Below are 111863 nucleotides of genomic sequence, written 5' to 3'. Positions count from 1 at the left end.
GCGCACGCGCTTCAGCACGGCTTCGTAGATCTCGCGGGCAGCCGTCGCGCGGCGCTGGAGATCGTTGAGGCCGACCTGGCGCTGCTGCGTGTTGTTCTGCAGCGATTTCTGGATCGACAATTCCTTGGCGACCTGCTGCTCGGATTGCTGGGCCTGGGCAAGATCGGAGCGTGCGCGCGCGAGATTACGCTGCAGCTCGGCCTGGATCTCCGCCTGGAGCCCCTTCAGCGAGGCCTTGGCGGCCAGCAGCTGCGGATGGCGGGCGCCGAGCGCGCTTTCGAGGCTGCCGACCGTTGCGGCCTGCTGGGCGTATTGCCGGCGAAGGTCGGTCAGGGCGGACGACGCCTGATCTTGCTGGCCATTGGCCGAAATCGCGTCTTCGAGCTTGAAGTTCACGGCCGCATCCACCCGCGACTTGGCCTCGATCGACGCCTTCTGTGCCGTGGTCAAAAGCTCGTTGAGCTGCACCAGCCGCTTGTCGGCGATCAGGTTGCCGTCGGCGGTGACCATACCATTGCTGGCCTTGTAGGTCTCGACCGCCTCTTCGGCCTGCTGCACCTCTTCGCTGAGCTCGCGCAGACGGCTGTCGAGGGCGGAATTCGTGCGCTGATAGATCGAGGAAAAGGCCTGGTTCTCTTCTTCGAGGAAGGCATCGACGAGCGCGTTGGCGATATCGGCGGAAACCCCGCCGTCAGCCGTCGTCACGGAGAGCGTCACGACATAGGAACTGGATTCCAGTTCCACCGTCGCAGCCCGCTGCAACGCCGCGACGATCGCCGTCTTGCGCGATGCCGGATCGCCGGAAACGCCGGAGAACATCGGGCTGTCCAGAAGCTTCAGCTTGTCGACCACCTGCCCGATCGCCTTCGGCGAGGTCAGGATCTTCGACTGGCTGTTGATCATCGACACGATGACATCGGGCGACGCACTGCTCTGGGCATTCGTATCGCTAAGCTCGATCTGGCGCGGGTCGAAATAGAGGCTGGTCTGCGCGGTGTATTTCCGCGGCATCGTCGGGACCAGCACGCCACAAACCACCGCAAAGAGCGCCATGAGGGCCAGGATCAACAGGCGATGGCTCCAGGCGGCGCGCATGATTGTGCCGGCATCGAGCAGCGCGACGCGGGCGTCAGGGTCGGACGCCGCTGCGACACTCTCGTGCTCTTCGACCACCGTTTCCCGCACGATCTGCGGCGGCACATCCTTCTCAGCGGATGGAAGCGGCGTCTCGGAGACCCCTGCCCGCCGCGGCACGACGGCTTGGCCACCACGCGCAAGAGAACCGTCACTCACGGAACCACGCCGCGCGGTCGTATGAATTGACAGCACGGGACTGCCCCGGCGTCTGCCCGGAAGCCCTTTCAGGTCGTCGTTTTTTCCAGCTCGGCTCATCAAAAATCCAGTCGATTCGTCGGCGGGGCCGAGTCGCGATCCGGTCTGGAATCTATTGCCTTATAGTTAACGAGACGTAACCCGAGGGGATTTCCGCCCCTTCAGCCGTCAAGCCGGCGGCAGGGTCGAGCAGGCTTTTGCATCCGGTTGTTTGCCCGGTGTCAGCGGCAAAGCGGAAAGCTGCTTGCGCTCCCCCTTCGCCGTCGGCTGCACATTGTTGATCTCCTCCGGCGACCACCAATCTCCCGCCGCCCAATAGCTGAAGCCGAGCCAGGCATCAGCGTTGTCGTCGAGCGTTCTGGTCATCGCCTTGAGGCCATCAAGACAGGCTGCGTCCTGCGATCCGCCAAACTCGCCGAGAAACCCTTTTTTGCCGGTTTCGCGCAGCCAGGCCGTGACGTCGACCAGCGCGGCATTTGCCCCCTCCGCCGCCACACAGCCGGCAGCGGTGCCCGAGGAGTCGGCGTCCAGATACTGATGAAACTCGTAGGCGTAATTGTCGATCGGGTCCTTCACGCCGCGCATGATCTCCGCATTCGAACCGCCTGGATTGTCCGCCCGCCAGCTATGCGCGCCGGTCCAGCGGGTACCCGGCACAAGAACGAGGTTGCGTGCACCGACGCTGCGGATGCCGGCGATAGTGTCGTTTGCCATGCCGAGCCATTCGGAGGCGGGAATATCGTAGGGTTCGTTCATCAGGCCGAAAAGCACATCGGGCTCGTTGGCGAATTCCGCGGCAAGGCGGATCCAGAGGTCGGCAAAGGCGAAGGCCGGCACGTCGGGCGTGCCAAGCCGGGCCTTGTCGTAATAGCCGAAGGCGTGCGGATCGAGCAGCACGGTCATCCCATGATCGCGCAGCCGCTGCACGGCCGCCTTCAGCCGGTAGACCTCGGCCGCGCTCAGCGGGCTGTTCAGCGTCGGCTGTAGGCGATCCCAAGAAAAGGGAAGCCGCACGATGTTCATGCCCTTGCCGGCAAAATAGGCGACAGTCTTTTCTGAGGGGTAGATGAAGTTCTTGCCTTCGACCCCGTCGCGGTCGCCATATTCGGCGCCCGAGAGGTTGATGCCCTTGAAGCACACGCCGGCCGCCGCCGCGGGCTGCGCTGCGACGGCGAGAGCCGCAGTAAAGAGCAGGCCGGCAAACGCATGGCAGCGTATTGTCTTTGGCGGATCGATTTCCATGGAGCGCCCCAGGGACGGGTTCTGGCAAGACATCACGACAGGCTTTTCCGTGGCAGGGCAGCGGTGCTGGCGGGTACCACCGTGGGCATCATACGCGGCGCGGTCTGTTGACGGGCATAGCCCACCAGCAGCCACATCAATCCGGCGATCTTGGCGGTGAAGACCGGCGTCGCACCGATCATCAGATTGAAGAACAGGAAGATCGGCAAAGCCTGTGCCAGCCGGCGTTGCGCGGGCGTGTCGCCCGCCGGATACAGCGACACAAACAGCCAGAAAGCAATCATCGCGAAGATCGTGCCGCCATAGATGATATAGACATAGCCGCTGTCGGCATAATACGCGGCCTTTGTGGCATAGAAGCCAAGGAAGCCGAAAACATCCATCTCGGAGACGTGGCGCATGGTCACCACGATGCGACCGTTGAGATTGTCGCCCGTCGCGTTGGGATTGAGCAGGAAGATCGCGGTGCCGGCCAGCAGGATCAGTGGCATGGTCACAAGGCTCACCAGCTTCGGCACGCGCGGGAAGACAAAATATCCGCCTACGCAGACGGCGGCAAAGGTCAGCATGGTGCGCGAGGCCGTCGTCAGCAGGATCAGCACGATGCAGGCGACAAGCCACAGTTTCATCCCGCGCTTCATCTCGTCCCAGAAGAACAGCGTGTACATCATCATCACACCGCCGAAGTTCGACAGCGATACCTGCTCCAGAAACAGCGAGGAGGCGCGGTGACCGATAAGGCCGAAGCTGAGCCGTCCCTTGAAACCGAGCGCATTGCCGAACAGACCGGTCTTATCCCATTCCGGCGGCTCCAGCCCGCGCGTTGTCAGGAAGTAATAGCCGGGCTTGAAGAGATCGGCATAGAGCGTCAGCGAGAAAATCTCGCACAGCAGCACCGCCATGACAGCCGCCAGCGACAGCAGGAAGGCGGCCTTCACCGTCGCCCGGTTCGACCAGGTGCCGAGCGTAGCGAAACAAAAGATGATCAGGATATTGCGAAAATAGTCGACGAAAACCATGCGGTTGATGGCTGACATATAGATCGCCATCACTAGCGTGAAGACGGTGAAGAGAAGAACGCCGATATCCTCCTCGTAAAGCCCTTTGCGCAGGATATAGAGAAGGCCGGCAAAGAGGATGAGGATTTCCGTCAGCGCCACATGGGCAAAACCGAGCGGCATCACGTGCGCGTTGATCAACGCGAGCACGCCATTGTAGAGCACGGAAGAAACCGCGACGGCGATTATAATAAAATCGCGCGTCTCCAAGGGTCTGTTGTCTGTCACTGCACCCGATGCCGACGAATCGCTATGCAAGCACGATAACAGAGCCGCGCATCGCAAAAAAGCGATGCCGGCTGCGAAGTCAGACTGCAATCCAAAACAACCGATACGTTTATGTTCATCGCCATAAGATTGCACGCCCCTGTACAAGGTGGTAGGAGTGCTCTGTCGCCGCACGGGGAAGGCGCGGACTGCACCAGAACGGAATGACACGCACCCGGCGACTTTGTTGCCGGGGATTGGATGCTTGCGGCGTGGTCTTGCCTTTGGGGGACAGGATATGGCAGTCGCAGGCACTGACGAAATCCGCGTCAACAGCTATGTCGACGGTGAGCAGGTCGGCTTGCGCACCGCGGTGCTGGCGGATGGCGGCTGGGTGGTGACCTGGACTTCCGAAGGCCAGGACGGATCGGAGCTCGGCGTCTATCAGCAGGCCTTTTCGCCCGATGGACAGCCGGCCGGCGCCGAAACCCAGGTCAATTCGACGATAGATAACAGGCAATTCGAGCAGAAGATCGCGCCGCTGGATGGCGGCGGCTGGGTTGTGGTGTGGCAATCCTATGGGCAGGACGGCTCCGGCAACGGCATCTACCAGCAGGTTTTTGACGCAGCGGGCAATGCGGCAGGCCCGGAAACCCGGGTCAACGGGACGGTGGCCAACAGCCAGATTTCGCCTGAGATTGCCGCCCTTCCCGGCGGCGGCTGGGTCGTCACCTGGCAGTCCTACGGGCAGGATGGCGCCGGTTGGGGTATCTACCAGCAGGCCTATGACGCCGACCATCAGCCGATCGACGCCGAGACGCGGGTCAATGTCGAGCATCGCGGCGATCAATCCGGCGCCCGTATTGCCGCTCTCGAGGACGGCGGCTGGGTGGTGATCTGGCAATCGGAAAGCCAGAACCTGGCTGGTTGGGAGATCTACCAACGGCTTTTTGCCGCCGACGGCACCATCACATCCGAAACGCGTGTCCATCTCGCGAATGCCGGAGACCAGACGGATGCGCAGATCATGCCGCTTCCGGATGGCGGATGGGTTGTCGCATGGCAATCGCCCGGCGCTTCCGGCCTTGACGTTTTCCAGCGGGTCTTCAATTCCGATGGGACGGCCCGCACCCAGGATATCCGCGTCAACAGCCACGAGGCCGGCGACCAGACCCTGCCGCAGATCACCGCGCTTACCAGCGGCGGATGGGTTGTCACCTGGCAATCCGCGGGTCAGGACGAGGAGTTCGGCACCGGCATCTACCAGCAGGTCTTCGACATCAATGGCGATGCAGTCGGCGCGGAAAGACAGGTCAACACCTATACACCTTCCGATCAGGCAGCACCGCAGATCACCACGCTTTCGGGCGGCGGATGGGTCGTCACCTGGACATCCTTCCAGCAGGACGGCGATGGCGGAGGCGTCTATCAGCAGGCCTTCAACGCTGATGGCGAGGCCATCGGCGGCGAAATCCGCGTCAACATTTATATGGCCGGAAGCCAGCTCTTGCCCGAAGTAAGAGCGCTTGCAAACGACGCCTGGGTCGTCGTCTGGGAATCCGGGGACCAGGATGGCTCCAACAAGGGTGTCTACCAACGCATCTTCTGGATCAACGATGCGCCGACGGCAAAGGCAATTCCACAGCAGACTGCGACAGAGGAGCAAGCCTTCAGCTTCACGCTTGCGGCAGATACGTTCAAGGATCCGGATACGTTCGACACCTTCATCCGCAGCGCCAAACTGACGAGCGGAGCATCGCTTCCCGCCTGGCTGCATTTCGATCCGGCGACGGGAAAATTTTCCGGAACGCCTGGCAATGACGATGTCGGCACCCTGCTCATCCGCGTGACGGCGACCGATACGAGCGGCGCAACCGGGTCGACGGTTCTCAAGCTCCTCGTGCAGAACGTGAACGACGACCCGCAGGTCGCGGCTGCTATACCCGCGAAGACCGCGACCGAGGACAAGGCGTTTTCCTACACCATTCCCTCGGGCACCTTCATCGATCCCGACAAATCCGACGTGCTCACCTATAGCGCGAAGCTCGCAAACGGCAGTGCCCTGCCCGGTTGGCTCACCTTCAATGCCACGACACGCACCTTTTCCGGCACGCCCGACAACGACGCCGTCGGTACCCTCAACATCCGCATGGTCGCCACGGACTTGAGCGGGCGGACGGCGCAAACCACCTTTACGCTCACCGTCGCCAATGTGAACGACGCCCCTCAGGTCGCCACCACCATTCCGGCACGGGTTGCGACCGAGGACAAGGCCTTTTCCTACACCATTCCCTCGGGCACCTTCATCGATCCCGACAAATCCGACGTGCTCACCTATAGCGCCAAGCTCGCAAACGGCAGCGCCCTGCCCGGCTGGCTCAAATTCAACGCCGCCACCCGCACCTTCTCCGGCAGGCCCGACAACGGCGCCGTGGGCACTCTGATCATCCGCATGGTCGCCACGGACTCGAGCGGAAGCACGGCGCAAACCACCTTCACGCTCACCGTCGCCAATGTGAACGACCGGCCAACGCTGCCTGCAACCTTCGCTGCTGCCACCTTCGAGAATGCGCCCCTGGCCATCGATGTCTTGTCGCGCGCGCATGATGACGACGGCGACGTGCTCAAAGTCACCGCCGCATCCGTCCGCTCCGGTTTCGGCAGCGTATCCATCACCAAGGACGGCCGGTTGCTGTATGATCCGACGCTTGCCGCCAACCAGAATATCGGCACCGGCGAGGCCAAGGCCGTCGTCATCCGCTATACGGTTTCCGATGGTAAGGGCGGCACAGCGACGGGCGATATCACCCTGACGGTCAAAGGCATTTCGCCTGATATCTTCAAGGGCGGTGCGGGCAACGACATGCTGCGCGGCAGCAAGGACGGCGACATTCTCTATGGCTATGCCGGCCATGATACGCTCGATGGCGGCGCGGGCGCCGATCGACTCTATGGCGCGACCGGCAACGACACCTACATCATCGACAATCTGAAGGACGTAACGGTTGAAAACGCCAATGAAGGCATCGACCTCATCAAGGCCTCCGTCAGCTGGACTCTTGCCGCAAACACCGAGAACCTGACGCTGACGGGCACGGCCCGCATCAACGGAACGGGCAACACGCTGGCAAACAAGCTGATCGGCAATGCTGGCAACAACGTGCTCGACGGGCGCGCCGGCGACGACACGCTGACGGGCGGCCGAGGTGCCGATTCCCTCTATGGCGGAGCGGGCAAGGATATCTTCGTGTTCCTCACCACAGCGGATTCCACCCTCGCGGCGAGCGGGCGCGACACGATTTTCGACTTTACCAAGGGCGACAGGATCGACCTGCGCTCCCTCGATGCGAACCTGAAGATCGCCGCCGATCAGGCTTTTGTCTTCATCGGCACGGAGAAATTTCACAAGAAGGCAGGCGAGCTGCGTTACGACAAGGCGCTCTCCGGCACCTATATTTACGGCGATACGAATGGCGACGGCCTTGCCGACTTCGCCATCCATCTCGACGACCCCATCGTCCTGGCGAAGGGTGATTTTCTGCTCTAGCTTCCCGCCGTTTCCAGCGCCTCCCAGCTTTCGTCCATGGCATAGGTCGGCGACAGAAACGGGATTCCGATATGGCCATAGCGCACGGAAAGCTGCCCCTCGGCCGTCTCCTCGTCCACCTTGGCAATCTTGGCGAGATAGATGACGGAGGCAAGGCCCGTGCGGTCGGCACCCGACCGGCAATGAATGAGGATCGGCCGCGGCGCATCCTTCAGGATCGCCACGAGCCGCGCCGCGCCGTCCGCGTCCAGGTGCTGGTCGGCGACCATCGGGAAATCGACGAGCCCGATGCCCAGGCGTTTTGCCGTTGCCGCCTCCTCGTCGTACCAGGCCTCCTTTTCGTGCCGGCCGCGCAGGTTGATGATCGTGCGGATGCCGTAGCGTCCGGCATAGCCTGTGATGTCGGCGGCCGTTGGCTGGTTCGAGCGATAGACCTCGCCCGGCACGACGGCTGCGAAATTGCCCGTCAGTTGAATACTCACGAGATAGCTGCCAATCGCCACAGCGCCGATGCCGAGGAAGAGCATCGCCTTTTTGAGAAAACCGTTCATCTGCGATCCTGCCGTTGTTGGCGGCAAAATCGATGATGTGGCTGACAGGGCGCTGAACGTCAGTCAGGCCGGCGTAGCGCCGCCACATGCATGGACCGGCGCAGCGAAAAGCCGATCGTCTCGTAAAGACCGATGGCGGCCGTATTGCTGGCAAAGGCATGCAGGTAGGGCTGTGCGCCGGCCTCCACGATCTTAGCGGCGACATGAAGCGACAGGCGCCGCGCATAGCCCTTGCCGCGATGATCGGGATGGGTGCAGACGCCGCTGAGCTCGGTGTAGTCAGGCTGCTTCATGCGCTCGCCTGCCATGGCGACGATGCGCCCACCCTCGCGCACACCCCAGAAACGGCCGAGCGCCTGCGATTTCAGTGAAAACGGACCGGGCTTGGTGAGCGTGGCGAGCGCCATCATCTCCTCGGCATCATCAGCGCCGAGCGCCACGATGGCTTCGTCCGGCGCGACGGCCGGAACATGTTGCGCGATCATCTGCACCGCCTCCGTGGCGACCAGCGTTTCAAAGCCGGAGGGCGGCAGGACAGGATCGGCCTGGAGAAAATAGAGCGTTTCACCGGGCCGCACGAGGGGCGCGAAATCGACCGCGGCCTGCGGCGTGTCCTCCGCCGTTCCCGCAAGCGACAGGAACCCCGGTGCATAGCGGCGAGCAAGGCCGTCACCTTCGGCAAGCGGTGCATGGACGGTTGAAAGCGCGCTCCAGATCGGCCGGTCGAGCAAGGTGTTCATGGGCGGTTTCCCTCCTTATCGCGGGCGCGGCGGTGCAGCGGCTTTTCCTGCAAGGAATCCTCCATCTGATCGAGCCGGTCGAGAAGGCTGCCATCGAGGGCGTCGCAGACCTCGCGCACCGCTGCCTCGATCGCCGGCCAGATTTCCCGTTTCGAACGGGCGATCAGCGCCGCCCCTTCCAGTGTCAGCGAGAGACGGCGAATGCGCTGGTCGCCCTTTTCCTTACGTGCGGTGAGGTAGCCGGCCTCCGCCAGCAGGCCCGCCGCACGGGTGACACCCGGCTGGGTAACGCCGAGCGCCTCCGAGAGCTCGCCGATGGACAGCGGCCCCAGCCGATCGATGGCTGCCAGCAACGGGTACTGCCCGGCCTGCAGATCCACGTCCATATGTTCCATGATGCGCTGGGTATCCGCCTGCACCTGCTCGCCGATACGCTTCAGGCGACTGCCGAGGCAGAGATAGCCGAGCGCTCTTACAATATCGTCCGTCATAACTTCATTCCCATTTATATAACAAGTTATATTACTGCTTATGCGACTCGTCAAGACGTACCCGGCTTGACGATTGCCGCACGACGCGTATGCCTTCCCACACAGTGCTTGAGAAAAGGCCAGCGCCCATGGACGCAACGATCTATCACAATCCGAAATGCGGCACCTCGCGCAACACGCTGGCGCTCATCCGCAATGCCGGCCTGGAGCCGAAGGTCATCGACTATCTCGCGACCCCGCCATCCAAGACGGAGCTGTCGGCAATAATCGCAGCGGCAGGACTGACCGTCCGCGCGGCGCTGCGCGAGAAAGACACGCCCTATGCATCGCTCGGCCTTGCCGACCCTGCCCTCTCCGACGATGCCCTGCTTGACCACATGATCGCCCAACCGATCCTCATCAACCGGCCCTTCGTCGTGACGCCGCTGGGCACACGGCTCTGCCGGCCGTCCGAAAAGGTGCTGGACATCCTTCCGGACACACACAAAGGCCCCTTCGCGAAAGAAGACTGCGAGAAGGTCATTGGCGAAGACGGTAAGCGTCTGGTCTAAGACTGCTCACACCTCGGCGGGCAGCCTGTTGACGGCAAGCCCGAACGCCCTGCGCAGCCGGGCCTCGCTTTGCCGCGCGAAATCCTGTGCCATGCGCCGCCCCCGCTGCGCATCGCGCGGCGGCAACGGGCCGGCGAGGCGCAAGGCGACACCCTCCGCCGTCGCGGCGACATGCGGGATGTTTTCGATGACCGCGAGGCGGTGCGCCAACGATCCCTCCCGCACGACGACGGGAATGCCGAGCTGCGCTGCCCGCCCCAGGACCCCGGTGGCGTGATCGCCTGACGGCGGATAGAGGCACCAGACCGCATCGCTCGCCGCATAGGCGCCGAGCAGCTCGGCATCCGAGAGGGCCCTATCGACCACCACCCCGCCCGCCGCGCGGAACGCGTCGGCGCAATGGGCCAGTCCCCGTTCCACCCGGCCGCAAGCGATGAAGCGGAAACGGTCGCGCAGCGCCGCACAACATCCATAACTTTCACTGAAAAGTGCAAACCCCTTGCGCGCGCTTTGCCGGCCAAGGGACGTCAGGACCAGACGGTCACCCGGCTGCCGTTCGCGCCGCAGGTGGTCCACCGCCTCACGCTCTTCATCCCTCAGATCCCAGAGTTCGATATCGTAAATCCAGTCCTTTGCAACGAAAGCGGCAGCCGGAAGCACCGTGAAGGGAAGGATCGTCAGCGTCTGAACCGCATCCAGCCGCTTGAGCCCGTGCAGCAGTCTGCGCTTGATCCGGCAGCGCCAGCGCTTCGACGCCACAAGCGGCAGGGGACGCAAGAGCAATCCCGCCGTCCGCCTGCCAATGGCCGCGCGCAACAGGCAGAGGACGAGATAGGACAGGAAAGCCTCCTCGATCATCAGGAAAAGCACGGGGCCGCGCGACAGAAGGATCTCACCCAGACCAGCCCGCCGGGCACCGAACAACCGCTCCAATGTGCGAAGATAGGCCGGCCGGCGCCCGGCTGGCGTGGCGCCGTAAACACGGAGCGGTTCGGGGCGCTGCGCCGGCCGAGCCGTCCACGCCCAACGGAACCAGTTGTTTGCCGGCTTCCGTCCGTCTTCTGCCGCCAGATCCGTTCGCACAGACGGACCTGCTGCGACCGGCTCATCTGTGCCTGCCCGCATGGGTCTTCCCCCGAAGATGACTGCAAAGCGTTCCGTGCTCATCTGCCCGGAAAGACGTTTCTTGCCGCAGGCGCAATTGCGCCCGCGCGTTCTCAAATCCGCATGCGCGTCGGGTCGAAAACCACCCGGAAACACAACCTAATCGTTAATAATATTAACCTTAGCGTGCTTATTTGAGAATACAAGCGGGGGCATGCAACCTCGCGTCACGTTTTGAAAACGCGATGGACATCCGCAGAGAGATTTGTGAGCCACCCTACCCCATCGCTTGCCGCTCCAGCGCCGAGGGTTCATAAAGGCCGGGAACCGACCGCCAGGGACCAAGGATGAACCTCAAGGAATTTGCCGCTCGCATCGGCCTGTCCCAGACGACGGTAAGCCGTGCAATGAGCGGATATCCGGAGGTGAAACCCGAGACGCGCACCCGTGTGCTGGACGCCGCCGAACGGCTGGGCTATCGGCCGAACAACAGCGCGCAGCGATTGGCAACCGGCCGGGCCGGCGCGATCGGCATCGTCTTTCGGGGCGGTGGGCGGTTTGGGCCGCATTCCAGCGAATTCATGGGCGGCCTTTCGACACGGCTTCAGAAAGACGGCATCGATATTCTCGTCTCGACCGTCGAGACGGACGAGGACGAGGCCGCCGCCTATCGAAGGCTCGCGGCCAGCAAGCGCGTGGATGCGGTGATCGTGCATACGCCCGCCTGCACGGATGCCCGCATCGCGCTTCTGCAAACACTCGGCCTGCCCTTCGTGGTGCACGGGCGCAGCGAGGCCAAAAAACCCTTCGCCTTTCTCGACATCGACAATTTCGGCGCCATCGAAACGGCGACCCGCCACCTTGCCGATCTCGGCCACCGCCGCATCGCTCTGATCAACGGCGACACCGTCAGCACCTATGCGCGCGACCGGAGCGACGGTTTTCACGCGGCACTTGCCGCTCGCGGCCTGCCGTTCGATCCCGATCTGACAGGCCATGGCGAATTCACCGACGAGACCGGTTTCCGTCTGATGCAGGCCTTCCTCACCCTGCCCGCCCCGCCCACCGCGGTCATCGCGGGCTCGATGATGTCGGCGCTCGGCGCCATGCGGGCGATCCGTATTGCGGGACTGACCGTCGGGCACGACGTTTCGCTCATCGCCCATGACGATGTGTTCCCCTATCTGAGCCCAGACAATCTCGTGCCCGGTGTCACCACGACGCAATCGCCGATCCGCGCGGCGGGCGAGCGGATCGGCGACATGGTCTTGCAGCTGTTGCAGGGGAAAGCGGTCGAGACCTTGCAGGAGGTATGGCCCGTCGAGTTCATCATCCGCGGCTCGACAGGTCCGGCGCCGGGCTGATCTCAGACCTTCATTTCCCGGCGCTCCTTCTCGGTCTCGATGGCGAGATCGAGGATTTTTTGCAGTTCCGCGGCATGGCGGAAGCCGGGCTCGACCTGTTCGCCGGCCGCAACCGCCGCCGCGAAACGCTGGTAGTTCGTCGGCACCGTGCCGGCGTCGAGATCGCGCCATATGGCCTTTTCGACATCCTCGCCCAGGCAGCCGCGCAACTGCGAACCCTCGGTCGAATGGATGACCTCCAGCGCGCCCTTGTCGCCATGCATGCGCAGGCGAAGTTCGTTGAGATGGCCCGTCGCCCAGCGGCTGGAATGGATGACACCGAGCGCGCCATTGGCGAAATCGACGGTCATGGTGAAGCTGTCATTGGCATCGAGATCATATTCGCCGATGCGATTGTCCGGCGCCTTGTCGAAGGCTTTCATCCGGGCGAAGACATGTTCCACATCGCTGCCGGCACCGTAGCTCGCAAAGTCGAGAATATGGATGCCGACATCGCCGAGCACGCCGTTTGAGCCATGCCGGGTGGATAGCCGCCAGAGCCATTGGCTTTCCGTGGCCCAGTTGCCCCAGGCCTTGGAGACGAGCCAGCTTTGCAGATAAGACGCCTCGACATGGCGCACGCGACCGATCTCGCCCGCCAGCACCATTTCGCGTGCCTTCTGCAAGGGCGCGACGTTGCGGTAGGTGAGGTTCACCATCGTGACAAGGCTGGAAGTCTCGGCTGCGCGCGCCATCTCGTCGGCCTTGGCGTAGTTTTCCGCCAGCGGCTTTTCGCACATGACATGTTTTCCCGCCGCCAGCAGCGCCAGCGTCGTCGGGTGGTGCGCGCGGTCGGGCGTCACATTGGTCGCCGCGTCGAAATCGCCCCAGGCGATCGCCTCTTCCAGCGAGGTGAAGACGTTGGGAATGCCGTGTGTCTCGGCGAAGGCTTTCGCCCGCGACGGATCGACATCGACCGCGCCGACCAGTTCGACGCCGTCGATTGCGGCAAAATGCTGGGCATGGCTGTTGGCCATGCCGCCGGTTCCAAGAACGAGAAGACGCATGAAAACCTCAGCGATATCCGGCTTCGCCGGCCTGGTGGAGTCTCGGGCCGCGCTCGACGATCGGCTCCAGCGCCGCTTCGACGGGTACGTTCGGTGCGTCATGGATCGCCGTATAGGTACCCTGCGGGTTGAAGGCCCATTTCACGCCGTTGACCAGCACCTTCTGCACATTGGCATCGTGGTAGGTCGGATAGGTCTCGTGGCCGGGACGGAAATAGAAGATGTTGCCCGCACCGCGACGCCAGGTCAGGCCCGAGCGGAAAACTTCACCGCCGGCAAACCACGAGATGAACACCGTCTCCAGCGGTTCGGGAACGGAAAACTGCTCGCCGTACATTTCCTCGTTTTCGAGAACGAAATTGTCGCCGAGGCCTTCAGTAATCGGATGGCGCGGATTGATGTTCCACAGACGCTCGCGCTCGCCGGCCTCGCGCCATTTCAGCGCGCAGGGAGTGCCCATCAGTCTCTTGAAGATCTTCGAGAAATGGCCGGAATGCAGCACGAGCAGGCCCATGCCCTCCCAGACGCGCTTTGCGACACGCTCGACCACCGCATCATCGACGGCACCGTGATCCTTGTGGCCCCACCAGAGAAGCACGTCCGTCTCGGCAAGGCGCGCTTCCGTCAGGCCGTGTTCCGGTTCCTGCAAGGTCGCGGTCTTCGCCGAAATTGCGGGGTCCGTGTTCAGCGCGTCAGCGATCGTGTTGTGCATGCCGTTCGGATAGATCGAGCGGACGATCTCGTTCGTCTGCTCGTGGATGTTCTCACCCCATACGATGGTCCGGATTGCCATGGGTCTTTACCTCTCGAAGCCGTAAAATTGAAAGCGGTTTCAATTCTGCGGAATCGATAAGGCCGGTCCCCACTTTTTGCAAGCGGGGTCCGTTTCGATTCCAGCCTCTTTCAATGAAATGTCGACTTGGAGAAAAGGTTCAGCACGAGAACGCCAGCAATGATCAGCCCCAGACCGGCAATGGCGGCGAAATCGAGCTTCTGACCGAAGACGAAATAGCCGACGGCCGAGATCAGCACGATGCCGAGGCCGCTCCAGATCGCATAGGCGATACCAACAGGCACGTAGCGCAGGCTCCACGACAGGAAGAAGAAAGCGATGGCGTAGCAGACGACCATCATCGTGGTCGGTACGACGCGGGTAAAGTGCTGTGCGGCCTGCATGGCGGAGGTGCCGAGCACTTCGAAGACGATGGCGACGACGAGGACGGCATAGACGGTGGTGAGGTTCATGGGTCTGTCTCCGGCGCGGGGGCGCCCAAAAAATCCGGTCAGAGGCGTGAGATCGCCAGTAGCTTGTCCATCATCGCGGCGCGCGTTGCAGCATCCATGCTCGGCGAGCCCAGGAGATCGGCAAGCCAGAGACCATCCACCGCATAGCGCACCAGCATGGCATCGAGCGTGGAGTCCGTGCCGACATTCTCCGAGAGATGGCGATCCACCCATTGTCGCCAGCGTTCGCGCAGATGCGGCTCGGAAATCAGCGCGATCGTCAGCACCTGCCACTTCTCGCCATCCGCCAGGCCCTCGGGCTGGAAGAACACCGCGATATAGGCGCGGGTGAAGCGGCCCTTCGGCTCGGGGTCGTCGCGCATCTTCTCCGCCAGCGCCTGGTCAAGCTTGTCGGTGAGATCGGCGAAGAGGCCATCGAGCAACGACAGCTTGTTGGGAAAGTGATGCAGCAGCCCGCCCTTGCTGACCCCTGCGGCCTGCGAGACCGCGTCGAGCGTCACGCTTCCCGGCCCCTTCTCCAGCGACAGTTTCGCCGCGACCTCCAGCAGTTGCTGGCGGACGGCTTCGGGGTGTTTCTTGCGGTGATGTGCCTGGCTCATTCATAAAACATACCGTCTGGACGGTTTCTTGTCAATGAGCGGAAATACCGGCCTTTGACACGCTTCGTCGCACCGGGCTGGCGCGGCATTGCCTGCGGCAGACCACGGCGCTAAGACCTGAACCATGACGGAGACGAACGAGAACCAGAGCCAACAGGGCGAGACGGTCACGCTTTACGAGGCGATCGGCGGCGATGCGGCTGTGCGTGCCCTGACGCGCCGCTTCTACGAACTGATGGACACATTGCCGGAAGCCGCGCGCTGCCGCGCCATTCACCCACCGAATCTTTCCGGCAGCGAGGAAAAGCTCTACGAATATCTGACGGGCTGGCTCGGAGGTCCGCCGCTCTATAAGGACAAACGCGGCCACCCCATGCTGCGCCGCCGCCATTTCGCGGCTCCGATCGGCCCGGCCGAGCGTGACGAATGGCTGCTCTGCTTCGTGCGGGCGCTGGAAGAAACTGTGCCGAGCGAAGGGCTGCGCAAGATCATTCTCGAGCCCGTCACGCGGCTCGCGCATCATATGCAGAACCAGGAATAGGAAGCCCCATGTCGTTTTCGCTACGCTCCGCCAGCCTTCTCGTCGCCGGCCTGATGGGGCTGACGGGCGTCGTCACCGCGGCTGCCGCTTCCCATGGTAGCGACCCGCGCCTGATGGCCGGCGCCTCCGCCATGTGCATGGCCCATGCGCCAGCGCTGATCGCGCTCTATGCCGCGTGGCCGTCAATGCGTGCGGCACCCTTCGCCGCTATCCTGCTGGCGCTCGGCACGGCGCTTTTCGCCGGAGACCTCGTCTTCCGCCATTCGACGGGATACGGGCTCTTCCCGATGTCGGCCCCGACGGGCGGCGTGATCATGATGGCGGGCTGGCTGGTGGTCACGCTCGCACCGTTCCTGCCGAAAAAAGACGGCTGAGACGAACCTCAGGCACCTTCGACGACGCTGAAACCTTCGAATTTCGGCGGGCCGAGATAGATGGCCTTGTTGTCGGCGGCATTCTTGTGCGCCTGCCGAAAATTCTCCGATTTCGTCCAGGCGACGAAGTCCTCCTTGCTCGCCCAGACCGAATGGGAGGCGAAGAGGGTAAAGCCTTCCTCGGCATTGGTATCGCCCCGCAGCAGGTGGAAGGACTGGAAGCCCGGCATTTCGGCCAGGCTCGAATCCCGCCCCTTCCAGATGGCCTCGAAAGCCTCTTCGTGGCCGATGGCAATCCGGAAGCGGTTCATGGCGAAGAACATGGGAAGACCCTGCGGTTAGACGGAATCCCGCCGTATCAGGCGCGGTGCCGGGAAGGCTACGACATTGTCGTTGCGCGCTTCAAGTCCATTCAGCCCCTCGAAACTCGCCGCCCGCACCGGCGGGCGGGCGCTCGCCAGCGGAAATTCCGTGACATTCTCGCTTGCCAGCATGTCCGCGCGGCGGGTCAGGAGGGCATACAATTCCGGCACCAGGCCGTCGCCGTTCTGTGCGGCCAGCTTGTGCAGGCCGATCATCATGAAGGCTTCGGGTCTTTCGTCACTCACTGCGCAGTGTCTCCCTGGCTCATGCTCTGCAGGGCGCGCTCGAAGGAGGATTTGCTGCCGTTGCGCAGCGGCACGAAGGCCTTCTCCCACTTCTTGCAGCCCGTCTTCACGCGGATGCAGGCATCATGGCTGATACAGTCGATGGGGCAGAAGACGCAGTCGACCGAGGGCAGCACGTTGTCGATACGCGACACCGCCTCGCGCAGGCCGCCGTCGTGGTGGATAAGGTTGGCGCCGTAGGAACTGGCGATCTGGCGCAGATGCGCCACCTGGCAATCCCGGCCGCCGACATAGAGAAAGCTGCGCCCTTCGAGCCCCGCCTTGGCATCGGCCTTGTCGTCGGTTTCTGCCTCACGGCGGGCCTGCTGCTGCCTGTGCTTCTCGCGCATTGCCTTCCTCTCCGCTTCGCCGGTCCGGCGCTTGACTTTGCTGACTTCGACACTGCGCGGCGCTTGCACCGCCTTCACTTCGACAGGCACAGCCGCTTGAACGGCCGGTGCGACCACGGGGGCATTCTGCGCTGCCGCCGCCATCTGCTTCTTCAGCGCATTGAGCTGACGCTCCAGATCGGCGATCCGCCGGTCGCGCTCGGCAATCGCCGCTTTCAGGACCGCTTCGATGCGGCCAGCCGTCATTCCATTCATGCAGCATTCCCCTTTGGAACTCCGCATCGACGGAGCCTCAGTTCGGCTGCAACCTACAAAACATGAGTTTAAGAGTAAAGTATAAACATGACCATAAAAGTCATATTTTAGCGCAAAAAATTCCCACCTGAACGTGCCGGGCGGGAATGAAGGTCTCAGTTGAAGACGATCGGTACGTTGAACGCCCAGGACGAGCGTCCGGCAGCCTCCGGAATCTTCGCGAAGGGTGCGGCGCGCTGCACCGAATCGAGGGCCGCCCGGTCAAGTGCTGCGCTGCCGGAGCTGCGCGCGACGCGAATGCCGCTCGCCTGCCCGCCGGAGCTGACGGTGAAGCTCACCACCACGCTGCCGCGCTCGCCACCCGAAACGCGCTTCTTGGCGCGATTGATCTTGTTGCGCACCTTGCCCGGATAGTTGCCGACAGCAGCATTGCCGGCCGATGAGGAATTGCCCTTCTTCTGGCCGCCGACGGCCGCGCTCTTTACATCTGCCGAGCCATCGACCTCGCCGCGCGTGGCGTTCTGCTTGGCCTTGCCCTTCTCTCCGGCTTTCTTGACCGGCTTTTCCTTCGGCTTCTTGCGCTCGACCTTTTTGACCGGCTCTTCCTTCTTCACCTCGGGAACCGGCTTGATCTCCTCTTCAGGCTCGATCTCAGGCTTGATCTCGGGAACCGGAACAGCGGCGATCTCCACCTCGGCGGAGGGGACGATCAGTTCCTGCACCGGCTCGGATACGACGGGATCGATCGGCGAAACGATCTCAGTCGTCTCGGACTGGATCTCGGTCGGCTGGATTTCCGCGACTTCCTGCGGCTCGGGCTCGGTGACGTCAGGCTCGATCGTCTCGGGCTTGATGACATCCTCGGGATTGCCGGATTCCACGGCCTCGAAGGCGCCATTGCCCAGCATCGCCACTTCCGCGACGACGCCACCGGCAATCAGAGCCTGCTCCTCGTCAGGCGCCGGCGCCATGGTCAGGATGGCTGCCGCCGTTGCGTGGGCCACCAGGGAAAGCACACCGCCGCCGACCCAAAGCCACTTGCTACCAGACATCGTACTCACCCGTCATTCCGTTTACGCATTCGGCGCGTCCTGCGCCCGAGAGTGTCAGCCTTCCAGGCCGGCCGCCGCCTTGCTGCCCGTGACGATGCCATCCATGCAGCGCCCCTTCTCCACGCCCGCACCCTCGCAGACCGGGGCATCGTTGATCAGCAGGTTCTTCACGCCCTCGCACTTGATGCCCGGCACGTCGAACTGGCGCACCTTGGACTTGCCGGCCGGCAGGTCGCGGAAATCAAGCAGCGCCAGGCGCTCGACCGTGCCCTTGTCGTTGAAGATGACGAATTCGAAGGAGACCTTGGAAAGATCCTGCGCCAGCCCGTTGCCGGCGACGAAGGTGAAGAGGCAACCCTTCTGCGAGCTCGCCAGTGCATTCAGCTCCACATCCAGCCCCTTGGCGGCCGAAGCCTCCTCAGCACCAGCGCCGGAAACGGCGGCAACGGACAGGAGGGCGGAAAGCAGAAGCGTGCGCACGGTCATGGGGGTCGCCTGTTCGAATACGGTTCGGGTGCCGGCCGACGGTCACGGCCACGATCATCACCGGCGCGTCGGAAGAATTAACATGAGTTTTACGCACCGGTATTGCGTGCATAGATAAATATGAGTAATGAAGTCAAGATAGTAATTGCCAATTTCCCGGCAAACCACTGTTCCGCCTCGATAATTTTCCAGCGGAAAAGATTGGATATGGGAAGGCACCCTGTATTGCGACGAAGGCCGAGCCCATGACCGAAACGACACGACCGACCCCCGCCGAAATCCGCGCCTTCCGCGCCGAGAACCCCAAGATGCGCGAGCGCGACATCGCCGCCCAGCTCAACATCTCGGAAGCCGCGCTCGTCGCGGCCGAAGTCGGCCTGACCGCGATCCGCATCGATGCCGATGCCAACCGCTTCCTCGAGCGCTCCGAGGCGCTCGGCGAGATCATGGCGCTGACCCGCAACGAGAGCGTCGTGCACGAGAAGATCGGCGTTTTCGAGAAGATCACCACCGGCAAACATGCCTCGATCGTGCTCGGCGAAAACATCGACCTGCGCATCTTCCCCGGCACCTGGGCGCATGGCTTCGCCGTCACCAAGACGGATGGTGATCAGGTTCGCCGCAGCCTGCAGTTCTTCGACAAGGCCGGCATGGCCGTGCACAAGGTGCATCTGCGCCCCGCCTCCAATCTCGAAGCCTATGAGGCGATCGTCGCCGACTTCCGCCTGGAAGACCAGTCGCAGGATTTCGTCGAAATCCTCCCCAACAAGGTCGAGGAGACCGGCCCGGTCGACGTCGCGGCGTTGCGCGAAAACTGGGCGGCGATGACCGATACGCACCAGTTCTTCGGCCTGCTGCGCAAGCTGAAGATCGCCCGCCAGGATGCCGTGCGCAGCGTCGGCGAGGACTTTGCCCATGAAGTGCGCGCGGATGCCGTCGGCGATCTCCTGCGCGGTGCCGCCGAGCGCGATGCCGACATCATGTGCTTCGTCGGCAATCACGGCACGATCCAGATCCACACTGGCACCGTGAAGAACATCCAGCCGATGGGCCCGTGGCTCAACGTGATGGACCCGACCTTCCACATGCACCTGCGCATGGAACACATCGCCGAGTGCTGGGTGGTGCGCAAGCCGACCGTCGACGGTTTTGTCACCTCGCTGGAAGCCTATGACGCCAGCGGCGAGATGATCATCCAGTTCTTCGGCAAGCGGAAGGAAGGCATGACCGAGCGCGCCGACTGGCGCGAGATCCTCGACAGCCTGCCGCGTCCCGACAGCGTCGCTGCCTAAAAAGGATTAGACCATGAGCAAGAGCTTCGATTTCCGCCGCGCCCGCCCGTGGGAACTGGCGCTGACCGTCTTCGCCCTCTCCGCCCCCCTGCTCCTGCCGCTCGCCGCCCCCGGCGCCGGCGGCTTCATCCGCAAGGCGGGTGCCGAGGACATGCAGAAGGTCGACAGCTCGAAGCTCGTGGCGATCGGCGGCGCGGTGACGGAAATCGTCTACGCGCTCGGCGAAGGAGGCCGGCTGGTCGCGCGCGATTCCACCAGTACCTTCCCCAAGGAAGCGCTGAAGCTGCCCGATGTCGGCTACATGCGCCAGCTCTCGCCGGAGGGCGTCATCGCCGTCAACCCGACCGCGATTCTCGCCGTCGAAGGCAGCGGCCCGCCGGATGCGCTGACCGTGCTGAAGAGCGCCGGCATTCCCTTCGAGACCGTTCCGGAAGGCTATGACCGCGCGGCGATCCTGAAGAAGATCGACGTCGTCGGAAAATTCCTCGGCGTGGAAGACAAGGCTAGAGAATTGGAAGCGCAGGTCGGCACCGATCTGGATGCGGCCATTGCCGATGCCGCCAAGCGGCCGGAGAGCGAGCGCAAGCGCGTGCTGTTCATCCTCTCCTTCCAGAACGGCCGGGTGATGGCGGCGGGCAGCCACACGGCGGCCGACGGCATTGTCGGCCTTGCCGGCGCGATCAATGCGACGGAAGGCGCTTTCGACGGCTACAAGCCGCTGACCGACGAGGCGATCATCAAGGCCAAGCCCGATGTCGTCATGGTCATGACCCGTCCCGGTGCCGGCAGCAGTGATGCGGAAATCCTGGCGCACCCCGCCATCTCCGTCACGCCGGCCGCCGCCAACAAGGCGATCCTGCGCATGAACAGCCTGCACCTCCTGGGCTTCGGCCCGCGCACGGCCTCCGCCATCCGCGATCTCAACAAAGAACTCTACGGCAATGTCTCTCAATGATGCCGTGCGCGGCGATAGCGCGCGCGGTCTTTCCCTGATGCGCGCCGTCCAGTCATCGGCTGCCGGCGACCGAACGGCGATCGCCCGCCTGACGCTCGCCGTCCTGATGCTCGCCTCGATCCTGTCGCTGGCGCTGTCCATTGCGACCGGCGCCTCCGATGCTTCAGCGATCAACGTGATCGGCGCGCTGTTCAGCGGCGCGGAGGAGACGGCGCTCAGCCTGCGTGATCGCATCATCGTCGTCGATATCCGCATGCCCCGCGCACTGCTCGGTTTCCTGATCGGTGCGGCGCTGGCCATGTCCGGCGCCGTCATGCAGGGCCTGTTCCGCAATCCGCTCGCCGATCCCGGCCTCGTCGGCATCTCCTCCGGCTCGGCGCTCGGCGCGGTGCTGATGATCGTGCTCGGTGCAAGCCTGCCAGCCGGCCTGATGCTGACGCTCGGCGCCTTCGCCCTGCCGCTCGCCGCCTTCATCGGCGGCCTCCTGACGACGCTGCTGCTCTACCGCATCGCCACGCGCAGCGGGCAGACCTCCGTCGCGACCATGCTGCTTGCCGGTATCGCGATCGCCGCCCTTGCCGGCGCCGTCACGGGCATCCTCATCTACATGGCCGATGACAAGCAACTGCGCGACATCACCTTCTGGAGCCTCGGCTCGCTCTCAGGCATGACCTGGGCAAAACTCTTCGCCGCCGGGCCGATCATCCTGCTTGCCCTCCTCGTCGTGCCCTTCCTGTCGCGCGGGCTGAACGCCATCACGCTCGGCGAGGCGGCAGCCTTCCATATGGGCGTGAAAGTGCAGCGGCTGAAATATATCGCCGTCGTCGCGGTTGCCGGTGCAGTCGGCGCCTCGGTCGCCGTCAGTGGCGGCATCGGCTTCGTCGGTATCGTCGTGCCGCATCTCCTGCGCATCGTCATCGGCCCGGATCATCGCTACCTGCTGCCGGCCTCCGCCCTGTTCGGCGGCGTGCTGATGCTGGGCGCCGACATGCTGGCCCGCACCATCGTCGCCCCCGCGGAATTGCCGATCGGCATCATCACCGCGCTCGCCGGTGCGCCCTTCTTCCTCTGGGTCCTACTGCGCGACCGCACGCGCAACGGCTGGTAGGCTTTAATGATCACCGCAAAGAACCTCACGGTCGCCCTGTCCGGCAAAACCATCGTGCATGGCGTGTCGCTCACCGCCAAGGCCGGCGAACTCACCGCCATCGTCGGCCCCAACGGCTCCGGCAAGACGACGACGATGAAGGCGCTGGCCGGCGAACTGCCGAGCAAGGGCGAGATCACCATCAACGGCCACGTGCTCGGCGCGCTCGAACCCTGGCAGCTCGCCGTCAAGCGCGCCGTGCTGCCGCAGGCGGCGACCATCGCCTTTCCCTTCACCGTGCGCGAGATCGTGCGCATGGGCCTCACCGTCGGCCCGAACCGCCATGCCGAGCGCATCGAGGCCATCACGGCCGAGGCACTTGCCGCCGTCGACCTCTCGGGCTTTGCCGGCCGGTTCTACCAGGAGCTTTCCGGCGGCGAGCAGCAGCGGGTGCAGCTTGCCCGCGTGCTCTCGCAGATCTGGGAGCCCGTGCTCGACGGTGAGCCCTGCTTCCTGATGCTCGACGAGCCGGTCTCCGCCCTCGACATCCGCCACCAGCTCACCATCATGACGCTCGCCCGGCGCTATTGCGAAGGCGGCGGCGGGGTGATCGCCGTCATGCACGACCTCAACCTCACCGCCATGTTCGCCAACCATATGGTGATGATGAAGGGCGGCCGGATCGAACGGTCCGGCGCACCGGCAGACGTCATGACCGACGACGCCATGGAGGCCGTCTTCGGCTGCCGGATGCGCATCAACGGCGTGCCGGCTTCCGGTGTGCCCTTCGTGCTGCCCCACACCGCATCGGCCTGACTTTCCAGCGCCTTACGGAACCTTTTGCCCACTGGCCCGTTGTGCGTGCGGAAAACCGTTCCGCCAACGGGGTGGAGCGACGTTCGATCCGCGCGATGGCGCGGCCGACACGCAAAAGGAGAAACGGCATGGCCAACGGATTGTTTTCGACCCGCAACAAAAAGAGCCTCCGCGACGGACTGCAGGACAATGCGCAGGCCGTCGAGGATCAGATCGCCGACCTGCGCGACGAGATCGCAGCTCTTGCCCGCGTGCTCGCCAACGATGCCACGAGCGGTGCCAGCGGCATCCGCAAGAAGGCCCGCGCCGTGAAGGCGGATGTCAGCGACGCTGCCCATGACCTTAAGGGCCGGGCCGAAACCGATATCCGCGACATGATCGCGGCCGGTGAAGACCTGCTTGCCGATTTCCAGGACCGCTATCGCGACAGCGGCCGCAAGGCCCGCAAGGCCGTGCGGGACAATCCGCTGGCGACGCTCGGCATCGCCGCTGCCGCCGGCTTCGTGCTCGCCGCCTTGCTTCGGCGCTGATCGATCCCTCGATAGGAATTGATCTCTCGATAGAATGGGGCGCCATGGAGCGCCCCTCATGCGGAGCACGAACGGCATGCTTTCACTGGGAGCCATCCTCCTGCAAAACCTCGTCACCCGTGTCACCGACCGGGTGGACGAGACCGTTGACGCCGCCAAGCGCAGCGCCATCGCCGGGCTGATCATCGGCGTTCTCGTCGCGACCGCCTACGGGCTTGCGATCGTCGCGACGGCCCTGTGGCTTGCCGAGCGTTACGGCACCATCCCGGCGCTCTTTGGCCTCGCCGGCGGTTTCCTGCTGCTCGCCTTGATCGTGTTTGCCGTCGTTGCCATGCGCAACAAGCGGGAACGGGAACTGCGCCGCATCCGCCGCGACCAGCTTACCGCCCGGCGCGACATGATGGCGGCGGCTGCCGCAGTCGCCACGAAACGGCCGTTTGCCGCCACAGGCGTAGCACTCGCGCTGGGCTTCCTGCTCGCGCCGAAAAGATCCCGCCGCGACGACGACTGATCCAATCCTTCTTATGAAATGAACAGCGGTGTCGCTTTAAAGCGGCATCCGTATAACGGCGGTCACGCCTTTCGGCAGATATTCAACATGCACGCTGCTGCCGAGGATCTTGTCGAGGCTGCGCTCGATCAGCACAGAGCCGAAGCCGCGACGTCCGCCCCGCTCGACCGGCGGTCCGCCGACCTCATGCCAGGTCATGTTGAGCACGCGCTGCCCCTCTTCGTTCAGGACACGCGCCGTGATCACCACCTTCCCGCTGCGCACCGAAAGCGCGCCGTATTTACGGGCATTGGTGGCCAATTCATGCAGAACGAGGCCGAGACCGACGGCCTGGTCCGGCCCAAGCTCCACCTCGTCCTTGTGGATTTCGATCTGGCTTTCGTAATCCATCGCATAGGGCATGATCTGCTTTTGCAGCAGCATCTTCAGATGGATGACGCCCCATTCGTGATCGGACAGCAGGCCATGCGCCTCGGAGAGCGATTGCAGGCGTCCGGCGAAGGCGTCCATGAACTCGACGGGATCGCTCGTCTGGCGCAGCGTCTGGCGCGCCAGCGATTGCAGCATGGCAAGCGTGTTCTTGACCCGGTGGTTCAGCTCGCGCAGCAAAAGGCGCGTGCGCTCGGACGCAAGCTGCCCGTCGGTCACATCGACATTGATGCCGAGAAACACCGTTGGGCGGCCCTCTGCATCCCATTCATGCACACGTCCGCGCCCGAGCAGCCAGCGGCCGGAATTGGCAGCACGGAACAGGCCATCATATTCCTTGCCGCTGGCAAGCGCATTGCGCAGGCGGCCGATGGTGGCCTTGCGGTCGGCCGTGTGAACCGCGGCGAAGAATTTTCGCGCGCTCATCGGCTTTGCCGGCTTGATGCTCAGCATGCGGTAGAAGGTCTCGTTGCCGGACACGACACCCGCCGAGATATCCCAGAGCCAGCTCGCGACATTGGCTGCATCGAGCGCCAGCGCATGGCGCTTTTCATCGCGCGACAGCATTTCCGCCGCCAGCGTGCGGCGGCGGGCCTCTTCCTTGAGCTTGAGCAGTGAGGCGGCAAGCGAGGCAAGCCGTTGCAGCCGCGGCAGAAGGTCCGGCGCGGTTTTGCCGTGCGGCTTCACGTCGAAGACGCAGACGGTGCCGATCGGCTGACCGTCCACCATGATCGGTGCGCCGGCATAAAAGCGCAGATGCGGCTCGCCGACCACGCTGGGAAGATCGGCAAAACGCGGATCTCCGGTGGCATCGCCCACGACCATCGGCTCGAGGTCGCCCTCCGCAATCATGCGCGCGCAAAATGAATCTTCCGAGGGCGCGCGGATTTCCCGCGTGCCCTCGTGTGCGAGAAACCATTGGTCCGTGCGACCGAGGATGGTGACGAGGGAAATCGGTGCGGCAAAAAGCTGTGCGGCAAGACCGGCGATATCGTCGAAATCGGAATCGGGGCCGGTAAAAGTCGGCATGGCGGCGTCGAGCGCCGTCAGCCGGTCTGGTGCTCCCAGAACCGCGGCGATATCGGACGGAAGTGGCTGAACATTGTCCTTCATGCGCTTTCGGCCGGCGATTCCGCGTCCGTTTCGGTCCGGCTCCGCCGGCAGACGCATCCCTCGCCGCAATCCCCTCACCTTATGGCTCGCCCGCCATGATGGCGGGCGGCTCTTTGTTCTATTCCGTCAGGAGGCGAAGGCGCGCGAGGTGATCGGCGCCGAGACGGCGTCCGGACCGTAGTCGCTTTCACCGCTGACCTGCAAGAGCTCCTGAAGGCGCTGACGGGCACGATTCACACGGCTCTTGATGGTGCCGAGCGCGCAGCCGCAGATTTCCGCCGCTTCTTCATAGGAAAAACCCGACGCGCCGACGAGGATGATGGCCTCGCGCTGTTCGTCCGGCAGCTTTTCCAGCGCCTTCTTGAAGTCCTGCATGTCGAGGGAACCGTATTGCGAAGGATGCTGCGCGAGGTTCTCCGTGAAGAGACCGTCGCTGTCCTGCACCTCACGGCCGCGCTTGCGCATCTTGCTGTAGAGTTCGTTGCGCAGGATCGTGAAGAGCCAGGCCTTCATATTGGTGCCCATCTCGAACTGTTCCTGCTTCGCCCAGGCCTTCATGATCGTGTCCTGAACGAGATCGTCGGCCTGGTCGTGGCGGCCGATGAGGGAAATGGCGAAGGCGCGGAGGCTTGGCAGTACCGCCAGGAGTTCGCGCTTGAAAGTCGTCTGTCCCTGTTCCATCGTTTTCCTCACTCTGCCCGCTGAACGCTGTTTTCGACAGCATCCAATTTTTCGAGAAGATCGAGGAAACGCTGGGGAAGCGTCTCGTCCTGTACGGAATGATAAAAAGCGCGCAGCTTCGTCGCGATCTGCGCATTGGGGTCATCCGCCCTCTTGGGAGATTTTCTCCCGGTCTTTTGACTGTCTAAACTATTCACTCTTGGCCACTTTCATCGTTGCACCGCGCCATAAGTCGATTTCAGCTTGGAAATGCCCCGCAGCAAAAAAAGTTCCCGTCCCCGGAACCTAAATTTGGTTCCCGCGTTCAAATCGTCAACTGCCATTGCAGCAAATCGAAAACAGGGGACACATCATGCCGATTTCCGACCGCATCGGACCGCACCTTCCGGCTCTGCGCCGCTACGCACGCGCGCTCACGGGCACCCAATCCTCCGGCGACGCCTATGTCGCCGCCACGCTGGAAACCATCCTTATAGATCCCTCGGCCATGCCCGAAGGCGGGGACGATAAGGCGACGCTTTTCGGCCTGCTCAGCCGCATTATCTCCTCCCTCCCCGTCTCGATGAGCCGCGGCGCGGGTTCGCTCAGGCCCGGTGTCGAAGCGCCTTTCGACCTTTCCGGCGTTCCCCCGCTCGGCCGCCAGGCCCTGCTGCTCGCCACCGTGGAAGGTTTTGCCGTCGACAAGACAGCGGAAATCCTCGAAGCGGAAATCAGCGTCATCCGCGCCCTGCTCGATGCGGCCTTCGCCGAAATCGCAGCACAGACGGAAACCGGCATCATGATCATCGAGGACGAACCGCTGATCGCGCTCGACCTTGCCCATATGGTGAGCGGCATGGGCCATCGTGTCACCGGCATCGCCCGCACGCAGGCTGAAGCCGAACTTCTGTGGAGTGACAGCCGGCCGGGTCTCGTTTTGGCCGACGTACGGCTCGCCGACGGCTCTTCCGGCATCGACGCGGTCAACACGATCCTGTCGCGCACCGATATCCCGGTTATTTTCATCACCGCCTATCCGGAACGGCTTCTGACAGGCGAACGGCCGGAACCGGCCTTCCTCGTGTCCAAGCCCTTCAACCCGGAACAAGTGAAGGTCCTGATCAACCAGGCCCTTCTCTTCACGCCGCAGACCCGCGCAGCGGCCTGATCTCGCTCCCGGATAGCCGCGGCGGCGGCGCGGCAGGCAGCGGTGGGACGGCACGCCCACCGCTGCCTTTCCATTTCTGGATATGGCTGGAGTATTTCCAGCCGAAGCGATCCCGCTTCGGCGTCGGACAATGCGGCAAAACAAAAACACAGGGCACAAAAGAAAACAGCCAGCGCCTTCGAAAGGCACTGGCTGCTTGAGTACCCACGGACCGGAGGGGGACACGGTATCGTGGTCGATCACCGATCGAGGGCCTCGCATCTTGGGGGATATGCGCAGACCGGTGACGCCTGAAAAACACGCGAACCCAAAATTGGTTCCAGCGGTTGCAAATTTTTTCAAAATATTTTTCAGAGGATCGCTTCGAGTTCCGCCCGGTGCCGATAGAGGGCGAGGAATCGGCGATAGTCGCGGTCGTAGCCCGCCTTTCGCGCGGGGTCCGGCGCATATTCGCTGCCGCCCGGATACATGCCGGCGCCCGCAGCCGGCAGGTCCGGATACAGCCCGCCGGCAACCGCCGCTACCATGGCCGTGCCGAGCAGCACCGCATCATTGGTCTCCGGCACCACGACACGGCAACCGGTGACATCGCGGTAAAGCTCCATCAGCAGCGGGTTGCGCACATGGCCGCCGGTTACATGCAGCGTATCGAGCGGATAGCCCCCCTCGCCGAGCTTGTCGAGGATATGACGGATGCCGAGCGCAATGGCGACGGAAGCGCGCCAGTAGAGCCGGCAGAGCCCGTCGAAGGAGGCGTCGAGCGCAAGGCCGCTGATCACACCCAGCGCGTGCGGATCGGCAAGCGGAGAGCGGTTGCCGTGAAAATCCGGCAGGACATGCAGGCGCGCGGCGAAATCCTCGCCCTCTTCCGCCTGAAGCTCGCGGATGCGCGCGATAACGCGGGCATGGTTCGCCGCCGTCGGTTCACCGCCGGCGCTGTGGGTGCGCAGGAGATGATCGAGCAGCGCACCCGTCGCCGACTGCCCGCCCTCGGCCAACCACCAGCCTGGCAACACAGCCTCGTAGTAAGGTCCCCACATACCGAAGCCGAAGCGCTTTTCACGCGAGAAAGCGACGATGCAGCTCGACGTGCCGCCGATCAGCGCCAGCTGCCGCTCGAGCGTTTCCGGTTCGCAGGCGAATGGGCCGAGCACACCAAAGGTGCCAGCATAAGCATCGATAAGACCCGCGCCAACGATGCAGTCCTTATCAAGCCCGAGAGCTACCGCCGCCTCCGGCGTCAATCGGCCGATCGGGTCGCCGACAGCCACCGTTTCCGTTGGAAGGGATCCGCGTTCACGTACATCTTCAAGCCCGATCGCGTTGAGGAAGCTTTCATTCCACGGCCGCTCCTCATGCGAAAGGTAGTTCCATTTTGCCGTTAACGTCCCACGAGAGCGGGCATTCGAACCCGTCGCACGCCAGGTGATAAAGTCGGCGAGATCGAAGAAGTAGCCGGAGTTTTCCCATTCGTCCGGCCGCTTGCGCTTCAGCCACATCAGCTTAGGCATTTCCATCTCCGGCGACATGACCCGGCCGGAATGGGCAAGCAGCGGATGGCCCGTCGCCGTGCAAACTTCCGCCTCCTTCACGGCGCGATGGTCGAGCCAGACGATCGTGTCCCAGCGCGCGTCCTCGCCGGCCGAGACGGCGAGCGGCTGCCCGGCTTTATCACGCACCACCAGCGAACAGGTCGCATCTATGCCAAGTGCCGCAACACGCGCCGCTGGCGCGCCCGCGATAGCGCAGGCCGCCTTCACCGCCGTGCAGACCGCTTCCCAAATGTTTTCAGAATCATGCTCGGCACGGTCGGCGCTAGGCCTGCGCATCGCAATTGCCTGCTCGGACCGGCCGAGCAACGCACCGCTCCGATCAAATACGCCGGCCCGGGCGCTGCCCGTGCCGATGTCCACCGCAACGATCAGATCACGCATCAATACTCTTTCCCGCCCGCCTTGTCGCTGCGGACAAACTGGAGCAAATCCCGCATGTCGTCAAACAAGGCATCGGGTTTCAGGTCGAGCAGCGTCTCGCGATGGCGCGGCGTACGTGCATGGGAGCCGCCGGTGAAGGCAACGACCCGCATGCCTGCGGATTTTGCCGCCTCAATACCGGCCGGACTGTCTTCCACGACCAAGCAAAACCCGGGTTCAACCCCCATTGCTGCACTCGCATGCAGAAAAAGATCGGGCGCCGGCTTGCCGCGCAAAACCATGCTGGCACTGAAAATATTGGGTTCGAACTTATCGATGAGGCCTGTAACGGAAAGCGACAGACGGATACGCTCCGGCTGGCTCGACGACGCCACGCAATAGGCGATACCGAGCCCGTCCACCGTCTCGGCAATGCCGTCGATCGGGCGCAACTCTGCGCGGAAACGCTCGTAAAGTACCTTGCGCATGGAGTCCAGGAAAGCCGTATCGATCGCCAGGCCATATTCGTCGTGCAGGATTTCCGACATGCTTTTCAGGCTGCGGCCAAGAAAACGCGCGTGCGCCTCTTCCTCGCTCATCGCGACACCGGCCGCGGCAAGCGCCTCCACCAATACGGCAAGCGAGATGGGCTCACTGTCGACCAGCACACCGTCGCAATCGAAAATGACCAGTTCAGTCGCTGTGGCGGCCATGGCTTCCCGTTCCGTGTTCAGGCCCCCGTCCTACTGTCTGGCCTTCCCGATGGAAAGCCCCTGATACTTTGGGGTTTCCTCAATTGCCCAGTCTGTCTTCAAGATAAAGCCTGAGCGTCGCCCGCGTGCCCTTCTGCTGCAACGACGTCAGGGCGTTCGTGAAGCGCTTGCGGAAGAGGTCCGACTCCGCCACCGCGCCGAAGATATCCTTGAGGTCAAGGAAGGCCTCGGGATCGGCCTTGGCCGCCATCGCCGCCGCGTGAATGCGGTCGATATTGGGATCGTTGAAGTTGATGGCCTTGCCGCTGTCGGTCGTGCCCGCGAGATAGTGGCACCAGAGCGCCGAGACGAGCGCCAGGCCGGTGACGTCCTCCTTGCGCGACAGCCGGTCGGCGGTCGAGGGCAGGATGAACTTCGGCTGGCGGTTGGAACCGTCCTGCGCCAGACGCGGAATCGTATCGGCGATCTTGGGGTTGGAGAAGCGGCGCTCGATCAGGCCGAAATAGTCCCTGAGGTCCGTATCCGGCACGGGCGGGATAACTGGCACGATCTCGTCCAGTTCCAGCTTCGCAAGGAAGGCGCGGATATCGGGATCCTCCATCGCCTCGTGCACGAAATGGATGTCGAGCAGCGCCGCCGGATAGGCGATCGCCGCATGGCCGCCATTGAGAATGCGGATTTTCATATGCTCATAGGGCGCGACATCGGGCACGAACTGCACACCGACCTTTTCCAGCGCCGGACGGCCCTCCGGGAACTTGTCCTCGAGCACCCATTGCTTGAACTCCTCGCAGAACACCGGCCAGGCATCGTCAATGCCGTAATCGTCGGCAACGATGCCGATCTCGCGCGATCCCGTCGCCGGGGTGATGCGATCGACCATGCCGTTCGGGAAGGCGACATTGGCGTCGATCCAGTCGGCAAGCGCAGGATCGGACAGGCGCGCGAGACCGGATACAGCCGCATGCGTCACCTTGCCATTGTGCGGAATGTTATCGCAGGACATGACGGTATAGGGCGCGATGCCCTTGTCCCTGCGGGCTTTCAAACCAGCGAGGATGAGACCGAAGACCGTCTTCGGCTCGGACGGATTGGCGGCATCGGCGGCAATCGCCGGATGGGCCGGATCGAAGATGCCGGAGGCCGGATTGATGAAGTAGCCACCCTCGGTGATCGTCAGCGAGACGATGCGGATGGCGGGATCGGCGAGCTGGGCAACGGTCGCCGCCGCATTGCCCGGCGCGAGATAGTCGATCATCGCCCCGGTGACGCGGGCGCCCGAGCGGTTGTTGTCCTGCTCGACCACGGTGGTTAAAAAATCCTGGCCGGCGAGTTTGTCGCGCATCGCTGCGTCGGAGGGCAGAACGCCCGCACCGATCAGCGCCCAATCATGGTCGAGGCCGAGATTGAAGAGGTCGTCGAGATAGATCGCCTGGTGCGCCCGGTGGAAATTGCCGACGCCGAAATGGACGACGCCCGCCGCGAGATTTTCACGCGCATAGGCCGGGATGCTGGCGGTCTTCGAGACCGCCGGAAGAGTGGCGAGCGACAGTTTCGTGGTCATGTGGTCCATTCCTTCCGGTTTGTTCCGGTCTATGCCTGTGCCGGGCGCGCGAGCTGCGCGCTCAGCTCATCCAGTTGCCGCCATCGACATTGTAGGTCTGCGCGACGATGTAGTTGCTCTCCTGCGAGGCCAGGAAGATCGCCATGCCCGTCAGGTCGTCGGCCGTTCCCATGCGGCCGAAGGGTACCTCTTCGCCGACCAGCCGTTTCTTCTCGCCGCGCGGTCGGTTTTCATATTTGGCGAAGAGCGCGTCCACGCCGTCCCAGTGCTCGCCATCGACCACACCGGGCGCGATCGCATTGACGTTGATGCCGTGCTTGATGAGGTTCAGCCCCGCCGACTGGGTGAGACTGATCACCGCCGCCTTGGTCGCGCAGTAGACGCCGACCAGCGCCTCGCCGCGACGCCCGGCCTGGCTCGCCATATTGATGATCTTGCCGCCACGGCCCTGAGCGATCATCTGCTTTGCCGCCGCCTGCAGGGTGAACAGCGTGCCGGCGACATTGATCGAAAAGAGCCGGTCGAAGCTTTCACGCGTGATCTCGACGATCGGCTGGAGGTCGAAGAGCGCGGCATTGTTGACGAGGATATCGATCCCGCCGGCCTCCTTCACGCAGGCACCGATGGCTGCATCGATGGACTCCTGCTTCGTCACGTCCATCTGCACCGCATACGCTGCCGGGCCGATCTCCTGTGCGGTCGCATTGGCCCGCTCCAGATTGATATCGGCAATCGCGACCCGCGCCCCTTCCCGCACATAGGCCTCGGCGAAGGCGCGCCCGATGCCGCGCGCCGATCCGGTGATCAGCGCGCTTTTTCCCTCAAGTCTTTTCATCGGATTGCCAGTCCCTTGTCATCGAAGCGATGGATGCGTGTTGCGTCTGGTGTGAGCCACACGGCATCGCCATGCGTTACGGGGAAGTCGCCGTCGGCGCGGACGGTCATCATGCCGATGCCCTCGACATTGACATGCAGGAACGTGTCGGAGCCGAGATGTTCGGCGACACCGACGACACCCTTCCAGCTGCCGGTCTCCTTGGAGAGCTTGATATGTTCCGGGCGGATGCCGACGGTGGGCGCGTTGTAGGGCTTCGCAGCTTCGCCCTTGACGAAGTTCATGCGCGGCGAGCCGATGAAGCCGGCGACGAACAGGTTGTCGGGCTTGTTGTAGAGATCGAGCGGCGAGCCGACCTGCTCGATGTTTCCGGCATTCAGCACGACGATCTTGTCGGCCATGGTCATCGCCTCGACCTGGTCGTGCGTGACATAGATCATCGTCGTCTTCAGCTGATGATGCAGCTCGGAGATCTCCAGCCGCATCGTGCCGCGCAGCGCCGCATCGAGGTTCGACAAGGGCTCGTCGAACAGGAAGGCCGAGGGCTCGCGCACGATGGCCCGGCCGATGGCGACACGCTGGCGCTGACCGCCGGACAGCTGGCCCGGACGGCGCTCGAGATAGTTGGTGAGGTTCAGCACGCGGGCCGCTTCCGTCACCTTCTTATCTATGGCCGCCTGATCCATCTTCGCCATCTTTAGCGGGAAGGCGATGTTCTTGGCGACGCTCATATGCGGATAGAGCGCATAGGATTGGAACACCATGGCAAGACCGCGCTTGGCCGGCGCTTCCCCCGTGACGTCGCGGCCGTCGATCTCGATTGAGCCGCTCGTGGTGTCTTCCAGCCCTGCGATGAGGCGCAGCAGCGTGGACTTGCCGCAGCCCGAGGGGCCGACGAAGACGACGAACTCGCCGTCATTGATGGTCAGGTCGATGCCCGGAATGACCTGCGTGGCGCCGAACGACTTGTTGACCTTCTTCAGAATGATCTTGCCCATGGATAATCCTCCCCGTCCTGTTTCTACTTCACGGCGCCGAAGGTGAGGCCGCGGACAAGCTGTTTCTGGCTGAACCATCCCATGATCAGGATGGGCGCGATGGCGAGCGTCGAGGCGGCCGAGAGTTTCGCCCAGAACAACCCCTGCGGACTGGAGAACGAGGCGATGAAGGCCGTCAGCGGTGCGGCATTGGTCGTCGTCAGGCGGATCGTCCAGAACGCCTCGTTCCAGGCCAGGATAATGTTGAGCAGCATGGTGGACGCAATGCCCGGCACCGCCATCGGGGTGAGCACATAGACGATCTCGCCCCACAGCGACGCGCCGTCCATCCGCGCCGCTTCCAGGATCTCGCCCGGAATTTCGCGGAAGTAGGTGTAGAGCATCCAGATCACGATCGGCAGGTTGATCATGGTCAGCATGACGGTGAGACCGATGCGGCTGTCGAGCAGGCCGAAGTCGCGGAACAGCAGGTAGATCGGCACGAGCACGGCGACGGCCGGCATCATCTTGGTCGAGAGCATCCACATCAGGATGTCCTTGGTCTTGGCGGTCGGCGAAAACGCCATCGACCAGGCGGCGGGCACCGCGATCAGCAGCGCCAGGAGCGTCGAGCCGAGCGACAGGATGACCGAGTTCAGGAAGAACTTGAAGTAGTTGCTCTGCGCCTGCACGGCGGCATAGCTCTCGATCGTGCCCGATGGAATGATGTTGAAGCCCTTGATCGCCTCGGTCTCGGATTTGAACGAGGTGATGATCGTGTAGAGGATCGGGAAGAAGATGATCAGCGCGACGATCCAGGCGGCGATGGTGAAGATGACGGTGCGTCGTGTCGAAACGGCTCTAGCCATGGTGGTTTCCTCCTATCCCTACTTGTCGAGGTTCTTGCCGACGGCGCGCATCAGGAAGAAGGCGACGATATTGGCGAGGATGACGGCGATGATGCCGCCGGCCGAGGCGCCGCCGACGTCGTAGCCGAGGAGCGCGGTGCGATAGATCAGGAACGGCAGGTTGGTTGAGGCATAACCCGGGCCGCCATTGGTGGTGACGAGGATTTCCGCATAGACGCCGAGCAGGAAGATCGTCTGGATCAGGATGACGACGGTGATCGAGCGTGCCAAATGCGGCAGCGTCAGGTGGACGAAGCGCGAGACGAAGCCGGCACCATCCATCTCGGCCGCTTCCTTCTGCTCGCCGTCGAGCGACTGCAAGGCGGTCAGCAGGATGAGCGTGGCGAACGGCAGCCATTGCCAGGCGACGATGATGATGATCGAAAACAGCGGATATTGCGCGAACCAGTCGACCGGCTGCAGACCCAGCGCCCGGTTGATGTCGGCCAGCACCCCGTAGCCCGGATGCATGATCATGTTCTTCCACACCAGTGCCGCCACCGGCGGCATGACGAAGAAGGGCGAGATGATCATGATGCGCACGATGCCCTGCCCCCACATCGGCTGGTCGAGCAGCAATGCGATGCCCACACCGCCGATGACGGTAATGAACAGCACGCCGACCACGATCAGAAGCGTGTTCCAGATCGACTGGAAGAAGGCGGGATCGGTGTAGAAATACTGGTAATTGAACAGGCCCGCCCAGCTGACATTGGCCGGGTTGAGCAGGTTGTAGTTCTGGAACGAAAACCACAGCGTCATCGCCAGCGGCACGATCATCCAGATCAACAGCAAACCCACAGAGGGTGCAAGCATCATCCGCGCCAAACCGCGCGTGTTCTCCGTCGCCATCGTCGTGACCTCCCCGTTTCGCCGGCCGCGTCAGGCGCCGGACAGGTTTTCCACCCTCCCATGGATGGAACCCCAGATATCTCGTCACTGCTTTGGATAATCCGGCGCGGGCGGCGGCGGGCCACGCCGCGCCGGAAGAAGCACCCCGTTTTCACGGCTGCCCGGAACGCATTCCGGGCAGCCTGTCCTTGGGGGAGGAGGTTGGTTACTTGATGTAACCGGCGCGGGTCATTTCACGTGTCGTGACCGACTGTGCCTGTGCGAGGGCATCATCGACCGACATCTGGCCGGCAAGGGCTGCAGAGAAGAGCTGACCGACCGTCGTGCCGAGACCCTGGAATTCCGGGATCGCGACGAACTGCACGCCGACATAGGGCACCGGCTTGACGGCCGGGTTCTTCGGGTCAGCCGCATTGATCGAGTCGAGCGTCATCTTCGCGAAGGGTGCTGCCTTCTGGTACTCTTCGTTCGCGTAGAGCGAGGAGCGCGTGCCCGGAGGTACGTTTGCCCAGCCTTCCTTCTCGGCGACGAGCTTGGTGTAGTCCTTGCTGGTTGCCCAGGCGATGAACTTCTCGGCCGATGCCGTCTTCTGCGAGCCAGCCGGGATCGCGAGGTTCCAGGCCCAGAGCCAGTTGCCGCGCTTGCCGAGGCCCGTATCGGGAGCCAGCGCATAGCCGACCTTGTCGGCGACCGTCGATTCCTTCGGGTTGGAGACGAAGGAAGCCGCGACCGTGGCGTCGATCCACATGCCGCAATTGCCCTGCTGGAACAGCGCCAGGTTCTCGTTGAAGCCGTTCGAGGAAGCGCCCTGCGGGCCGGCGTCGTTCATGAGCTTGACGTAGAAGTCGAGCGTGTTCTTCCATTCCGGCTGATCGAACTGCGGGGTCCACTTCTCGTCGAACCAGCGGGCGCCGAAGGCGTTCGCGGTTGCCGTCAGGAAGGCCATGTTCTCGCCCCAGCCGGCCTTGCCGCGAAGGCAGATGCCGTTGATGCCGGCCGCACGGTCGGTCATCTTGCGGGCCGCGTCCGCAATGAACTCCCAGGTCGGGGCGTCGGGCATGGTGAGCCCGGCCTTTTCCATCAGGTCCTTGCGGTACATGACCATCGAGCTTTCGCCGTAGAACGGCGCGGCATAGAGCTTGCCGTCCTCGCCGGTCAGACCGGAACGGATGGCCGGCAGCAGGTCGTCGACGTCATAATCGGCGCCGAGATTGTCGAGCGGCACCAGCCAGCCCTGCTTGGCCCAGATCGGAACTTCATAGGTGCCGATCGTCATGATGTCGTACTGGCCACCCTTCGTCGCGACGTCGGTCGTGACGCGCTCGCGCAGCACGTTTTCCTCGAGCGTCACCCACTCGAGCTGAATGTCAGGGTTCTTCTTGGTGAAATCTTCCGTCAGTCCCTGCATGCGCACCATGTCGCCGTTGTTGACGGTGGCGATGGTCAGCGTTTCGGCATGGGCGAAACTGCACAGGAGAGCAGCCGAGCTGACGCCCAGCATAAGGGTTCTCAAATTCATCATCTTCCTCCCAGAAGAGTTATGAGCATTTGCTTCGCTCGTGAGCAATTACCCATAAATTGACACAGGGAGTCAACGACCAATCGTTGCTGCACCGCACAAGACAGGGCATCGACCATTGAATCGCATGGGAAATTTCTGTTTGGAGAACGCGTTCAGGAAGACGCGGAAACGCCTCAGGTCAGGCCGAAAGCAGGTAACGCGCCGTCGCTTCGTCGGTTATGACGCCGTTGATCATGCGGCCACGTAGGGCGGCCAGAAGGGCGAGATATTTGCGTTTGCCCTTGGCGAGGCCGATGACTGTCGTCGTTTCACGCGGCGGCAAGGGCACGGAGGCGACGCGCTCGTTGATGCTGCCCCCGAGCAATTTACCATTACGGTCGAAGATCCAGCCACAAATCTCGCCGGCTCCTCCCTCGTCCATCACCTGGCTCACCTCTTCAGGCCTGAGAAAGCCGTCGAGGCACAGAGGCGCATCCTCACCCAATTGACCGACACCTACGAAGGCCACGTCTGCTTCCCGCCCAAGTTGCAACGTCGTCTGCACAAGGCTCTGCTTGTGCAACAGATCACGTTCCTTCGCAGAGGAAACGAGAACTGGGAGCGGCATCGGAAAGTGTCGCGCCTTGATCGCATCGGCCATCGAAAAGATGACGTTATAGTAGGACGCCGAACCATCCGGCCCGATATTACCGGTCAGAGACATGATGCGGTGCTGCGGACACTCCATCGTCGGCAACTGGTCGATAGCGGCCTTCAGTGTGCGCCCGGTGCCAACCGCCAGCACGATTGGCTCGGATTTCTTCAGCCAGCGTTCGATTTCCACCGCTCCCGCCTCGGCGATACCGACGGTCGTAGAGCCCGACCCGGAATCGCTCGGCACGATATCGACATGCACGAGACCGAATTTCTTGCGCAATTCCTCGCCCAGTTCCAGGCATTGGGCGATCGGATGGTCGAGCCGCACCTTGATCAGACGCTCGGCGACGGCGAGCGAAACCAGGCGCTGTGCGGACTGCCGGGAAATACCCATGGCGGACGCGATTTCGTCCTGCGTTCGGCCCGCGACATAGTAGAGCCAGCCGGCCCGTGCCGCATCGTCCAGCCGTCCGGCCGTCTCCGTCCGCTTCGCCATTTCATTCCCCTTCTTTGTCCTGATTTGCTGCATCTTTTCTCGTCACCTGTCAAACGTCATCTGATGGCGCAGCAAGGACAGGCAAGGACGCTAAGCTTTACTGACGGGCGGAAAACATAACCGAATTTCTCATGTTTATTTTTACTGCACGCCCTGAAAAACCAGCGTTTTTTCTGAAGTTTTACCGTTTGATAAAAAAATAAAGCTGAGTTACCGTTCTCCTATTCAAAAAGCCCACGCGAATGGGAGATAATCATGGGAACGACGCAATCTGGGATCCATCGGGGGCGTCTGACGCCTGCCGAATACGAAACGAACTTTTCCGACCTCCACCCGCGCCTCGACGACCATGAGGCGCTGGTTGCAGCCGATCGCTGCTACTTCTGTCATGACGCGCCGTGCATGACGGCCTGTCCGACCTCCATCGACATTCCGCTGTTCATTCGCCAGATCTCGACGGGCAATCCGATCGGCTCGGCGAAGACCATTTTCGACCAGAACATTCTGGGCGGCATGTGCGCCCGCGTCTGTCCGACCGAGACGCTCTGCGAACAGGCCTGCGTGCGCAACACCGCCGAGCACCGCCCGGTGGAAATCGGCCGCCTTCAGCGCTATGCGACTGATGTCGCAATCACTGAAAACCAGCATTTCTACGAGCGCGCCGCGCGTACCGGCAAGGCGATCGCCGTCGTCGGCGCCGGCCCGGCCGGTCTCGCTTGCGCCCACCGGCTGGCCGTGGAAGGCCACGACGTCGTGATCTTCGAAGCCCGCGAAAAGGCTGGCGGCCTCAACGAATACGGCATCGCGACCTACAAGGCGGTCGATGAGTTCGCCCAGCGCGAGGTCGATTACGTGCTCGCCATTGGCGGTATCGAGGTGAAGAACGGCCTGAAGCTCGGCCGGGATTTCACGCTGTCAGACCTCACCGCCAATTTCGATGCCGTCTTCCTCGGCATGGGGCTGGGCGGCGTCAATGCGCTCGGTGCGGAAGGCGAAAACCTGCCCGGCGTCTATGACGCGGTCGATTTCATCGCGGAACTGCGCCAGGCGACGGACAAGGCCAACGTTCCGGTCGGCCGCCGCGTCGTCGTCATCGGCGGCGGCATGACGGCCATCGACGCCGCCGTGCAGGCAAAGCTGCTCGGCGCCGAGGAGGTGACGATCTGCTACCGTCGCGGCAAGGAACACATGAACGCCTCGCCCTTCGAGCAGGATCTGGCCGCCTCCAAGGGCGTGATGATCCGCCACTGGCTGCAGCCGAAGCGGGTGATCGCCCGCGACGGTCAGGTCGCCGGGATCGAGATGGAATATACCGAGATGCAGGACGGCAGTCTCGCCGGCACCGGCGAGACGGGTGTTCTCACCGCCGACCAGATTTTCAAGGCCATCGGCCAGACCTTCGAGGCGGCCGGCCTCGGCGCGCTCGCTTTGTCCGGCAACCGCATCGCCATTGACAGCGAAGGCCGCACCTCGGTCGCCAATGTCTGGGCGGGCGGGGACTGCGTGAAGGCGGGCGAGGACCTGACGGTCACCTCGGTCGCCCAGGGCCGCGACGCGGCCGATTCGATCAACCGCATGCTCGCTGCCGGTGCGCAGCCGGCCTCTGCCGTCGCTTGAGGAGATGAGACATGGCTGATCTTCGCAACAATTTCGTCGGCATCAAATCGCCCAATCCGTTCTGGCTCGCCTCTGCGCCGCCGACCGACAAGGCCTACAATGTCGAGCGCGCCTTCAAGGCGGGCTGGGGCGGCGTTGTCTGGAAGACGCTCGGCGAGGAAGGCCCGCCGGTTGTCAACGTAAACGGCCCGCGCTACGGCGCGATCTGGGGCGCCGACCGCCGCCTGCTCGGCCTGAACAATATCGAACTGATCACGGACCGCGACCTCTACACCAACCTGCGCGAAATGAAGCAGGTCAAGATGAACTGGCCGGACCGGGCACTGATCGCCTCGATCATGGTGCCCTGCGAGGAGGAGAGCTGGAAGGCGATCCTACCCTTGGTGGAAGAGACCGGCGCCGACGGCATCGAGCTCAACTTCGGCTGTCCGCACGGCATGTCCGAGCGCGGCATGGGTGCCGCCGTCGGCCAGGTGCCGGAATATATCGAGATGGTCGTGCGCTGGTGCAAGCAATACACACGCATGCCCGTCATCACCAAGCTGACGCCGAATATCACCGATGTGCGCAAGCCCGCCCGCGCCGCCAAGGCCGGCGGCACCGATGCCGTGTCGCTGATCAACACGATCAATTCGATCGTGTCGGTCGATCTCGACACCTTCGCGCCGAACCCGACGGTCGGCGGCAAGGGCACCCATGGCGGCTATTGCGGCCCGGCGGTAAAACCCATCGCGCTCAACATGGTGGCCGAGATCGCCCGCGATCCGGAAACCTACGGCCTGCCGATATCAGGCATTGGCGGCGTCACCACCTGGCGCGACGCGGCGGAATTCCTGGTGCTCGGCGCTGGCAACGTACAGGTCTGCACCGCAGCCATGACCTATGGCTTCAAGATCGTGCAGGAGATGATCACGGGCCTGTCCGACTGGATGGACGCCAAGGGCCACCGCAATCTCGACGACATCTGCGGCCGCGCCGTGCCGAACGTCACGGACTGGCAGTATCTCAACCTCAACTACATCGCCAAGGCCCATATCGACCAGGATGCCTGCATCAAATGCGGCCGCTGCCACATCGCCTGCGAGGACACCTCGCACCAGGCGATCACGCAGTTCGTCGATGGTGTCAGGCACTTCGAGGTGATGGAGGACGAGTGCGTCGGCTGCAATCTCTGCGTCAACGTCTGCCCCGTCGAGAACTGCATCACCATGGTCGGCCTGGAGCCCGGCACGCTCGACCAGCGCACCGGCAAGACGGTCGATCCGAATTATGCGAACTGGACGACCCATCCGAACAACCCGATGGCCAAGCAGGCTGCGGAGTGAAAACGAAAAGGCCGGGGTTTTCGCCCCGGCCTTTTATTCAAGCGAATGCATCGTCTCCCAACCACAAGCGCTTTTCCTAGCCGGCCCCTCCCCTCCGTCATCCTCGGGCTTGACCCGAGGACCCACGCCACAAGCGAGACAGTGCGGATGTATGGATCCTCGGCTCAAGCCCGAGGATGACGGAGGAGAGGGCGTTGCCCAACTCGGCAATCAGCGATGCGACTGGAATCGACCTCACCCGAAGAAACTGTTGCCCGCACTATAGGCCAGGAACCCGAGCGCCGCGAAGTAGACAATCGTCAGCACGACCATCACATAGCCGGCCAGCACGATCAGCCCGTCGCGCTGCGAAATGCCGGCGGCGAGCAGCAGGATCGCAACACCCGGCAAGGTGTTGGAGAAGGGAATGAGCCCGAGCGGCGCCATGAGCAGGATACCCGCTCCCATCAACACGAGACCGTTGATACGGTTCATCACCGCGCCGGAGGCAAGGCTCATCATGCGCGGCTTGAAGAACCGGTCGATCTTGCGCAGGAAGGTCACGCCGCGCTCCAGCACCGGCCGGAGCTTGCTGCTTTCGAGCCTGCGGTCGGCGACCTTTGCCGGCAGCCAGGGCAGACGGTTGAGCGTGATCGCCGCACTGATCAGCACGATGCCGGCGCCGAACACCGTGGAGACGCCGGGAATGGACACCGGAAACAGGAAGGGCAAGGACAGGAAGGCGCAGAGAAGCAGGAGGCCGCTTTCGCCCATCATCGCCAGAAGATCGCGCAGCGTGATGTGCTCGCCCTTGATCGCGTGAATGATGTCCTCGAGCAATTCGCTCGTCTTGCGGTCGGTATCCTTGAAGCCGATGCCGGTCGTCATTGCCTCTCCTTTGCTGTCTCGCCGCCTATGGGTGGCGATTGCGGTTTTCCTGTGGGGTGAGTCACCGCGCAAACGCGGGAACAAACCGCATCGCACTTTGGCCGGACTTGCTCTATGAGCATGCCACGCCGCAGACAATAGGATGATTTTCTTGACGAAACGTATGCCGGCCCGGGCGGGCCTCTCCACCCATGCCACCGGCCGTGAGAAGCTCAAGGGCCATCTCGCCATGCTGCTCTTCGCCGTGCTGATCGCCGGTTCCTTCTCCTTCGGCGGCCTGGCGGCGCGCTACATGGAGGCGGAGCCGCTGACGCTCTGGCGCTACATCATGACCATCGTCGTCATGGCCGCCCTTGCCTTCGGCGCTTTCCGGGTCCCGGCCGTCTGGCCGAAGGAGATCTGGCGCTTCCTCCTGCTCGGCGGGCTCATCGCGATCTACATGCTCACCATGTTCACCGCGCTGGAATATACCAGCCCTATCGCGACAGGCGCCGTCTTTACTCTGATGCCGCTGCTGAGCGCCGGCTTCGCGCTCCCCGTGCTGGGCCAGAAGACGCGGCCAGGCGTGCTCGCCGGCCTCGTCATCGCCGCCGCCGGCGCCGTCTGGGTTATCTTTCGCGGCAATATCGCCGATATCCTCGCCTTCGATGTCGGCACCGGCGAAATGATCTTCTTCGCGGGCGTCGTCTGCCATGCGCTCTATGTGCCGCTGATCCGCCGCTTCGACCGCGGCGAGCCCGCCGTCGCCTTCGGCTTCTGGGTCACCGCCGGCGCTACGGTCTGGCTGATCGCGCCGGGCATCCGCGGCCTCGTCGAGACGGACTTCTCCGCCCTGCCGCTGACCGTCTATGCCGCCGTCACCTATCTCGCCGTCGTCACGACGGCCGGCACGTTCCTGCTGTTGCAATATGCCTCGATGCGCCTGCCCGCCTCGAAGGTTCTCGGCTACGGCTATCTCACGCCGAGCTTCATCATCCTGCTCGAAGGCATTCTCGGCCATGGCTGGGCAAGCCTTCCGGTGCTCGCCGGCGCGCTGGTGACGGCCTGCGGCCTCGCGCTGATGGCCTTCCTGCCCGATTAAACCGGCTGCTCGCTGACATGCAGGCCGCTGATAAAGAGCTGTTCGAGGAAGCGCGCCGCATCCTCGAACCGGCCTTCGCCGGATTGATCCTGTCCCAGCACGGCGCGCACCTGCACGTCGAAGTCGGCATAGTGCTGGGTCGTCGACCAGATCGAGAAGATCAGGTGATAGGGGTCACATTTGGCAATCTTGCCCGCCTTCGCCCAGGTACGGATCACCTCCGCCTTCTCGTCGACGAGCGCCTTCAGCGGGCCTTTCAGCTCGTCCTCGATATTGGGCGCACCCTGCAGGATTTCATTGGCGAAAAGCCGGCTTTCGCGGGGAAAATCGCGCGCCATCTCGAGCTTTCGCCTGATGTAGCTGCGGATTTCCGAAACGGGATTGCCCTCCGCGTCGAACTCGCGCAGCGGATCGAGCCAAGTGTCGAGCACGCGGGTGATCAGCGCCCGGTGCATGGTCTCCTTGGTGCGGAAATAATAGAGCAGGTTGGGCTTGGACATGCCCGCCACTTCGGCGATCTGGTCCACGGTCGCCCCACGGAACCCGTGCAACGAAAAGACCTCCAGCGCCGCCTCGAGGATCTGCTCCTCCTTCGCCTCCTGGATGCGCGTGCGCCGCTGTGTTCTGGCCGCCCTCGGTAGTGCCATCTTGCCCCCTCGACGCTTTCCTCGATCGGAAAAGTGCCGCCAAATTCACCAGTTTAACCAGCCGCCATTTTCTTGGGCGAGACCTCAAGGTTTTTGGTTTTTCGGCTTGAGTGCCGCAACGGAAGCTGTAATGTTTACCAACCGGTCAAATTATCAGACAGTTATCAAGTAAAGGCAACTGCTGAGTCGGACAGGCGCAAAACAAACAAGCGCGTCGCCAGCCGGTGGGAACAGATTGAGGCTTTCAAAGCCCGAAGACGTGGGAGCATACGACATGGCCGCACCCGGCGAGAACATGCGTGTCAACGCGGACCGCCTGTGGGACACCCTCATGGACATGGCGAAGATCGGCCCCGGCATCGCCGGCGGCAACAATCGCCAGACGCTGACCGATTCCGACGCCGAAGGCCGCCGCCTTTTCCAGACCTGGTGCGAGGACGCAGGCCTTTCCATGGGCGTCGATACCATGGGCAACATGTTCATGACGCGCGAGGGCGCCGACCCCGAGGCGCTCCCCGTCTATGTCGGCTCGCATCTCGATACCCAGCCGACCGGCGGCAAATATGACGGCGTGCTCGGCGTGCTCGCCGGCCTCGAAGTCATCCGCTCGCTGAACGATCTCGGTATCAAGACGAAGCATCCGATCGTCGTCACCAACTGGACGAACGAGGAAGGCGCGCGCTTCGCGCCGGCCATGCTCGCCTCCGGCGTCTTTGCCGGCGTGCACAGCCAGGATTACGCCTATGGCCGCAAGGACCCGGAAGGCAAGACCTTCGGCGACGAGCTGAAGCGCATCGGCTGGGTCGGTGACGAGACGGTCGGCGCGCGCAAAATGCACGCCTATTTCGAATATCACATCGAGCAGGGCCCGATCCTCGAAGCCGAGAAGAAGGACATCGGCGTCGTCACACACTGTCAGGGCCTGTGGTGGCTGGAATTCACGCTGACCGGCCGCGAGGCGCATACCGGCTCGACACCGATGAACCTGCGCGTCAATGCCGGCCTCGCCATGGCCCGCATCCTCGAAATGGTGCAGACGGTCGCCATGGAAAACCAGCCGGGCGCCGTGGGCGGTGTCGGCCAGGTGTTCTTCTCGCCGAATTCACGCAACGTGCTGCCCGGGAAAGTCGTCTTCACCGTCGACATCCGCTCGCCCGACCAGGCGAAACTCGACGGCATGCGCGCCCGCATCGAGGCGGAAGCCCCGAAGATCTGCGAAGCGCTTGGCGTCGGCTGTTCGGTCGAAGCCGTCGGCCATTTCGATCCCGTCACCTTCGATCCGACACTGGTCTCGGCCGTGCGCAAGGCAGCCGAAGACCTCGGCTACAGCCACATGAACATCATCTCCGGCGCCGGCCACGACGCCTGCTGGGCCGCCAAGGTGGCGCCCGCCACGATGATCATGTGCCCCTGCGTCGGCGGCCTTTCGCACAACGAGGCGGAAGACATTTCCAAGGAATGGGCCGCCGCCGGCGCGGATGTGCTGCTGCATGCGGTGATCGAGACGGCGGGCATCGCCGAATGATCTTTCCCGTCCGGCACGCCGGGCGGTCTTGCGCTTCAGGCGCCAGCAAAAATTAAAGACAGGGAACGAACCAACATGAGCACAGTCATCAAGGGCGGAACCGTTGTCACCGCCGACCTGACATACAAGGCGGACGTCAAGATCGAGGGCGGGAAGATCGTCGAGATCGGCCCAAACCTCTCGGGCGACGAGGTGCTGGATGCGGCGGGCTGTTATGTGATGCCCGGCGGCATCGATCCGCATGTGCATCTCGAAATGCCCTTCATGGGCACCTATTCGGCCGACGATTTCGAAAGCGGCACGCGCGCCGGCCTTGCCGGCGGCACGACCATGGTGGTGGATTTCTGTCTGCCCGATCCCGGCCAGTCGCTGCTCGATGCGCTGAAGCGCTGGGACAACAAGTCGACCCGCGCCAATTGCGACTATTCCTTCCACATGTCCGTGACGTGGTGGGGCGAGCAGGTCTTCGACGAAATGAAGGCCGTGGTCGAGGAAAAGGGCATCAACACCTTCAAGCACTTCATGGCCTACAAGGGCGCGCTGATGGTGAACGACGACGAGATGTTCGCCTCGTTCCAGCGCTGCGCCGCGCTCGGCGCGCTGCCGCTCGTCCATGCCGAAAACGGCGACGTGGTCGCCGCCATGCAGTCCAAGCTGATGGACGAAGGCAACAACGGACCGGAGGGCCATGCCTATTCGCGCCCGCCGTCCGTCGAGGGTGAGGCGACGAACCGCGCCATCATCATCGCCGACATGGCGGGTGCGCCGCTCTATGTCGTGCACACCTCCTGCGAACAGGCGCACGAGGCCATCCGTCGCGCCCGCCAGAATGGCATGCGCGTCTATGGCGAACCGCTGATCCAGCATCTGACGCTCGACGAGAGCGAATATTTCAACAAGGACTGGGACCATGCCGCCCGCCGCGTCATGAGCCCGCCTTTCCGCAACAAGCAGCATCAGGATTCGCTCTGGGCCGGTCTTGCCAGTGGCTCGCTGCAGGTGGTGGCGACCGACCATTGCGCCTTCACGACCGACCAGAAGCGCACGGGTGCCGGCGATTTCCGCAAGATCCCGAACGGCACCGGTGGCCTGGAAGACCGCATGCCGATGCTCTGGACCAACGGCGTCAACACCGGCCGCCTGACGATGAACGAGTTCGTGGCCGTGACCTCCACCAACATCGCGAAGATCCTCAACGTCTATCCCCGCAAGGGCGCCATCCTCGTCGGTGCGGATGCGGATATCGTCGTGTGGGATCCGAAGCGCTCCAAGACCATTTCCGCCAAGAGCCAGCAATCGTCGATCGACTACAATGTCTTCGAGGGCAAGGAGGTCGTCGGCCTGCCGCGCTACACGCTGACGCGCGGCGTCGTCGCCATCGAGGAGAGCACGGTGAAGACGCGCGAGGGCCACGGCCAGTTCGTCAAGCGCGAACCCTTTGCAGCCGTCAGCAAGGCACTGTCGACCTGGAAGGACATCACCGCGCCGCGCAAGGTGGAGCGCAGCGGCATTCCGGCGAGCGGCGTCTGATGCCGGCCGGCCGCACCCTCCCGGCGCTTCTTCTCGGCCTCGCGCTCGCCGGCCCGGCGGGGGCGGCGGGGGCGGCGGCCGATATCGTCGACGGCAGCTATGGCGACAAGGACGGCTGCCTCTATTCCGAAACCGGCGAATCCTCCGGCTCCGACATCTTTTTCCTGCTCAACAAGGAGGGCGTGACCACCGCCGTCTCCTATTGCGAATTCAAGGGCGACGGCAAACAGGTCGGCGGCGCGACGAAAGTCACCGCCGAATGCCATGAGGAAGGCTCCGAGGACGTCACGCCCTACGAGCTGACGCTGACGCCCGACAAGGGCGGCTACACCGTCAGCTTCCCCGACGGCGCGCGCTGGGGGCCACTGAAGCGGTGCAAGAAGTAATGGGCGGGCGAAGACGTTTAGCGCGGAACCAGCGCCTCGAGATGCGGCAGAAGCACCACGCTCTCCTGCTCGTGGGGATCTGTCCGGGCAATGACGGCAGAGGCCGGCTGGTCGGAAAGGTTGGCCGGCAGATGCGGCACGCCGGCGGGGATGTAGAACATCTCGCCTGCCTTGACGATCACATGGTTCTCCAGCCGCTCGCCATACCAGGTATGCGCCTCGCCGGAGAGCATGTAGATCGCCGTCTCGTGGCTCTCGTGCATATGCGCCTTCGCGCGACCGCCCGGCGGGATCGTCAGAAGATGCATGCAGATGCCCGACGCGCCGACGCTTTCTCGCGCGATGCCCTCGAAATAGCTGAACCCCTGCTTGCCGTCATAGGTGGTACCCGGACGCACGATCCGGCATCCGACTTTCGTTTCACCCGTCATTTCCATCTCCTCCGAAAGAATTCCGTGCCCAAAGTGATAGCGAAGACAAAGCCGATTGCAATGCCGGGAAGGGACATGCAGTCTGCCGGAAACCGCGCCGTGCGAGGCGCCGAAAGATGATGAGCATGGCCCCAGCGAATACCGTCGTCTGCGCAAAGGATCTCGGCCTCACCTTCCAGACCGCCGATGGTCCCGTCACGGCGCTGACCGGCGTCAACCTCACCGTCGAAAAGGGTGATTTCGTCTCCTTCATCGGCCCGTCCGGCTGCGGCAAGACGACCTTCCTGCGCGTCATCGCCGATCTCGAAAAACCGACATCCGGCACCATCACGGTCAACGGACTGTCGCCGGAAGAGGCCCGCAAGCGCCGCGCCTACGGCTATGTCTTCCAGGCAGCAGCCCTTTACCCTTGGCGCACCATTGAGAAGAACATCGCGCTGCCGCTCGAAATCATGGGCTATTCGAAGGCCGAGCAGCAGGCGCGCATCGCCCATACGCTCGACCTCGTCAACCTCACGGGTTTCAGCAAGAAATACCCCTGGCAGTTGTCGGGCGGCATGCAGCAGCGCGCCTCGATTGCCCGCGCACTCGCCTTCGACGCCGATCTCCTGCTGATGGACGAACCGTTCGGCGCGCTCGACGAGATCGTGCGCGACCATCTCAACGAGCAGCTTCTGAAACTCTGGGCCGCCACACAGAAGACGATCTGTTTCGTCACCCATTCGATCCCGGAAGCGGTCTATCTCTCGACGAAGATCGTCGTGATGAGCCCTCGCCCGGGCCGCGTGACTGACGTCATCGATTCCCCCCTCCCCAGGGAGCGCCCCCTGGGCATCCGCGAAACCCCGGAATTCCTCGAAATCGCCCACCGCGTCCGCGAAGGCCTGCGCGCCGGCCACAGCTACGAGGAGCACGCCTGATGAAGCTCTCCTTCGTGCTCTGGCTGTTCGGCGCCACCACCGTCTTCATTGGTGCGGCCACCTCGTCGCGCGCCTATCTCGGCACCACGAACATCCTTTATCTCCTGCTGTCCATGGCGCTGTACATCGTCGGCAACCTGATGATGCTGAAGTTGATGCGCGAGGGCGGGCTCGGGCTTGCCATCTCGCTTTCCGCCATCACGCAGTTGCTGCTGGTCAATGTCATCGCCTTCCTGTTTTTCGGCGAGCGGCTGAGCCAGACGCAGCTTGCCGGCGTCGGTCTCGGCATTGTCGCCATGGGGCTGATGCTGCTTCCCACGACGGCGCGGAGCTGAGCCATGGGGGAAGCACGTTTTCTCAGAGATCGCCTTCTTCCCATCGGCACCGTGGTGCTCGCATTGCTCGCCCTCTGGTATGTCTTCGTCGTGGTGCTGAATGCGCCCTTCGAGCGCGACACCGCCGCGCGCGCCGGCACGACCATCAGCTTTGCCGAACTCCTACCGAAGACCATGGCGCAGGAGCGTCCGGTTCTGCCCGCCCCGCATCAGGTCTTCGCCGAACTCTGGGATACGACGGTCAACAAGGCGATCACCTCGAAGCGCAGCCTCGTCTATCATGCCTGGATCACGCTGTCGGCGACGCTGATGGGTTTCGGCATGGGTGCCGTGCTCGGCATCCTGCTTGCCATCGCCATCGTGCACAACCGCGCCATGGACCGCTCGCTGATGCCTTGGGTCATTGCCAGCCAGACGATCCCGATCCTCGCCATCGCGCCGATGATCATCGTCGTTCTGAATGCGGTGGGCATATCAGGCCTGATGCCGAAGGCGCTGATCTCGACCTATCTGTCCTTCTTCCCCATCGTCGTCGGCATGGTGAAGGGCCTGCGCAGCCCCGAACAGATCCAGCTCGACCTGATGCACACCTATCATGCCTCGTCGTCGCAGACCTTCTGGAAGCTGCGCTGGCCCTCGTCCATGCCCTACCTCTTCACCTCGCTGAAGGTGGCGATCGCCATCTCGCTCGTCGGCGCGATCGTCGGCGAACTGCCGACCGGCGCGGTCGCCGGCCTTGGCGCACGCCTGCTCGCCGGCTCCTATTACGGTCAGACGGTGCAGATCTGGGCCGCCCTCTTCATGGCGGCGGCGGTCGCGGCGCTGCTGGTCATAGTCGTCGGCTTTGCTCATAGCCTCGTTCTCAAGCGCATGGGGGCACGGGCATGAACCTTTCCATCCTCCTTGCCGCCATCGTCTTCTGGCTCGCCGCCTGGGCGTTCAACGAATGGCTGGTGCGCCGGAAATTCTGGAACCCCGTGGCCGACCGCGCCGCGCGCATCGCCGTGCCGCTGATCTTCGGCGCGACCATCCTCGTGCTGTGGGAAGGCATCGTGCGCGGCTTCAACGTGCCCTCCGTACTGCTGCCGCCGCCGAGCATGATCTGGGCACGACTGATCACCTCGGTGCCGACGCTCTGGGCGGATTTCCGCCAGACCTTCCTGAAATCCGTGATCACGGGTTATGCGCTCGGCTGCGGCCTCGGCTTCCTCGTCGCCATCCTCATCGACCGCTCGCCCTTCCTGCAAAAGGGCCTGCTGCCACTCGGCAATTTCGTCTCGGCGCTGCCGGTCATCGGCGTGGCACCCATCATGGTCATGTGGTTCGGCTTCGACTGGCAGTCGAAGGTCGCCGTCGTCGTCATCATGACCTTCTTCCCCATGCTGGTGAACACGGTCTCCGGCCTTGCCGCGACGAGCCACATGGAGCGCGACCTGATGCGCACCTACGCCGCCGACTGGTTCCAGACGCTCGTCAAGCTGCGTCTTCCCGCCGCCTGGCCCTTCATCTTCAACGCTCTCAAGATCAACTCGACGCTGGCGCTGATCGGCGCGATCGTCGCCGAGTTCTTCGGAACCCCCATCGTCGGCATGGGCTTCCGGATTTCCACGGAAGTGGGCCGCATGAATGTCGACATGGTCTGGGCCGAAATCGCGGTTGCCGCGGTGGCTGGTTCCGCCTTCTATGGGGCGGTCGCGCTCATCGAGCGGATCGTCACGTTCTGGCATCCGTCTGTCCGTGGTGGGCAGGCGTAAAACAAAGAAGAAAGAGGGAACTGACATGAAAAAGACGATTGCATCCATGCTTCTCGCAAGCGCCTTCTCGCTTGCCGCTTTCCAGGCGGAGGCCGCCGACAAGGTGACGCTCCAGCTGAAATGGGTGACCCAGGCCCAGTTCGCCGGCTACTATGTCGCGAAGGACAAGGGTTTCTACGAGGAAGAAGGCCTCGACGTCGATATCAAGCCGGGCGGCCCGGATATCGCACCGGCCCAGGTGATCGCCGGCGGCGGCGCTGACGTCATCGTCGACTGGATGCCCTCGGCGCTTGCCACCCGTGAAAAGGGTGTCGCACTCGTCAACATCGCCCAGCCGTTCAAGTCTTCGGGCATGATGCTGACCTGTTTGAAGGAATCCGGCGTCAAGGGTCCTGAGGATTTCAAGGGCAAGACGCTGGGCGTCTGGTTCTTCGGCAACGAATATCCCTTCCTGTCCTGGATGAGCCACCTGAAGATCCCGACCGATGGTGGACCGGATGGCGTCACCGTCCTCAAGCAGGGCTTCAACGTCGATCCGCTGTTGCAGAAGCAGGCGGCCTGCATCTCAACCATGACCTACAACGAATACGGTCAGGTTCTCGATGCCGGTATCAAGCCGGAAGACCTCGTGACCTTCAAATATGAGGACCAGGGCGTCGCGACACTGGAAGACGGCCTCTACGTTCTGCAGGACAAGCTCGCCGACCCGGCCTTCAAGGAAAAGATGGTCAAGTTCGTGCGCGCCTCCATGAAGGGCTGGAAATATGCCGAAGCGAACCCGGACGAAGCCGCCGGGATCGTGCTGGAAAACGACTCGACCGGCGCGCAGACCGAGGCGCACCAGAAGTTCATGATGGGCGAAGTCGCCAAGCTGACGGCCGGCTCCAACGGCGCGCTCGACGAGGCGGACTACAAGCGCACCGTCGCATCGCTTCTGGCCGGCGGCTCGGACCCGGTCATCTCAAAGGAGCCGGAAGGCGCCTGGACGCATGAGATCACCGACGCAGCCTTGAAGTAGTCGCTTCTCCTGATGGTATCGACGTGCGGGGCCTCAAGCCCCGCACGTTTCGTTTTGGGGATGCAAAAAGCTGCGGCGTCCTGTCGCCATTGCCATGGAAAAGCCAAACGCATAAAATAATGAGGCACCATTCCGTTACCTCTTGTAAGGCTGGCGGACGCCAATTACATAGACCGCAGAGTTGGAAGCTGGGAGAGGCCGACATTGCCCTTTCCGTGTCCGCTATACTGGCAGGAATAGGGTCCGGAAGACAAAAAGAACGCCCGGATCACGATCATATTACGTCATGCTCTTTGGGAAAGTTCGGCCTATGGCTTCTGGACACAGGAAAGTCCTCTCTTTTTCCGTCGCCGCTTTCATGACGGCAACGCCGGGCCTTGCGCTCGCTGCCGATGCGGCAACGGCCACCGGCGAAACGCAGCAGCAGACCCAGAACCTTCCGGCAATCGTCGTCAGCGCCGCCGAGACGCGCACCATCGTCGACCGCGTCATCGCGACCGGCACGGTGCAGGCCGTCGAGGAAGTCTATGTCGTGCCGCTGGTCGATGGGCTCTCCATCCGCACGCTGGCCGCCGATGTCGGTGACACGGTCGAGGCGGAGGGCACGCTCGCCACGCTGAACGACGATGCACTCCTGTTGCAGAAGAGCCAGACCGAGGCTTCGCTTGCAAAGGCCGAGGCCGCGCTGGCGCAGATCAAGGCGCAGCAGGTGGAGGCGAAGGCCAATGCCGACGAGGCCATCCGGGTCCGCGACCGCTCGCTCAAGCTGGTGAAGTCAGGCTCGCAATCGCAGGCGACCGCCGATCAGGCCGTCGCCACCGCCGATGCCGCCCTCGCCCGCGTCAATTCCGCCGACCAGGCGATCGCCGTTTCGCAGGCCGATATCAAGGTCGCCCAGACGCAGATCGACGATATCGCGCTGAAGCTCGCCCGCACGGCGGTGAAGTCGCCGGTCTCGGGTGTCGTCTCGGCCCGCACGGCCAAGGTCGGCGCGATCGCCAGCGGCGCAGCCTCGCCGCTCTTTACCGTCATCCGTGACGGCGCAATCGAGCTGAAGGCCGACGTATCAGAAGATTCCGTGCTCAAGCTCGCGGTTGGCCAGAAGGCGACCGTCAAGCTTGCCGGCGGTGCCGCTTCGGTCACGGGCACGATCCGCCTCGTTGAACCGACGCTCGACCCGCAGAGCCGCCTCGGCCGCGTCTATATCCGCTTCGATGAGCCGGGCAAGGCCCGTGCAGGCATGTTCGCCAGCGCCGAGATCGTCGTCGAGGAGCGCGAAGGCATCGTCCTGCCGCTCTCGGCGGTCACGACCGCCGACGGCAAGACGGTGGCCCGCAAGGTCGAGAACGGCGTCGTCAAGCTCGTGCCGGTCGAAACCGGCATCCAGGACGGCCAGGTGCTCGAAATCCTCAGCGGCCTGAAAGCCGGCGACGAGGTTGTGGCCAAGGCCGGCGCCTATGTCCGCGATGGCGACAAGGTCAATCCGGTGCATGCCGAGCAGGCCTCGGCAACGAAATGACGTGAAGGCCCTTTTACGAAAGGGTCTATAATGCCGGGCGGGGCGCCTGGTGGCATGACGGGTGATCCGGGAGGGGCCGGAGCCCGAATACCGTCTGGTCTCTCTACAAGGACTTTGGGGACATGAACTTTTCAGCTTGGTCCATTCGCAATCCGATTGCGCCGCTGCTCGCGTTTTTCCTGCTGATCTATGTCGGCATCTCCTCGTTTTTCGCACTGCCCATCACGCGGTTCCCGAATATCGACGTGCCGATCATCGCCATCAACGTGACCCAGAGCGGTGCCGCCCCGGCCGAGCTTGAGGTTCAGGTCACCAAGGAGATCGAGGATGCGGTCGCCGGCATCGAAGGCGTCAAGGACATCATGTCCACCGTCACGGACGGCAGCTCGCTGACATCGGTGCTCTTCGAGATTGAAAAGCCGACCAACCAGGCGCTTCAGGACGTCAAGGACGCGATCGACCGCATCCGCAGCGACCTGCCGGCCTCGGTCGAGGAACCCGTCGTCACCAAGATCGACGTCGAGGGTCAGGCAATCCAGACCTTTGCCGTCTCCTCGCCCAACATGACGCTCGAGGAACTATCCTGGTTCGTCGACGACAAGGTCAAGCGCGCCCTGCAAGGCCAGGCCGGCATCGGCAAGATCGACCGCTTCGGCGGCGCCGACCGCGAAGTGCGCATCGACCTCAACCCCGACAAGCTCGAATCCTACGGCGTTACCGCCGCCGACGTGAACCGCCAGATCCGCAGCATGAATGCGGATGCCGGCTCCGGCCGCGGCCAGATCGCCGGCGCCGAACAGGCGATACGCACGCTGGGCGACGCCCGCTCGGTGGAAAAGCTCAACAACACGATAATCGCGCTGTCGAACGGCCGTTTCGTGCGCCTGTCCGAGCTCGGCAAGATCACCGACACCTATGAGGAGCCGCGCTCCTTCTCGCGCTTCAACGGCAACCCGGTCGTCACCTTCGCGGTCTTCCGTTCGAAGGGCGCAAGCGAGGTCACCGTCGCGGAATCCGTGGAGAAGGCGCTCACCAAGGTGCGCGCGCAATATCCCGACGTCTCGATCGAAATGGTCGACGACAGCGTCTACTTCACCTACGGCAACTACGAGGCAGCACTCCACACGCTGATCGAAGGCGCGCTGCTCGCCGTCCTCGTCGTGTTCCTGTTCCTGCGCAACTGGCGCGCCACGCTGATTTCGGCCGTGGCGCTTCCGCTGTCGGCAATCCCCACTTTCTTCGTCATGGACATGATGGGCTTCTCGCTGAACCTCGTCTCGTTCCTGGCGCTGACGCTGGCAACCGGCATTCTCGTCGATGACGCGATCGTGGAGATCGAAAACATCGCGCGGCACATCCGCATGGGCAAGACGCCCTATCGGGCGGCCATCGAAGCCGCCGACGAAATCGGCCTCGCCGTCATCGCGACGACCTTCACAATCATTGCGGTCTTCGTGCCGGTCTCCTTCATGCCGGGCATTCCGGGCCAGTACTTCATCCAGTTCGGCCTGACCGTTGCCGTCGCCGTGTTCTTCTCGCTGGTGGTCGCGCGTCTCATCACGCCGGTCATGGCGGCCTACCTCATGCGTGCGCATGATGCGGACGGTCATGGCGAGGAGAAGGAAGGCGCCTTCATGCGCGGCTATACCTGGCTCGTCAGCAAGACGACGGGCAAGTGGTATGCCCGCTATGCGACGCTCGTCGCCGCCTTCGCCTTCCTGATCGCCTCGGTCATGCTGCTTTTCACCGTGCCCGGCAGCTTCCTGCCGCCGGAAGACGCCTCGCGCGTCGTACTGTCGGTCGAGCTGCCGCCGGATGCGATGCTCGAGGATACCGACCGTACGACCACGCAGATTTTCGACCGGGTCAAGGACATCGACGGCGTGCAGAGCGTCTTCGTGCTCGGCGGCTCCTCGCCGAAAGGCGACCTGGAACTGCGCCGCGCCTCCGTGACCGTCATCCTCGACAAGCTGGAACATTCGCTGCTCCACAAGCTGGTCAACGACGTCGCCGGCAAGATTCCCGTCATCGGCCAGTACCTGCCGAAGATGGAGGCCAAGGGCCGCGTGCGTCCGCAGTGGGATATCGAGAAGGAAATCTTCGCGACACTGCGCGACATTCCCGATGTGCGCATCATCAAGCTCAACGACCGCGGCGAGCGCGACCTGGCGTTCAATCTGCTCTCCAACAACGAGGCGGACCTCAACGCCACCGTCGGCGTGCTGGAAGCCAAGCTGCGTGCCGATCCGGTGCTCTCCAATGTCAGTTCGGAAGGCTCGCTGCCGCGTCCTGAGTTGCAGATCCGTCCGCGCGACGACCAGATGGCCCGCTTCGGCATCACCACGGCGCAGATCTCGGAGATCGTGCGTGTCGCCACCATCGGTGATATCGACTCGCAGCTCAGCAAGGTCTCGCTGGATGACCGCCTGATCCCGATCCGCGTGCAGGTCGCCCGCGACTTCCGTGCCGATCTCGGCGCGATCCGAAACCTCAAGATCCAGACCTCCGCCGGTCAGTTCGTGCCGCTGTCGAGCGTCGCCGACATCGACTATTCGGAAGGCCCCAGCTCGGTGAAGCGCCACAACCGCAACCGCGTCGTGCAGATCGGCTCCGACCTGCGCCCCGGCGTCGCGCTAGACACCGCAACCGCCCGCTTCAAGGAGATCGCCGCCAGCGTCGACATGCCACCGACCGTGCAGTTCGCCGAGAGTGGCGACGCGGAAGTGCAGGCGGAAATGCAACAGTCCTTCGGCAACGCCATGCTGCTTGGCCTGCTGCTCGTGCTGATGGTTCTCATCCTGCTTTTCAAGGACGTGATCCAGCCCTTCACCATCCTGCTCTCGCTGCCGCTCGCCATCGGCGGCGTGGCGGCGGGCCTGATCCTGACGCAGAACGCGCTCTCCATGCCCGTTCTCATCGGCATCCTGATGCTGATGGGCATCGTGACGAAGAACGCCATCCTGCTCGTCGATTTCGCCATCGAGATGATGCACCAGGGCATGAACCGCGTGGAAGCGATGATCGAGGCCGGCCGCAAGCGCGCCCGCCCGATCGTCATGACCTCGATCGCCATGTCCGCCGGCATGCTGCCCTCAGCACTCGGTGTCGGCGAAGGCGGTTCGTTCCGCTCGCCGATGGCAATCGCCGTAATCGGCGGCATCATCGTCTCGACGGTGCTCTCGCTCGTCGTCGTGCCCTCGTTCTTTCTGATCATGGACGACGTGTCGCGCTTCCTCGGCTGGCTGTTCGGCCGCTTCGTCGGCAAGAAGGACGATGAGCTGCTCGCCATGGAACCGGAAGCGTTGACCCGCCTTGCCGACCAGACGAGCCGCGATGTCGCCGATCTCGAAAAGCGCATCGAGACGCTCGAGAAGAAGAACCCCGGTGAACGCAAGCCCTTCACCGTCGTGCATCACTCGCCGCTCGCCGCCGAGTAGGCGCGCACGGTTTCGATCCAAACGGCCGGTTCGATTGATTTCGAACCGGCCGTTTTTTCTTTGATTGATCGAAATCAAGTAAGGATTGCCCGGCCTCGACTATCGTTCTCCCGTCAAAGAGCAAGAAATGCCTGCGGGAGCATGGAGTGAGAGCGATGAACAGGCTGATGAAACCCGGTGCACGGGAACGGGAAACCCTGCTGAGTTCCGGCCTGCTGGCGGCGCTCGGCGTGGAAAGCGTCGCGGCGATGATGGAGATTGCGGTGATCGGCAACCTGCCGGCGCGTCAGATCCTCTTCCGCGAGGGCGAGCCTGCCGATCTCCTGCATTGCGTGCTGTCAGGCTATGTCCGCGTCTATAAGCTCGACCCCGATGGCCGCGAGGCGGATGTCGAACTCTACGGCCCCGGCGATCTCATCGGCGCAAGCGTCGTGCTCGATGGTGGCCGCTACACCGCCACGGCCCAGGCCGCCGAACCGGCGCTGATCGCCCGCTTCGACCTGAAGCGCGTGCGCGACATCGCAAACCGTCGGCCGGATCTCGCGGTGGCGCTGACCAATGCGCTCTCCGCCCAGCTCGCAAAGGCCTTTGCAAGTCTGGCCAATGACCGGCTGCACACCGCCCCGCAGCGCGTGGCGCGTTATCTGCTCGCCCATTGCTCGGTCGAGGGGAAGCCGGCAAGCTTCCACCTGCCTTACCAGAAGAGCCTGCTTGCCGGCAAACTGGGGCTCGCGCCGGAAGCCCTCTCCCGCGCCTTTTCGATGTTGCGCAGCTACGGCGTCAACGTGCGCGGCCGCCTTGTCCATATCGGCGACCCGGAAGCGCTTCGCCGGATTTAGCAAACGGACCCGTATCAGCGACGGCGGCCGCCAGCGACATGGCGGCTTGGGGCCAGCAGTTCGTCGCTCTCGTCTTCATGGATCGTCCGGTCGCGGCCGAACGATTTTGCGAGATAAAGCGCCCGGTCCGCCGCCTCGAAGGTGGCGTCGAAAGAGCGGCCCGCGCCGTGATCGGCAATGCCGGCGGAGAGGGTGACGGCGACCGGCTTCCCGCCGGTCTCGATGCGGCGTGCGCCCACCGAGCGGCGGGCCTCTTCCACCAGAAGAGAGCAATCGCCACGGTCCACGCTGCAGATCAGCACGGCGAACTCCTCGCCGCCGAACCGGCTGACGAGATGGGCTGGTTCGAAAACCCGCTTCAGCTCCTCCGCGACGGCAACGATGACCGCATCTCCGACCACATGGCCATGTTTATCGTTGACCAACTTGAACCGGTCAATGTCGAACAGCACGAAGAAGCCGTTAACCTTCGTCTCCAGCATCTCGGAAAAAGCCCGGCGGTTGAGAAGGCCGGAGAGCGAGTCGAGCCGGCTCAGTCGCTCGAATGCCGCGCGCGAAAGGGAGATTTCATGGATCGCTGTGCCGATCAGCCAGGCCAGGAGTGCCGTAACGCTCGCCGCAATCAGGATGGTCGTCGATCCGCCGAAGCCGAGCGCGGTGCCGAACGGATAGGGCAGAAGGCCGAAATTCGCGAGGATGGCGGCAAACATTAGATAGGTCGCGGTCGCCAGCGCCGTCGCCACCAGAACGACATTCAGCACGAACGTCCAGATGTCGGCCTTCGTCTCGAAGCCGCCGAAATCTATCTGTGCCCTCAGCCAAAGGGCCAGCCTGCCACGCATCAATCTCTCCATAATGTATGGAGGGACCATAAGACATTTTCTTTCAGAGACGGCTAAAGCATTCGATAGAAGTTTAATCGTCCCGTTTTGGAACTTCGAGCCGGGCCGGCGTCACCGGAGCGCATGGAGACGGTCAAGACGGCCGCTGGCGATCCGCGCCTCCGTCCAGCGTCGTTCGGCGGCGAAGGGGTGCCATTGCCAGCCCTCATGGCCGAAGCCGGCGAGGGAGACGCGGTCGTCAGCCGCAGCAATATTCGCAAGCACATGGGCAATCACGATCAGCCCCGAACTCGGCACGACATAGGGCGACGGATCGAGGGCGGCAAGCTCGGCATCCACGGCATGGTGCACGGCCTCCGGGATCACCCTCAGCGAGCGCCCCGTGACGCGGGCGAATGTCTCGAAGCCGGCCGTATAATCGTCGCAGAAATCGTCGAGATCGGGATGGCTCTCTGCAAGCGGCCTGCGCATGGCGGCAAAGACCGCAGCCGTGCGCACGCACCAGATTTCCTTCGCCTGCCGCACGGTCCGGCTCGCCTTCCAGCGACCGCCGGCCAGCATGTCCAGGGCCGGGCGGCCCGTGTTGCAGGCGGCAACGATATCCGTCTTCCAGCCTCCCCGCCCGGCCGAGCGGCAGCCGTTGAAGCGGATCACCAGATCGGCACTGTCTATGGTTTCGGCAACGCCTTCCGGAATGGAGCCGTTGCCGACGATGGCGATCCTGCGCGGCACCCGGCGCCTCTCAGTTCTGCTGCTCGTAGACGGCCTTCAGCTCGTCGGTCCGCTTGCGCGTCAAGTCGGCAAGACAGCCGGAGACCAGCATCGGCTCCATGGACCCGCCACGCGCCTCGAAGCCGGCGAATTCGCACTGGCCGTCGCGATAACCGATCCAGGCCCGCTGGGCGCGCTTCAACGCATCCACCGCGCCGACATAGGCCTCGCCCATGTCCTTGACGTTGTCGTCCATCTCGCGCGCGGCGGCGACGGCCTTCTTGTAGGCGGCGTTAAGCGCCTTGTCGGCGTGCTGGTAGTCCTGGTCGGCGCAGATGTTCATGTCCATCTGCGTCTGGGCGTTTTCGCAATCGATCTCCTCAGCAGCGCAAAAGGATGCCAAGACGAGGAAAACGGTGAGGAAAACACCGGAGAAACGGCCCGAAATCATGTTATGCCTCACGCCGCTTCCGCCGGGCCGCAGCCCTCGGCCTTGAGTACGCGACGGGTGGAGGCGGGATATTTCGCCAGCAGGGCGGCCGGCCGCACCGGCCGGCGCACGAAATCGCCGCCGCAATTCGGGCAGGCGCCGCCCAGCACCGTCTCGACGCAATCGGCGCAGAAGGTGCACTCGAAGGTGCAGATCCGCGCATCCGGGCTTTCCGGCGGCAGGTCGCGGTCGCAGCACTCGCAGTTGGGTCGAAGCTCAAGCATGGTCTCACCCGATCGGTTTGCAGGGTCACGCGGTGTGCCGCGCCTATCCGGACTTTCGACATGCCGACGCCTTTAGGCAAGCCTGAAATTAAGGGGATACGATTTTCGCCCCACAGCCCCAAAGAAAAAGCCCGGCGCGAAGGCCGGGCTTGAGGCAATCCGGTCAGGCGGCGTTCATGCGCCGCCCGTTCCGTGAAAAAACCGATTACTGGTTTTCAACGTAGGTGTACTTGCCGTCGTCACCCTTCTTCCAGGTGTACATGACGTAGTCCGGACGGGTGATGTCGCCCTTTTCGTCGAAGCCGAGTTCGCCGATGGCGGTCTTGAACGGACCCTTCGCCTTGATGGCTTCGGCAACGGCCTGCGGGTCTACGCCGCCGGCAGCCTTGGCGCCTTCAGCGATGACCTGAACGGCAGCGTAGGAGTACAGCGTGTAGGCTTCCGGCTCGAAGCCCGATGCGCGGAACTTCTCGACGAGTTCCTTTGCAGCTTCGTTCTTGCGCGGATCCGGAGCGAACGTCATCAGCGTGCCGTCGACGGCGTCGCCGGCGATCGAAGCCAGTTCGTTCGAAACGATGCCGTCACCCGACATGAAGGTTGCCTTCAGGCCCTGGTCGGCAGCCTGGCGTTCCATCAGGCCGAACTCTGTGTGCAGACCACCCCAATAGACGACGGAAACGCCGGCTTCCTTCATCTTGGCGATGAGAGCGGAGAAGTCCTTGTCGCCGATGTTGACGCCTTCATAGATCACTTCCGTGATGCCGGCTTCGTTCATTGCCTTCTTGGTTTCGTCGGCAAGGCCCTGGCCATACGGGGTCTTGTCGTGAACGACGGCAACCTTGGCGTCCTTGAAGTTGGCAGCGATGAAGGAACCGGCTACGGCGCCCTGCTGGTCGTCACGGCCGCAGGTACGGAAGGTGTTCCACAGGCCGCGTTCCGTGTAGGTCGGGTTGGTGGACGCCGGCGTGATCTGCAGGATGCCGTTTTCAGCGTAGATTTCCGATGCCGGAATGGAAACGCCGGAGTTGAAGTGACCGACGACGAACTTCACGCCGTCAGCGACGAACTTGTTGGCGACCGAAACGCCCTGCTTCGGGTCGGAAACGTCGTCGCCGAGCACGATCTTGATCTGCTCGCCGTTGATGCCGCCGGCAGCGTTGATGTCGGCAGCAGCCTGCTCGGCACCCTTCTGCAGCTGTGCGCCGAAGGCAGCGTTCGGGCCGGTGATCGGGCCACCGACGCCGATCAGGATGTCGGCCCAGGCGCTGCCGCTGAAAGCGACCATTGCAGCCAAAGCAACAGCCGACATGAGAGACTTCTTCATATTATTACTCCCAAATTTGATTGCGGGTTCGTTTCAACCGGTCGCAACACCCGCATTCATTGCGCCGGTATCTTTGAGACCGCGGCCGAGAACCGGTCGCGGCGTTCCCTCTGGTTACTTGGATTTCCAGGAAAAGGGCGAAGCCTTTTCATAGAGCCAGTAGTAGTTATTGGTCATCTGCCGCGTACGGTAATAGCGGTAGCCGAGCGTAGCAAACAACAAAAGCACGGCGGTGTCCACGACATAGTACTGCGGCGTGAGCATGGTGCCGTGGAACAGCGCGTGGTGCACGAAACGAATGGCTGCGCCTAGAAGAAGGACGTAGACGACCAGCGTTCCGTAGTTCTGCCAACCGTCCGCAACGCTCTTGCCCGTACGCCAAGCGGTCCAACCGCCCATGATGACGCTGACGAACAGGAACTGCCAGAAAGACGGTTCTTCGTAGAGAATTCCTTGCATTTTTCTTCTCTCCCTACAGCGCCTTAGTGGCGTCCGCCTTCCAGATAGGCAGCGCGCACTTCCGGATTGGCCAGAAGTTCCTTGCCCGAGCCGCTCATCGTCACCTGGCCGTTGACCATCACATAGGCCCGGTGGGAGAGTTTGAGTGCGGCAAAGGCGTTCTGCTCGACGAGGAACACGGTCAGGCCCTGTTCCTGGTTCAGGACCTGGATGGCGTCGAAGATCTGCTTGATGATCAGCGGCGCAAGACCGAGCGACGGCTCGTCGAGAAGCAGAAGCTTCGGACGCGCCATCAGCGCGCGGCCGATGGACAGCATCTGCTGCTCGCCGCCCGAAAGCGTGCCGCCGCGCTGCGACTGGCGCTCCTTGAGGCGCGGGAAGAGCGTGAAGATCTTCTCAACGTCCTCATTGAAGTATTTCAGATTGTCGAGGCTCGCGCCCATCTGAAGGTTTTCATAGACCGTCATGCGCGGGAAGATGCGACGTCCTTCGGGGGACTGCGCGATACGGCGACGGGCGATGAGATGCGTCGGCAAGCGGGTGATGTCCTCGCCGTCGAAGATGACGGAGCCGGTGCGGGCCTGCGGGCTGCCGCAGACCGTCATCATCAGGGTCGACTTGCCGGCGCCGTTGGCGCCGATCAGCGAGACGATCTCGCCCTTCTTGACCTCGACATTGACGCCGGCGAGCGCGCGGATATTGCCGTAGTAGGTTTCCACGCCCTGGACGCTGAGAAGTGTATCGCTCATTAGTGCGCCCCTCCCTGCGAACCTTCGCTCTCCGCGATCACCTCGATTTCCTCGATCACCTCTTCGACCTCATCATCTTCAACACCGAGATAGGCCGCGATAACCTTCGGATCGTTCTTCACATGGTCCGGCGTGCCGTCGGAGATCTTCTGCCCGTATTCGAGCACGACCACATGGTCGGAGATTTCCATGACGACCGACATGTCGTGCTCGATGAGCAGGATCGACGTGCCGCTGTCGTTGCGGATCGAGCGGAGCAGGTCGTTGAGCGCCTGCGACTCGCGCGGGTTGAGGCCGGCGGCCGGCTCGTCGAGGCACAGGAACTCCGGTCCGGTGCACATGGCGCGGGCGATTTCGAGACGCCGCTGCGCACCGTAGGGCAGGTCGCCCGCCGGATCGTCGGCGCGCTCGATGAGGTTGGCCTTCTCCAGCCAGTACTTGGCGATATCGATCGATTCGGCCGCCGCCTTCTTATAGGCGGGCATGCCGAGCAGGCCGAGGATCGTGTAGCCGGAGGCCTTCATCAGCGCATTGTGCTGGGCGACGAGCAGGTTTTCCAGAACCGTCAGACCCGAGAAGAGCCGGATATTCTGGAAGGTGCGCGCCACCTTCGCATCGCGGTTGACCTCGAAGTCGGTCATGCGTTCCAGCAGGAACTCCTTGCCGGCCTTCTGGCGCATGGTGATCATGCCCATGGTCGGCTTGTAGAAGCCGGTCACGCAGTTGAACACCGTGGTCTTGCCCGCGCCGTTCGGGCCGATCAGCGCGGTGATATCGCCGCGATAGGCTTCGAAGGAGAGGTCGTTGATGGCCATGAGACCACCGAAGCGCATCGAGAGATGCTCGACTTTCAGGATGGGATCTTTCGTCATCGTATTCGTCGCTATCTTCGTCTCGGGCGCCATCAGCCGTGCCCTTCCTTGGTGAAGCTGCCGGAGACGGACTTGCGTTCCCGCAGGAAGGCGGTCGGTTCACGGCTTCCGACGAAGCCGCGCGGCTTCCAGACCATGACGACGACCATCGCCAGACCGAAGATCAGCATGCGGTAGAGCTCGGGCGTGAAGTCCGGCCCGAAGACCGCCTTCAGGAAGGTCATCTCGCGAAGCAGTTCCGTGCCGCCGACCATGACCACAGCCGCGACGGCGATACCGACGAGCGAGCCCATGCCGCCGAGAACCACGATGGCGAGGATGATCGCCGATTCCAGGAAGACGAAGCTTTCCGGCGAGACGAAGCCCTGGCGCACCGCGAAGAAGGAGCCGGCGAAGCCGCCGAACATCGCGCCGATGGAAAAGGCCGTCAGCTTGGTGGTCACCGTGTTGATGCCGAGCGAGCGGCAGGCGATTTCGTCTTCACGCAGCGCTTCCCAGGCGCGGCCGATCGGCATGCGGCGCAGGCGGATCGTCACATAGGCGGTGAGCAGGGCCAGCGCCAGGATGAGATAGAAAAGGAAGATCTTGTAGTAGGCCGACGACATCGGCAGGCCGAACGCCTTGGCGAAATTGTTCGGCGCGCTGACGTCGAAGGACCAGATGCCGAAGATCGAAGCCTTCGGAATGCCCGAGACACCGAAGGTGCCCTTGGTCACCTCCGTCCAGTTGATCAGCACGAGGCGGATGATTTCCCCGAAGGCCAGCGTCACGATGGCGAGGTAGTCGCCCTTCAGGCGCAGCACGGGGAAGCCGAGGATCATGCCCCAGAAGGCGGCCAGGATGCCGGCGAGCGGCAGAAGCACCCAGAAGGAGAAGCCGAACTGCTGCGACAGAAGCGCGTAGGAATAGGCGCCGACCGCATAGAAGGCGACGTAGCCGAGGTCGAGCAGGCCGGCGAGGCCGACGACGATGTTCAGACCCCAGGCCAGCATCACGTAGATGAGGATCTGGATGCCGAAATTGTCGACCCATTTCAGCGAGCCCTGCACGCCGAACAGCATGACCATCAGCGGCGGATAGATCAGCAGCGCGGCGATCGCGATCTTGCTGAAATTGCGCTTGAAGAAGCTTTCTTCCGTATCCACCGCCACCTTCGACGCAGCCGCCTTGCGGGCCGCCATCGAGGGTTGGAAATAGGCGACGGTCAGGAAGCGGCCGACGGCGGCGATGATCACGAAGATCGCCAGCAGACCCCAGCGCTGGTTCAGCACGAGTTCGTTGCGGATGTTCTGCGTGGTCTCGAGACCGACGAAGAGGACGAAGAGGCCGAGCGCGATGATGCCGGCAAAAATGCCCTCGCGCAGAGCCCGCGCCGTCAGATTACCGCCGGCGCTCTCATTGGTGTTCGAAATGTTGGACATGATCAAACCTTCTCGACTTCCGGTCGTCCGAGAATACCGGACGGCTTGAAGATCAGGACGATGGCGAGGATGGAGAACGTCGCGACGTCCTTATAGTCGATGGTGAAGTAGGCGGACCACAGGCTCTCGATGAGGCCGATGAGCAGGCCGCCGAGAACAGCACCCGGAAGCGAGCCGATGCCGCCCAGAACCGCGGCCGTGAAGGCCTTGACGCCCGGAATGAAGCCGTCGGTGAAGACGGTCACGCCGTAATACATCAGGTACATGGTGCCGGCGACAGCCGCGAGCGACGCCCCCATGATGAAGGTCACGGAGATCGTGCGGTCGACGTCGATACCGAGCAGCGCCGCCATCTTGCGGTCCTGTTCGGTCGCACGTTGCGCTCTACCAAGCGAGGTCTTGTTGACGATGTACCAGAAGGTCGCCAGGAGAACGACCGTCAGCACCATGATGATCAGCTGCTTGAGCGAGATCGCGATGCCGAAGACGTTATAAACCGACGACACCATCGGCGGGATCGGCTTGTTGCGCGGACCCTGCGTCACCTGGATGAAGTTCGACAGCGCAATCGACATGCCGATTGCGGTGATCAGCGGCGCAAGCCGGAAGGATCCGCGCAGCGGCCGGTAGGCCACCTTCTCGATCGTCCAGTTCCACAGCGATGCCGTGAGCATCGCCGCAGCGATCATGACCAGAAGCAGCAGCACGACCGGGAGGCCGGCGAACACGCTGGTCAAAAGAAGGAAGGTGATGAGAGCGGCAAATCCGCCCAGCATGAAGATATCGCCGTGGGCGAAATTGATCATGCCGATGATGCCGTAAACCATGGTGTAGCCGATGGCTATCAAACCATAAATAGATCCAAGCGTCAGCCCGTTGACGAGCTGCTGGATGAAATACTCCATATATAATCCCCCGGATGCGGTTCCCGAGGGCCGCATCTCTTGTTCTTGACGCTCATTTTTGAGCTTGTTTAGACAGGGGGATTCCATACCGCTTTCGATACAAAAGGGAAGCCCAAAAAGCCCCGATCGACAATTTCTTTAGTAAGAAGCGTTAAATGACGTAATTAACGCCACGGAAACCAAAAAATCGGCAGGAAAATCGGTGGCTTTGCGCAAAATGATGCACAAAGAGCGTAAACGGCGATGTCCCGATTTGGGACATCGCCGCCTTACGTTAGGGGACGATCAGCCTCGCATTTTCGCACCAGAGGGATCGAACAACGGTTCGGCCTGGAGACGCGCCGGCAGCACCTCGCCGAGAAGTTCGATCGACCAGCCGGTCGTAACGTCCGCGATCTCCTTCGGCACGTAGCCGACCGCGACCGAAAGGCCTGACGCATGGGCGTAACCGCCCGACGTCACCCAGCCGCGCACCGCGCCATCGAGATAGATCGGCTCGTCGCCGATCACGTCGGCGTCCTTCGCCTCGAGGATGAAGGTGCGCAGGCGGAGCTCCCCGCCCGTCTCGCGCTCGGCCTTGGCCGCGTCCTTGCCGATGAACTCGGCGTCCTTGCGCAGCGCAACGAAACGCTCCAGCCCAGCCTCGACCGGGCCATAGAGCGGGCGATATTCGCGCGACCAGCTACCATAGGATTTTTCGAGGCGCAGTGCGTTCAAGGCACGAAGCCCGAAGAGGCGGATGCCGAATTCGGCACCGGCTTCGAGGATGAGATCGTAGAGGTAGCGCTGGTATTGCGGCTTCATCCAGATTTCATAGCCGAGATCGCCGGTATAGCTGACGCGTCCGACAATGGCCGATGCCATGCCGAGATCTATGCGCCGCACGTCCATAAAGGCGAAAGCTGACGTCGACAGATCCTGATGCGTCAGCTTTTGCAGCACGTCACGCGCCTTCGGACCGGCAATGGCGAGGCCGACGAGCGACAGGTTCAACGCCTCGAGCGTCACCGAGCCATCGTCCGGCAGATGGCTCTCGAACCAGCGCATGTGATAATCTTCCGCGATGCCGGAGCCGATGAGCAGGAAATCGCCCTCGCCGAGCTTGGCCAGCGTGAAGTCGCCGATCAGCTTGCCGTCATCCTTCAGCATGGGCGCGAGCGTCATGCGGCCGGTCGCCGGAATGCGGCAGGTCAGCAGCCGGTCGAGCCAGGCTTCCGCCCCCCTGCCCTTCACCGCATATTTCGCAAAGCCCGACGTCTCCATCAGGCCGACGTTTTCACGCACGGCCTTGGCCTCCGCGCCGACCGTGTCGAAATCCGTCGAGCGGCGCCAGGAGAACTGATCCTCGACGCCCTCGGGCGCGAACCACAGCGGCGCCTCCAGACCATAGGAGGCGCCGAAGACGGCGCCGGCTTCCTTGAGCTTGTCATAGATCGGCGTGGTCAGCAGCGGGCGTCCGCCCGGCAGCTCCTCGTTCGGATAGCGGATGGAGAAGCGGCGGGAATAGTTTTCGCGCACCTTGGCATTGGTGTAGCCGAGCGTCGCGAAATCGCCGTAGCGCGAGACATCCATGGCGAAGACGTCGAAACCGGGATCGCCATGGATCATCCAGTTGGCGAGCGCCAGCCCGACGCCGCCGCCCTGGCTGAAGCCGGCCATGACCGCGCAGGCCGACCAGAAATTCGTCATGCCGCGCACCGGGCCGACGAGCGGGTTCCCATCCGGCGAGAAGGTGAAGGGGCCGTTGATGACCTTCTTGATGCCGGCCTTGTTGAAAGCCGGGAAGTGGCGGAAACCGACTTCCAGCTCCGGCGTGATGCGCTCAATGTCTTCTGCGAGCAGTTCGTGGCCGAAATCCCAGGGCGTGTTGAGCGGCGACCAGGGGCGGCAGGCCTTTTCATAGGTGCCCATCAGCATGCCGTTGCGCTCCTGACGGAGGTAGATTTCCCCGTCGAAGTCGACGCAGTGCATCAGCTCCTTGCCGCGCGTCTGGTTGAACTCGATCACCTCGGGCATGTCCTCGGTGATGAGATACATGTGCTCCATGGCCAGCACCGGCAGCTCGAGCCCCACCATGCGGCCGACCTCGCGCGCCCAGAGGCCGCCGCAGTTGACCACGTGCTCAGCGATGATCTCGCCCTTGTTGGTGATGACGCGCCAGCTGCCGTCCTCGCGCTGCACGAGGTCCTCTACCTTGGTGTGCAGATAGATATCGGCACCGTTCTTCTTGGCCGATTTCGCATAGGCATGCGTCGTGCCGTAGGGATCGAGATGACCTTCCACAGGATCGAACACCGCACCGACGAACTGGTCGGGATCGAGCAGCGGCATCAGGTCATGCGCTTCCTTCGGCGTCAGCAGATGCGCGTCGAGCCCCATGTAGCGGCCCTTGGCGAGGATCGATTTCATCCAGTCGAAACGATCCTTGGTCGAGGCGAGCATCATGCCCGACGTCATGTGCAGGCCGATATCCTGGCCGGAATAGTCCTGGATCTCCTTGTAGAGCTCCACTGTATATTTCTGCAGCTTGGCGACGTTGGGATCGCCGTTGATCGTGTGCATGCCGCCGGCGGCATGCCAGGTCGAGCCGGAGGTCAGTTCCGAGCGTTCGACGAGCACAACATCGGTCCAGCCGAATTTGGTGAGGTGATACAGGACGGAACAGCCGACGACGCCGCCCCCGATGACGACGACCCTTGCATGGCTCTTCATGAAAAACTCCGGCTTGGCGGGTTGAAGGGAACTTCGTGCTGCAGACGAAGCGCAGCCTATTTTGTCCCCCGGAGGCCTCACAAGCCCGTGGTGCGAAACCTCATGTCGCTTTGTCGATTTTGAATGTCGGGCAGCGGCGCGCGGACCGTCGTCAGCGCGTCGCGAAATCCACCGACAGGTCGTGGCTGCGCGCCATCACCTTGAGATCATCGACCAGCGCCTCGGCGAAGCTGCGCATCACCACGAGGTCGAAACGCTCCTCGCCGATGCGGGCGAGGTTGACCGAGAGGTGGCTGCACAGCACATTCGCCGCACGCCCGACCGGGAAGGCATCGGCATGCAGATCGACCGCAATGCCGTTTGCCAGAATGCGGGCGGCATCCGGCCCCGATAGCGTCAGCACGACACGGCCATGGCTCTGATCGACGACGAAGGCGAAATCGCCGAGCCGGACGGAAAGCTCCGCGGCAAGCGTTTCCGGCGCATGCACCTCCGACAGGACGAGCCATTCACCGGGGCCGGAGAAGCGCGCCTCGAACTCACCGTTCGACAAAAGAATGCCGGCCGCCTCGGCTGTCTGGCCGGGAGCGGCAAGCACCATGGCGACGGCGGTCGTGCGATGCACGGAAAGGTGATTCGCCCGCCGCTCGGCGATCGCACCAATCGTCCCGTCCAGCGCATGCACCGCCTGATATTCGTAAGCCATCGCCTCTACCTCACGCCATCAGCTTGGTGTTTTCGGGATCGACGAAGACGGGATCGCAGACCTCGGCAAAGGTCTCCACGCCGCGCAGCTGATCCCAAACCACGATCTTCTCGCCATAGCGTTCGCGGCCAGATTTCAGGAAGGCGAGCGCGATGTGGCCGCCGAGCGTCGGCGAGAAACAGGTGGAGCTGACCCAGCCCTGGTCGTTGATCGTCGAGGGCTTTGCGCCATCCTTCAAGAGATGCGCGCCTGCCCGCATGTCCTTGTCCGACTCCACCGACTTTAGACCGACCAGCTGCATCCGGTCCGCCGCCGTCAGGCCGAAGCGGCTCGAGAGGCGCTTGCCGATGAAATCGGGCTTGCCCGAGCCCATCATGCGGCCGAGGCCGGCATCGTCGGGCGTCACGCGGCCGTCGAGCTCGGCATGGGTGACATGACCCTTTTCGAGACGCAGCACATTCAGCGTTTCCACGCCATAGGCGCAGATACCATGCGACGCACCGGCCCGCATCAGCGCGTCGGCCACCGCTTCGCCATGCCCCGCCGGCACCGCCAGCTCATAGGCAAGCTCGCCCGAAAACGAGATGCGGAACAGCCGCGCTTTGAGATTGCCCTTCAGCCGCACCTCGCGCGCCGCAAGGAACGGGAAGGCCGCGCCGGAAATATCGTCCTCGACGACGGCCTGCAGAATGGTCCGCGCCTTCGGCCCGGCGATCGACATCTGCGCCCATTGGTCGGAGACGGAGAGGAAACGCACGCGCAACTCCGGCCACAGCACCTGGGCAGCAAATTCCATATGCGAGAGCACGCCGCCGGCCATCGCCGTTGTCGTGGTGACGAAGAAATGCTCTTCGCCGAGCCGGCTCACCGTGCCGTCGTCATAGACCATGCCGTCCTCGCGCAGCATCAGGCCGTAACGGGCCTTGCCGACGGGCAGTTTCAGCACGGGGTTGCAATAGAGACGGTTGAGGAATTCGGCCGCGTCAGGCCCGAAGACCTCAATCTTGCCGAGCGTCGAGACATCGCAGAGGCCGGCGTTTTCGCGCACGGTGCGCACTTCGCGCTCGACGCTCTCCCGCCAGGTCTTCTCGCCCGCCTTCGGGAACCAGGAGGAGCGATACCACAGCCCGGCATCGATGAAGACCGCGCCATTGCGCGCCGCCCAGCCATGCAGCGGCGAGCGGCGGGTGGGCATGGCATGTTCGCCGATCGACGCGCCGGCCATCGCGCCGAAGGAAACCGGCGTGTAGAACGGCCGGAAGGTCGTGGTGCCGACCTCTGCGGGACTGACCCCGCGCATGCCGGCGAGAATGCCGATGGCGTTGATATTGCCGAGCTTGCCCTGATCGGTCGCCATGCCGCCCGTCGTGTAACGCTTGGCATGCTCGACATGGCCAAAACCCTCGCGCACGGCAAGGCCCAGGTCCTTGGTGTGCACGTCGTTCTGGAAATCGACGAAGGCCTTGGATTTCGCGCCCGGCACATGCCAAAGCGCCGTGAAGGACGGATCGGCTTCATCGCCGATTGCGGGTCGCTCGAGACCGGCCACCGGCCGGCCGAGCGCTTCTACAATGGCCGAAGCCTTGCGCGCACCGTCATCAAAACATTCCGAGAGGCGATAGCGCCCCGCCGCAGCCCCTGCCATGACGAGCCCTGCGCCGACATCCGGTGCCAGGAACGCCTGAAGCGCCTCCGACCAGACCGGCTTGCCGCCGCGCTGGCAGGCAAGATGGATGACCGGGCTCCAGCCGCCCGACATGGCGACCGCGTCGCAGGCAATCAGCTCCTCGAAGCCACCGCGATCAGCAACCACAGTCCGCACACGATGGCGCCCCTTCGTATCGACGATCGCGCCGCCGCGAATGAGGCGAACACCGGCCGGCGCGACATCGCCGGATGCCGGGCGGCTATCGATCAGTGCCGCGATCTCCACACCCTTCGCGATCAAATCCTTTGCCGTGCGATAACCGGACGTGCCATTGGTGAAGACGACGACGGACTTGCCGGCGGCGACGCCGAACCGGCTGGCATAGGTGCTGACCGCGCTCGCCGTGAGGATACCCGGCCGGTCATTGCCGCCGAACACCAGCGGCCGCTCCTCGGCACCGGTCGCAAGGATCGCGTGTTTCGCCACGATGCGCCACATCCGCTCGACGGGCTTTGCGGCATCGACGACAGCGACATTCTTCTGGACGCGCTCGACCGCACCGAAAACATTGTCGTCGTACCAGCCAAACACCGTGGTGCGCGGCAGGAGCGTGACATTAGGATTACCCTGCAATTCCTCGACCACGCGGCGGGCGAAGACATAGGGCGCTTCGCCGCCGATAGGCATCGTCTCCGAAAGCAGCGCACCGCCGAGCACGAAATCCTGCTCGGCAAGGATGACACGCAGGCCCGAGCGGGCAGCGACGAGCGCTGCGGACAGACCCGCCGGCCCGGAACCGACGACGAGCAGGTCGCAATGCGCCCAACTCTTCTCGTAGCTGTCAGGATCGCGCGGCAGATCGGTGCGGCCGAGGCCGGCGGCGCGGCGGATCAGCGGCTCATAAACCTTTTCCCAGAAGGCCGCCGGCCACATGAAGGTCTTGTAGTAGAACCCGGCAGACAGAAACCGCGACATCAGGTTGTTTACAGCGCCGATGTCATAGGCAAGACTCGGCCAGCGGTTCTGGCTGCGGGCCTCCAGACCGTCATAGAGCTCGGCAACCGTCGCCCTGGTGTTCGGGTCGCGCCGCGCGCCGCTGCCGACCGTCACCAGCCCGTTCGGCTCCGAGGGCCCCGCGGTCACGATGCCGCGCGGGCGGTGATATTTGAAGCTGCGGCCGACAAGCAGCGTGTCATTGGCAAGCAAGGCCGAAGCGAGCGTATCGCCGGCATGGCCCGTGAGGCTCGTACCATCGAAGGAGAAGCGGACGGCATGACTGCGATCGACGAGGCCGCCGGAGGCAAGACGATAGGCGGTCATCGTGCGCCCTCCCCTGCTTTGACCGCATCGGTCACGCCAAACACCTCATGGGTAAAATTGTCCCGCTCCACCACCAGCCAGCGCCGGCAGCCGGCGACATGCTGCCAATGCTCGCGAATGCGGCCGCGCGGATTGGCCCGCAGATGCACATAATCATGCCACACCTCCTCGGCGGCCATCGGCGCCGGACGAACGGGCGTGGCATCGCCGCGGATCAAAAACTCTTCCTTGGGGCGCGTGCCGCAATGCGGGCAGGAAATCAGGCTTGCCATGGTTCAGCTCAATGCAGGTTGGGCTGGGTGCCGGCACCCGCCTCGTCGATGGGGAAGCCACGCTCGAAGCGATCGAGCCGCAGCGCGCGCGCCACATGATGGCTCTCGCCCTTGGCCAGAAGATGCGCGAAACAGAAGCCGGAGGCCGGCGTCGCCTTGAAGCCGCCGTAGCACCAGCCGCAATTGAGATAGAGATTTTCGATGGACGTCCGGTCGATGATCGGCGAGCCGTCCATCGACATGTCCATGACCCCGCCCCAGCTGCGTAGAACGCGCACGCGCGAAAGACCGGGGATCATCGTCACCCCCTCCTCCATCACATGCTCGGCCGTCGCAAGGTTGCCGCGCTGCGCATAGGAGGAATAGCCGTCGATCTCCGCGCCGAAGACCAGCCCGCCCTTGTCCGACTGCGAGATATAGAAATGCCCCGCGCCGTAGGTGATGACGTGATCGATGCAGGGTTTCAGCCCCTCCGTCACGAAGGCCTGCAGCACATGGCTTTCCAGCGGCAGCTTCAACCCCGCCATTTCGCCGACGCGCGACGAGTTGCCCGCCGCCGCCAGCGCCAGCTTGTTGCAGCCGATGAAACCCTTCGTCGTCTCGACACCCGTGACGACGCCGTTCTCGCGACGGATGCCGGTGACTTCGCAATTCTGGATGAGATCGACGCCGAGCCGGTCGGCCCCGCGGGCAAAACCCCAGGCGACGGCATCGTGCCGCGCCGTTCCCGCCCGGCGCTGTAAGAGGCCACCGATGATCGGGAAGCGTCCGTGGTCGAAATTCAGGAAGGGCAGCATGCTCTTCAGCGTCTCGCGGTCGAGAAGCTCCGCCGCAACCCCCTCCATCATCATGGCATTGCCGCGGCGGATATAGTGATCGCGCTGGCCGTCATTGTGGAAGAGGCTGATGATGCCGCGCTGCGAGAGCATCACATTGTAGTTGAGGTCCTGCTCCAGGCCCTCCCACAGTTTCATCGAAAACTCGTAGAAAGGCTCGTTGCCCGGCAGCATGTAGTTCGATCGCACGATCGTCGTATTGCGGCCGACATTGCCGGAGCCGAGATAGCCCTTCTCGATGACCGCGACATTGCGGATGCCGAATTCCTTGGCGAGATAATAGGCCGTCGCAAGGCCATGCCCGCCGCCGCCAACGATGATCACATCGTAGTGCGCCTTCGGTTCGGGCTCCCGCCAAGCAGGTTTCCAGCCGAGATTTCCGGCAAAGGCTTGTTTTAAGATCGAAAGAGCGGAGTAGCGCATGAAAAATCCCGTATCAGTCGCGCCACATTCGCATATGCAGCACAAACGGCAAGACCATGGCGAAAGTCCCGCGCGGTTTCCACATGCAGTATTTGCTTTCCGGCAACGCCGCGGCTAAGCCAGAAGCAGAAAGGCCGGAAACGATGCAGGCAGAGGCAGCAGAGCTGAAACGCGTGATGGAAAGTGCCGCGCTCGCAGCCGGCCGCGCTATCATGACCATTCACAGCGCAGGCCCTGATGTGCATTTCAAGCCGGACAGCTCTCCCGTCACCGAGGCGGATGAGGAGGCCGAGCGTGTGATTCTCGCGGCACTCGCCCGGCATTTCCGGCAGATTCCCGTCATCGCCGAAGAAGCGGTCGCCGCCGGCCAGGTGCCCGACATTTCCGGCGGCCTGTTCTTCCTCGTCGATCCGCTCGACGGCACCAAGGAATTCGTCGCCGGCCGCAACGAGTTCACCGTCAACATCGCCCTCATCGAATCGGGCGTGCCGATCGCCGGCATCGTCTATGCGCCGGCGCTTGCCGCCGGCTTCATTGCCGTCGACGGCCGCGCGGAACGCTTCACCGTGGCAGATCGTCACACCCTCGCCAACCGGCAAGGTATCGGCTGCCGGGGTCGCGGCAAGGCGCTGACCGCCGTCGCAAGCCGCTCGCACGATACGCCCGAGACCGGGCGTTTCCTTGAGGACCACGGCATCGACGCCTGCACGGCCATCGGCTCCTCGCTGAAATTCTGCCTCGTCGCCGAAGGCCTCGCCGACGTCTATCCCCGCTTCAGCCGCACCATGGAATGGGACACCGCCGCGGGCGACGCCGTGTTGCGCGCGGCCGGCGGCGAAACCCGCACCCTCGACGGCGCGCCGCTTGCCTATGGCAAACGCAACCAGCCCAACGACACCGACTTCGCCAACCCGAACTTCATCGCTTCAGGTGCGGGCTGGAGCGGGGACGCCGGCAGGGCCATAAAATAACCCGATTGCGTGGCGACAAAGCCGAGCCTCAGGGGGACGAAAAATGCGGAAAATCGCTGTCGGAGGGACCGTTCTCCCGGATTGCCCATGGCATTTTTGTTGTCTGTAAAGGTTATTTCGAATAATCTGCCGAAGACAAGCATTTAGGCGACTAACCCGTTTTCTTTGGAAAGAGTGGTCCGACGTGAAAGAAGAAAAGACGCCCGCACAGGCGGAAGCCGAGCCCCACGTCGCTACCGGTGCCAGCAGCCTGCTTGATATAGCCAAGCAGCGTGCCCAGCAGCGCGCCGACGACAAGAAAGTCGTGGCCATCAAAAAGCCGGCTCCAGCGAAGCGCCCCGCGGTTGCGCTCGCCGACGACGAAGATGGACTTGGTGCACGCGCCCGCAAGGCGACCGACATCGTCAAGACCATTCTGACGCTGCCTGAAATGCCGAAGCGGAAGCGCCAGCTTCCGTGGACGGCGATCTCCTTCGGCCTCGCCGTGGTCCTCCCCACCATTTTGACCGCGCTCTACTTCGCCTTCATCGCCAGCCCGCAATATGTCGTCGAGACGCAATTTGCCGTTCGCGGCGCCAATCAACCGTCTCTGGGTGCTTTGGGGCTGCCTGCTCTCGTCGGCGGGGGCGGCCAGTCCAGCGATTCCTACATCGTCGCGGATTACATTCACTCCGCCCAGATCCTGCCCGATATCAGGGAACAGACAGGCGTCGATATCCGGACGGTGTATTCCCGTCCGACGATCGACTTCCTCTATCGCGAGAACGGCACACGCTCGCTGGACGAATTCCGCGATTACTGGCGTGACATGATCAATGTCAGCTACAACACGACCACCGGCAACGTGACGATGCGCGTCTTCGCGTTCTCATCGAGCGACGCCAAGCAGGTCTCCGAGTCCATCCTGGCGGTTTCCGAGCATCTGGTGAACACCCTTTCGGACAAGTCGCGTCGGCAGGTCATCGAGACTGCCAACCAGCAGGTGGCGCGCTCCGAAGAGCGCTTGCGCAACATTCGCAAGCAAATGACCGAATTGCAGATAACCGAGCAGGCCGTCGATCCGACTGCGGTTGCAACGATGGAAGCAACGATCATAAGCTCGCTCGAACAGGAACTGGCAAACCTTCGCACACGCTACAAGGCACTCGTCGATTCCGTCAGCAGCGATGCACCTTCGGCACGGGTGATCGAACGCAATATCAGCGCGCTTGAAGCGCAATTGGTCGAGCAGAAAAAACGCCTGACCGGAGATACCGATCAACCAGCCGACAGCAAGACCACACGCGCGGGCGTCGATACATCGAACGCTCTGCCGCAGATGATCAGCCGTTTCTCCGAACTCGGCGTCGAGCAGGAGTTCGCCGTGAAAGCCTATACGGCATCACTGGCCTCACTGGAATCATCCATGCAGGAAGCGCAGAAGCAGGAACGGTATTTCGCCGTGTATGTCCCGCCGCGCGAACCGGAAGTGGCCCTTTATCCATTCAGCGTCCTGAATACGGGTATCGTTCTCCTGGCTTCATTCGGCTTCTGGCTCATCGGCTACTTCGTATTCCGCTCCGTCAAGGATCATGCGATCTGACGGCACCCCGACCACGAGCCGCACAATGAAGGTAGTATCCGAGAAGAGTTTCGCTTACGCTCTCAGCGAAAATTTGCGGGTTATCGCCGCGCTTGTCGTGAGGAGTGCGGTGACTCGCTTCGGCGAAAGCCGTATGGGCGTGGTATGGGTTCTGCTCGAACCCATGGCCTATGTTGCCATCTTCATTGTGCTCCACACATCGATGGATACGAGCATCCCCTTCGGGGACAACGCACTCCTCTTCGTGATGACAGGTGTTTTCGGTTTTCGAATGACGCGTGGTATCGCGCGCAAGTCGGAGCGGGCAATTATCAGCAACCAGCCGATGCTGACCTATCCCTTGGTCCGTCCCCTGGATACCATCATTGCAGCGTTCCTCACGGAATCGACGCTCTGGCTCATTATTTGCTGGCTGTTCCTGGGAGGGCTTTCGCTCACGATGGACCGTGCGGTCATTGTCTATCCCGCGGATTTTGCAGAATGCCTGCTGGCCGTCTTGTATTTCGCGCTCTCTTTTGCGGTTTTTAACGCGATGGTCAGCGGCCTTTTTCCGCGCTACGACACGTTCCTCAACATGCTCAGCCTGCCTCTCATGCTGATGTCAGGGGTCTTCTTCCTGCCGTCCCAGCTACCGCCGGATTTTCAGGCTATTCTCTGGTGGAACCCGTTCCTGCACTGCGTTGAATGGTTCCGCACATCGACCTATCTCGACTACAACCCCTTGCTCAGCAAGGAATACCTGGTTGGCCTCTCCACCGGCATGCTTGCAATTGGCTTGACGATGGAACGCATCTTCCGCCGAAAGATCATCAACTCATGATCATCTTCGATAAAGTCTGTAAAGCGTATCCCCGCCCTGACGGGGGGAAAAAGATCATCCTCGACAATTTCACTGCGACCTTTCCGCCAGGCATCAATATCGGCATCCTCGGCAGGAACGGCGCGGGAAAATCCACGCTGATGAACATGATTTCCGGCGGAGAAATGCCGGACTCCGGCCGTATTCTACGTGAAGGCAGAATTTCCTGGCCGCTTGGTTTCAATGGCGGTGTGCACGGCAAGCTCACAGGCGCTCAGAACACCCGTTTTATTGCCGACATCTACGGCAAGCCGCGGAACAAGGTGCTCGACTTCGTCACGGAGTTCTCGGAACTCGGGGCTTACCTGGATATGCCGGTCAAGACCTATTCCGCCGGCATGAAAGCGCGCCTTGCCTTCGGCATCTGTATGGCGATCGAGTTCGAATATTACCTGATCGACGAGGTCATCGCCGTCGGCGATTCCACATTCAAGAAGAAGTGCAAGGACGTCTTCGAACAGCGGCGGGAGAATTCTTCGCTTCTGCTCGTTTCACATTCGGCAGGCCTGCTTCGCTCGTTCTGCGATGTAGGCGGCGTGATGCACAATGGACAGCTGACGTTCTTCAACGACATTGAAGAAGCCATTCAGGTTCACGAGGAAATTTTGCGCTCCTCGGCCGCGCAGCGAAAATCGGCCTAGCAGCGGCCGTCGCCGTTTTGCATACTCAGTACAGTCAGCTTATGTGCCACCGGCAGCGCGCAGACGCTCGGGCGTGTAATTGACAGCGCCGACTGACGGCCGCAGTGGCGTTACGGATCCAGAGGATTCGACAATGTCACGCAACTTCATAAGAAGCGAATTCGCTGCAATTTCCATTCCCTCATAGGCATAGAAATCACCCGGCTGCAGGCATTTGCGGGTGATCCAATTCAGGTATTCACGCCGCAGGTTTGCTGGAGCCACATGACCAGACGACCAGAACTGATCGAGTTCGATACCCTTGTTGACACAAAAGGCGAGGGCTGGATGCCGATAGAATGCCTGGCCCAAAACGGCAAGTGGAACACCGTGCTGCAAAGCCGAGAGGCCTGATGTGCTGTTGATCGTTACCATGCCAGCAGAATGGCGTGTCAAAAGGCCGAGCGACCCGCCATCGAGGATATGAACCCGGTCGGCTACATTGTTCAGGACGCTTACCTGGCGAATGAATTGACTGTCCTGGCTGTGTCCGCGCTCCATGGGATGGATCTTGAACACGAGCTGAGCCGACGCGGGTGCGTTTCGCGCGAAGGATACGATCGATTTCAGAACGAGTTTCTGATTGCTCCAACCGCTCGCAGCGGCACCAAGCTGGCCGTCGTCATGCACCTGCAGCGGCACCAGATAGTACCGCTTATCGTGATATTCGAGCAGCCGCTCCATGCAGCGGTAATTGCGACCGAGATTGCTGAACTTCCTGTAGTAGTTCTTGATCCAGTAGAACATTTCCCGCACGAACGAGCGCTTCGGCTTGTGGAACAGCTTACGTTCGCTTGGCCTGGAGAATACACCACGCACGGCGAAATAGGTATAGGCGTAGGTCGCCATAGCGCCAAAGGAAGAAGGGAAGCTTACACCCTTCGGCCGTTCCGTTCGGGAGTCAGAGTCCCCCTCCTCCGGCAACTTACCCATGGCCGGGGAGCGCCAGTTATTGCCGCCAAGTTCCATCGTAACGAAACCGGGGCGAATATATCCCTCTTCAAGACAGAGGACTGGAACACCCAGCACCGCGCATTGCTCACTCGCAATTCGGTGGATTTCGCGCTCGCAGCCAAAAAGCACGACATAGTCGAAACCATGTTCACCGACAATCTCGGTAAACCATTCTCGCCAAGCGTCTGCAGTACCCGAGAAATGAAGATTCTGATTGCCGCGCGCAAAGAGCCGGTCGCCCGCATTGAAGCAGACTCGCCAGGCTTCGAAACCATTCTGATTGAGAAGATTCTGTACTTTGCGGAAGAACGGGCCAACCGGTCCCTGCAAAAGAAGCACGCGAGGCGCACTCTTGGAGGGAAAACGTTTCGAAAGCTTGCGGCGCAATGAAAGATTGATCAAGCGCGAACCGCGGGAAGAACCCTGCTCGGACTCAAATCGACCGGCCTTCAAATCTGGATCATGCTGCTCAGTCATGACAGGCTGGCTCAACTCGCAATGGTGCTGAAGGCACCCGTCATGGCATAAACCTGCCTCTTTAGCAATTGCATCCGCCACCCTTCTCCGAAAATCCCCTATGCGATGTGAACGGGCAACTATGTCCATGACCCGATCGGCACTGCAATCCCCACCTTGCGGTTATTATACTACCGCAACCGCGAGTCGCGCAACAAGACCCCCAATCGGTTTATTTGCTGCGCCGCACCCAAAAAAAGCATGCCAAGTGGACCCGACTTTTTCATGGCGCCGCCGGAAATTTCGGCGATCAGGTCCTCCGGTCGGCATGGAAGGCGGCTCAGGGGGTGCACATAGAACGGATAGACGATGAGGCTCGCGGCGACGAGCATATCGAGACTGATTCTGCGCCGGCGGCGCGGGATGGTCAGGCGGTCGTCAGTGAGGCCCCAGCCGGCATAGAACGGCATGCCATGCACGCCGACGGGCTTGCCGCGCAGCAGCGCTTCGAAACCGGTCAGCGACGTCATGGTTTCCACACGATCGGCCCAGGCGATCCATTGGAGTATGTCTCCATCCGTGGCGATTCGGTCCGCATCGCGCGGCGCCTCGCCGCCACTTCGAACGCCGGAGACCACATCGGGATGCGCCTTGTAGACGATGAAGGCGTCGGGAAAGAGCGCGCGTACTGCAGCGACGAGCCCGGCATTGGACTGCACCTTCGGTGAACCGTAGCGGATGGAGGCATCTTTCTCCACCTGACCGGGGACGAGGATCTTCATCCGTCCGTCCGCCACGACGGGCGCTTCGGTGACCGTGCCGAGATTATATTTCGAAACACCGCGGTCGATTAGAAGCTGGGCAAGGCTTCGGGCACGGGCCAGCAGGCGCTCGTCGAACACCCCCTCCGCGATCAGTGTTTCAAGGCGGCTCGCGCCCCGCGCGTCGTAATAGACATGATCATCGTCGATGGCGATCGAGGACGGAAGCGTCAGCGCCACACCGAGGCCCTTCGAGCGGATGAAGCCATCCTCGAGACGGATCGCGGGCACGGCATCCGGCAAAGGCCTGTCACTGCCCCACACCGCCACGATGCCGCCCGCCGCCTGTGCCGCCGGCACGGCCGCGTCCATGGAGCGCAGGTGCACGGGATCGCCCGCCATGCCCTTCAGGAACGGCGTCATGGCGCGGCGCTTCCACGGCGAAAACCCTGCCGTAAAGACCTTGCGGGTCAGACGGGAGCGCTGGTTGCGCGTGGTGATCGCCTGCTCGACAGCGCATTCCGCCGTACAGGGCTGCCGCGTGTGCAGGTCCAGATAGCGCGTGTATTCGAGAAAGGCCGCGTGGAAAACCTGCTCCAGGGAGGCTGGCGGCTTGGTGGCAGCCAGCTCTCCGTGATCCACCGTCAGGCCCCGGCCGGAATAATAGGTTGAGCCGAAGCAATGAACCGGCCGCCCGGCCATCAGCGCTTCGAAGCCGAGCTGGCTCGACACCGTATAGACGCTGTCAGCCTCTTCCAGCAGCGGCCAGGGGTTCATGCGCTCCGGCACGACGATCGACAGACCGAGCACCGCCGCGGCCCGGCGCAGCAGGCTCTTCTCGCCCGCGGCGGGATGGGTGCGCACGACGAGCGTCTTGCCCGGATTGGACGCCGCAGCATGCTCCAGCATGACCTGAAAACGCGCCGCGTTTGCGCCCGCTCCCGCAATGGAAGCATCGCCTGCGACCTGATCCACGAGGAGAACAAAGGGACGCCCTTGTGGCACACCGGCCGCTGCCGGGGTCACGAGCGGACTGTTGTTGTATTTGGACAGGCGCTCTTCCCGCAGCCACGCCATCAGCTGCCGCGCCCGCTCCAGCGCCAGCGGATCGGTCTGCGGCTGCGCCAGCAGGTTTTCGAGATCGTTTGGCTGCCGCGCGTCGAAATAGATGCCCTGCCGGTCGATCACATAGGAGTGGCTCGGCTCCGCCTGCCCCGGGGCGAAGCCGCGCAGAAAGCCGTCCTCAAGCGTCAGGACCTCCTTGCCGAACCGTTTGGCAAGCTGCACGGCGCGCATCCCCGAAGGACGCCGCCCCCAGCCGACAAAACCATCGACCCTGCGCGGAAGAACAAAGGGCCAGGCAACGATATCGGCGTCAAGCAGCCGCGCGATGTCGCCCCGCTGCTGCCACAGGCCATACGAAAGAAGCGCATAGGTCTTGCGTGCCCGATCGGCCATCCAGCTTCCTATCGATCAGGCGGATCGCCGCACCAAATCCGTGGCGCCTACCGGCACCACGGAGGCAACACGCGACGCCGTCAAAGCGCGTTTGCGGTACGCGTGATATTGTAGGCCGCACTGGATCCGCTGGAAAGAATGGTCATGAACTTCGCGAAATCCGTGGCGATGTGGCGCGACAGATAGATCACGTCCTTGTTCCGAACAGGGAAGTTCTGAGCGATGATATAGCTCTGCGTCGCGCCGAGATCGAGGCGATAGACGATCGGATAGCGTCCCTCGCCATCCGGCGCCATGCCGCGCGAGATCAGATCACGGAAGCGATCGTCACCGACGACACTGCGATAGACGTTTTCGTTTTCATAGCGGAAGACGAAATAGCCCTTGGGATCAGCCGTCGCGATATTGCCGCCGCCGGCGAGCGCTGCGGCCTCGACAAGGCTGAGCTTGGCGGCGTTGAACGGAATCTTGCCGCTCTTCTCCGTCTGGCCGAGCGCCGAGAACGTCTGCGGGTCGTAGCTGACATAGATTTGGTCGTCCGGCTTGACGTAGATGTCTTCCTTCGGATTGTCGATGACCGTCTGCAGGAGAACCGAGCGCGAGCGACCGCCGCGCTTCAGGCTGACATAGGTATCGTAAGGCTGCTTGGACGCGCCACCCGCCATGGCGATCGCCTCGCTGAGGTGAACGCCGTTCAGGCCCAGCGGTACGATCGAGGACTTGTTCACATCACCCTGGACAGACACGGTGCGCGAGGCATTGTCCGCCATCGCCACGATGACATCGGGCTCGACGGCCTTAGCCTTCAGCGCTTCGACGATGGTCGAGCGAGCGGAATCGATTGTCATGCCGGCAAAGCGGACGGAGCCGACATAGGGGATCTGGCCATGGCCATCCGGCTGCACGACGACGGGGATCGTCGTCGACTTGCGCTCGACGGTCGAGAAGAGGCCATCGGGACCGGCTTCGAAAATGGTGACTTCCAGGCGGTCGCCGACACCGATGACCGGCGTGCTGCCGCCACCGCCGAAGCCGAAGGTGCTCGAGAACCCCTGGCGAACGCCGGCATTCACACCATTGGCGACGCGCTGGTCGATATCGACGACGTCGAAGATGAGCTTGGTCTGGGGAATTTCGTAGGTCTTGCCGCCCGCGCCGGCGGAAAGCACTTCCTGCGTCAGCGGCCCGTCATTGGGGACCACGCAACCGGCCAGCGTCAACACCGTGCCGGCCGCAAGAATACGCGCAAATACGCTCAACGCCTTGCGCAGCCCGCTCACGTCTTCAATTCCGATCATCACACTGCATTTCCTGTTGACCGCGCCTTCATAGACACGAGGCAAGAGCCAGCCGCTCGCCACGACGGATCGGCATAGACATGCAGTTCAGACGTTTCGTCAAGTCCCATGACCAAACCTTGTCCCAATCACGCACACCCACACGGCCCCCGCCGACACCATGGAGCAAATCCCTTGCACATTCGTTACGGCCTGAAAAGCGGGCTTGCCCGTTTGTGTTCAAAATCAACTTTTTCCACCGGCTTTTTAACGGAGGGTGCGACAAAAAGAACGCAACCGCTCCCAGCCGACAGCAAAGACCAGCAAACTGGCCGCAGGCTTGTCCAGAGGAATCAGCAGCGCGCAAGCACGGCTCCTTTTCGGAACCGTGCCTTGCCTCACCCTTTCGAGGGATATGGGCGAAATTGAGAGAGCACTATGTCGCTTCAACCGGCTCCGGCTGAGCCACGGGCTCCTGCCGTTCTTCCGGCTTGATTCGGAACCAGGCGATGTAGAGTGCCGGCAGGAAGAGCAGCGTCAGCACCGTGCCGACGATGATGCCGCCCATCATGGCGTAGGCCATCGGCCCCCAGAACACTTCGCGCGAAATGGGGATGAGTGCCAGGCTGGCCGCGGCGGCCGTCAGCATGATCGGCCGCATGCGGTGTTCCGTCGCTTCCCGCACGGCATCCCAGGCATGCATGCCCTCCCGCCTCAGGTCCTCGATCTGCACGACGAGGATGACCGAGTTGCGGATGAGGATGCCGATCAGCGCAAGCACGCCGAGGATCGCCACGAAGCCGAGCGGCGCGCCGCTCCCCAGCAGCGCGATGACCACCCCGATGAGTGCGAGCGGCGCTACGGCGAAGACGAGGAACAGCCGCGAAAAGCTCTGCAATTGCAGCATCAGGATGGTGGCCATGGCAAACAGCATCAGCGGCACGACCGCGATGATCGGCGCCTGGCTGTTGGCGCTTTCCTCCACCGAACCTCCAATCGTGATCTGGTAGCCGGCGGGCAGTGTGTCGCGGAAGCTTGCGACGTCCTTGTCCATCTCCGAGACGATCGTCGCCGGCTGCACGCCGCCCGTGATGCTCGCCTTCACGGTGATGGTGGGCTGGCGCGAGCGGCGCCAGACGACGGGCTGCTCCATTTCGTAACGGAAGTTCGCGACGGCGGCGAGCGGCACGGAGGTGCCGTTTGCCGTTGGCAGCTGGAGCTGACGCAGGGTCTCAATGGATTCGCGCTCCACCGCCCGCGCCCGGCCGATGACGTCGATCAGATAGACGTCGTCGCGGATCTGGGTGACGGTGGTGCCGCCGGTGACGCCGTTCAGCGCCGAGGCGATATCCTGCGAGGTCACGCCGAGCTGGCGGGCCTTGTCCTGGAGGACATCGACCTTCACGACACGCGCCGGCTCGTTCCAGTCATAGACGATATCGCCGAGACGGCTGTTTCTGCCGAGCAATTCGCCGAACGCCAGCGCCTGGCTGCGCACCTCCTGGATATCGGGGCCGCTGAGGCGATACTGGATCGGCCGTCCTACCGGCGGGCCGATATCGAGCAGCTTGACCAGAGCATCCGTGCCGACGAAGGTTTTGCGCAAATAGTCCTGAAGATCGGCCCTCAGACGGTCACGCGCCTCCAGATCCTTGCTGACGATGACCGTCTGGCCGAAGGCCGGCGACGGCGGCTGCACGTCGAAGGACAGGAGGAAACGCACGGCCCCTTCCCCAACATAGGACGACCAGCGCTCGATATCCGGATTGCCCTTCAACTTTTCCTCTTCGAACTTGGCGATCTGCGCATTGGTCTCGGCAATCGAGGCGTTCTGCGGCAAGGCCCAGTCAATGACGAGTTCCGGACGGTCCGACGACGGGAAGAACTGCTCCGGCACGAAGCGCATGGCGAAGACCGAGACGAAGAAGATGAGCACGGTCGCAACGATCGTCGTCCATTTCCAGCACATGCAGACATCGAGGATGCGCGCGAAGGTGCGGCCGAACCAGCCCTTCTGCTCATGATGGCTCTTCATGCTCTTCGGCAGGATCGTGACGCCGAGCAGCGGCGTGAAGATGACCGCCACGACCCAGGAGACGACGAGCGAGATCGCGATGACCACGAAGAGGCTGAAGGTGAACTCGCCGGCGGCACTGCTGTTAAGGCCGATCGGAATGAAGCCCGCCACTGTTACCAATGTACCGGTCAGCATGGGGAAGGCGGTGGACGTATAGACATAGGTCGCCGCCTTGCGCAGCGTGTCGCCCGCCTCCAGCCGTGCCACCATCATTTCGACGGCGATCATGGCGTCGTCGACCAGCAGGCCGAGCGCGATGATGAGCGCGCCGAGCGAGACGCGCTGCAACGATATGCCGTCGTAATACATGAAGACGAAGGTGATCGCGAGCGTCAGCGGGATCGAGAGCGCCACGACGAGACCGGCGCGTATACCGAGGCTGACGAAGCTGACGATGAGAACGATGGCGACCGCCTCGAACAGCGCCTGCGTGAAGCCCGACACGGCCTCCTCGACAACCTTCGGCTGGTCGGAGACCAGATGCACATCGACGCCGACGGGCAGGTCATGCGAGAGGATTTCGATTTCCTTCTCCACCTTCGCGCCGAATTCGAGCAGGTTGGCGCCCTGCTTCATGCCGATGGCAAGACCGATCGCCGTCTCGCCGTTAAAGCGGAAGAGGCTGGACGGCGGATCCTCGTAACCACGGGTGATGGTGGCGATGTCGCTCAGGCGGAAGAAGCGGTTGTTGACGCGCAGATTGACGTCGCGAAGGCTGTCTTCCGACGAAAACTGCCCGCCGACGCGCACGCTGACGCGCTCGCCGCCGGCCTGCACCACGCCGGAGGGCGCAATGGCGTTCTGCGCCTGCAAGGTCGAGACGACCTGCTGGGTGGAGATACCGAGGGCCGCAAGCTGGCGGGTCGAGAATTCGAGATAGATCACCTCGTCCTGCGCGCCGACAAGATCGACCTTGCCGACATTCGGCACGGTGAGGATGCGCGTGCGGGCATTCTCGACATAATCGCGCAGCTGGCGCGGCGTAAGGCCGTCGGCGGTGAATGCATAGATATTGCCGAAGACGTCGCCGAAGCGGTCGTTGAAGGCGGGGCCGACAACGCCGGAGGGGAACTGCCCCCTGATATCGTTGATCATATTGCGCACCGTCAGCCAGGTGCCGGGCACGTCGCGGGCGCGAGTCGTCGGCTTCAGGTTGACGAAAACCAGCGTCTGGCCCGCCGTCGTGACGCTGCGGCTAAAATCGAGCGATTCCAGTTCCTCCAGCTTGCGCTCGATGCGCTCGGTCACCTGCCGCGTCGTCTCCTCCACGGAGGCGCCGGGCCAGGCGGCGCTGATCGTCATGGTCTTGATGACGAAGGACGGATCCTCTTCGCGGCCGAGATTCTGGTAGGTGAAGAAGCCGAGCAGCGCGAAGACGATCATGAAGTACCAGACGAGCGATGCGTGTTCGAGCGCCCAGTCAGAAAGGTTGAACGTCTTCATAGGTTTGCCTCGTCTTCGATCTTCACTTTCTGGCCTTCCTCGAGGCTGTGCACCCCGGCGGTGACGACGCGGTCGCCGTCCTTCAGCCCCTTGGCCACCGGCACGGAACGGCCGGCGACGGCGCCCGTCTCGATGGCGGCGAGATGCACCTCGCCCTTGGCCGCATCGACCAGCCAGACATGCGGCTTGCCGTCCTTTTCCAGCACGGCTGTTTCCGGCACCATGATCGCCGTCAGATTCGGTCCTTCGAGTTCGGCTGTGATGGTCGTGCCGAGCCGCACCGTATCCGGCGGGTTTTCCAGGGCGATCTTCACCCGGCGCGTGCGTGTCACGGCATCGGCCGAGGGTGCCACCTCGCGCACCGTGCCCTTGACGGTGATGGCGGGATTGATCTGCAGCGACACCGTGAAGCGGCTGCCGACAGCGATGGTTTCCGCCGTCTCGGGAATATCGACGACGGCGTCGCGTTCTTCCGGGCGGGCGACCGTGACGATGGCTTCGCCCGGCGAAACGGTCTGGCCGACCTCGGCTCCCGTCGCGACGACCACGCCGTCGAATTCCGCTTCAATCCGCGTATAGGAAAGTTGCTCCTCCGCCTTCACCAGCGCCGTGCGGGCGCGGATGAGGCCGGCATCGGCCGCCTCGCGCGACTGTTCGGCGCTTTCGACGGCAGCTTTCGCCGCGGCGTTGGATTGCAGCAGCGTCTTCTGCCGGTCCTCGCTGGCCACCGCGCTCGAAAGCGTCGCCTCGGCGCTGGAAAGCTCCGCCCGCGCCGAGCGGACCGCCAATTCATAGGCCGTCGCGTCCAGAACGGCGAGCACATCGCCCTTCTTCACGAGATCGCCAACATGCACGGAGCGCGAAACGAGCCGGCCAGCAACACGCGAGCCCAGCGCCGCCTGCACCTTCGCCTGCACCGTGCCGGCAAAGTGCGTGCCGGGCAGCGCAGTCGGCGTCACGACGATGGAGAGCACGGGCCGCGGCGGCGCGGCGGCCTCCTCTTCCTTCTTGCAGGCAGAGAGCGCCAGGGCCGCGGCGAGAGCAAGCGCGAGCGGAACGGGCGTCCTCATGGGGTGGCTCCTTCGAGGGCGGTCACGGTCTGGCCGGGGCGCAAAAGCTTGGTGCCGTCGGCGACATAGGTCTCGCCCTCCTCGACACCATCGAGAACCAGCGCCGAGCCGGTTTCGAAGGACAGAACCTGGACGGGACGAAGGCTGACCGTGTTCTTCGCCTTGTCGACGATCCACAGCGCCGGCTTGCTCGCGACGCCCGACAGCGCCTGCCAGGGCACGACGGCGACACGCCGCGGCGCAAGGGCGCCGACGCCGACGACCGACGCGCCAAGCGTCATTTCCGGCGGTGTCCGGTCCATGGCGATCTTCACGCGCACCGTGCCGGTCTGCGTGTCGATGGTCGGCGAGACCTCGCGCACATTGCCCGTCGTGCGCACCTTGTCGTCGCTGAGCAGGGTGACGATCACGCCGTCCTTGGCCGGCTGGGCGAAGAACAGCGATTCATAGACATCGAAGACCGCATCGCGCGGGCCGGTATCGGCGATGGTGAACATGGTCTGCGCCGCCTGGGCCACCTGGCCCGTCTCGGCAAGACGGGCGGTGACGATGCCGTCCGTCGGTGCGCGCAGTTCCGTATAGGACAGCACATCCTTGGCCGTGTCGCGCTGGGCGATGGCGGATTCGCGGGCGCTCTCGGCGGTGCGCAAGGCCGTTTCGGCGTCGTCGAAATCGCGCCGCGTGCTGATGCCGTCGTTCAGAAGCGATTTCTGGCGGTCGAAATTGGCACGGGCCAGCTTGAGCTGCGCATCCGCCGCGCGCACCCCGGCTTCCGCAGCCTCGACATCCGCCTTCTGCTCCTCGGGGTCGAGCCGGGCAAGTACCTGTCCTTCCTTTACAGCACTTCCGACATCGACGAACCAGCCGGTGATGCGGCCGCCGACGCGGAAGGAGAGATCCGTCTCCACCCGTGCGACGACCTCACCCGTGATGGTGACCGATTGTTCGCGTTCCTCGAAATGCACCGGCGCGATGCGCACCGGCCGCGCCATGCCGTCGGCAAGCGCCGGTATGGGGGTGGCAGACAGCAAAAGGGCCGCCAGCATCATTCTGCCCGATCGGGTCATCGTCATCTCCAGCTTTGCAGAAACCCCATTTAATATGGGTCCTCATTATATCGCGAAGATCAGACTGGCAAGCCTCAACACCATCGGGCGTTGCGCCAGCTGCGCCCGAGTGTGGCGAAGTTCAGGAAAAAAGCCAACCGGCAAGGCGCTGTGATAGGGAAATATAATAAATCATATTTTTCAGCGGCCTAGCATACAGGCAAAAGCTCGGAGAGTGATCCCGCGCTGCAAACAACAAAGCCGCCGGCTGCACCGGAACCTTGCTGGTTCCTTGCGTGCAGCCCGGCGGCCTTATCGGAGCATCATTCGTTGGACGCTTCTCTTCGGTCCCCTCTGGACCTGTCAAAGAGTAAGCAGGAAGCGTGCCAAGCGGAGAAAATCCCGATTCAAAAGTGATTTCATATTACTAAAGAAATGCCTAAATCATCGAAGCCGCAAAGCGGTGATCACAACCTGTGCAATTCCTGGGCAAAGCACAAAATTTGCGCGGCTCTCCGACAAAAGAAAAAGGCGGCCCGTCACCGGACCGCCCTTCCCCCTCAGCCCCAGGGGAAATCTCAGAATTCTTCCCAGTCCTGTGCCGCGGCAGCGCTGGCCGTTGCGGCCTGCCCGCCGCCGAAGGCGCGAGTGAGCTTGCTGCCGAGCGCACGGGCACCGGATGGTGCCGGACGATGCTCGACAGCCGAAGCCGCAACCGGACGCGACGCGGTGGCACCTGTTCCGAGGCGGAACTGCGCCAGCAGCGTGTTGAGCGCGGAGGCCTCCGTGGCGAGCGCATGGCTTGCTGCGGTCTGTTCCTCGACCATCGCCGCATTCTTCTGCGTGCCCTGGTCGATCGAGTTCACCGCGGCGCTGATCTCATGCAGGCCCGTCGACTGTTCACGGGCAGAGCGCACGATGGCAGCAACGTTCTGGTCGATTTCCTGCACCTGATCGACGATTTCCGACAGCGCCGAGCCGGTCTCGCCGACCAGCGTCACGCCGAGATTGACCTGCTCGCCGGATTTGGTGATGAGCGCCTTGATCTCCTTGGCGGCATTGGCCGACCGCTGGGCAAGTTCGCGGACTTCCTGCGCGACGACCGCAAAGCCCTTTCCCGCCTCACCCGCACGGGCAGCTTCGACACCGGCATTGAGTGCCAGCAGGTTGGTCTGGAAGGCGATCTCGTCGATCACGCCGATAATGTTGGAGATTTCGCGCGAGGAGGTCTCGATGCCGCTCATCGCCGTGACGGCACGGCGCACGACCTCGCCCGATTTCTCGGCGCCCATGCGGGTGCGCTCGACCAGTTGGCCGGCATCTTCCGCACGCTTGGTAGCGTCCTTGAGCGAGGTGGTGATCTCCTCCAAAGCAGCCGCCGTCTCCTCGACGGAAGCCGCCTGCTGCTCGGTGCGCTTGGCGAGATCGTCGGAGGCCGAGCGGATTTCCGCCGAGCCTGCCTGAATGGCATTGGCATTGCCGCCGACCGAACGAAGCGCCGCCTGGAGCTTCTCGACGGAGGCGTTGAAATCGTGGCGCACCTCGTCGAGCGAGCCGGCAAAGGCAGTGTCGATGCGGTGGGTCATGTCGCCGTCTGCCAACCGCTGAAGACCATCGGCCAGCGCCTCGACGGCATGGCGCGTCTGGCGCTCCTGTTCGGCCGCCTGTTCGGCCCGCTGGCGGCGCTCGTCTTCCGAGAGCGCGCGGTTCTGCTCGGCCTCGCCTTCGAGGCGAATCTTGGCGAGCGTCGCATCGCGCAGCACGGCCAGCGAACGGGCCATTTCGCCGATTTCGTCCTGACGCTCGGATTCAGACAGATCGACATCTGTACGGCCGCGGGCAATCTCGCTCGTAGCGGAGATGACGGTGGCGAGGCGCTTGCGGAAGCGCGTGGCGAGCAGCCAGCCGACGACGATCATCAGGCCGGTAGCGATGGCGATAACGATGAGCGAGGTGATGGCCAGCGTCGAAAGGCTAGCGAACAGAACGGATTTCGGCACCGAGACGACGGCGAACCAGATCGATCCAGGGTTCACATTAACCGGAACGGCAACCGCCATGGAGGCGATTCCGCTCGCGTCCGTCAGCTCGAAAGCTTTGCCCGGATTGTCGATCAACTGCTGCCAGGCCGCCGCATCAAGGCCGGAATCCTTCAGCGACTTGCCGAGCGCTGCCTTGTCCGGATGGCTGATGACACTGCCGCCGGCGCTCAACAACGCGACATAGCCTTCCCCGAGCGGCTTCAGCTTGGCGATGTCGGCCGCGAGCGCATCGAGCGCAATGTCGGTGCCCGCCATGCCCTTGAAGGTGCCGTCGAACATCAGCGGCACCACGAAGGACGTCATCATCGTGTCCTTGCCGCCGACATTGTACTGATAGGGCTCGGAGAGGTAATCCTTGCCGGTATTCTTCGGCACCTGGTAATAGTCGCCCGGACCGGGCTTATCGTAATCGACCAGCGCTTCGATCGTCGTGCCGCCGTTCGCCCGGATCGTGTAGGGGATATAGCGACCGCTCGCGTCGTGACCGGGCTTGCCGATGTAGTCGGCATCCTTGCCGTCGAAGGCATTCGGTTCCCATGCCGTATAAACGCCCACGGCGATCGGGTTTTCCGTGAGCAGCCGGTCCATCATCGCGTTGAACTTTTCGCGGCTGGGCGCCTCATCCTGTTTCATCGCAAAGAGCACGGAGCGCATGTTCCAGCTCAACGCCTTCACTCCGGCGAAGGTGGTCTCCACCTTGCCGGCGCTTGCCTGTGCCGAATTGACCATCTCGGAAACCGAACGCTCCTGCACCGCATTGTAGGAGAGCCAGAGCAAAACGCCCGCCGTCGCCACGGTCGTGGCAACACCGGCCGCCACAATGGCGAACATGTTTCGGGCAGTCGCAGTCTTGGGCAGCATGAAACGTCTCCTGAAGGGCGCGGGGAGCGCGCCGGCAATTAATAAGAAAATTGCGGAACATGCCGTCGGCACGGCGAGACAGGGACGAAATCATTTCGCAGGCGGGTAGCGTAAGCGCAAGCTGGTTTATGAAACGATAAAATTCGGATGATCGCATATTGGAACAGAATGGGTGGATAAAACGCTGTTGCCGGAAGGCCTGAACGGCACGAGGCGCAGACGATCCCCGCCAGCACACGCGCACCGTTCAGGAAAAGTGAACAATCCGTTCGCCACCCCCGGTCTTCCGGCAGCGCGGTCCAGGGGCGATATTCGCTTCAACAGACGGCCCCGACGGCGGGACCGCACGAACATCCCGGACGCTTCCGGAGAGGAGTTTGCCATGACCCTTCAGCTTACCGGCATCCATCATCTGACCGCGATCACCGCGAATGCGGCGGAGAACCTGCGCTTCTATACGCAGACACTCGGCCTGCGCCTCGTCAAGAAGACCGTCAACCAGGACGATACCAGCGCCTATCATCTCTTCTATGCCGACGGGCTCGCCTCGCCCGGCTCGGACCTCACCTTCTTCGACTGGCCGGTCGGCCATGAGCGGCGCGGCACGCACAGCGTTTCCCGCACGGGCCTGCGCGTCGCCGCCCTTGCGACGCTCGAATGGTGGAAGGCCCGCTTTGCCGAGGAGAAGGTCAAGGCCGGCGACATCAGAGAGATCGGCGGCCGCGCCACGCTCGATTTCGAGGATGGCGAAGGCCAGCGCTTCCGCCTGACGGTCGACAATGCCGGCGCGCCTTCCAATCCCTGGGACAGGAGCCCGGTTCCGGCCGAACACCAGATCAAGGGCCTCGGCCCGATCACGCTCAGCGTGCCCGACATCCGCAACACGGAGACGGTGCTCGTCCATGTGATGAACATGACGCAGACCTCGACCTATCCGAACCCGGATGGCGAAGGTGAGGTTCATGTCTTCTCGATGGGCGAAGGCGGTCCGGCCGCCGAGCTGCATGTCGCCGTCGAGCCGAAGCTGCCGGCCGCCCATCAGGGTGCGGGCGCCGTGCACCACGTCGCCTTCCGCGCACCGGATATCGACGCGCTGCATGCCTGGACGGAGCGCCTGCGCGGCTTCCGCCTGCCCTCCAGCGGCGAGGTCGAGCGCTTCTACTTCCGCTCGCTCTATTTCCGCGAGCCGAACGGCATCCTGTTCGAGATCGCCACCGACGGTCCCGGCTTTGCCTTGGACGAGCCGATGGAGACGCTCGGCGAAAGCCTGTCGCTGCCACCCTTCCTGGAGCCGCGCCGGGCGCAGATCGAGGCCAGGCTGAAGCCGCTCGCTTAAGCCCTTAACGAAACCCCGGCGTGACAAACCGTCCGCCGGGTTTTTTGATGTCTGAAAACGGAGAACCGACATGACGAAACTGGTCCTTATCTCGGGCAGCCTGCGCAAGGGCTCCTTCAACACCGCGCTCCTGCGCGCCGCGCTGACGATGGCGCCCGAAGGCGTCGAGCTCGTCGAAGGCTCGATCCACGGCATTCCGCTCTATGATGGCGATGTGGAAGCAGCCGAGGGCGTTCCCGATGCCGTGACGCGCCTCAAGGACCTCGTCGCCGGTGCCGACGGTGTCATTCTCTTCACGCCGGAATACAACAACGGCATTCCCGGTGTTTTCAAGAACGCCATCGACTGGATGAGCCGCCCCTCCTCCGACATTTCCCGCGTCTTCGGCAACAAGCCCTTCGCCATCACCGGCGCATCGCCCGGCAATTTCGGCACGCTGCTTTCGCAGGAAGCCTGGCTGGATCATGCGCACGCTCGGCACGGTGCCGTGGTTCGGCGCCAAGCTGATGGTTTCGCGCGCCGGGTCTGTCATCGCCGATGGCAAGATCGTTGATGAGGCCACAGAGAAGAAGCTGCGCGATTTCGTTTCCGGCTTCGCCGCCTTCGTCGCGCACTACACACGATAATTCGATGATACAAAAAGGAGGGCGCACCTTGCGGTGTGCCCTCCTTTTCTTTTGCCATCACCGGCCTCAGCCGATGATGCGCTCCTTGTAGGCCTTGGCCAGTTCGAGATCGGCCGTGCCGATATCGTGACCGGCAGCCAGCAGCTTGCTTTCGACCGTCGCGCCCGATGTCTTGAGCAGCGCCTCAAGATCCCCGGCAAACCGGCCATAGGGATCCGACTGGCCCGACACCATCAGCACGTTGACGCCCGAGAGATCGGCCGCCGGCGCGTTTTCCAGGACATTCATGCCGCGCAACAGCACCGCATTGCGGATGATGCCGGGATGCAGCAGCATGACGGCACCGATCATGTTCGCGCCGTTGGAATAGCCGACGAACAGCGTTTTTGCCGGATCGAACCCGTAGGCGGCATTTGCCCCTTCCATGAAGGCCGCAAAGGCTTCCGCCTCACTGACAATGTCCTTCTGGTCGAAGGTCGTTGCTGTGATTCGGCGGAAGAAGCGCGGATAGCCCTCATCCGCGCTGCGGCCGCGCGGGCTGAGCAGCACCGCGCCCGGCGCCAACCGCACGCCAAACGGCAGAAGGCTCGTCTCGTTGCCGCCCGTGCCGTGCAGCAGCACGATCGCGGTACCGTCGGGGGTCTCCGGGCGATGCACCCGATGAATGAAAGGCAGGTCTCGTTCGGTCATTCTTTCTTCTCCTGGCAAGGAAAACTGCGGAAGGCGCGCCCGGACATCCGCCGGATCGGCACCGAAATGTTTCGGGACGAAGAGCGTGGTGCCCAGCGTCTCCGGGGTTTCGTCGATCGTCATGCCGGGACCGTCGGTCGCATATTCGACAAGCGAGCCGCCGGGTTCGCGCACATAGAGCGAGTAGAAGTAGGTGCGGTCGTGCATGTTGACGTCACCCGCATCCTCCGCCGCCAGCCTTTCGGCAACGGCCTCGACGGCCGCCCTGTCCGGTGCACGCAGCGCGATATGGTCGATCGTCCCCGTACCGGGGGCCGAGGTCCAGAAACCACTGGCATCGCGGATGTCGAGGATATCGCCGGCATCACCGGCAAGCCGTTTGATACCGTTTGCCTCGGCAACCGCGCGGAAGCCGAAATGGCTTCCGATGAAGGCCGCCGTCTCCGCCGGTTTTTCCGAAAAGATCGTCGCACCGCGGATGCGCTGAATGGCATCCTCGGCCGTGATCTCCTTCGTGACATGCGGCGCCGGACCTTCCACGCCGGCCTCGCCGACCAGCTTGACGATGATGCCATCCGGGTCCTTCAGCCGAAGCACGGGTTCGCCGAACTCCTGCGTGGGACCGGTCATGGCGACAGTCTTCGTCAAGGCACGCGTCAGCCAGAAGCCGATCGCCTCCGGCCGGATCGCGAAAGCGATCTCGGCGGGCTGGCCGAGACCGACCCGGCCGGGAGAACCATCCTCCCAGGCCAGAAAGGTGACCAGCGAACCGGGGCTGGCGGCCGCGTCGCCATAGAAGAGGTGGAGCTGATCGGCGTCTTCGAAGCCGGCCGTACGCTTGACGAGTTTCAGGCCCAGGAAGCCTGCGTAGAAATCGACGTTCGCCTGGATTTTCCGGGTAATACCGGTGATGTGATGGATGCCGCTCTGCATGGGGCACCTCCTTTCGAGAGGTACCCAATCAAAATTCCGCACCCCGCGCCAGCCGGCGTCCGGTGAATGGATTGTTCACAAAAAGAAACGGGCCCTGCGCAAAGCAAGGCCCGTTGTCTTCAAGCATGAAACGATGCCGTTTCGTGAAAATTCAGGTTCAGGCCGCGACACTGGCCGGGTTCATCGCCCGCTGGGCAGCGGACGGGTCGTTGAGGAGACGGCGAATCGCCGCGCGCACCTCGTCTGCCGATGAGAAACGCTGGGAATCCAAATCCCATACGGAATATTTGACGGCCACGAACTTTAGCCGATCCTCATCTGGAACGACGACGCCCAAGGCTTCTCCGCCGATTTCGATAACCTGCTTTTGCATAACAACTCCTGCCGCACCCAAAGGCACAGCCAATTTTCATTTGCGCTAAAATCGAAGAGGGAATTTCAGATTACGTTCGACGGAGCGTCGACGTTTTCCCGGCAATCGCTTCACGACAGGAGCACGCCACACACGCGGAGGCGATGCTGTTGATATGATACATGTCACACTCCCTCTTGTTGGCGCTGACGCTGAAAAAGGATGCGTCAGGATGGACCGAAACAAAAACGCATGCGGCCCTCATGCGATGCTGCAACACATAATAGGGTCTCCTCTCGATGTCAATGGAATCCGCAGGATTTTGGAATAAATTGCTGCCGGATTTGTGTGACAATTCGAATCGCAAAATAATCTTCGCGCTTGCAGCATTTTTCAGGAAAATATGTCGCGAAGACGGACATTCCCGGGAAATACCGTGACGCAACCTGGCGGGGCGTCGCAAATCAGCCGCTTTCGCAAGGCGAGCAAATTCAAAGCGACCGAGCAAATACTCCAGTTGCTGTGCGGCCACACCCGCAGAAGGAAGCGGGGAAAAAACGCTGTGGGACCATTCTTTTTTTGCGAAGGACTCGATCTGGGGTCCAAACATGAATAAAGAGTGAATCGCACATATGTTCCGTTAAGTTTAGTAGGCCGCGACGGCCGGCAGGATAGACCCATGAATTTCACCAGGACGCTTTTTCCTCTGAGCATGCTCCTCCTGTCAGGCTGCGTCGTCGGCCCCGACTATCAGAAGCCCGAGACCGCGCTGCCCGCGAAGTTCTCGGAAAGCAAGGCGGCGAGCGCCGACAATGTGACGCTCAATCCATGGTGGGAATCCTTCCGCGACAAGCGTCTCAACGATCTCGTCCATCAGGGCATGAACGAAAACCTGACGGTTCTGCAGGCGCTCCAGCGCATCGACGCGGCCGAGGCGAATGTCATCGTCGCCGGTGCCGGCGCCCTTCCGAGCATTGGTGCATCAGCCGATGGTACTGTAAGTGGTCGGGACGGCAGCTATCTGCGCCGCACCACCACGAGCGATCATTCCGAATCGAAATCCCTCAACGCTGGTCTCAGCGCTTCCTGGCTGCTCGATTTCTTCGGCCAGTATCGCCGCCAGAAGGAAGCCGCCAACGCCTCGCTCGACGCCGCCTATGACGACGTCAACGTCGCGCGCCTCGCCTATCTCTCGGACCTCGTGTCGAGCTACGTCAATGCGCGCTACTATCAGGAAGCTCTGGCGCTCTCGCGCAAGAACCTTCAGTCCCGCCGTGAAAGCCTCAAGCTGACCAACGAGATCAAGGAAGCGGGTGCGGCCTCCAGCCTCGACGTGCTGCAAACCGAAGGCCTCGTCAACCAGACGCTCGCCGACCTGCCGGCGCTGGAAACCGGCTTCCACCAGTCGGCCAACCATATCGCGACCCTGCTCGGCGTTCCCGCTGCTACGATCACGTCCAGCCTGATCAAGGGATCCTCGCAGCCGATGCCGCGTTATGCCACGCACACCGGCGTTCCGGCCGATCTCATCCGCAACCGTCCGGATATTCGTGCAGCCGAACGCCGCCTTCAGGCCGCGACGGCGGCGATCGGCGTCGCGGAAGCCGATCTTTATCCGAGCATCGAACTCGGCGGCTCGATCGGCGCAACGCGCAACTTCAACCCCGTGGCCGGCAGCCTCTCCAGCTGGTCCTTCGGCCCGACACTTTCGCTGCCAATCTTCAACGGCGGCGCGCTCAAGGCGCAGATCAAGATCGCCCGCTCGGAAGCCGAGCAGCAGTACCTGACCTGGAAGTCGACGGTGCTGAATGCCGTCGAGGAAGTGGAAAACGCCCAGACCGCGCTCATCCGCGACGGCCAGACGGTCGCCGCCCTGCGCAAGGTCGTGAATTCCTACGAGCAGACGCTGAACCTCGCCCGCGAAAGCTATCGCGGCGGCGCCAGCACCATCCTCGACGTCCTCGATGCCGAACGCAACGTCGCTACGGCCCGCCTGTCGCTCGCTTCGGCGATCCGCCAGCTCGCCCGCGACTATGTCTCGCTGAACGTCGCCATCGGCGGCGGCTCGGCCATCGGCACCCCGGCCGTCGTGGCCACCAAGTAGAGTTAGGCAGAAAAGAACCCTTCGAGCGCTGCGGCCGTCTGGCCGTAGTGCTCGCGAAGGGCCTCGGCAGCGCCTTGCGCATCGCGCGCCAGCGCGAGCTCCATCAGTCGGCGATGTTCGCCGGCGACATCCCGCGCTCCGCCGTCCAAACTAACGGACAGGCGCCGGTAGCGGTCCGCCCGCGAAAACAGCTTCTCACAGAGTTCCAAAAGGATCGGCGAGCCGCAGGCCGAGACCAGCGCTGCATGGAAGGCCGCATGCCGCGCCTCCCAGTCCTCGCGCATGGCCGAGGGAAGATCCTCCCGCACCTGTGGGATGCGCACCATCAGGTGGTGTGCGGCAACGACCCTTGCCTCCCAGTCCGCATCGCCGTTCAGCACCGACAGCCGCAGCGCCTCGCCTTCGCAAAGCTGGCGCGTCGCCGTGACATCGCGCAGTTCCGCCAGCGACAGCGGTGCGACGGTGTAGCCACGGTGATCGTCGAGCACCGTGAACCCTTCCGCCGTCAATCGGGCCAAAGCCTCGCGCACCGGGGTCACGCTCATGTTGCAGAGCGCCTGAAGATCGGCAAAGCGCAGCCGATCACCCGGCTTGAAGGTCCCCGCACCGATCGCCTGACGGATAGCCTCATAGGCATCGCCCGCCAGCGTGCGGCCGCTCGTGCGCTTCTGCTCCATGTCACCTCATTTTATAAAGTCGTGCACATTTTCGAAAATCGTTGACTCCATGTAAAACCGGATAGATGGTGCCTGCAACCGAAATCGGTCACGCCGGTCGCAAGGGCCGGCATTTGAATGGAGGACAGCATGAAACTGGTGCGCTTTGGCGCGGCGGGCGCGGAGAAGCCCGGATTGATCGACGCGGATGGCAGGATCCGCGACCTCTCGGGCGTCGTTGCGGATATTTCCGGCGATGTGCTGAGCCGCGCCGGCCGCGAGCGCCTGCGCGCCCTTGATCTGGCAAGCCTGCCGCTCGCACCGGAAGGCAGCCGCTACGGCGCCTGCGTCGGCCGCGTCGGCAACTTCATCGCCGTCGGCCTCAACTATGCCGACCACGCCGCCGAAAGCGGCATGGCCGTGCCGGCCGAGCCTGTGCTGTTCAACAAGGCTCCCTCCTGCATCGGCGGTCCCGACGATACGATCCTCATCCCGCGCGGCTCGGAAAAGACCGACTGGGAAGTCGAGCTTGCCGTGGTCATCGGCGAGCGCGCGTCCTATGTCTCCGAGGCCGATGCCCTGAACTATGTCGCGGGTTACTGCGTCTGCAACGACATTTCCGAGCGTGCCTACCAGATCGAGCGCGGCGGCCAGTGGACGAAGGGCAAGGGCTGCCCGACCTTCGGCCCGATCGGCCCCTGGCTGGTGACGGAAGACGAAGTGGACACCGCAGATCTTGCCATGACGCTGAGCGTCAACGGCGAATTGGTGCAGAACGGTTCGTCGAGCACCATGGTGTTCAAGGTGCCCTTCCTCGTGCACTACATCTCGCAGTTCATGGTGCTGGAGCCCGGCGACGTCATCACGACGGGCACGCCGCCCGGCGTCGGCATGGGCATGAAGCCGCCGCGTTATCTGAAGCCCGGCGACCGCATGGAAGTCTCCATTGCCGGTCTCGGCACGCAGCGCCAGGTCGTGGCCGCCGGCTGAGCGGCAACCTCAAAAAGCGAGAGGGGCCTCAAGGGCCCCTCTTTCGTTTCGGCGATCAGTGGAAGGTCGCGGGCGACGCCTGGTCATCGAGAATGCGGAAGGCTTCATCCAGTGCAGCCACCAGAATGTCCGTCAGTTCGTCCGCATCGTTTTCGAGGAGGAAAAGCGCGACCGTCGCATTGTCAGGATCGCTGTAGCGCTCGAGGTCGTTCGACATATCATTGTCCTTTTTCAGCCGGTACCATCCCGGTTGATGCAAACCATAGCGACGCAGGCTTGCGCATGGCTTGTGCCGGAAAGAGACAGCGTTCGCAACAACGAATGTCAGCCGCACCAGGATTGATGGCGCCCCGTCCAGGACCGGGCAAAGCCCTCCTGAACAAGCCGCTGGCCGATCGACTGGCCGCCGCGCATCACGAGATGCCGCCCCTCACCCCTGGCCGCGACCAGCGAAACATCGCCCTCGCTCAGGATTTCCCGCAGGCGCAGCTTCGCATCCCCGCCGCGCGAGCGTTCCGCATCGCATTTCGCCTCCGCAATGGAAGGTGCATCGATATCGGCTAGCCGCACCTTCTGGCCGGCATAAAGGATCGTGCTGCCGTCGAGCACGCAATAGTCGGTCTGCGTCGTGCAGATGAACCATTTTCCGGAGAAGGCCGGTAGCTTTTCCGCCGCCGGCAACGCCTGCTCTTCGAGCTGGGAGGGCCGCTGCTTCGGCTTGACCTGCACCGTCTCGCGCGCGGCCTTCTTTTCCGTGCGCTCGATGGAGGCCGTGCGAATGCCTGTCGCCGAAGGCTCCGGTCCCGGCCCGCGATAATCCATATAGACGATCCCGCCGATCACAGCCGCGCCCAGCACATACCAATGCGCCATGCCGCCGCCCCGCGCCGCCGGCGAAGCCCGCTTCGCCCCCGTCGTCTTTTTCCGTCTGGTCGTCTTCTTCGCCATGCCCGATCTCCTGGGCAGGACAGTGCGACGATCTCTTGAAGATATGGTTACCTAAACACCTTTGCCGCGCCATCGGATCGAAGCGCCGACATGAAAAGGCCCGGCGCTGGGCCGGGCCTTTCAATCCTGGATCCGCTTGCGCGGCCTTACTGCGCGATCGGCGCGTAGTTGCCGTTGCTCCAGCGGTTGATGTCGTAGCTGGCATCCTTCAGGTCGCCCTTCTCGTCGAAGGTGACGGTGCCGACGACGGTGTCGATCGGCTTTCCGTCCTTCAGTGCCTTGGCGACTTCGGTCGGGTCATCCGAGCCGGCACGCTCGATGCCCTGGGCGAAGGCCTGGATCACGGCGTAGGAGAAGAGCGTGAAGCCTTCCGGCTTGAAGCCGCCGGCCTGGATCTTCGCGACGGCTTCCTTCGCCTCCGGCTTTGCCTGCGGATCGGACGGGAAGACGAACATTGTGCCTTCGCCGGCCGGACCGGCCACCTGCCAGAATTCCGGCGAGGCGATGGAATCGGGCATGATCAGCTGGAACTTGTAGGCCTGCTCAGCCGCCTGGCGCAGAATAAGGCCGGCTTCCGGGTGATAGCCGCCGAAATAGACGACATCGACCTTGGCGTCCTTCAGCTTGGTGACGAGCGCATTGTAGTCCTTCTCGCCGGCATTGATGCCTTCGGCCAGCACTTCCTTGAGACCATTGGCGTTCATCGTGGCGCGCACCGCATCCGCAACGCCCTGGCCATAGGCCGTCTTGTCATGCAGCACGGCGACGTTCTTGCCGGCATATTGCTTGGCGATCCACGGGCCGATAAAAGCACCCTGCGCGTCGTCGCGCGTATAAAGGCGCATGATGTTCGTCCAGCCCTTGGCGGCGGCATCGTCCGTCATGACCGGGTTCGACGACGCCGGGCTCATCATCAGCGTGCCGTTTTCGGCATAAACGGCCGACGCCGGGATGCTCGAGCCGGAGCAGGCATGGCCATCGACGAACTTGATGCCGGCCGCAGCAATACGGTTGGCAACCGAAACGGCCTGTTTGGGATCGCACTGGTCGTCTTCGAACTGCAGCTTGATCTGCTTGCCCATCACGCCGCCCTTGGCGTTGATGGCATCGGCGGCGGCCTGGGCACCCTGCTTGAACTGGTCGCCGATCGTCGCGAGCGGACCGGTGAGCGGGCCGGCGACGGCGAAGGTGATGTCTTCAGCCCGCGCGGCAGTGCCCATGAGCAGGCCAAGCGCCGTGCCGAGGATCAGAATCTTTCTCATATCTCAACTCCCTTTTTGCCCGCTTTCTTGCAGGCTTCTCCCAAAATAAAATTCCGACCCTTTGTGAAAAAGAGCGGCCAGTATTCGAACCACTCCCGCAAGCCGGGGGCAAGCCCCGTTCAATCGGAATTCGCGGGGCGGCGCTTCAATCCTCCGGGCCGTAACCCGGCATCCTGTAGATCGTGCCGGAACGCTCCCGGATGTCAGGCCCATAGACCTTCGCCATCCATTCCTCGTCCTTGAAATCCTCGATCCCGACCGAGACGAGATCCTCGCCGCAGCCGAGCGTCGTCGTCACCGCTCTGGTGAGGGCTTCGGCAAGCGCCTGCTTCTGCTCTTCGCTCCGCCCCTCGAGCATTTTCAATATGACGTGCGGCATCATCCTCTCCTCTGCATTTTCGCATTTCAGGAGAGGAGCTTAGACCGAGCGGAACGGATATCTCAAGCCGGGATGCGCAATCCCGCGACGGACATTATTGCAGGCTTTTCAGCGCGGCCTTCACCCGGAGACGATCGGCGGTGCCGAGCGGCAGAACCGGCCGCGGCGGAAGGACTTGGCAGAGGTCGAGCAACTCCGCGATGGCATACATCACACGGAAGCTGCCGAACTGCTTGAACAGCGCCCAGAGCGGTTCAAAACGCGCATCGATCCGTTCGGCTTCCGCCAGGTCGCCGGCCATAGCGGCGCGGGTCAGGGCGAGCGCTTCGGCAGGCAGGAGCCCGCCGGCCACACTGTACCAGGCGTCACCACCCGACAGCAGCGATTGGCCTGCACCCCAGTCACCGCTATAGCCGATGGAAAAACCTTCGGGTGTCAAAGCGCTGAGCCGGGCAAGCTCACGTCGAAAATCGCCGTCGGTGGGCAGCGGCATCTTGATGGCATCGATGCCGGGAAGCGCGGCGAGCCGCGCGATGAGACCATCGCTGAAGACGAAGCGCGTCGTGCCCGGATTGTTGTAGATGCAGAGCGGCAGGTCGCCCGCCGCCGCAACACTTGCCATATGCTGAAAGACTTCCTCTTCGGTGAGCGGCGTATAGGACATCGGCGCGAGCAGCAGGCCGTCCGCACCCGCCGCCTTCGCATCGCGGGCAAGCGCTTCGGCCTCGTCGGTGCGCAATGCGCCGACACCGACGATAACGGGAATCCTGCCGCCGACACTTTCCATCGCCGCATCCACCGCACGCCGCCGCTCGTCGCGCGAGAGAAAGGCATAGCCGCCCGTGCTGCCGAGCAGGCCTATGGAATCTGCACCGGCGCGCGCGATGCGGTCGAGCAGACGGCCAAGCGTCGCCGTGTCGACATGACCCGCCGCATCCGTCGGGGTAATGGAAAAGGCCGAGAGGCCATTGAAAAGCGCCATCCTATTCTCCTCTCGCCAATCATAGACCATCCGGCCGCTTGAAAGCGATCAACCGCATTGTCACCGCGACAAATCCTTACAAAAGCGCCCGCCGCCCACCAGCCAGAAACTCTTGCAGGTGCATTGCATAAAAAAGGCCCCGATAGGCGGGGCCTTTTTCATCATCTCGCGAAGTTGGATCAGTTATTGCCGGCCCATTCACAGACGCGGGTATCACCCTCACTGCGTGCCGTGGCGCCGTTCGTGGAGCAGTCCGACTTCATCTTGGCGCGCTGCTCATCGTTCAGGCCGGCCCAGTTCTTCGACCATTCCGCTTCGGGACGAAGCGTACGCGCCTTCATGTCGCTGTAGAAGACGTTGCCGGTCGCTTCGTCCATCTGCATCATCTGCGCCTGATCGCCCGCATTGGTCGTATCCGAAGCGGCTTGGCCGCTGCTGGTCTGGGCGAAGGCAGAAAAACCGATAAGCGTGGCGGCGGCAGCAATCGTGGTGAATTTCGTAAACATGGAAATCTCCTCTTTGGCGCGGTCAAGTCCGCATGCTCTAAGAACACCCCATGCGAGGCAATGTTCCGGTCACGATGAAAGCAAGTCACGCGGCAGGGAATGCAGGAATCACGTAAATCAAGGCTGGAACAATTGGGCGATCTATTGGTTATTTTTCAGTTCTAGGCCGGTTATATCTTGCGTCACCAGGCATGGCGCGATTCTTTCACAGCGAGATTAATCTATGCGAACAAACCTCATCGGCATGTGCTTGCTCGCGACCTTCATCGTCATTTTCGGCTCGATCCTGAGCATGGCCCTCTTCACCTCTCAGGAAGGGCCTTCGGCCGTAAGCGTAGAAGCCGTCGCCAAAACGCCGACCGATTAAGCGCAACGTGACTTCGGCAGCAAGATCATGCTGACCTGCTCTCAAAGGCGCCCGGCGTTTTTGTTATTTTTTCAAAGAAGGGTCGGCTTGCGCGACAGGCAGCTTACGTCATAGACCGCGAGATCAATGACGCCATCGTTGAAAAGCGTGACAAGCCGCCGGTTGGGCTCGATGAGGATATCGATTTCGATATCGGGGTTCTGATCCCGGAAGTTGCGCAGGATTTCAATGAGGTGATCGGCCGCGAAATCCTCGCCGACGCCGAGCCGGACGCGGTCCCGGATCGTCTTGCCGCTCAGCCTTTTGCCCGCCTCGTCGGCAAGGTAACGATCTCGCGGGCATAGGGAAGCATGATCTGCCCTTGCGCCATCAGCGAAAGCCCATTGGACGAGCGCAGAAACAGCCTGACGCCGACGAGATCTTCCAGCTTGCGAAGCTGCATGCTGACGGCGGCCTGTGTCCGGTTGAGCGTCACGGCCGCCCCGCTGACGGTTCCGATTTCGGCGACCGCCAGGAACGCTCTGAGCAGATAGGAGTCGAGATCAAGCATGCAAACTCGGCTCCATGACGGGACGCCGGATGGCAGCGCATTCGCAGGCGTCATCCCTACCCTTCACCATAACAAATATGAGACCATCAATGGAGAAGTAAAACAGTGATTCCGCTGCTCGAGATGCGCACTGCCCTTTCCGATGATCTGCGTGGCAAACATGACATCCGCCTCCCCCGCCGTTGCCTCTTCGGTGAGAGGGGAAGTGTCTGTTTCCTGTTCGCGCGGCCTCGACAAGGCCGCTTTTTTTTGCCTTTCACCGCACCGCCGACAGAAATGTCTTCAGTGTGTGCGGCGATCTCCCGCCGTGCTGCCAGTTTGGGCAAGCCAGGTCTTGAGCGCCTTGGCCGCGGCATGGGCTTGGACAACGATCTCCGGGACAAGATCGATATCGGGCAGACTTCCAAGGCCAACAGGCCCCATCGCGAACAGGCCCTCGAACAAGCCCGTATCGGTAGTCGTCCGCCCGTCGCTATCGACGGTGATGCCGAGGTCGAGTTCATCGCGCCTTGCAAGCTGCGCCGACAGCAGCGAGCGGAACAAGGGGGAATCGATGTCCACGGGGCGAACGCGGCAGTCGATCGTGCGATCCGCCTGCAGAACCTGCAAACCTCCAGGGCCTGACAGCAGCACGCCATTCGTAGCAATGCGCTCGACCTTGCCCTTGCGCACGGCGATGGCGCCGCTCGTTATGGCTCGACGCAAACGTTCATAGTGACCGAGCGGAAGGCGATTGCGGTGGCTGTCATAGATCGGCTTGACATGACGCTTGAACCGCCGCCGCTCGTCCGGTGTCAGGCCCTGCCAGAGTTCGCGCGCACGCAAGCGGAAATCATTCATGATGCCTTGCCAGCCAGTCCCTTCGAGCGCCGCCCTATTGGCAGCCTCGCGCAGATGCCGAAATGCGCCGCGAAGCGTGTTCGGAAATGGACGATCCGGCGAGACAGCCCCCACAGCCGATGGCGCATGCGGCTGCGGCAAAAAGCCGGATGAGGATATCAGCGTCACATGGGATGCCTCCCCGGCCGCCAGCAAACGCAGGGCACGATCGACCGCATGAACACCGCCGCCGATGACCTGCACCTCCTTCGCAGCGGTAAGCCCCGAATTCCTCTCGGTGCCGTCCCGCAGGCCGTATCCTGTCGCCAGGAAGACCGCGTCGAAGCGCGTCGGGTCTCCATCACCGGAACGAACAGAGAGGCCACCCGTCTCACCTCGCCCGATCGCCGTCACGCTTTCGGAACGCACCTGAACCAGCACATCGGTCCGCCCGCGCAGCGCCTCGGAAAAGCGCTGATAGGCGTAGGCGCTGAAGACCTCGCCGGGAACGAAGGCATGATCGACATTTCCGGATCCCGACCGTTCAAGGCCGCGCCAATTGTCACTTTCCTCCAACCATCGGCGAAAATCATCCCGGACCAACGGATTGACCGAAAGATCCCGCACGCGGCTGTTGAGAAGCGGCGAGGCCGGACGGCCAATGCCCTCACCGCCGTCGATCTTCGGGAACGGATCGAACATCACGAGATGGAACGGATGATGGAAGGCCTTCAACAGCGCAATCGCGGTCATGAGGCCGGTAAATCCACGGCCGATGATGGCAATTCGCGTGAGGGAACCAGCGTCCCCGAATTGCGTGAGCGCGTGAGTGGGCACAAGCGTCATCTCCAGATTCCTTTCCTGCACAGCGTGAGGTGGCTTCCAAGAACTCATCCAGTCCGGCGAGTGGTGACGCGGTATCTTCTACTACAGCGCTTTTCCGGACAAGAGCGCCGGTGTCGCAATCGAGGTTACGGCTGCTGCTGCAAAATCCGCTGTGCCGTCCCCGTTGAGGTCGCCGAAGACGGTCGTGTTGCCGCCTGCCTTGGTTGCCCACAGGGCGCCGGCGGACGCATCTACCGGTTTGGCGCTGATGAAGCTGAAGGCGTTGTTACCCGCGGCGGTGAGGTCGGCATCGATTGCGGGCAGATCGATCTTGTCGAGTCCGCGCTCGAAGTCCTTGACCGTGTCCCATCCGCTGGTCGTGCTGTCGGAGGTCGACTTGAACTTGAACGTGTCGGCACCGGTGCCGCCCCAGAGGCTGTCGCCAAGCGCGCCGCCGACCAGCGTGTCGTTGCCCGCGTCGCAATGCAGGGCGTCGATGCCCGCACAGCCTTCGATCTTGTCCGCGCCGATGCCGTCATTGCCGTCGCCGCCATGCAGCAGGTCATTACCGTCTATGCTGAAGATCGTGTCGTTGCAGGCGCGGCCCTCGATATAGTTGTTGCCGTTGTTGCCGTAGCCGCTCTGGTCGCCGGTATCACCGAGCGAAAGGTTTTCGATGTAATCGCCTATCGTGTAGCTCGCGACCTTGGAGATGAGGGTATCGCTGCCGTCGCCGCCGGCTTCGTTGACCTGGCCGCCTCACATCAAATCCGCGCCGCTGCCGCCATCGAGGAAGTCGTGGCCATCGCCGCCGTCGATACGGCGGCCGGCCGTTTCATCGCCCGCATATCGCCCGAGCATTGGCCCGGAAGTGCGGCCTTCAACTACGTCTGCTTCGAGTGCAATCCGCTCCTGTCAGCCATCCGCGAGAACCGCACCCGCTACCGCTTTTCCGATTTCGCCCGGCATGGCGACCCCGCCTATGGCGCCTACTGGGAGGCACTTGGCGAGGCCGATATCGCCGATGCGCTCTGTGCCACCTCCTATGGCGGCAGGGGCGTGATCACCTCATTGCATCTCGGCTTCGGCGAGCGCCGGATCGATGCCGACACGGCGCGGGGGGTGCAGATGGCCGGCCTGATCCTGACGGAACGGCTGATGGAATTTTCCGGCGGGCTCGAGGACGATATCCCCGCCCTCAGCGACCGCGAGCGGGATTGCCTCTCCTTTCTCGCCGATGGCCGGCGCGACCAGGAGATCGCAGATCTGCTCGGCATCACCGAGACGACCGTGCGCTTCCACATCGACAAGGCCCGTCGAAAACTCGGCGCAAGGAACCGCACGCAGGCCATCGCGCGGCTCGCCAATCTCAGACTGCTTTAGCCGGGCGCGGGCGCTTAGTAGTAGGGCCGGCCGAGGATCCTTGCCGATGGTAGGGAAGAAGAATCCGGCACGAGCGAAGCTTCCAGATCCGCCATCCGGTTCGGCCAGGGATTGATGCCATCACGCAGCCAGAGGATCGTGTCCAACCAGAAGCCCGACGCGTGCATGTCGTGAAACAGGTTGAAATGGCCGATGGCGTCGCGCCCGCAATCGGCCGGCAACAGATGGACGAGCGTTCGTTCGGCACCGGCATAATAGCGCAGCGTGCGGCGTGCGGCGACAAGCGTCCCTAGCTCGTCATCGGACACCGTCACCGCAAGGATCGATGCGCCGAACACCCCCATCCTTGCCGTGACGACCTCCCGATCCGCACGCGGGTGGCTGCGCTCGAAACGCGGCCCGCGAAAACTCCATTCGTTGGCCACATCAGCCGGCAGATCTTCCAGCCATCCAAGGCGCCGGCCGGGAAAATAGCCGCAGAGCGCCGTCAGGAGCGGCATGGCAAGATGCCATTTCAGGAAGAGCTTCAAGCGCTGCGACCGCGCGTAGTCGCCCCACCAGGCGAATTGCGCGCCGACCGTCAGCATCCTCGTAACGCGCACGCCGCTTTCCGCCAGTCCCGGCAAAAACCCGCCGATGCTGTGGCCGACCACCAGAAGCGGACCATCGCCGCAACCGGCCAGAAAGCGGACCGCAGCATCGAAATCGAGCTCGCCCCAGTCGCGCCAGCGATAGCCGCAGCCACGCAGGGTCTTAGGTCGCGAGAGGCCGATCCCCCGGTAATCATAGGTCAGAACGTCGAAACCGCGTTCGGCGAGAAAGCGCGCATAGCGGTGATAGAAGCGCGCCGTCACGCCCGTTGCCGGATTGATGACAACCTTTCCCGCCGCGCCCCGCAACGCGCTTTCCCAAAGGTGCCCGCGCAGTAGAAGGCCATCGCGACACGCAATCGCAACGGGCTTCGGGAAGCTTTCTCGTGGTCTGGCGACTTCATCGATCATGCCGCGACGATACGGCCACCTCCACATTGTGTATATTCACTGGTCGGTATACATTGCATCATGAGCGAAGCCGAACTTCCAACCCGCGACCGCATCGTGCTTGCCGCTGGGAAACTGTTTCACCAGGAAGGTATCCGCGCCGTCAGCATGGATGCCGTCGCCGAACGGACGGGCGTGACGAAGCGCACGCTCTACTATCACTTCCGCAGCAAGGACGACCTGATCGCCGCGCATCTCGAAGCGCGCGACCAACCGAACCTGGCCCTGTTCCAGCAATGGTTCGATGCAAGCGAGGGTACGATTGCCGACAAGATAAGGTGGCTTTTCGCAAAGCTCGCCCAGGCCGCGCGGCATCCGAAATGGAAGGGCTGCGGCTTTCTGCGCACGTCGGTCGAGCTAATCAACCTGCCCGGCCATCCCGCCATTCTGGCCGGCAGGCTGCACAAGAAGCGGGTCGAGGACTGGTTCTGCGCGATCCTCGACCCGTCAGGCCAATCCGAGCCCGCCCGCCAAACGGCCCGGCAGCTCATCCTCCTGCTCGACGGCGCCTTTTCGGTCGTGCTGCTGCACCGTGATGCGAGCTACATGGAGAGTGCCGGCGAAGCGGCGGCAAATCTGGTGCGGTCGCTGGGCGAGGCAGGACACCGTCGAAGCTGATCAGGTCGACAGATCGGGCTACAAATCCTGCAAGCGGCAGGCTGAAGGAAATTTCCAATGACTGAACTGTTCGAAGGTAGCTGCCAATGCGGGCATTGCCGCTATCATATCAGAGGCAAATCGTTGTCGCTGTTCGCCTGCCATTGCCACGAATGCCAGAAGCAATCCGGCAGCGCGTTCGGCATGGCACTGTGGATACAGCACCCGGAAATGACGCTGCGCTCCGGCCAACTCGCGTCCTGGACGCGGGAAACACCGACCGGCCAGCGCATGCACTGTGATTTTTGCCCCGAATGCGGCACGCGCCTCTTCCATCGTCAGGAAAGCCGTCCGGAGATGATAAGCATCAAGCCTGGAACACTTGACGACACGACATCCCTGGTCCCGGTCGCGCATATCTGGCTCGATAGCGCGCAGCGCTGGAGCGTCGTGGGCGACGAGTGTCTTCAATATCCCGGCAATCCCGAGAATTTTGCAGCGCTCATCGCGCGATGGGAAGAGCGCTGACGTTCCGTCAGCCCCCCGCATCCTCCCTTGCATTGGGCGCCCAGGTCTCGAAGCGTGCCGTGAGGTCGTCGCCGGGAACGATGCGGCCCGCCGCGTCGACGAAGGCGACGCGGATTGCGGCGCCGTCCGATTTGCGCATCAGCGTCATCGGTGGGGTGCGGCCCTCGCCCACCCATTTGTCGGACCATTGGCGCATCGCCAGAAACGGCAGGCGCAGCGCCTCCCCCATTTCCGTCAGCCGATATTCCGGCCGCGGCCGGCTGCCGACCGCCTTGTAATCCTGCCGCACCATCAGCCCCGCGGAAACGAGCCGCTTGAGCCTGGCCGCAAGCACGGTGCGGGGAATGCCGAGTTCGCCGTGAAAATCCTCGAAGCGGCGCAGGCCAAACAGCGCGCTGCGCAGGATCAGCAGGGACCAGCGATCCCCGAGAAAATCGAAACTCTCAGCCAGCGTGCAATGGCTGAGATGGATCGGCGAGCGATGGCGAAAATGGCTGTTTTGCATCGTCGTAGACATAGCTGGGTTGCAAAAAGAAATCCAGCTGCTACGCTTGAGTATCAAAAATGAACTCAGAAGAGACTTCGATCATCGAGGAGGTGCAAACAGGATGAGTGAGGACGTCCATCCCATACTCTGGCCGACGATCGCGCTTGCCGGACTCATCTTCGCCGTATGCTTCGTCCTGATGCGGTCGCGCCTTCGTCACGTCGCCAGCCATAGGCCGACGCGCGCTGATTTTGCCGACGGGGAAAGCGTCGCGCGTTATTTCCGCCCGGTAGAGCGGCCGGCACAAAACCTGGCAAACCTGTTCGAAATGCCGGTTCTCTATTTCGCGCTGGTGCCGATCCTTCTGCAAACCGGCAGCGCCAATTGGCTGCAAGTGACCCTCGCCTGGGTCTTCGTCGCCCTCCGGCTTCTGCACAGCCTGGTCCATATCGGCCCGAACACGATCCGGACCCGTTTCCGCATCTATCTCGCGTCCTGCATCGCCCTGGCCGCGATGTGGCTTGGATTTCTCGCCGATCTGGCGATCCGTTTTGGAGGAAAAATATGACGGCATTTCCTGCGCCAGAAGATGGCGCCTTCGTCCTTATCGTGCACGACGTCGAGGACTATGGCCGATGGAAGCAGGTCTTCGACGATGCCGCCGCCATCCGGCGCGAAGCCGGGGAGATCGAATACCGCCTCCTTGCCAGCGAGAGCGACGAACGACGCGTCGTGCATTTCTCCCGCTGGACCTCCCTTCCAGCCGCCCGCGCCTTCTTCGAGTCCCCGGAGCTCGTCGAGATCAGGCGCATCGCCGGTGTGCATGCACCCGAATTTCTCTATCTCAATGCGATCGAAGCGGGCGTGCTCTAGCGGCCGCGGAGAACACAAAGGTTTCGCCGGCTGCGAAGACGCAGGAATGGTCCGTCTTGTCGGTCGGCCGCTCGGTTCCCTTGAAGAGGTGGCAGAATTCTGCACGATCTTCCCACCGATCACCCGCCCGAATTATTCCCCGGCGGAAGGCTGTGCCGCTCTTGCCAAGGAAGACCTGTTGGCATTTCTTGCGCACGCGCAGGACGCATTTCGCGTTCCGTGCGACGGCTTGACAGGTGATGGAATGACCGACCTCGATAACACGGCACTCGAAAGGGCATTGAACCGCCTCCCCCTCCGTTTTCGCGGACCGGGAGGCGTGGCCGGTGTCGTCAAGGACGGCAAGGTCGTGGCGCGGCGCGCCTGGGGTTTTGCCGACATGTATCGCCGCTTGCCGATGACGGCGCAGACGCGCCTGCCGATCTGCTCAATCTCGAAACAGTTCACCTGCGCGCTGCTGCTCGACCAGTTCGGCGATCCCGCCACGCTGGACGACAAGGTCCGTGACTTCCTGCCCAATTATCGCGAGCGGCTGCCGACCGTCTCTGAACTGTGCCACAACCAGTCGGGCCTGCGCGACTACTGGGCGCTGACCGTGCTGCACGGCGCCTATCCGGAAACGGAGTTCCGCCGCGAGGATGCGCTGCCGCTCATCGCCAGCGCAAAGAGCGGCCATTTCCCGGCCGGCGCGCATTATTCCTACAGCAACGGCAATTTCCGCATCCTCGGCGAACTGATCGAGCGCGGCACCGGCCGCGATTTTGCCGATCTTCTTGCCGAGCGCCTGTTTGCGCCGGCCGGCATGGCAACGGCCATCCTCTCCCCGAATACGCGCGTGCCGCCCGATGGCGTCATCGGCTACGAGGGCAATGACGATGTCGGCTTCCTGCCGGCCGACAACGGCATCTATTGGTTCGGCGATGCCGGCATTGCCGCATCGCTGGACGACATGCTCGCCTGGGAGTGCCATATCGACGCGACGCGCAGCGACCCGGACAGCCTCTACAATCGCCTCTCCGCCCCCGCCTTCTATGCAGACGGCATGCCGGCGACCTATGCCTACGGTTTGCGACGCGACATCTATAACGGCCCGGAATTCACCGGCCACGGCGGCGGCCTACGTGGTTTCGGCTCCTATCGCCTGCATGTCGCGGAGGAACGCCTGTCCGTGGTCGTCATGTTCAACCACGGCACCAGCGCCTTCAACGCCGCGACGATGCTGGTCGATGCCGCGCTTGGCCTCGACGCTGAGGCTGAAGGTCAGCCGCCCACGGATTGGGATGGGCTATGGCTGGACGAGGCCCAGGGACTGGTGGTGCGCACGGTGGCGGATGCGACGGGCGTAAAACTTCACTACGGCCCCTCCTCCGCGCGGGCCACACTTTCGGCCGACGGCCTTGCCCGCGGACAGGGCTTTACCCTTCGCAAAGAGGGGGACGGGCTGCTCATGCAGCAAAAGAGCGAAAACCTCACCGTTCACGCCCGCCGGCTCCAGCCGGTCGAATGGACCGATCCCACGACCCTCGCCGGCCGCTACTGGTGTGCGGAACTGGAAGCCCATCTGGAGATCGAAGCACGCGACGGCGCAGCCTTCGCCGTCTGCGAGGGTCTCTATGGGAAGGGACCGATGGAGCGCATGTATGCGCTGGCGGAAGACGTCTGGATCATCACCAGCCGCCGCGCCCTCGATGCGGCGGCACCCGGCGACTGGACGGTGCTGGTGGAACGGGATGCGACCGGCGCCGTCACAGGGCTTCGCGTCGGATGCTGGCTGGCGCGCGGGCTCGGCTATCGCCGCATGTCCTGACCGTGGCCATGCGTCCGGGTTCGTGACTTATCGCGGCGTGCCCGGCGGCAGGCCGATCTCGACGAGAGTGCGGAGCACGGTGTTGCCGGCCGCCAGGAACGTGTCACTCGCGTTGCGGGTGGGCAGCGCGACGTTGCGGGCGGTGGATCCGGGACGTATCTCCATGGCTTTCGCCAGCGCTTCCCTCGCCTCCCGCACATGGCCCAGGCGCTGGTGGGCAGCAGCGAGCAGCAGATAGGGCCGGCCGGAACCGGGGGTGATCGCAATCGAACGGTTCAGGAACGTGACGGCCTCTTCGTTGCGGCCGAGCAGCAGGTTTGCCCAGCCGGCGCCGAGTAGCCAGGTCCAGCGCGAGACCTCCGGCGTATCATAGCGCTCCGCC

Annotated in this window: 107 protein-coding genes and 2 pseudogenes (2 of these 109 cut by a window edge); 41 read left to right on the top strand and 68 right to left on the bottom strand. The window is 62.9% G+C overall.

The features are described 5' to 3' along the window. The 3 genes from AC27VQ_RS08830 to AC27VQ_RS08820 form a co-directional block, all read right to left on the bottom strand. Positions 1-1293, bottom strand: the 5' portion of a protein-coding gene (locus tag AC27VQ_RS08830; protein WP_488715985.1) for a GumC family protein. It extends 228 nt beyond the left edge of the window; the window shows 1293 of its 1521 coding nt (coding positions 1-1293); it begins with the start codon at positions 1291-1293; its stop codon lies beyond the left edge, outside the window. Between the two features lie 207 nt (positions 1294-1500). Then, positions 1501-2574: a glycoside hydrolase family 5 protein gene (locus AC27VQ_RS08825; RefSeq protein WP_488715984.1), complete on the bottom strand. Its 1074-nt coding sequence runs from the start codon at positions 2572-2574 to the stop codon at positions 1501-1503. Positions 2575-2606: 32 nt separating this feature from the next. Continuing rightward, a complete protein-coding gene (locus AC27VQ_RS08820) occupies positions 2607-3860 on the bottom strand; it encodes a hypothetical protein (protein ID WP_421590188.1) in 1254 nt (417 codons plus the stop codon). A gap of 277 nt (positions 3861-4137) precedes the next feature. Here AC27VQ_RS08820 and AC27VQ_RS08815 point away from each other — a divergent pair, with 277 nt between their 5' ends. After that, positions 4138-7386, top strand: coding sequence for a putative Ig domain-containing protein (locus tag AC27VQ_RS08815; RefSeq protein WP_488715983.1), 3249 nt, complete (start codon positions 4138-4140; stop codon positions 7384-7386). Here AC27VQ_RS08815 and AC27VQ_RS08810 read toward each other — a convergent pair. The 3 genes from AC27VQ_RS08810 to AC27VQ_RS08800 are packed head-to-tail and all read right to left on the bottom strand — an operon-like array spanning position 7383 to position 9168. Next, a complete protein-coding gene (locus AC27VQ_RS08810) occupies positions 7383-7937 on the bottom strand; it encodes a dual specificity protein phosphatase family protein (RefSeq protein WP_488715982.1) in 555 nt (184 codons plus the stop codon). The two genes, AC27VQ_RS08815 and AC27VQ_RS08810, sit on opposite strands and share 4 nt — an antisense overlap. Before the next feature lie 59 nt (positions 7938-7996). Next, positions 7997-8677 (bottom strand): GNAT family N-acetyltransferase, encoded by a 681-nt coding sequence (locus tag AC27VQ_RS08805; RefSeq protein WP_488715981.1) that lies wholly within the window; start codon positions 8675-8677, stop codon positions 7997-7999. Beyond that, the gene (locus AC27VQ_RS08800; protein ID WP_488715980.1) at positions 8674-9168 is read right to left on the bottom strand and encodes a MarR family winged helix-turn-helix transcriptional regulator; all 495 of its coding nucleotides are present in this window, start codon (positions 9166-9168) and stop codon (positions 8674-8676) included. The genes AC27VQ_RS08805 and AC27VQ_RS08800 overlap by 4 nt, the downstream gene beginning before the upstream one ends. Positions 9169-9296: 128 nt before the next feature. Here AC27VQ_RS08800 and arsC point away from each other — a divergent pair, with 128 nt between their 5' ends. Then, positions 9297-9719, top strand: a complete 423-nt coding sequence (gene arsC, locus AC27VQ_RS08795; RefSeq protein ID WP_488715979.1) for an arsenate reductase (glutaredoxin) — start codon at positions 9297-9299, stop codon at positions 9717-9719. Between the two features lie 6 nt (positions 9720-9725). Here the strand turns inward: arsC and AC27VQ_RS08790 are convergent, their stop codons facing one another. Next, the gene (locus tag AC27VQ_RS08790) at positions 9726-10844 is read right to left on the bottom strand and encodes a hypothetical protein (protein WP_488715978.1); all 1119 of its coding nucleotides are present in this window, start codon (positions 10842-10844) and stop codon (positions 9726-9728) included. 326 nt (positions 10845-11170) lie between these two features. Between AC27VQ_RS08790 and AC27VQ_RS08785 the strand changes: the two genes are divergently transcribed. Further along, complete coding sequence (locus AC27VQ_RS08785) at positions 11171-12187, top strand: LacI family DNA-binding transcriptional regulator (RefSeq protein WP_488715977.1); 1017 nt, start codon at positions 11171-11173, stop codon at positions 12185-12187. A gap of 2 nt (positions 12188-12189) precedes the next feature. On the opposite strand, the gene AC27VQ_RS08780 is transcribed toward AC27VQ_RS08785, so the two are convergent. The 4 genes from AC27VQ_RS08780 to AC27VQ_RS08765 form a co-directional block, all read right to left on the bottom strand. After that, positions 12190-13233 carry a Gfo/Idh/MocA family protein gene (locus AC27VQ_RS08780; RefSeq protein WP_488715976.1) on the bottom strand — a complete coding sequence of 348 codons (1044 nt, stop codon included), beginning with the start codon at positions 13231-13233 and terminating at the stop codon, positions 12190-12192. A gap of 7 nt (positions 13234-13240) precedes the next feature. Beyond that, on the bottom strand, positions 13241-14026 hold the full coding sequence (locus AC27VQ_RS08775; RefSeq protein ID WP_488715975.1) for a ThuA domain-containing protein: 786 nt from the start codon (positions 14024-14026) through the stop codon (positions 13241-13243). Positions 14027-14136: 110 nt separating this feature from the next. Next, entirely contained in the window at positions 14137-14478 is a 342-nt protein-coding gene (locus AC27VQ_RS08770; RefSeq protein WP_421577643.1) for a DMT family transporter, read from the bottom strand. 38 nt (positions 14479-14516) lie between these two features. Then, positions 14517-15077 carry a TetR/AcrR family transcriptional regulator gene (locus AC27VQ_RS08765; protein WP_488715974.1) on the bottom strand — a complete coding sequence of 187 codons (561 nt, stop codon included), beginning with the start codon at positions 15075-15077 and terminating at the stop codon, positions 14517-14519. A gap of 124 nt (positions 15078-15201) precedes the next feature. Between AC27VQ_RS08765 and AC27VQ_RS08760 the strand changes: the two genes are divergently transcribed. Continuing rightward, a complete protein-coding gene (locus tag AC27VQ_RS08760; protein ID WP_488715973.1) occupies positions 15202-15618 on the top strand; it encodes a group II truncated hemoglobin in 417 nt (138 codons plus the stop codon). A gap of 8 nt (positions 15619-15626) precedes the next feature. Beyond that, positions 15627-15992 carry a DUF423 domain-containing protein gene (locus tag AC27VQ_RS08755; RefSeq protein ID WP_488715972.1) on the top strand — a complete coding sequence of 122 codons (366 nt, stop codon included), beginning with the start codon at positions 15627-15629 and terminating at the stop codon, positions 15990-15992. Between the two features lie 8 nt (positions 15993-16000). Here AC27VQ_RS08755 and hmuQ read toward each other — a convergent pair whose 3' ends face one another. The 5 genes from hmuQ to AC27VQ_RS08730 all read right to left on the bottom strand — a co-directional run bounded on the left by hmuQ (position 16001) and on the right by AC27VQ_RS08730 (position 18782). Further along, complete coding sequence (gene hmuQ / locus AC27VQ_RS08750) at positions 16001-16315, bottom strand: heme-degrading protein HmuQ (protein ID WP_488715971.1); 315 nt, start codon at positions 16313-16315, stop codon at positions 16001-16003. 15 nt (positions 16316-16330) lie between these two features. Next, a complete protein-coding gene (locus tag AC27VQ_RS08745) occupies positions 16331-16570 on the bottom strand; it encodes a hypothetical protein (protein ID WP_488716165.1) in 240 nt (79 codons plus the stop codon). Positions 16571-16596: 26 nt separating this feature from the next. Then, positions 16597-16989, bottom strand: coding sequence for a DUF2325 domain-containing protein (locus tag AC27VQ_RS08740; protein ID WP_313524546.1), 393 nt, complete (start codon positions 16987-16989; stop codon positions 16597-16599). A gap of 410 nt (positions 16990-17399) precedes the next feature. Further along, positions 17400-18296 (bottom strand): energy transducer TonB family protein, encoded by an 897-nt coding sequence (locus AC27VQ_RS08735; RefSeq protein WP_488715970.1) that lies wholly within the window; start codon positions 18294-18296, stop codon positions 17400-17402. Positions 18297-18350: 54 nt separating this feature from the next. Continuing rightward, on the bottom strand, positions 18351-18782 hold the full coding sequence (locus AC27VQ_RS08730) for a hypothetical protein (RefSeq protein ID WP_313524404.1): 432 nt from the start codon (positions 18780-18782) through the stop codon (positions 18351-18353). Positions 18783-19027: 245 nt separating this feature from the next. Between AC27VQ_RS08730 and AC27VQ_RS08725 the strand changes: the two genes are divergently transcribed. The 6 genes from AC27VQ_RS08725 (at position 19028) to AC27VQ_RS08700 (ending at position 23973) form a co-directional block, all read left to right on the top strand. Further along, complete coding sequence (locus tag AC27VQ_RS08725; RefSeq protein WP_488715969.1) at positions 19028-20074, top strand: hemin-degrading factor; 1047 nt, start codon at positions 19028-19030, stop codon at positions 20072-20074. A 13-nt stretch (positions 20075-20087) separates the two neighbouring features. Then, complete coding sequence (locus AC27VQ_RS08720; protein ID WP_488715968.1) at positions 20088-21029, top strand: heme/hemin ABC transporter substrate-binding protein; 942 nt, start codon at positions 20088-20090, stop codon at positions 21027-21029. Continuing rightward, positions 21016-22137 carry a FecCD family ABC transporter permease gene (locus AC27VQ_RS08715; RefSeq protein ID WP_488715967.1) on the top strand — a complete coding sequence of 374 codons (1122 nt, stop codon included), beginning with the start codon at positions 21016-21018 and terminating at the stop codon, positions 22135-22137. Before AC27VQ_RS08720 ends, AC27VQ_RS08715 begins: the two co-directional genes overlap by 14 nt. 6 nt (positions 22138-22143) lie before the next feature. Continuing rightward, entirely contained in the window at positions 22144-22932 is a 789-nt protein-coding gene (locus AC27VQ_RS08710; RefSeq protein ID WP_488715966.1) for a heme ABC transporter ATP-binding protein, read from the top strand. A 128-nt stretch (positions 22933-23060) separates the two neighbouring features. Continuing rightward, entirely contained in the window at positions 23061-23462 is a 402-nt protein-coding gene (locus AC27VQ_RS08705; RefSeq protein ID WP_488715965.1) for a glycine zipper domain-containing protein, read from the top strand. A 58-nt stretch (positions 23463-23520) separates the two neighbouring features. Further along, positions 23521-23973, top strand: coding sequence for a hypothetical protein (locus AC27VQ_RS08700; protein WP_313524394.1), 453 nt, complete (start codon positions 23521-23523; stop codon positions 23971-23973). Positions 23974-24009: 36 nt separating this feature from the next. On the opposite strand, the gene AC27VQ_RS08695 is transcribed toward AC27VQ_RS08700, so the two are convergent. The 3 genes from AC27VQ_RS08695 to AC27VQ_RS08685 form a co-directional block, all read right to left on the bottom strand. Continuing rightward, positions 24010-25515 carry a sensor histidine kinase gene (locus AC27VQ_RS08695; protein WP_488715964.1) on the bottom strand — a complete coding sequence of 502 codons (1506 nt, stop codon included), beginning with the start codon at positions 25513-25515 and terminating at the stop codon, positions 24010-24012. Positions 25516-25641: 126 nt separating this feature from the next. Continuing rightward, complete coding sequence (locus AC27VQ_RS08690; RefSeq protein WP_313524389.1) at positions 25642-26196, bottom strand: RNA polymerase sigma factor; 555 nt, start codon at positions 26194-26196, stop codon at positions 25642-25644. An 8-nt stretch (positions 26197-26204) separates the two neighbouring features. Further along, positions 26205-26393, bottom strand: coding sequence for a NepR family anti-sigma factor (locus AC27VQ_RS08685; RefSeq protein ID WP_313524386.1), 189 nt, complete (start codon positions 26391-26393; stop codon positions 26205-26207). 155 nt (positions 26394-26548) lie between these two features. On the opposite strand from AC27VQ_RS08685, the gene AC27VQ_RS08680 reads away from it, so the two are divergent. Further along, on the top strand, positions 26549-27343 hold the full coding sequence (locus AC27VQ_RS08680) for a response regulator (protein WP_488715963.1): 795 nt from the start codon (positions 26549-26551) through the stop codon (positions 27341-27343). Positions 27344-27693: 350 nt separating this feature from the next. Here the strand turns inward: AC27VQ_RS08680 and AC27VQ_RS08675 are convergent, their stop codons facing one another. From AC27VQ_RS08675 to AC27VQ_RS08635, 9 genes are all read right to left on the bottom strand, one after another. Beyond that, positions 27694-29277 (bottom strand): FGGY-family carbohydrate kinase, encoded by a 1584-nt coding sequence (locus AC27VQ_RS08675; protein ID WP_488715962.1) that lies wholly within the window; start codon positions 29275-29277, stop codon positions 27694-27696. Then, a complete protein-coding gene (locus AC27VQ_RS08670) occupies positions 29277-29969 on the bottom strand; it encodes an HAD family hydrolase (RefSeq protein WP_313524378.1) in 693 nt (230 codons plus the stop codon). Before AC27VQ_RS08670 ends, AC27VQ_RS08675 begins: the two co-directional genes overlap by 1 nt. Positions 29970-30048: 79 nt before the next feature. Continuing rightward, the gene (locus AC27VQ_RS08665; protein ID WP_488715961.1) at positions 30049-31533 is read right to left on the bottom strand and encodes a mannitol dehydrogenase family protein; all 1485 of its coding nucleotides are present in this window, start codon (positions 31531-31533) and stop codon (positions 30049-30051) included. A gap of 61 nt (positions 31534-31594) precedes the next feature. Then, a complete protein-coding gene (locus AC27VQ_RS08660; protein WP_421590232.1) occupies positions 31595-32368 on the bottom strand; it encodes an L-iditol 2-dehydrogenase in 774 nt (257 codons plus the stop codon). Beyond that, positions 32365-33366, bottom strand: a complete 1002-nt coding sequence (locus AC27VQ_RS08655; RefSeq protein ID WP_488715960.1) for an ABC transporter ATP-binding protein — start codon at positions 33364-33366, stop codon at positions 32365-32367. The genes AC27VQ_RS08660 and AC27VQ_RS08655 overlap by 4 nt, the downstream gene beginning before the upstream one ends. A 23-nt stretch (positions 33367-33389) precedes the next feature. Further along, on the bottom strand, positions 33390-34214 hold the full coding sequence (locus AC27VQ_RS08650) for a carbohydrate ABC transporter permease (RefSeq protein WP_488715959.1): 825 nt from the start codon (positions 34212-34214) through the stop codon (positions 33390-33392). Positions 34215-34232: 18 nt separating this feature from the next. Continuing rightward, positions 34233-35105 carry a carbohydrate ABC transporter permease gene (locus tag AC27VQ_RS08645; protein ID WP_488715958.1) on the bottom strand — a complete coding sequence of 291 codons (873 nt, stop codon included), beginning with the start codon at positions 35103-35105 and terminating at the stop codon, positions 34233-34235. A 205-nt stretch (positions 35106-35310) separates the two neighbouring features. Further along, complete coding sequence (locus AC27VQ_RS08640; protein WP_488715957.1) at positions 35311-36624, bottom strand: ABC transporter substrate-binding protein; 1314 nt, start codon at positions 36622-36624, stop codon at positions 35311-35313. A gap of 181 nt (positions 36625-36805) precedes the next feature. After that, positions 36806-37759 (bottom strand): sugar-binding transcriptional regulator, encoded by a 954-nt coding sequence (locus tag AC27VQ_RS08635; protein ID WP_488715956.1) that lies wholly within the window; start codon positions 37757-37759, stop codon positions 36806-36808. Positions 37760-38014: 255 nt separating this feature from the next. On the opposite strand from AC27VQ_RS08635, the gene AC27VQ_RS08630 reads away from it, so the two are divergent. Together AC27VQ_RS08630 and preA are read left to right on the top strand one after the other, a co-directional pair. Then, complete coding sequence (locus AC27VQ_RS08630; protein WP_488715955.1) at positions 38015-39376, top strand: NAD(P)-dependent oxidoreductase; 1362 nt, start codon at positions 38015-38017, stop codon at positions 39374-39376. An 11-nt stretch (positions 39377-39387) separates the two neighbouring features. Further along, positions 39388-40701 (top strand): NAD-dependent dihydropyrimidine dehydrogenase subunit PreA, encoded by a 1314-nt coding sequence (gene preA, locus AC27VQ_RS08625; protein ID WP_488715954.1) that lies wholly within the window; start codon positions 39388-39390, stop codon positions 40699-40701. A 234-nt stretch (positions 40702-40935) separates the two neighbouring features. Here preA and AC27VQ_RS08620 read toward each other — a convergent pair whose 3' ends face one another. After that, positions 40936-41568 carry an exopolysaccharide biosynthesis protein gene (locus AC27VQ_RS08620; protein WP_313524350.1) on the bottom strand — a complete coding sequence of 211 codons (633 nt, stop codon included), beginning with the start codon at positions 41566-41568 and terminating at the stop codon, positions 40936-40938. A gap of 151 nt (positions 41569-41719) precedes the next feature. On the opposite strand from AC27VQ_RS08620, the gene AC27VQ_RS08615 reads away from it, so the two are divergent. Continuing rightward, positions 41720-42649 carry a DMT family transporter gene (locus AC27VQ_RS08615; RefSeq protein ID WP_313524347.1) on the top strand — a complete coding sequence of 310 codons (930 nt, stop codon included), beginning with the start codon at positions 41720-41722 and terminating at the stop codon, positions 42647-42649. Here the strand turns inward: AC27VQ_RS08615 and AC27VQ_RS08610 are convergent. After that, on the bottom strand, positions 42646-43296 hold the full coding sequence (locus AC27VQ_RS08610; RefSeq protein WP_421590241.1) for a TetR family transcriptional regulator C-terminal domain-containing protein: 651 nt from the start codon (positions 43294-43296) through the stop codon (positions 42646-42648). The genes AC27VQ_RS08615 and AC27VQ_RS08610 overlap by 4 nt on opposite strands. A 274-nt stretch (positions 43297-43570) precedes the next feature. Here AC27VQ_RS08610 and AC27VQ_RS08605 point away from each other — a divergent pair, with 274 nt between their 5' ends. The 3 genes from AC27VQ_RS08605 to AC27VQ_RS08595 all read left to right on the top strand — a co-directional run bounded on the left by AC27VQ_RS08605 (position 43571) and on the right by AC27VQ_RS08595 (position 46737). Beyond that, the gene (locus tag AC27VQ_RS08605; protein ID WP_488715953.1) at positions 43571-44821 is read left to right on the top strand and encodes a Zn-dependent hydrolase; all 1251 of its coding nucleotides are present in this window, start codon (positions 43571-43573) and stop codon (positions 44819-44821) included. A 75-nt stretch (positions 44822-44896) separates the two neighbouring features. Then, positions 44897-46351 (top strand): dihydropyrimidinase, encoded by a 1455-nt coding sequence (gene hydA, locus AC27VQ_RS08600; RefSeq protein WP_488715952.1) that lies wholly within the window; start codon positions 44897-44899, stop codon positions 46349-46351. After that, on the top strand, positions 46351-46737 hold the full coding sequence (locus AC27VQ_RS08595; protein WP_488715951.1) for a hypothetical protein: 387 nt from the start codon (positions 46351-46353) through the stop codon (positions 46735-46737). The genes hydA and AC27VQ_RS08595 overlap by 1 nt, the downstream gene beginning before the upstream one ends. 17 nt (positions 46738-46754) lie before the next feature. Here the strand turns inward: AC27VQ_RS08595 and AC27VQ_RS08590 are convergent, their stop codons facing one another. Further along, on the bottom strand, positions 46755-47168 hold the full coding sequence (locus tag AC27VQ_RS08590; RefSeq protein WP_488715950.1) for a cupin domain-containing protein: 414 nt from the start codon (positions 47166-47168) through the stop codon (positions 46755-46757). A 125-nt stretch (positions 47169-47293) separates the two neighbouring features. On the opposite strand from AC27VQ_RS08590, the gene AC27VQ_RS08585 reads away from it, so the two are divergent. From AC27VQ_RS08585 to AC27VQ_RS08550, 8 genes are all read left to right on the top strand, one after another. Then, positions 47294-48088, top strand: coding sequence for an ABC transporter ATP-binding protein (locus tag AC27VQ_RS08585; RefSeq protein WP_313528938.1), 795 nt, complete (start codon positions 47294-47296; stop codon positions 48086-48088). Continuing rightward, positions 48088-48423 carry a hypothetical protein gene (locus AC27VQ_RS08580; protein ID WP_488715949.1) on the top strand — a complete coding sequence of 112 codons (336 nt, stop codon included), beginning with the start codon at positions 48088-48090 and terminating at the stop codon, positions 48421-48423. Before AC27VQ_RS08585 ends, AC27VQ_RS08580 begins: the two co-directional genes overlap by 1 nt. 3 nt (positions 48424-48426) lie before the next feature. Beyond that, positions 48427-49311: an ABC transporter permease gene (locus tag AC27VQ_RS08575; RefSeq protein ID WP_488715948.1), complete on the top strand. Its 885-nt coding sequence runs from the start codon at positions 48427-48429 to the stop codon at positions 49309-49311. Continuing rightward, entirely contained in the window at positions 49308-50177 is an 870-nt protein-coding gene (locus tag AC27VQ_RS08570; RefSeq protein WP_488715947.1) for an ABC transporter permease, read from the top strand. Before AC27VQ_RS08575 ends, AC27VQ_RS08570 begins: the two co-directional genes overlap by 4 nt. Positions 50178-50202: 25 nt before the next feature. Continuing rightward, a complete protein-coding gene (locus tag AC27VQ_RS08565) occupies positions 50203-51195 on the top strand; it encodes an ABC transporter substrate-binding protein (RefSeq protein WP_488715946.1) in 993 nt (330 codons plus the stop codon). A 310-nt stretch (positions 51196-51505) separates the two neighbouring features. After that, entirely contained in the window at positions 51506-52714 is a 1209-nt protein-coding gene (locus tag AC27VQ_RS08560; RefSeq protein WP_488715945.1) for an efflux RND transporter periplasmic adaptor subunit, read from the top strand. 122 nt (positions 52715-52836) lie between these two features. Beyond that, positions 52837-56151 carry an efflux RND transporter permease subunit gene (locus tag AC27VQ_RS08555; RefSeq protein WP_488715944.1) on the top strand — a complete coding sequence of 1105 codons (3315 nt, stop codon included), beginning with the start codon at positions 52837-52839 and terminating at the stop codon, positions 56149-56151. Between the two features lie 155 nt (positions 56152-56306). Next, on the top strand, positions 56307-56990 hold the full coding sequence (locus tag AC27VQ_RS08550) for a Crp/Fnr family transcriptional regulator (RefSeq protein WP_488715943.1): 684 nt from the start codon (positions 56307-56309) through the stop codon (positions 56988-56990). Positions 56991-57004: 14 nt separating this feature from the next. Here the strand turns inward: AC27VQ_RS08550 and AC27VQ_RS08545 are convergent, their stop codons facing one another. The 15 genes from AC27VQ_RS08545 to AC27VQ_RS08475 all read right to left on the bottom strand — a co-directional run bounded on the left by AC27VQ_RS08545 (position 57005) and on the right by AC27VQ_RS08475 (position 72904). Further along, a complete protein-coding gene (locus AC27VQ_RS08545) occupies positions 57005-57832 on the bottom strand; it encodes a GGDEF domain-containing protein (protein WP_488715942.1) in 828 nt (275 codons plus the stop codon). 111 nt (positions 57833-57943) lie between these two features. Next, positions 57944-58564 (bottom strand): glycosyltransferase family 29 protein, encoded by a 621-nt coding sequence (locus AC27VQ_RS08540; RefSeq protein ID WP_488715941.1) that lies wholly within the window; start codon positions 58562-58564, stop codon positions 57944-57946. Between the two features lie 10 nt (positions 58565-58574). Continuing rightward, a complete protein-coding gene (locus AC27VQ_RS08535; RefSeq protein WP_488715940.1) occupies positions 58575-58994 on the bottom strand; it encodes a lysozyme inhibitor LprI family protein in 420 nt (139 codons plus the stop codon). 8 nt (positions 58995-59002) lie between these two features. After that, entirely contained in the window at positions 59003-59257 is a 255-nt protein-coding gene (locus AC27VQ_RS08530) for a DUF1272 domain-containing protein (RefSeq protein ID WP_313528964.1), read from the bottom strand. Between the two features lie 205 nt (positions 59258-59462). Further along, positions 59463-60581, bottom strand: coding sequence for a branched-chain amino acid ABC transporter substrate-binding protein (locus AC27VQ_RS08525; RefSeq protein WP_313528966.1), 1119 nt, complete (start codon positions 60579-60581; stop codon positions 59463-59465). A gap of 114 nt (positions 60582-60695) precedes the next feature. Further along, entirely contained in the window at positions 60696-61040 is a 345-nt protein-coding gene (locus AC27VQ_RS08520) for a DUF6867 family protein (protein ID WP_313528969.1), read from the bottom strand. Positions 61041-61063: 23 nt separating this feature from the next. Then, the gene (locus tag AC27VQ_RS08515; RefSeq protein WP_313528971.1) at positions 61064-61789 is read right to left on the bottom strand and encodes an ABC transporter ATP-binding protein; all 726 of its coding nucleotides are present in this window, start codon (positions 61787-61789) and stop codon (positions 61064-61066) included. Beyond that, complete coding sequence (locus tag AC27VQ_RS08510) at positions 61789-62694, bottom strand: ABC transporter ATP-binding protein (RefSeq protein WP_313528975.1); 906 nt, start codon at positions 62692-62694, stop codon at positions 61789-61791. The genes AC27VQ_RS08515 and AC27VQ_RS08510 overlap by 1 nt, the downstream gene beginning before the upstream one ends. Further along, entirely contained in the window at positions 62694-64082 is a 1389-nt protein-coding gene (livM, locus tag AC27VQ_RS08505; protein ID WP_313528978.1) for a high-affinity branched-chain amino acid ABC transporter permease LivM, read from the bottom strand. Before livM ends, AC27VQ_RS08510 begins: the two co-directional genes overlap by 1 nt. Before the next feature lie 2 nt (positions 64083-64084). Then, entirely contained in the window at positions 64085-64987 is a 903-nt protein-coding gene (locus AC27VQ_RS08500) for a branched-chain amino acid ABC transporter permease (protein WP_313528980.1), read from the bottom strand. Positions 64988-65272: 285 nt separating this feature from the next. Then, positions 65273-67699 carry a GcvT family protein gene (locus tag AC27VQ_RS08495; protein ID WP_488715939.1) on the bottom strand — a complete coding sequence of 809 codons (2427 nt, stop codon included), beginning with the start codon at positions 67697-67699 and terminating at the stop codon, positions 65273-65275. A 151-nt stretch (positions 67700-67850) separates the two neighbouring features. After that, entirely contained in the window at positions 67851-68405 is a 555-nt protein-coding gene (locus tag AC27VQ_RS08490) for a sarcosine oxidase subunit gamma (RefSeq protein ID WP_488715938.1), read from the bottom strand. Positions 68406-68415: 10 nt separating this feature from the next. Continuing rightward, complete coding sequence (locus AC27VQ_RS08485; protein WP_488715937.1) at positions 68416-71373, bottom strand: sarcosine oxidase subunit alpha family protein; 2958 nt, start codon at positions 71371-71373, stop codon at positions 68416-68418. Continuing rightward, positions 71370-71645, bottom strand: coding sequence for a sarcosine oxidase subunit delta (locus AC27VQ_RS08480; RefSeq protein WP_313528991.1), 276 nt, complete (start codon positions 71643-71645; stop codon positions 71370-71372). Before AC27VQ_RS08480 ends, AC27VQ_RS08485 begins: the two co-directional genes overlap by 4 nt. Before the next feature lie 8 nt (positions 71646-71653). Next, positions 71654-72904 carry a sarcosine oxidase subunit beta family protein gene (locus AC27VQ_RS08475; RefSeq protein WP_488715936.1) on the bottom strand — a complete coding sequence of 417 codons (1251 nt, stop codon included), beginning with the start codon at positions 72902-72904 and terminating at the stop codon, positions 71654-71656. Positions 72905-73068: 164 nt separating this feature from the next. On the opposite strand from AC27VQ_RS08475, the gene cysQ reads away from it, so the two are divergent. From cysQ to AC27VQ_RS08455, 4 genes are all read left to right on the top strand, one after another. After that, a complete protein-coding gene (gene cysQ / locus AC27VQ_RS08470) occupies positions 73069-73875 on the top strand; it encodes a 3'(2'),5'-bisphosphate nucleotidase CysQ (RefSeq protein WP_488716164.1) in 807 nt (268 codons plus the stop codon). 184 nt (positions 73876-74059) lie between these two features. Next, positions 74060-75457, top strand: a complete 1398-nt coding sequence (locus AC27VQ_RS08465) for a KpsE/RkpR family capsule polysaccharide export protein (RefSeq protein ID WP_488715935.1) — start codon at positions 74060-74062, stop codon at positions 75455-75457. A 25-nt stretch (positions 75458-75482) separates the two neighbouring features. Then, positions 75483-76277 (top strand): ABC transporter permease, encoded by a 795-nt coding sequence (locus AC27VQ_RS08460; protein WP_488715934.1) that lies wholly within the window; start codon positions 75483-75485, stop codon positions 76275-76277. Continuing rightward, positions 76274-76957: an ABC transporter ATP-binding protein gene (locus AC27VQ_RS08455; RefSeq protein WP_313529001.1), complete on the top strand. Its 684-nt coding sequence runs from the start codon at positions 76274-76276 to the stop codon at positions 76955-76957. The genes AC27VQ_RS08460 and AC27VQ_RS08455 overlap by 4 nt, the downstream gene beginning before the upstream one ends. Positions 76958-76996: 39 nt before the next feature. Here AC27VQ_RS08455 and AC27VQ_RS08450 read toward each other — a convergent pair whose 3' ends face one another. From AC27VQ_RS08450 to AC27VQ_RS08420, 7 genes are all read right to left on the bottom strand, one after another. Next, positions 76997-78427, bottom strand: coding sequence for a capsular polysaccharide export protein, LipB/KpsS family (locus AC27VQ_RS08450; protein ID WP_488715933.1), 1431 nt, complete (start codon positions 78425-78427; stop codon positions 76997-76999). Between the two features lie 170 nt (positions 78428-78597). Next, the gene (locus tag AC27VQ_RS08445) at positions 78598-80625 is read right to left on the bottom strand and encodes a capsule polysaccharide biogenesis protein (protein WP_488715932.1); all 2028 of its coding nucleotides are present in this window, start codon (positions 80623-80625) and stop codon (positions 78598-78600) included. Positions 80626-80705: 80 nt separating this feature from the next. Further along, on the bottom strand, positions 80706-81923 hold the full coding sequence (locus AC27VQ_RS08440; protein ID WP_421590277.1) for a polysaccharide biosynthesis/export family protein: 1218 nt from the start codon (positions 81921-81923) through the stop codon (positions 80706-80708). A 415-nt stretch (positions 81924-82338) separates the two neighbouring features. Continuing rightward, entirely contained in the window at positions 82339-85422 is a 3084-nt protein-coding gene (locus AC27VQ_RS08435) for an efflux RND transporter permease subunit (RefSeq protein WP_488715931.1), read from the bottom strand. Beyond that, positions 85419-86492, bottom strand: a complete 1074-nt coding sequence (locus AC27VQ_RS08430) for an efflux RND transporter periplasmic adaptor subunit (RefSeq protein WP_488715930.1) — start codon at positions 86490-86492, stop codon at positions 85419-85421. The genes AC27VQ_RS08435 and AC27VQ_RS08430 overlap by 4 nt, the downstream gene beginning before the upstream one ends. Continuing rightward, positions 86489-87559 carry an efflux RND transporter periplasmic adaptor subunit gene (locus AC27VQ_RS08425; RefSeq protein ID WP_488715929.1) on the bottom strand — a complete coding sequence of 357 codons (1071 nt, stop codon included), beginning with the start codon at positions 87557-87559 and terminating at the stop codon, positions 86489-86491. The genes AC27VQ_RS08430 and AC27VQ_RS08425 overlap by 4 nt, the downstream gene beginning before the upstream one ends. A gap of 557 nt (positions 87560-88116) precedes the next feature. Next, a complete protein-coding gene (locus AC27VQ_RS08420) occupies positions 88117-90441 on the bottom strand; it encodes a methyl-accepting chemotaxis protein (RefSeq protein WP_488715928.1) in 2325 nt (774 codons plus the stop codon). A 382-nt stretch (positions 90442-90823) separates the two neighbouring features. On the opposite strand from AC27VQ_RS08420, the gene AC27VQ_RS08415 reads away from it, so the two are divergent. Next, positions 90824-91777 (top strand): ring-cleaving dioxygenase, encoded by a 954-nt coding sequence (locus AC27VQ_RS08415; protein WP_488715927.1) that lies wholly within the window; start codon positions 90824-90826, stop codon positions 91775-91777. Positions 91778-91847: 70 nt separating this feature from the next. Further along, positions 91848-92403 (top strand): annotated as a pseudogene (locus AC27VQ_RS08410) (NADPH-dependent FMN reductase). Between the two features lie 66 nt (positions 92404-92469). Here the strand turns inward: AC27VQ_RS08410 and AC27VQ_RS08405 are convergent. Next, positions 92470-94026 carry a VOC family protein gene (locus AC27VQ_RS08405; RefSeq protein ID WP_488715926.1) on the bottom strand — a complete coding sequence of 519 codons (1557 nt, stop codon included), beginning with the start codon at positions 94024-94026 and terminating at the stop codon, positions 92470-92472. Between the two features lie 157 nt (positions 94027-94183). Then, a complete protein-coding gene (locus AC27VQ_RS08400) occupies positions 94184-94399 on the bottom strand; it encodes a hypothetical protein (RefSeq protein ID WP_313527599.1) in 216 nt (71 codons plus the stop codon). Between the two features lie 658 nt (positions 94400-95057). Between AC27VQ_RS08400 and AC27VQ_RS08395 the strand changes: the two genes are divergently transcribed. Next, entirely contained in the window at positions 95058-96482 is a 1425-nt protein-coding gene (locus AC27VQ_RS08395) for an efflux transporter outer membrane subunit (protein WP_488715925.1), read from the top strand. 2 nt (positions 96483-96484) lie between these two features. On the opposite strand, the gene AC27VQ_RS08390 is transcribed toward AC27VQ_RS08395, so the two are convergent. Further along, complete coding sequence (locus AC27VQ_RS08390; RefSeq protein WP_488715924.1) at positions 96485-97159, bottom strand: GntR family transcriptional regulator; 675 nt, start codon at positions 97157-97159, stop codon at positions 96485-96487. A gap of 129 nt (positions 97160-97288) precedes the next feature. Between AC27VQ_RS08390 and AC27VQ_RS08385 the strand changes: the two genes are divergently transcribed. Beyond that, positions 97289-98128, top strand: a complete 840-nt coding sequence (locus AC27VQ_RS08385) for a fumarylacetoacetate hydrolase family protein (RefSeq protein WP_488715923.1) — start codon at positions 97289-97291, stop codon at positions 98126-98128. Between the two features lie 55 nt (positions 98129-98183). On the opposite strand, the gene AC27VQ_RS08380 is transcribed toward AC27VQ_RS08385, so the two are convergent. The 6 genes from AC27VQ_RS08380 to AC27VQ_RS08355 form a co-directional block, all read right to left on the bottom strand. Continuing rightward, a complete protein-coding gene (locus tag AC27VQ_RS08380) occupies positions 98184-98345 on the bottom strand; it encodes a hypothetical protein (protein WP_313527591.1) in 162 nt (53 codons plus the stop codon). Positions 98346-98452: 107 nt separating this feature from the next. After that, positions 98453-99076, bottom strand: coding sequence for a thermonuclease family protein (locus AC27VQ_RS08375; RefSeq protein ID WP_488715922.1), 624 nt, complete (start codon positions 99074-99076; stop codon positions 98453-98455). Positions 99077-99222: 146 nt separating this feature from the next. Continuing rightward, positions 99223-100338: an ABC transporter substrate-binding protein gene (locus tag AC27VQ_RS08370; RefSeq protein ID WP_488715921.1), complete on the bottom strand. Its 1116-nt coding sequence runs from the start codon at positions 100336-100338 to the stop codon at positions 99223-99225. A gap of 145 nt (positions 100339-100483) precedes the next feature. Beyond that, positions 100484-100717, bottom strand: coding sequence for a tautomerase family protein (locus AC27VQ_RS08365; RefSeq protein ID WP_488715920.1), 234 nt, complete (start codon positions 100715-100717; stop codon positions 100484-100486). 94 nt (positions 100718-100811) lie between these two features. Next, a complete protein-coding gene (locus tag AC27VQ_RS08360; RefSeq protein ID WP_488715919.1) occupies positions 100812-101699 on the bottom strand; it encodes a dihydrodipicolinate synthase family protein in 888 nt (295 codons plus the stop codon). Between the two features lie 179 nt (positions 101700-101878). Next, positions 101879-102205, bottom strand: a complete 327-nt coding sequence (locus tag AC27VQ_RS08355) for a hypothetical protein (protein ID WP_488715918.1) — start codon at positions 102203-102205, stop codon at positions 101879-101881. Between the two features lie 223 nt (positions 102206-102428). Between AC27VQ_RS08355 and AC27VQ_RS08350 the strand changes: the two genes are divergently transcribed. Then, the gene (locus AC27VQ_RS08350; protein ID WP_488715917.1) at positions 102429-102572 is read left to right on the top strand and encodes a hypothetical protein; all 144 of its coding nucleotides are present in this window, start codon (positions 102429-102431) and stop codon (positions 102570-102572) included. A gap of 74 nt (positions 102573-102646) precedes the next feature. Here the strand turns inward: AC27VQ_RS08350 and AC27VQ_RS08345 are convergent. The 3 genes and pseudogenes from AC27VQ_RS08345 to AC27VQ_RS08335 all read right to left on the bottom strand — a co-directional run. Then, positions 102647-103122: pseudogene (locus AC27VQ_RS08345) on the bottom strand (LysR family transcriptional regulator); the annotation flags it as partial. Between the two features lie 282 nt (positions 103123-103404). Next, the gene (locus AC27VQ_RS08340) at positions 103405-104787 is read right to left on the bottom strand and encodes an FAD/NAD(P)-binding protein (RefSeq protein WP_488715916.1); all 1383 of its coding nucleotides are present in this window, start codon (positions 104785-104787) and stop codon (positions 103405-103407) included. Between the two features lie 81 nt (positions 104788-104868). Beyond that, a complete protein-coding gene (locus AC27VQ_RS08335; protein ID WP_488716163.1) occupies positions 104869-105444 on the bottom strand; it encodes a calcium-binding protein in 576 nt (191 codons plus the stop codon). A 450-nt stretch (positions 105445-105894) separates the two neighbouring features. Here AC27VQ_RS08335 and AC27VQ_RS08330 point away from each other — a divergent pair, with 450 nt between their 5' ends. Further along, a complete protein-coding gene (locus AC27VQ_RS08330; protein ID WP_488716162.1) occupies positions 105895-106149 on the top strand; it encodes a helix-turn-helix domain-containing protein in 255 nt (84 codons plus the stop codon). Positions 106150-106163: 14 nt separating this feature from the next. Here the strand turns inward: AC27VQ_RS08330 and AC27VQ_RS08325 are convergent, their stop codons facing one another. Then, positions 106164-107150 (bottom strand): alpha/beta hydrolase family protein, encoded by a 987-nt coding sequence (locus AC27VQ_RS08325; RefSeq protein WP_488716161.1) that lies wholly within the window; start codon positions 107148-107150, stop codon positions 106164-106166. Between the two features lie 60 nt (positions 107151-107210). Here AC27VQ_RS08325 and AC27VQ_RS08320 point away from each other — a divergent pair, with 60 nt between their 5' ends. Both AC27VQ_RS08320 and AC27VQ_RS08315 read left to right on the top strand, forming a co-directional pair. Then, positions 107211-107807: a TetR/AcrR family transcriptional regulator gene (locus tag AC27VQ_RS08320; protein WP_488715915.1), complete on the top strand. Its 597-nt coding sequence runs from the start codon at positions 107211-107213 to the stop codon at positions 107805-107807. A 57-nt stretch (positions 107808-107864) separates the two neighbouring features. Continuing rightward, on the top strand, positions 107865-108314 hold the full coding sequence (locus AC27VQ_RS08315; protein WP_313527570.1) for a GFA family protein: 450 nt from the start codon (positions 107865-107867) through the stop codon (positions 108312-108314). Positions 108315-108321: 7 nt separating this feature from the next. Here the strand turns inward: AC27VQ_RS08315 and AC27VQ_RS08310 are convergent, their stop codons facing one another. Further along, entirely contained in the window at positions 108322-108831 is a 510-nt protein-coding gene (locus tag AC27VQ_RS08310; RefSeq protein ID WP_488715914.1) for a winged helix-turn-helix transcriptional regulator, read from the bottom strand. Positions 108832-108838: 7 nt separating this feature from the next. Between AC27VQ_RS08310 and AC27VQ_RS08305 the strand changes: the two genes are divergently transcribed. From AC27VQ_RS08305 to AC27VQ_RS08295, 3 genes are all read left to right on the top strand, one after another. Continuing rightward, complete coding sequence (locus tag AC27VQ_RS08305) at positions 108839-109369, top strand: MAPEG family protein (RefSeq protein WP_488715913.1); 531 nt, start codon at positions 108839-108841, stop codon at positions 109367-109369. Next, positions 109366-109674 carry an antibiotic biosynthesis monooxygenase gene (locus AC27VQ_RS08300; RefSeq protein ID WP_488715912.1) on the top strand — a complete coding sequence of 103 codons (309 nt, stop codon included), beginning with the start codon at positions 109366-109368 and terminating at the stop codon, positions 109672-109674. Before AC27VQ_RS08305 ends, AC27VQ_RS08300 begins: the two co-directional genes overlap by 4 nt. A gap of 244 nt (positions 109675-109918) precedes the next feature. Further along, positions 109919-111481 carry a D-aminopeptidase gene (locus tag AC27VQ_RS08295; RefSeq protein ID WP_488715911.1) on the top strand — a complete coding sequence of 521 codons (1563 nt, stop codon included), beginning with the start codon at positions 109919-109921 and terminating at the stop codon, positions 111479-111481. Positions 111482-111508: 27 nt separating this feature from the next. Here AC27VQ_RS08295 and AC27VQ_RS08290 read toward each other — a convergent pair whose 3' ends face one another. Beyond that, a protein-coding gene (locus AC27VQ_RS08290) for a winged helix-turn-helix domain-containing protein (protein WP_488715910.1) crosses the window boundary here: on the bottom strand, positions 111509-111863 show its 3' end. It continues 1235 nt past the right edge of the window; the window shows 355 of its 1590 coding nt (coding positions 1236-1590); its start codon lies off the right edge, out of view; the stop codon is at positions 111509-111511.

Source organism: Shinella sp. 20P9.1.1, from assembly GCF_057798995.1.
This window is presented reverse-complemented; position numbering and strand designations above follow the sequence as displayed.

What these genes read in the sequence shown, in the direction of transcription:
- hmuQ (WP_488715971.1), bottom strand. Translation starts at nt 16,315, where the DNA reads ATGTTCTTCGCCATGAACCGCTTCCGGATTGCCATCGGCCACGAAGAG.
- AC27VQ_RS08475 (WP_488715936.1), bottom strand. Translation starts at nt 72,904, where the DNA reads ATGCGCTACTCCGCTCTTTCGATCTTAAAACAAGCCTTTGCCGGAAAT.
- AC27VQ_RS08485 (WP_488715937.1), bottom strand. Translation starts at nt 71,373, where the DNA reads ATGACCGCCTATCGTCTTGCCTCCGGCGGCCTCGTCGATCGCAGTCAT.
- AC27VQ_RS08780 (WP_488715976.1), bottom strand. Translation starts at nt 13,233, where the DNA reads ATGCGTCTTCTCGTTCTTGGAACCGGCGGCATGGCCAACAGCCATGCC.
- AC27VQ_RS08415 (WP_488715927.1), top strand. Translation starts at nt 90,824, where the DNA reads ATGACCCTTCAGCTTACCGGCATCCATCATCTGACCGCGATCACCGCG.
- AC27VQ_RS08710 (WP_488715966.1), top strand. Translation starts at nt 22,144, where the DNA reads ATGATCACCGCAAAGAACCTCACGGTCGCCCTGTCCGGCAAAACCATC.
- AC27VQ_RS08300 (WP_488715912.1), top strand. Translation starts at nt 109,366, where the DNA reads ATGACGGCATTTCCTGCGCCAGAAGATGGCGCCTTCGTCCTTATCGTG.
- AC27VQ_RS08420 (WP_488715928.1), bottom strand. Translation starts at nt 90,441, where the DNA reads ATGCTGCCCAAGACTGCGACTGCCCGAAACATGTTCGCCATTGTGGCG.
- AC27VQ_RS08770 (WP_421577643.1), bottom strand. Translation starts at nt 14,478, where the DNA reads ATGAACCTCACCACCGTCTATGCCGTCCTCGTCGTCGCCATCGTCTTC.
- AC27VQ_RS08700 (WP_313524394.1), top strand. Translation starts at nt 23,521, where the DNA reads ATGCGGAGCACGAACGGCATGCTTTCACTGGGAGCCATCCTCCTGCAA.
- hydA (WP_488715952.1), top strand. Translation starts at nt 44,897, where the DNA reads ATGAGCACAGTCATCAAGGGCGGAACCGTTGTCACCGCCGACCTGACA.
- livM (WP_313528978.1), bottom strand. Translation starts at nt 64,082, where the DNA reads ATGTCCAACATTTCGAACACCAATGAGAGCGCCGGCGGTAATCTGACG.
- AC27VQ_RS08760 (WP_488715973.1), top strand. Translation starts at nt 15,202, where the DNA reads ATGACGGAGACGAACGAGAACCAGAGCCAACAGGGCGAGACGGTCACG.
- AC27VQ_RS08580 (WP_488715949.1), top strand. Translation starts at nt 48,088, where the DNA reads ATGAAGCTCTCCTTCGTGCTCTGGCTGTTCGGCGCCACCACCGTCTTC.
- AC27VQ_RS08800 (WP_488715980.1), bottom strand. Translation starts at nt 9,168, where the DNA reads ATGACGGACGATATTGTAAGAGCGCTCGGCTATCTCTGCCTCGGCAGT.
- AC27VQ_RS08460 (WP_488715934.1), top strand. Translation starts at nt 75,483, where the DNA reads ATGAAGGTAGTATCCGAGAAGAGTTTCGCTTACGCTCTCAGCGAAAAT.
- AC27VQ_RS08705 (WP_488715965.1), top strand. Translation starts at nt 23,061, where the DNA reads ATGGCCAACGGATTGTTTTCGACCCGCAACAAAAAGAGCCTCCGCGAC.
- preA (WP_488715954.1), top strand. Translation starts at nt 39,388, where the DNA reads ATGGCTGATCTTCGCAACAATTTCGTCGGCATCAAATCGCCCAATCCG.
- AC27VQ_RS08665 (WP_488715961.1), bottom strand. Translation starts at nt 31,533, where the DNA reads ATGACCACGAAACTGTCGCTCGCCACTCTTCCGGCGGTCTCGAAGACC.
- AC27VQ_RS08435 (WP_488715931.1), bottom strand. Translation starts at nt 85,422, where the DNA reads ATGAAGACGTTCAACCTTTCTGACTGGGCGCTCGAACACGCATCGCTC.
- AC27VQ_RS08655 (WP_488715960.1), bottom strand. Translation starts at nt 33,366, where the DNA reads ATGGGCAAGATCATTCTGAAGAAGGTCAACAAGTCGTTCGGCGCCACG.
- AC27VQ_RS08825 (WP_488715984.1), bottom strand. Translation starts at nt 2,574, where the DNA reads ATGGAAATCGATCCGCCAAAGACAATACGCTGCCATGCGTTTGCCGGC.
- AC27VQ_RS08810 (WP_488715982.1), bottom strand. Translation starts at nt 7,937, where the DNA reads ATGAACGGTTTTCTCAAAAAGGCGATGCTCTTCCTCGGCATCGGCGCT.
- AC27VQ_RS08430 (WP_488715930.1), bottom strand. Translation starts at nt 86,492, where the DNA reads ATGAGGACGCCCGTTCCGCTCGCGCTTGCTCTCGCCGCGGCCCTGGCG.
- AC27VQ_RS08575 (WP_488715948.1), top strand. Translation starts at nt 48,427, where the DNA reads ATGGGGGAAGCACGTTTTCTCAGAGATCGCCTTCTTCCCATCGGCACC.
- AC27VQ_RS08695 (WP_488715964.1), bottom strand. Translation starts at nt 25,515, where the DNA reads ATGAAGGACAATGTTCAGCCACTTCCGTCCGATATCGCCGCGGTTCTG.
- AC27VQ_RS08630 (WP_488715955.1), top strand. Translation starts at nt 38,015, where the DNA reads ATGGGAACGACGCAATCTGGGATCCATCGGGGGCGTCTGACGCCTGCC.
- AC27VQ_RS08555 (WP_488715944.1), top strand. Translation starts at nt 52,837, where the DNA reads ATGAACTTTTCAGCTTGGTCCATTCGCAATCCGATTGCGCCGCTGCTC.
- AC27VQ_RS08545 (WP_488715942.1), bottom strand. Translation starts at nt 57,832, where the DNA reads ATGCGTGGCAGGCTGGCCCTTTGGCTGAGGGCACAGATAGATTTCGGC.
- AC27VQ_RS08670 (WP_313524378.1), bottom strand. Translation starts at nt 29,969, where the DNA reads ATGGCCGCCACAGCGACTGAACTGGTCATTTTCGATTGCGACGGTGTG.
- AC27VQ_RS08395 (WP_488715925.1), top strand. Translation starts at nt 95,058, where the DNA reads ATGAATTTCACCAGGACGCTTTTTCCTCTGAGCATGCTCCTCCTGTCA.
- AC27VQ_RS08680 (WP_488715963.1), top strand. Translation starts at nt 26,549, where the DNA reads ATGCCGATTTCCGACCGCATCGGACCGCACCTTCCGGCTCTGCGCCGC.
- AC27VQ_RS08315 (WP_313527570.1), top strand. Translation starts at nt 107,865, where the DNA reads ATGACTGAACTGTTCGAAGGTAGCTGCCAATGCGGGCATTGCCGCTAT.
- AC27VQ_RS08560 (WP_488715945.1), top strand. Translation starts at nt 51,506, where the DNA reads ATGGCTTCTGGACACAGGAAAGTCCTCTCTTTTTCCGTCGCCGCTTTC.
- AC27VQ_RS08525 (WP_313528966.1), bottom strand. Translation starts at nt 60,581, where the DNA reads ATGAAGAAGTCTCTCATGTCGGCTGTTGCTTTGGCTGCAATGGTCGCT.
- AC27VQ_RS08520 (WP_313528969.1), bottom strand. Translation starts at nt 61,040, where the DNA reads ATGCAAGGAATTCTCTACGAAGAACCGTCTTTCTGGCAGTTCCTGTTC.
- AC27VQ_RS08380 (WP_313527591.1), bottom strand. Translation starts at nt 98,345, where the DNA reads ATGTCGAACGACCTCGAGCGCTACAGCGATCCTGACAATGCGACGGTC.
- AC27VQ_RS08565 (WP_488715946.1), top strand. Translation starts at nt 50,203, where the DNA reads ATGAAAAAGACGATTGCATCCATGCTTCTCGCAAGCGCCTTCTCGCTT.
- AC27VQ_RS08320 (WP_488715915.1), top strand. Translation starts at nt 107,211, where the DNA reads ATGAGCGAAGCCGAACTTCCAACCCGCGACCGCATCGTGCTTGCCGCT.
- AC27VQ_RS08675 (WP_488715962.1), bottom strand. Translation starts at nt 29,277, where the DNA reads ATGCGTGATCTGATCGTTGCGGTGGACATCGGCACGGGCAGCGCCCGG.
- AC27VQ_RS08535 (WP_488715940.1), bottom strand. Translation starts at nt 58,994, where the DNA reads ATGATTTCGGGCCGTTTCTCCGGTGTTTTCCTCACCGTTTTCCTCGTC.
- AC27VQ_RS08330 (WP_488716162.1), top strand. Translation starts at nt 105,895, where the DNA reads ATGGCCGGCCTGATCCTGACGGAACGGCTGATGGAATTTTCCGGCGGG.
- AC27VQ_RS08390 (WP_488715924.1), bottom strand. Translation starts at nt 97,159, where the DNA reads ATGGAGCAGAAGCGCACGAGCGGCCGCACGCTGGCGGGCGATGCCTAT.
- AC27VQ_RS08550 (WP_488715943.1), top strand. Translation starts at nt 56,307, where the DNA reads ATGAACAGGCTGATGAAACCCGGTGCACGGGAACGGGAAACCCTGCTG.
- AC27VQ_RS08365 (WP_488715920.1), bottom strand. Translation starts at nt 100,717, where the DNA reads ATGCCGCACGTCATATTGAAAATGCTCGAGGGGCGGAGCGAAGAGCAG.
- AC27VQ_RS08340 (WP_488715916.1), bottom strand. Translation starts at nt 104,787, where the DNA reads ATGACGCTTGTGCCCACTCACGCGCTCACGCAATTCGGGGACGCTGGT.
- AC27VQ_RS08620 (WP_313524350.1), bottom strand. Translation starts at nt 41,568, where the DNA reads ATGACGACCGGCATCGGCTTCAAGGATACCGACCGCAAGACGAGCGAA.
- AC27VQ_RS08570 (WP_488715947.1), top strand. Translation starts at nt 49,308, where the DNA reads ATGAACCTTTCCATCCTCCTTGCCGCCATCGTCTTCTGGCTCGCCGCC.
- AC27VQ_RS08490 (WP_488715938.1), bottom strand. Translation starts at nt 68,405, where the DNA reads ATGGCTTACGAATATCAGGCGGTGCATGCGCTGGACGGGACGATTGGT.
- AC27VQ_RS08605 (WP_488715953.1), top strand. Translation starts at nt 43,571, where the DNA reads ATGGCCGCACCCGGCGAGAACATGCGTGTCAACGCGGACCGCCTGTGG.
- AC27VQ_RS08375 (WP_488715922.1), bottom strand. Translation starts at nt 99,076, where the DNA reads ATGGCGAAGAAGACGACCAGACGGAAAAAGACGACGGGGGCGAAGCGG.
- AC27VQ_RS08640 (WP_488715957.1), bottom strand. Translation starts at nt 36,624, where the DNA reads ATGAATTTGAGAACCCTTATGCTGGGCGTCAGCTCGGCTGCTCTCCTG.
- AC27VQ_RS08650 (WP_488715959.1), bottom strand. Translation starts at nt 34,214, where the DNA reads ATGGCTAGAGCCGTTTCGACACGACGCACCGTCATCTTCACCATCGCC.
- AC27VQ_RS08515 (WP_313528971.1), bottom strand. Translation starts at nt 61,789, where the DNA reads ATGAGCGATACACTTCTCAGCGTCCAGGGCGTGGAAACCTACTACGGC.
- AC27VQ_RS08325 (WP_488716161.1), bottom strand. Translation starts at nt 107,150, where the DNA reads ATGATCGATGAAGTCGCCAGACCACGAGAAAGCTTCCCGAAGCCCGTT.
- AC27VQ_RS08610 (WP_421590241.1), bottom strand. Translation starts at nt 43,296, where the DNA reads ATGGCACTACCGAGGGCGGCCAGAACACAGCGGCGCACGCGCATCCAG.
- AC27VQ_RS08510 (WP_313528975.1), bottom strand. Translation starts at nt 62,694, where the DNA reads ATGGCGCCCGAGACGAAGATAGCGACGAATACGATGACGAAAGATCCC.
- AC27VQ_RS08775 (WP_488715975.1), bottom strand. Translation starts at nt 14,026, where the DNA reads ATGGCAATCCGGACCATCGTATGGGGTGAGAACATCCACGAGCAGACG.
- AC27VQ_RS08425 (WP_488715929.1), bottom strand. Translation starts at nt 87,559, where the DNA reads ATGACCCGATCGGGCAGAATGATGCTGGCGGCCCTTTTGCTGTCTGCC.
- AC27VQ_RS08500 (WP_313528980.1), bottom strand. Translation starts at nt 64,987, where the DNA reads ATGGAGTATTTCATCCAGCAGCTCGTCAACGGGCTGACGCTTGGATCT.
- AC27VQ_RS08755 (WP_488715972.1), top strand. Translation starts at nt 15,627, where the DNA reads ATGTCGTTTTCGCTACGCTCCGCCAGCCTTCTCGTCGCCGGCCTGATG.
- AC27VQ_RS08720 (WP_488715968.1), top strand. Translation starts at nt 20,088, where the DNA reads ATGAGCAAGAGCTTCGATTTCCGCCGCGCCCGCCCGTGGGAACTGGCG.
- AC27VQ_RS08495 (WP_488715939.1), bottom strand. Translation starts at nt 67,699, where the DNA reads ATGAAGAGCCATGCAAGGGTCGTCGTCATCGGGGGCGGCGTCGTCGGC.
- AC27VQ_RS08480 (WP_313528991.1), bottom strand. Translation starts at nt 71,645, where the DNA reads ATGGCAAGCCTGATTTCCTGCCCGCATTGCGGCACGCGCCCCAAGGAA.
- AC27VQ_RS08735 (WP_488715970.1), bottom strand. Translation starts at nt 18,296, where the DNA reads ATGTCTGGTAGCAAGTGGCTTTGGGTCGGCGGCGGTGTGCTTTCCCTG.
- AC27VQ_RS08370 (WP_488715921.1), bottom strand. Translation starts at nt 100,338, where the DNA reads ATGAGAAAGATTCTGATCCTCGGCACGGCGCTTGGCCTGCTCATGGGC.
- AC27VQ_RS08815 (WP_488715983.1), top strand. Translation starts at nt 4,138, where the DNA reads ATGGCAGTCGCAGGCACTGACGAAATCCGCGTCAACAGCTATGTCGAC.
- AC27VQ_RS08310 (WP_488715914.1), bottom strand. Translation starts at nt 108,831, where the DNA reads ATGTCTACGACGATGCAAAACAGCCATTTTCGCCATCGCTCGCCGATC.
- AC27VQ_RS08805 (WP_488715981.1), bottom strand. Translation starts at nt 8,677, where the DNA reads ATGAACACCTTGCTCGACCGGCCGATCTGGAGCGCGCTTTCAACCGTC.
- AC27VQ_RS08725 (WP_488715969.1), top strand. Translation starts at nt 19,028, where the DNA reads ATGACCGAAACGACACGACCGACCCCCGCCGAAATCCGCGCCTTCCGC.
- AC27VQ_RS08790 (WP_488715978.1), bottom strand. Translation starts at nt 10,844, where the DNA reads ATGCGGGCAGGCACAGATGAGCCGGTCGCAGCAGGTCCGTCTGTGCGA.
- AC27VQ_RS08585 (WP_313528938.1), top strand. Translation starts at nt 47,294, where the DNA reads ATGGCCCCAGCGAATACCGTCGTCTGCGCAAAGGATCTCGGCCTCACC.
- AC27VQ_RS08385 (WP_488715923.1), top strand. Translation starts at nt 97,289, where the DNA reads ATGAAACTGGTGCGCTTTGGCGCGGCGGGCGCGGAGAAGCCCGGATTG.
- AC27VQ_RS08635 (WP_488715956.1), bottom strand. Translation starts at nt 37,759, where the DNA reads ATGGCGAAGCGGACGGAGACGGCCGGACGGCTGGACGATGCGGCACGG.
- AC27VQ_RS08295 (WP_488715911.1), top strand. Translation starts at nt 109,919, where the DNA reads ATGACCGACCTCGATAACACGGCACTCGAAAGGGCATTGAACCGCCTC.
- AC27VQ_RS08730 (WP_313524404.1), bottom strand. Translation starts at nt 18,782, where the DNA reads ATGACCGTGCGCACGCTTCTGCTTTCCGCCCTCCTGTCCGTTGCCGCC.
- AC27VQ_RS08745 (WP_488716165.1), bottom strand. Translation starts at nt 16,570, where the DNA reads ATGATCGGCCTGCACAAGCTGGCCGCACAGAACGGCGACGGCCTGGTG.
- AC27VQ_RS08450 (WP_488715933.1), bottom strand. Translation starts at nt 78,427, where the DNA reads ATGACTGAGCAGCATGATCCAGATTTGAAGGCCGGTCGATTTGAGTCC.
- AC27VQ_RS08765 (WP_488715974.1), bottom strand. Translation starts at nt 15,077, where the DNA reads ATGAGCCAGGCACATCACCGCAAGAAACACCCCGAAGCCGTCCGCCAG.
- AC27VQ_RS08455 (WP_313529001.1), top strand. Translation starts at nt 76,274, where the DNA reads ATGATCATCTTCGATAAAGTCTGTAAAGCGTATCCCCGCCCTGACGGG.
- arsC (WP_488715979.1), top strand. Translation starts at nt 9,297, where the DNA reads ATGGACGCAACGATCTATCACAATCCGAAATGCGGCACCTCGCGCAAC.
- AC27VQ_RS08740 (WP_313524546.1), bottom strand. Translation starts at nt 16,989, where the DNA reads ATGCGCGAGAAGCACAGGCAGCAGCAGGCCCGCCGTGAGGCAGAAACC.
- AC27VQ_RS08690 (WP_313524389.1), bottom strand. Translation starts at nt 26,196, where the DNA reads ATGGAACAGGGACAGACGACTTTCAAGCGCGAACTCCTGGCGGTACTG.
- AC27VQ_RS08785 (WP_488715977.1), top strand. Translation starts at nt 11,171, where the DNA reads ATGAACCTCAAGGAATTTGCCGCTCGCATCGGCCTGTCCCAGACGACG.
- AC27VQ_RS08590 (WP_488715950.1), bottom strand. Translation starts at nt 47,168, where the DNA reads ATGACGGGTGAAACGAAAGTCGGATGCCGGATCGTGCGTCCGGGTACC.
- AC27VQ_RS08360 (WP_488715919.1), bottom strand. Translation starts at nt 101,699, where the DNA reads ATGGCGCTTTTCAATGGCCTCTCGGCCTTTTCCATTACCCCGACGGAT.
- AC27VQ_RS08350 (WP_488715917.1), top strand. Translation starts at nt 102,429, where the DNA reads ATGCGAACAAACCTCATCGGCATGTGCTTGCTCGCGACCTTCATCGTC.
- AC27VQ_RS08440 (WP_421590277.1), bottom strand. Translation starts at nt 81,923, where the DNA reads ATGATCGGAATTGAAGACGTGAGCGGGCTGCGCAAGGCGTTGAGCGTA.
- AC27VQ_RS08400 (WP_313527599.1), bottom strand. Translation starts at nt 94,399, where the DNA reads ATGCAAAAGCAGGTTATCGAAATCGGCGGAGAAGCCTTGGGCGTCGTC.
- AC27VQ_RS08355 (WP_488715918.1), bottom strand. Translation starts at nt 102,205, where the DNA reads ATGTTTACGAAATTCACCACGATTGCTGCCGCCGCCACGCTTATCGGT.
- AC27VQ_RS08660 (WP_421590232.1), bottom strand. Translation starts at nt 32,368, where the DNA reads ATGAAAAGACTTGAGGGAAAAAGCGCGCTGATCACCGGATCGGCGCGC.
- AC27VQ_RS08405 (WP_488715926.1), bottom strand. Translation starts at nt 94,026, where the DNA reads ATGCAGAGCGGCATCCATCACATCACCGGTATTACCCGGAAAATCCAG.
- AC27VQ_RS08530 (WP_313528964.1), bottom strand. Translation starts at nt 59,257, where the DNA reads ATGCTTGAGCTTCGACCCAACTGCGAGTGCTGCGACCGCGACCTGCCG.
- AC27VQ_RS08595 (WP_488715951.1), top strand. Translation starts at nt 46,351, where the DNA reads ATGCCGGCCGGCCGCACCCTCCCGGCGCTTCTTCTCGGCCTCGCGCTC.
- AC27VQ_RS08445 (WP_488715932.1), bottom strand. Translation starts at nt 80,625, where the DNA reads ATGGCCGATCGGGCACGCAAGACCTATGCGCTTCTTTCGTATGGCCTG.
- AC27VQ_RS08645 (WP_488715958.1), bottom strand. Translation starts at nt 35,105, where the DNA reads ATGGCGACGGAGAACACGCGCGGTTTGGCGCGGATGATGCTTGCACCC.
- AC27VQ_RS08715 (WP_488715967.1), top strand. Translation starts at nt 21,016, where the DNA reads ATGTCTCTCAATGATGCCGTGCGCGGCGATAGCGCGCGCGGTCTTTCC.